Annotated in this window: 103 protein-coding genes and 1 tRNA gene; 87 read left to right on the forward strand and 17 right to left on the reverse strand. The window is 51.4% G+C overall.

Annotation, left to right across the window (positions count from 1 at the left end; translation table 11 throughout):
* Nucleotides 1–139 precede the first annotated feature (139 nt).
* From C7A19_RS00260 to tadA, 4 genes are all read left to right on the forward strand, one after another.
* On the forward strand, nucleotides 140–640 hold the full coding sequence (locus tag C7A19_RS00260) for an RES family NAD+ phosphorylase (RefSeq protein WP_235614233.1): 501 nt from the start codon (nucleotides 140–142) through the stop codon (nucleotides 638–640).
* Nucleotides 641–1,077: 437 nt separating this feature from the next.
* Nucleotides 1,078–2,145 carry a type IV toxin-antitoxin system AbiEi family antitoxin gene (locus C7A19_RS00265; protein WP_201264047.1) on the forward strand — a complete coding sequence of 356 codons (1,068 nt, stop codon included), beginning with the start codon at nucleotides 1,078–1,080 and terminating at the stop codon, nucleotides 2,143–2,145.
* 320 nt (nucleotides 2,146–2,465) lie between these two features.
* The gene (locus tag C7A19_RS00270; protein WP_116643882.1) at nucleotides 2,466–3,980 is read left to right on the forward strand and encodes an AbgT family transporter; all 1,515 of its coding nucleotides are present in this window, start codon (nucleotides 2,466–2,468) and stop codon (nucleotides 3,978–3,980) included.
* A gap of 98 nt (nucleotides 3,981–4,078) precedes the next feature.
* Entirely contained in the window at nucleotides 4,079–4,621 is a 543-nt protein-coding gene (gene tadA, locus C7A19_RS00275) for a tRNA adenosine(34) deaminase TadA (RefSeq protein WP_116643848.1), read from the forward strand.
* Here the strand turns inward: tadA and C7A19_RS15660 are convergent.
* Nucleotides 4,618–4,779, reverse strand: coding sequence for a hypothetical protein (locus C7A19_RS15660; RefSeq protein ID WP_167369481.1), 162 nt, complete (start codon nucleotides 4,777–4,779; stop codon nucleotides 4,618–4,620). The two genes, tadA and C7A19_RS15660, sit on opposite strands and share 4 nt — an antisense overlap.
* A gap of 7 nt (nucleotides 4,780–4,786) precedes the next feature.
* Nucleotides 4,787–6,307: a membrane-bound lytic murein transglycosylase MltF gene (mltF, locus tag C7A19_RS00280; RefSeq protein ID WP_116643883.1), complete on the reverse strand. Its 1,521-nt coding sequence runs from the start codon at nucleotides 6,305–6,307 to the stop codon at nucleotides 4,787–4,789.
* 425 nt (nucleotides 6,308–6,732) lie between these two features.
* Here mltF and purL point away from each other — a divergent pair, with 425 nt between their 5' ends.
* Together purL and glnB are read left to right on the forward strand one after the other, a co-directional pair.
* Complete coding sequence (purL, locus tag C7A19_RS00285; protein ID WP_116643849.1) at nucleotides 6,733–10,623, forward strand: phosphoribosylformylglycinamidine synthase; 3,891 nt, start codon at nucleotides 6,733–6,735, stop codon at nucleotides 10,621–10,623.
* Between the two features lie 149 nt (nucleotides 10,624–10,772).
* Nucleotides 10,773–11,111, forward strand: coding sequence for a nitrogen regulatory protein P-II (gene glnB, locus C7A19_RS00290; protein WP_046074987.1), 339 nt, complete (start codon nucleotides 10,773–10,775; stop codon nucleotides 11,109–11,111).
* A 104-nt stretch (nucleotides 11,112–11,215) separates the two neighbouring features.
* Here the strand turns inward: glnB and C7A19_RS00295 are convergent, their stop codons facing one another.
* Complete coding sequence (locus C7A19_RS00295) at nucleotides 11,216–11,833, reverse strand: YitT family protein (RefSeq protein ID WP_077484587.1); 618 nt, start codon at nucleotides 11,831–11,833, stop codon at nucleotides 11,216–11,218.
* A gap of 524 nt (nucleotides 11,834–12,357) precedes the next feature.
* Between C7A19_RS00295 and glyA the strand changes: the two genes are divergently transcribed.
* The 9 genes from glyA (at nucleotide 12,358) to pgpA (ending at nucleotide 19,752) form a co-directional block, all read left to right on the forward strand.
* Entirely contained in the window at nucleotides 12,358–13,608 is a 1,251-nt protein-coding gene (gene glyA / locus C7A19_RS00305; protein WP_116643851.1) for a serine hydroxymethyltransferase, read from the forward strand.
* Between the two features lie 182 nt (nucleotides 13,609–13,790).
* A complete protein-coding gene (gene nrdR, locus C7A19_RS00310; RefSeq protein ID WP_046074984.1) occupies nucleotides 13,791–14,240 on the forward strand; it encodes a transcriptional regulator NrdR in 450 nt (149 codons plus the stop codon).
* Nucleotides 14,237–15,367 (forward strand): bifunctional diaminohydroxyphosphoribosylaminopyrimidine deaminase/5-amino-6-(5-phosphoribosylamino)uracil reductase RibD, encoded by a 1,131-nt coding sequence (gene ribD, locus C7A19_RS00315; protein WP_116643852.1) that lies wholly within the window; start codon nucleotides 14,237–14,239, stop codon nucleotides 15,365–15,367. Before nrdR ends, ribD begins: the two co-directional genes overlap by 4 nt.
* Nucleotides 15,368–15,372: 5 nt before the next feature.
* Nucleotides 15,373–16,035, forward strand: a complete 663-nt coding sequence (locus C7A19_RS00320) for a riboflavin synthase (RefSeq protein WP_116643853.1) — start codon at nucleotides 15,373–15,375, stop codon at nucleotides 16,033–16,035.
* 10 nt (nucleotides 16,036–16,045) lie between these two features.
* Complete coding sequence (gene ribBA, locus C7A19_RS00325) at nucleotides 16,046–17,155, forward strand: bifunctional 3,4-dihydroxy-2-butanone-4-phosphate synthase/GTP cyclohydrolase II (RefSeq protein WP_069363227.1); 1,110 nt, start codon at nucleotides 16,046–16,048, stop codon at nucleotides 17,153–17,155.
* A 121-nt stretch (nucleotides 17,156–17,276) separates the two neighbouring features.
* Nucleotides 17,277–17,747 (forward strand): 6,7-dimethyl-8-ribityllumazine synthase, encoded by a 471-nt coding sequence (gene ribE, locus C7A19_RS00330; RefSeq protein ID WP_069363226.1) that lies wholly within the window; start codon nucleotides 17,277–17,279, stop codon nucleotides 17,745–17,747.
* Nucleotides 17,748–18,212 (forward strand): transcription antitermination factor NusB, encoded by a 465-nt coding sequence (gene nusB / locus C7A19_RS00335; RefSeq protein ID WP_069363225.1) that lies wholly within the window; start codon nucleotides 17,748–17,750, stop codon nucleotides 18,210–18,212.
* A gap of 63 nt (nucleotides 18,213–18,275) precedes the next feature.
* Nucleotides 18,276–19,265: a thiamine-phosphate kinase gene (gene thiL / locus C7A19_RS00340; RefSeq protein ID WP_116643854.1), complete on the forward strand. Its 990-nt coding sequence runs from the start codon at nucleotides 18,276–18,278 to the stop codon at nucleotides 19,263–19,265.
* A complete protein-coding gene (gene pgpA / locus C7A19_RS00345) occupies nucleotides 19,252–19,752 on the forward strand; it encodes a phosphatidylglycerophosphatase A (RefSeq protein WP_116643855.1) in 501 nt (166 codons plus the stop codon). Before thiL ends, pgpA begins: the two co-directional genes overlap by 14 nt.
* A 16-nt stretch (nucleotides 19,753–19,768) precedes the next feature.
* Here pgpA and C7A19_RS00350 read toward each other — a convergent pair.
* Nucleotides 19,769–19,844: transfer RNA gene (locus tag C7A19_RS00350), tRNA-Arg, on the reverse strand.
* A gap of 50 nt (nucleotides 19,845–19,894) precedes the next feature.
* The gene (locus C7A19_RS00355) at nucleotides 19,895–21,028 is read right to left on the reverse strand and encodes a flagella assembly protein FlgT (RefSeq protein ID WP_116643856.1); all 1,134 of its coding nucleotides are present in this window, start codon (nucleotides 21,026–21,028) and stop codon (nucleotides 19,895–19,897) included.
* Between the two features lie 210 nt (nucleotides 21,029–21,238).
* Between C7A19_RS00355 and C7A19_RS00360 the strand changes: the two genes are divergently transcribed.
* The gene (locus C7A19_RS00360) at nucleotides 21,239–21,874 is read left to right on the forward strand and encodes a FlgO family outer membrane protein (RefSeq protein ID WP_069363221.1); all 636 of its coding nucleotides are present in this window, start codon (nucleotides 21,239–21,241) and stop codon (nucleotides 21,872–21,874) included.
* A 24-nt stretch (nucleotides 21,875–21,898) separates the two neighbouring features.
* Nucleotides 21,899–22,333 carry an LPP20 family lipoprotein gene (locus tag C7A19_RS00365; protein ID WP_116643857.1) on the forward strand — a complete coding sequence of 145 codons (435 nt, stop codon included), beginning with the start codon at nucleotides 21,899–21,901 and terminating at the stop codon, nucleotides 22,331–22,333.
* A 315-nt stretch (nucleotides 22,334–22,648) separates the two neighbouring features.
* Here C7A19_RS00365 and flgN read toward each other — a convergent pair whose 3' ends face one another.
* From flgN to flgA, 3 genes are all read right to left on the reverse strand, one after another.
* Nucleotides 22,649–23,083 (reverse strand): flagellar export chaperone FlgN, encoded by a 435-nt coding sequence (flgN, locus tag C7A19_RS00370; RefSeq protein WP_069363219.1) that lies wholly within the window; start codon nucleotides 23,081–23,083, stop codon nucleotides 22,649–22,651.
* Between the two features lie 16 nt (nucleotides 23,084–23,099).
* Nucleotides 23,100–23,423 carry a flagellar biosynthesis anti-sigma factor FlgM gene (gene flgM / locus C7A19_RS00375; RefSeq protein WP_069363218.1) on the reverse strand — a complete coding sequence of 108 codons (324 nt, stop codon included), beginning with the start codon at nucleotides 23,421–23,423 and terminating at the stop codon, nucleotides 23,100–23,102.
* 89 nt (nucleotides 23,424–23,512) lie between these two features.
* A complete protein-coding gene (gene flgA, locus C7A19_RS00380; protein WP_116643858.1) occupies nucleotides 23,513–24,205 on the reverse strand; it encodes a flagellar basal body P-ring formation chaperone FlgA in 693 nt (230 codons plus the stop codon).
* A 124-nt stretch (nucleotides 24,206–24,329) separates the two neighbouring features.
* On the opposite strand from flgA, the gene C7A19_RS00385 reads away from it, so the two are divergent.
* The 13 genes from C7A19_RS00385 (at nucleotide 24,330) to flgL (ending at nucleotide 37,077) form a co-directional block, all read left to right on the forward strand.
* Complete coding sequence (locus tag C7A19_RS00385; protein ID WP_102504702.1) at nucleotides 24,330–25,253, forward strand: chemotaxis protein CheV; 924 nt, start codon at nucleotides 24,330–24,332, stop codon at nucleotides 25,251–25,253.
* A gap of 26 nt (nucleotides 25,254–25,279) precedes the next feature.
* Nucleotides 25,280–26,107: a protein-glutamate O-methyltransferase gene (locus C7A19_RS00390; RefSeq protein WP_069363215.1), complete on the forward strand. Its 828-nt coding sequence runs from the start codon at nucleotides 25,280–25,282 to the stop codon at nucleotides 26,105–26,107.
* A 188-nt stretch (nucleotides 26,108–26,295) separates the two neighbouring features.
* Nucleotides 26,296–26,691 (forward strand): flagellar basal body rod protein FlgB, encoded by a 396-nt coding sequence (gene flgB / locus C7A19_RS00395; RefSeq protein WP_046074968.1) that lies wholly within the window; start codon nucleotides 26,296–26,298, stop codon nucleotides 26,689–26,691.
* 3 nt (nucleotides 26,692–26,694) lie between these two features.
* Complete coding sequence (gene flgC / locus C7A19_RS00400) at nucleotides 26,695–27,108, forward strand: flagellar basal body rod protein FlgC (protein ID WP_077456397.1); 414 nt, start codon at nucleotides 26,695–26,697, stop codon at nucleotides 27,106–27,108.
* Between the two features lie 14 nt (nucleotides 27,109–27,122).
* The gene (gene flgD, locus C7A19_RS00405) at nucleotides 27,123–27,866 is read left to right on the forward strand and encodes a flagellar hook assembly protein FlgD (RefSeq protein ID WP_069363213.1); all 744 of its coding nucleotides are present in this window, start codon (nucleotides 27,123–27,125) and stop codon (nucleotides 27,864–27,866) included.
* A gap of 24 nt (nucleotides 27,867–27,890) precedes the next feature.
* The gene (gene flgE, locus C7A19_RS00410; RefSeq protein WP_077599130.1) at nucleotides 27,891–29,204 is read left to right on the forward strand and encodes a flagellar hook protein FlgE; all 1,314 of its coding nucleotides are present in this window, start codon (nucleotides 27,891–27,893) and stop codon (nucleotides 29,202–29,204) included.
* Nucleotides 29,205–29,376: 172 nt separating this feature from the next.
* Nucleotides 29,377–30,126 (forward strand): flagellar basal-body rod protein FlgF, encoded by a 750-nt coding sequence (gene flgF, locus C7A19_RS00415; RefSeq protein WP_069363211.1) that lies wholly within the window; start codon nucleotides 29,377–29,379, stop codon nucleotides 30,124–30,126.
* A gap of 22 nt (nucleotides 30,127–30,148) precedes the next feature.
* Complete coding sequence (gene flgG, locus C7A19_RS00420) at nucleotides 30,149–30,937, forward strand: flagellar basal-body rod protein FlgG (protein WP_069363210.1); 789 nt, start codon at nucleotides 30,149–30,151, stop codon at nucleotides 30,935–30,937.
* A gap of 20 nt (nucleotides 30,938–30,957) precedes the next feature.
* Nucleotides 30,958–31,752 carry a flagellar basal body L-ring protein FlgH gene (locus C7A19_RS00425; RefSeq protein ID WP_116643859.1) on the forward strand — a complete coding sequence of 265 codons (795 nt, stop codon included), beginning with the start codon at nucleotides 30,958–30,960 and terminating at the stop codon, nucleotides 31,750–31,752.
* Between the two features lie 25 nt (nucleotides 31,753–31,777).
* The gene (locus C7A19_RS00430) at nucleotides 31,778–32,866 is read left to right on the forward strand and encodes a flagellar basal body P-ring protein FlgI (RefSeq protein ID WP_069363209.1); all 1,089 of its coding nucleotides are present in this window, start codon (nucleotides 31,778–31,780) and stop codon (nucleotides 32,864–32,866) included.
* Nucleotides 32,867–32,874: 8 nt separating this feature from the next.
* On the forward strand, nucleotides 32,875–33,825 hold the full coding sequence (gene flgJ / locus C7A19_RS00435; RefSeq protein ID WP_069363208.1) for a flagellar assembly peptidoglycan hydrolase FlgJ: 951 nt from the start codon (nucleotides 32,875–32,877) through the stop codon (nucleotides 33,823–33,825).
* 169 nt (nucleotides 33,826–33,994) lie between these two features.
* On the forward strand, nucleotides 33,995–35,872 hold the full coding sequence (gene flgK / locus C7A19_RS00440; protein ID WP_077522315.1) for a flagellar hook-associated protein FlgK: 1,878 nt from the start codon (nucleotides 33,995–33,997) through the stop codon (nucleotides 35,870–35,872).
* Nucleotides 35,873–35,883: 11 nt separating this feature from the next.
* Nucleotides 35,884–37,077 carry a flagellar hook-associated protein FlgL gene (gene flgL / locus C7A19_RS00445; RefSeq protein ID WP_069363206.1) on the forward strand — a complete coding sequence of 398 codons (1,194 nt, stop codon included), beginning with the start codon at nucleotides 35,884–35,886 and terminating at the stop codon, nucleotides 37,075–37,077.
* Between the two features lie 104 nt (nucleotides 37,078–37,181).
* Here the strand turns inward: flgL and C7A19_RS00450 are convergent, their stop codons facing one another.
* Nucleotides 37,182–39,284: a tetratricopeptide repeat protein gene (locus C7A19_RS00450; RefSeq protein ID WP_116643860.1), complete on the reverse strand. Its 2,103-nt coding sequence runs from the start codon at nucleotides 39,282–39,284 to the stop codon at nucleotides 37,182–37,184.
* Between the two features lie 445 nt (nucleotides 39,285–39,729).
* Here C7A19_RS00450 and C7A19_RS00455 point away from each other — a divergent pair, with 445 nt between their 5' ends.
* The 36 genes from C7A19_RS00455 to C7A19_RS00630 all read left to right on the forward strand — a co-directional run bounded on the left by C7A19_RS00455 (nucleotide 39,730) and on the right by C7A19_RS00630 (nucleotide 75,238).
* On the forward strand, nucleotides 39,730–40,872 hold the full coding sequence (locus C7A19_RS00455) for a flagellin (protein ID WP_069363203.1): 1,143 nt from the start codon (nucleotides 39,730–39,732) through the stop codon (nucleotides 40,870–40,872).
* Nucleotides 40,873–41,138: 266 nt separating this feature from the next.
* Entirely contained in the window at nucleotides 41,139–42,263 is a 1,125-nt protein-coding gene (locus tag C7A19_RS00460) for a flagellin (RefSeq protein ID WP_116643861.1), read from the forward strand.
* Between the two features lie 56 nt (nucleotides 42,264–42,319).
* Nucleotides 42,320–42,748 carry a flagellar protein FlaG gene (locus C7A19_RS00465; RefSeq protein WP_077649422.1) on the forward strand — a complete coding sequence of 143 codons (429 nt, stop codon included), beginning with the start codon at nucleotides 42,320–42,322 and terminating at the stop codon, nucleotides 42,746–42,748.
* 18 nt (nucleotides 42,749–42,766) lie between these two features.
* The gene (fliD, locus tag C7A19_RS00470) at nucleotides 42,767–44,125 is read left to right on the forward strand and encodes a flagellar filament capping protein FliD (protein WP_077649421.1); all 1,359 of its coding nucleotides are present in this window, start codon (nucleotides 42,767–42,769) and stop codon (nucleotides 44,123–44,125) included.
* A gap of 2 nt (nucleotides 44,126–44,127) precedes the next feature.
* Nucleotides 44,128–44,430 carry a hypothetical protein gene (locus C7A19_RS00475; RefSeq protein ID WP_116643862.1) on the forward strand — a complete coding sequence of 101 codons (303 nt, stop codon included), beginning with the start codon at nucleotides 44,128–44,130 and terminating at the stop codon, nucleotides 44,428–44,430.
* A 12-nt stretch (nucleotides 44,431–44,442) separates the two neighbouring features.
* Nucleotides 44,443–44,847 carry a flagellar export chaperone FliS gene (gene fliS, locus C7A19_RS00480; RefSeq protein WP_046074953.1) on the forward strand — a complete coding sequence of 135 codons (405 nt, stop codon included), beginning with the start codon at nucleotides 44,443–44,445 and terminating at the stop codon, nucleotides 44,845–44,847.
* A 163-nt stretch (nucleotides 44,848–45,010) separates the two neighbouring features.
* The gene (locus C7A19_RS00485; RefSeq protein ID WP_069363198.1) at nucleotides 45,011–46,495 is read left to right on the forward strand and encodes a sigma-54 dependent transcriptional regulator; all 1,485 of its coding nucleotides are present in this window, start codon (nucleotides 45,011–45,013) and stop codon (nucleotides 46,493–46,495) included.
* Nucleotides 46,496–46,633: 138 nt separating this feature from the next.
* The gene (locus tag C7A19_RS00490; protein ID WP_069363197.1) at nucleotides 46,634–47,683 is read left to right on the forward strand and encodes an ATP-binding protein; all 1,050 of its coding nucleotides are present in this window, start codon (nucleotides 46,634–46,636) and stop codon (nucleotides 47,681–47,683) included.
* Nucleotides 47,680–49,089, forward strand: a complete 1,410-nt coding sequence (locus tag C7A19_RS00495) for a sigma-54 dependent transcriptional regulator (protein WP_116643863.1) — start codon at nucleotides 47,680–47,682, stop codon at nucleotides 49,087–49,089. Before C7A19_RS00490 ends, C7A19_RS00495 begins: the two co-directional genes overlap by 4 nt.
* A 137-nt stretch (nucleotides 49,090–49,226) precedes the next feature.
* Nucleotides 49,227–49,511 (forward strand): flagellar hook-basal body complex protein FliE, encoded by a 285-nt coding sequence (fliE, locus tag C7A19_RS00500; RefSeq protein WP_231637431.1) that lies wholly within the window; start codon nucleotides 49,227–49,229, stop codon nucleotides 49,509–49,511.
* A gap of 15 nt (nucleotides 49,512–49,526) precedes the next feature.
* Nucleotides 49,527–51,302, forward strand: coding sequence for a flagellar basal-body MS-ring/collar protein FliF (fliF, locus tag C7A19_RS00505; protein ID WP_077484634.1), 1,776 nt, complete (start codon nucleotides 49,527–49,529; stop codon nucleotides 51,300–51,302).
* Nucleotides 51,292–52,347: a flagellar motor switch protein FliG gene (gene fliG, locus C7A19_RS00510; protein WP_102504688.1), complete on the forward strand. Its 1,056-nt coding sequence runs from the start codon at nucleotides 51,292–51,294 to the stop codon at nucleotides 52,345–52,347. The genes fliF and fliG overlap by 11 nt, the downstream gene beginning before the upstream one ends.
* A 22-nt stretch (nucleotides 52,348–52,369) precedes the next feature.
* A complete protein-coding gene (locus tag C7A19_RS00515; RefSeq protein ID WP_077456375.1) occupies nucleotides 52,370–53,332 on the forward strand; it encodes a flagellar assembly protein FliH in 963 nt (320 codons plus the stop codon).
* Nucleotides 53,332–54,651, forward strand: coding sequence for a flagellar protein export ATPase FliI (fliI, locus tag C7A19_RS00520; protein WP_077456373.1), 1,320 nt, complete (start codon nucleotides 53,332–53,334; stop codon nucleotides 54,649–54,651). The genes C7A19_RS00515 and fliI overlap by 1 nt, the downstream gene beginning before the upstream one ends.
* Before the next feature lie 3 nt (nucleotides 54,652–54,654).
* Nucleotides 54,655–55,107 carry a flagellar export protein FliJ gene (gene fliJ, locus C7A19_RS00525; protein WP_069363192.1) on the forward strand — a complete coding sequence of 151 codons (453 nt, stop codon included), beginning with the start codon at nucleotides 54,655–54,657 and terminating at the stop codon, nucleotides 55,105–55,107.
* Between the two features lie 91 nt (nucleotides 55,108–55,198).
* Nucleotides 55,199–56,890, forward strand: coding sequence for a flagellar hook-length control protein FliK (locus tag C7A19_RS00530; protein ID WP_116643864.1), 1,692 nt, complete (start codon nucleotides 55,199–55,201; stop codon nucleotides 56,888–56,890).
* Between the two features lie 22 nt (nucleotides 56,891–56,912).
* The gene (gene fliL, locus C7A19_RS00535) at nucleotides 56,913–57,404 is read left to right on the forward strand and encodes a flagellar basal body-associated protein FliL (protein ID WP_077484643.1); all 492 of its coding nucleotides are present in this window, start codon (nucleotides 56,913–56,915) and stop codon (nucleotides 57,402–57,404) included.
* An 8-nt stretch (nucleotides 57,405–57,412) separates the two neighbouring features.
* Nucleotides 57,413–58,483, forward strand: a complete 1,071-nt coding sequence (gene fliM, locus C7A19_RS00540) for a flagellar motor switch protein FliM (protein ID WP_077578008.1) — start codon at nucleotides 57,413–57,415, stop codon at nucleotides 58,481–58,483.
* A gap of 29 nt (nucleotides 58,484–58,512) precedes the next feature.
* Nucleotides 58,513–58,911 (forward strand): flagellar motor switch protein FliN, encoded by a 399-nt coding sequence (gene fliN / locus C7A19_RS00545; RefSeq protein ID WP_046074940.1) that lies wholly within the window; start codon nucleotides 58,513–58,515, stop codon nucleotides 58,909–58,911.
* 8 nt (nucleotides 58,912–58,919) lie between these two features.
* On the forward strand, nucleotides 58,920–59,303 hold the full coding sequence (gene fliO, locus C7A19_RS00550; protein ID WP_116643865.1) for a flagellar biosynthetic protein FliO: 384 nt from the start codon (nucleotides 58,920–58,922) through the stop codon (nucleotides 59,301–59,303).
* Complete coding sequence (gene fliP / locus C7A19_RS00555) at nucleotides 59,300–60,139, forward strand: flagellar type III secretion system pore protein FliP (RefSeq protein ID WP_069363187.1); 840 nt, start codon at nucleotides 59,300–59,302, stop codon at nucleotides 60,137–60,139. Before fliO ends, fliP begins: the two co-directional genes overlap by 4 nt.
* Nucleotides 60,140–60,150: 11 nt before the next feature.
* Nucleotides 60,151–60,420, forward strand: a complete 270-nt coding sequence (gene fliQ, locus C7A19_RS00560; RefSeq protein WP_102504683.1) for a flagellar biosynthesis protein FliQ — start codon at nucleotides 60,151–60,153, stop codon at nucleotides 60,418–60,420.
* Between the two features lie 11 nt (nucleotides 60,421–60,431).
* The gene (gene fliR, locus C7A19_RS00565) at nucleotides 60,432–61,214 is read left to right on the forward strand and encodes a flagellar biosynthetic protein FliR (protein ID WP_116643866.1); all 783 of its coding nucleotides are present in this window, start codon (nucleotides 60,432–60,434) and stop codon (nucleotides 61,212–61,214) included.
* Between the two features lie 4 nt (nucleotides 61,215–61,218).
* Complete coding sequence (gene flhB, locus C7A19_RS00570) at nucleotides 61,219–62,355, forward strand: flagellar biosynthesis protein FlhB (RefSeq protein WP_116643867.1); 1,137 nt, start codon at nucleotides 61,219–61,221, stop codon at nucleotides 62,353–62,355.
* 151 nt (nucleotides 62,356–62,506) lie between these two features.
* Nucleotides 62,507–64,612 (forward strand): flagellar biosynthesis protein FlhA, encoded by a 2,106-nt coding sequence (gene flhA, locus C7A19_RS00575; RefSeq protein WP_116643868.1) that lies wholly within the window; start codon nucleotides 62,507–62,509, stop codon nucleotides 64,610–64,612.
* 25 nt (nucleotides 64,613–64,637) lie between these two features.
* Nucleotides 64,638–66,182, forward strand: a complete 1,545-nt coding sequence (flhF, locus tag C7A19_RS00580) for a flagellar biosynthesis protein FlhF (protein WP_077484655.1) — start codon at nucleotides 64,638–64,640, stop codon at nucleotides 66,180–66,182.
* Nucleotides 66,175–67,062, forward strand: a complete 888-nt coding sequence (locus C7A19_RS00585) for a MinD/ParA family protein (RefSeq protein WP_069363182.1) — start codon at nucleotides 66,175–66,177, stop codon at nucleotides 67,060–67,062. Before flhF ends, C7A19_RS00585 begins: the two co-directional genes overlap by 8 nt.
* Entirely contained in the window at nucleotides 67,055–67,780 is a 726-nt protein-coding gene (locus C7A19_RS00590; protein WP_069363181.1) for an RNA polymerase sigma factor FliA, read from the forward strand. The genes C7A19_RS00585 and C7A19_RS00590 overlap by 8 nt, the downstream gene beginning before the upstream one ends.
* 55 nt (nucleotides 67,781–67,835) lie before the next feature.
* Nucleotides 67,836–68,204, forward strand: coding sequence for a chemotaxis response regulator CheY (gene cheY / locus C7A19_RS00595; RefSeq protein WP_046074931.1), 369 nt, complete (start codon nucleotides 67,836–67,838; stop codon nucleotides 68,202–68,204).
* 30 nt (nucleotides 68,205–68,234) lie between these two features.
* Entirely contained in the window at nucleotides 68,235–68,969 is a 735-nt protein-coding gene (locus tag C7A19_RS00600) for a protein phosphatase CheZ (protein WP_116643869.1), read from the forward strand.
* A 9-nt stretch (nucleotides 68,970–68,978) separates the two neighbouring features.
* Nucleotides 68,979–71,231, forward strand: coding sequence for a chemotaxis protein CheA (locus C7A19_RS00605; RefSeq protein WP_077522295.1), 2,253 nt, complete (start codon nucleotides 68,979–68,981; stop codon nucleotides 71,229–71,231).
* 18 nt (nucleotides 71,232–71,249) lie between these two features.
* The gene (locus tag C7A19_RS00610) at nucleotides 71,250–72,386 is read left to right on the forward strand and encodes a chemotaxis response regulator protein-glutamate methylesterase (RefSeq protein ID WP_069363178.1); all 1,137 of its coding nucleotides are present in this window, start codon (nucleotides 71,250–71,252) and stop codon (nucleotides 72,384–72,386) included.
* A 10-nt stretch (nucleotides 72,387–72,396) separates the two neighbouring features.
* Nucleotides 72,397–73,179, forward strand: coding sequence for a ParA family protein (locus C7A19_RS00615; protein ID WP_069363177.1), 783 nt, complete (start codon nucleotides 72,397–72,399; stop codon nucleotides 73,177–73,179).
* Nucleotides 73,166–74,281 carry a chemotaxis protein CheW gene (locus tag C7A19_RS00620; protein WP_116643870.1) on the forward strand — a complete coding sequence of 372 codons (1,116 nt, stop codon included), beginning with the start codon at nucleotides 73,166–73,168 and terminating at the stop codon, nucleotides 74,279–74,281. The genes C7A19_RS00615 and C7A19_RS00620 overlap by 14 nt, the downstream gene beginning before the upstream one ends.
* A gap of 34 nt (nucleotides 74,282–74,315) precedes the next feature.
* A complete protein-coding gene (locus C7A19_RS00625; protein WP_077484663.1) occupies nucleotides 74,316–74,804 on the forward strand; it encodes a chemotaxis protein CheW in 489 nt (162 codons plus the stop codon).
* Nucleotides 74,804–75,238, forward strand: a complete 435-nt coding sequence (locus C7A19_RS00630; RefSeq protein WP_069360744.1) for a DUF2802 domain-containing protein — start codon at nucleotides 74,804–74,806, stop codon at nucleotides 75,236–75,238. Before C7A19_RS00625 ends, C7A19_RS00630 begins: the two co-directional genes overlap by 1 nt.
* A gap of 13 nt (nucleotides 75,239–75,251) precedes the next feature.
* On the opposite strand, the gene C7A19_RS00635 is transcribed toward C7A19_RS00630, so the two are convergent.
* Together C7A19_RS00635 and C7A19_RS00640 are read right to left on the reverse strand one after the other, a co-directional pair.
* Nucleotides 75,252–75,548: an EscU/YscU/HrcU family type III secretion system export apparatus switch protein gene (locus C7A19_RS00635; RefSeq protein WP_069360743.1), complete on the reverse strand. Its 297-nt coding sequence runs from the start codon at nucleotides 75,546–75,548 to the stop codon at nucleotides 75,252–75,254.
* A gap of 2 nt (nucleotides 75,549–75,550) precedes the next feature.
* A complete protein-coding gene (locus C7A19_RS00640; protein ID WP_116643871.1) occupies nucleotides 75,551–76,360 on the reverse strand; it encodes a hypothetical protein in 810 nt (269 codons plus the stop codon).
* Between the two features lie 120 nt (nucleotides 76,361–76,480).
* Between C7A19_RS00640 and ccmA the strand changes: the two genes are divergently transcribed.
* The 10 genes from ccmA (at nucleotide 76,481) to C7A19_RS00690 (ending at nucleotide 84,331) form a co-directional block, all read left to right on the forward strand.
* The gene (gene ccmA / locus C7A19_RS00645; protein WP_069360741.1) at nucleotides 76,481–77,098 is read left to right on the forward strand and encodes a cytochrome c biogenesis heme-transporting ATPase CcmA; all 618 of its coding nucleotides are present in this window, start codon (nucleotides 76,481–76,483) and stop codon (nucleotides 77,096–77,098) included.
* On the forward strand, nucleotides 77,095–77,763 hold the full coding sequence (gene ccmB, locus C7A19_RS00650; RefSeq protein WP_069360740.1) for a heme exporter protein CcmB: 669 nt from the start codon (nucleotides 77,095–77,097) through the stop codon (nucleotides 77,761–77,763). The genes ccmA and ccmB overlap by 4 nt, the downstream gene beginning before the upstream one ends.
* 28 nt (nucleotides 77,764–77,791) lie before the next feature.
* On the forward strand, nucleotides 77,792–78,529 hold the full coding sequence (locus C7A19_RS00655) for a heme ABC transporter permease (RefSeq protein WP_077673387.1): 738 nt from the start codon (nucleotides 77,792–77,794) through the stop codon (nucleotides 78,527–78,529).
* Nucleotides 78,529–78,735 carry a heme exporter protein CcmD gene (ccmD, locus tag C7A19_RS00660; RefSeq protein ID WP_069360738.1) on the forward strand — a complete coding sequence of 69 codons (207 nt, stop codon included), beginning with the start codon at nucleotides 78,529–78,531 and terminating at the stop codon, nucleotides 78,733–78,735. Before C7A19_RS00655 ends, ccmD begins: the two co-directional genes overlap by 1 nt.
* The gene (gene ccmE / locus C7A19_RS00665) at nucleotides 78,732–79,217 is read left to right on the forward strand and encodes a cytochrome c maturation protein CcmE (protein ID WP_069360737.1); all 486 of its coding nucleotides are present in this window, start codon (nucleotides 78,732–78,734) and stop codon (nucleotides 79,215–79,217) included. Before ccmD ends, ccmE begins: the two co-directional genes overlap by 4 nt.
* Complete coding sequence (locus C7A19_RS00670) at nucleotides 79,214–81,178, forward strand: heme lyase CcmF/NrfE family subunit (protein WP_116643872.1); 1,965 nt, start codon at nucleotides 79,214–79,216, stop codon at nucleotides 81,176–81,178. The genes ccmE and C7A19_RS00670 overlap by 4 nt, the downstream gene beginning before the upstream one ends.
* Nucleotides 81,175–81,726, forward strand: a complete 552-nt coding sequence (locus C7A19_RS00675) for a DsbE family thiol:disulfide interchange protein (RefSeq protein WP_069360735.1) — start codon at nucleotides 81,175–81,177, stop codon at nucleotides 81,724–81,726. The genes C7A19_RS00670 and C7A19_RS00675 overlap by 4 nt, the downstream gene beginning before the upstream one ends.
* Entirely contained in the window at nucleotides 81,723–82,289 is a 567-nt protein-coding gene (locus C7A19_RS00680) for a cytochrome c-type biogenesis protein (RefSeq protein WP_077484673.1), read from the forward strand. The genes C7A19_RS00675 and C7A19_RS00680 overlap by 4 nt, the downstream gene beginning before the upstream one ends.
* Nucleotides 82,286–83,497, forward strand: coding sequence for a c-type cytochrome biogenesis protein CcmI (gene ccmI / locus C7A19_RS00685; RefSeq protein ID WP_069360733.1), 1,212 nt, complete (start codon nucleotides 82,286–82,288; stop codon nucleotides 83,495–83,497). Before C7A19_RS00680 ends, ccmI begins: the two co-directional genes overlap by 4 nt.
* A gap of 75 nt (nucleotides 83,498–83,572) precedes the next feature.
* Nucleotides 83,573–84,331, forward strand: a complete 759-nt coding sequence (locus tag C7A19_RS00690) for an MlaA family lipoprotein (protein WP_116643873.1) — start codon at nucleotides 83,573–83,575, stop codon at nucleotides 84,329–84,331.
* 84 nt (nucleotides 84,332–84,415) lie between these two features.
* On the opposite strand, the gene C7A19_RS00695 is transcribed toward C7A19_RS00690, so the two are convergent.
* The 3 genes from C7A19_RS00695 to C7A19_RS00705 all read right to left on the reverse strand — a co-directional run bounded on the left by C7A19_RS00695 (nucleotide 84,416) and on the right by C7A19_RS00705 (nucleotide 87,201).
* Entirely contained in the window at nucleotides 84,416–85,717 is a 1,302-nt protein-coding gene (locus C7A19_RS00695) for an outer membrane protein transport protein (protein WP_116643874.1), read from the reverse strand.
* A gap of 274 nt (nucleotides 85,718–85,991) precedes the next feature.
* On the reverse strand, nucleotides 85,992–86,696 hold the full coding sequence (locus C7A19_RS00700; protein ID WP_116643875.1) for a DUF3379 family protein: 705 nt from the start codon (nucleotides 86,694–86,696) through the stop codon (nucleotides 85,992–85,994).
* The gene (locus tag C7A19_RS00705) at nucleotides 86,683–87,201 is read right to left on the reverse strand and encodes a sigma-70 family RNA polymerase sigma factor (RefSeq protein WP_235607575.1); all 519 of its coding nucleotides are present in this window, start codon (nucleotides 87,199–87,201) and stop codon (nucleotides 86,683–86,685) included. Before C7A19_RS00705 ends, C7A19_RS00700 begins: the two co-directional genes overlap by 14 nt.
* A gap of 484 nt (nucleotides 87,202–87,685) precedes the next feature.
* On the opposite strand from C7A19_RS00705, the gene fadI reads away from it, so the two are divergent.
* Nucleotides 87,686–88,996 (forward strand): acetyl-CoA C-acyltransferase FadI, encoded by a 1,311-nt coding sequence (fadI, locus tag C7A19_RS00710; protein ID WP_116643876.1) that lies wholly within the window; start codon nucleotides 87,686–87,688, stop codon nucleotides 88,994–88,996.
* Nucleotides 88,996–91,131: a fatty acid oxidation complex subunit alpha FadJ gene (fadJ, locus tag C7A19_RS00715; protein ID WP_116643877.1), complete on the forward strand. Its 2,136-nt coding sequence runs from the start codon at nucleotides 88,996–88,998 to the stop codon at nucleotides 91,129–91,131. The genes fadI and fadJ overlap by 1 nt, the downstream gene beginning before the upstream one ends.
* Nucleotides 91,132–91,191: 60 nt before the next feature.
* Here fadJ and C7A19_RS00720 read toward each other — a convergent pair whose 3' ends face one another.
* Nucleotides 91,192–93,969 carry an insulinase family protein gene (locus tag C7A19_RS00720; protein ID WP_201264048.1) on the reverse strand — a complete coding sequence of 926 codons (2,778 nt, stop codon included), beginning with the start codon at nucleotides 93,967–93,969 and terminating at the stop codon, nucleotides 91,192–91,194.
* Between the two features lie 142 nt (nucleotides 93,970–94,111).
* Here C7A19_RS00720 and sixA point away from each other — a divergent pair, with 142 nt between their 5' ends.
* A complete protein-coding gene (gene sixA / locus C7A19_RS00725; protein WP_077599144.1) occupies nucleotides 94,112–94,600 on the forward strand; it encodes a phosphohistidine phosphatase SixA in 489 nt (162 codons plus the stop codon).
* Nucleotides 94,601–94,649: 49 nt separating this feature from the next.
* Here sixA and smrB read toward each other — a convergent pair whose 3' ends face one another.
* Nucleotides 94,650–95,180: an endonuclease SmrB gene (gene smrB / locus C7A19_RS00730; RefSeq protein ID WP_069360725.1), complete on the reverse strand. Its 531-nt coding sequence runs from the start codon at nucleotides 95,178–95,180 to the stop codon at nucleotides 94,650–94,652.
* 121 nt (nucleotides 95,181–95,301) lie between these two features.
* On the opposite strand from smrB, the gene prmB reads away from it, so the two are divergent.
* The 4 genes from prmB (at nucleotide 95,302) to C7A19_RS00750 (ending at nucleotide 98,386) form a co-directional block, all read left to right on the forward strand.
* Entirely contained in the window at nucleotides 95,302–96,234 is a 933-nt protein-coding gene (prmB, locus tag C7A19_RS00735; protein ID WP_116643885.1) for a 50S ribosomal protein L3 N(5)-glutamine methyltransferase, read from the forward strand.
* Nucleotides 96,235–96,412: 178 nt separating this feature from the next.
* On the forward strand, nucleotides 96,413–97,474 hold the full coding sequence (gene aroC / locus C7A19_RS00740; RefSeq protein WP_077456341.1) for a chorismate synthase: 1,062 nt from the start codon (nucleotides 96,413–96,415) through the stop codon (nucleotides 97,472–97,474).
* Between the two features lie 77 nt (nucleotides 97,475–97,551).
* Nucleotides 97,552–98,103, forward strand: coding sequence for an elongation factor P hydroxylase (locus tag C7A19_RS00745; RefSeq protein WP_077607683.1), 552 nt, complete (start codon nucleotides 97,552–97,554; stop codon nucleotides 98,101–98,103).
* 4 nt (nucleotides 98,104–98,107) lie between these two features.
* Nucleotides 98,108–98,386 carry a YfcL family protein gene (locus C7A19_RS00750; protein WP_077484690.1) on the forward strand — a complete coding sequence of 93 codons (279 nt, stop codon included), beginning with the start codon at nucleotides 98,108–98,110 and terminating at the stop codon, nucleotides 98,384–98,386.
* Nucleotides 98,387–98,487: 101 nt separating this feature from the next.
* Here the strand turns inward: C7A19_RS00750 and mnmC are convergent, their stop codons facing one another.
* Nucleotides 98,488–100,488: a bifunctional tRNA (5-methylaminomethyl-2-thiouridine)(34)-methyltransferase MnmD/FAD-dependent 5-carboxymethylaminomethyl-2-thiouridine(34) oxidoreductase MnmC gene (gene mnmC, locus C7A19_RS00755; RefSeq protein ID WP_116643878.1), complete on the reverse strand. Its 2,001-nt coding sequence runs from the start codon at nucleotides 100,486–100,488 to the stop codon at nucleotides 98,488–98,490.
* A gap of 118 nt (nucleotides 100,489–100,606) precedes the next feature.
* Between mnmC and fabB the strand changes: the two genes are divergently transcribed.
* The 4 genes from fabB to C7A19_RS00775 form a co-directional block, all read left to right on the forward strand.
* Nucleotides 100,607–101,821, forward strand: a complete 1,215-nt coding sequence (gene fabB / locus C7A19_RS00760; RefSeq protein WP_116643879.1) for a beta-ketoacyl-ACP synthase I — start codon at nucleotides 100,607–100,609, stop codon at nucleotides 101,819–101,821.
* A gap of 255 nt (nucleotides 101,822–102,076) precedes the next feature.
* A complete protein-coding gene (locus C7A19_RS00765; RefSeq protein ID WP_116643880.1) occupies nucleotides 102,077–103,231 on the forward strand; it encodes a 4-phosphoerythronate dehydrogenase in 1,155 nt (384 codons plus the stop codon).
* Nucleotides 103,228–104,241, forward strand: a complete 1,014-nt coding sequence (locus tag C7A19_RS00770; RefSeq protein ID WP_069360719.1) for an aspartate-semialdehyde dehydrogenase — start codon at nucleotides 103,228–103,230, stop codon at nucleotides 104,239–104,241. The genes C7A19_RS00765 and C7A19_RS00770 overlap by 4 nt, the downstream gene beginning before the upstream one ends.
* A gap of 283 nt (nucleotides 104,242–104,524) precedes the next feature.
* On the forward strand, nucleotides 104,525–106,679 hold a 2,155-nt coding region (locus C7A19_RS00775; RefSeq protein WP_275937821.1), incomplete at its 3' end, for a FimV/HubP family polar landmark protein.

Raw genomic sequence — 106,679 nt, forward strand, 5'->3', positions numbered from 1 at the left:
CAGTGATGTCGAGTAGGCGTTCACCGGTTTATTAACCGCTTACGAAGAGCTGCTCGACATGCTTATAGCTCGGTCATTACCGAGGCAGTGGTATCGAGCACGAATTCGAACAGGTGGCGAGGGCTATTCGATCGAAAATATGGGCGCTCCACCGAGGCGGCGCTCATCTAATGGTAGGGCGAACCCTGCTGGAATCCCCTATCTTTATCTGGGTTCTCAGCCTGATACGGCTGTGGCTGAGATCAGGCCTCATACCGGCGAGGTTGCTTGTGTAGCTGGTTTTAGTGTACCTGAGATAAAGGCAGTAGACTTGCGCAACCCACGAAAGCTTGTATCTCCTTTTATCTTGCCTGACGCTAGCGATATCGGACAACTGCGTGCGGACTTGCCTTTCTTGGAACGTTTGGGAGAGGAGTTAACTAGGCCTGTTCAACCAGCGGGAGCGGCTATCGACTATATACCGAGTCAGTACCTATGTGAGTTCATTAAAAAGAAAGGCTTTGACGGCGTTGTTTATCGCAGCTCTGTTAGTGAAGGGATTAATCTTGCCTTGTTTAATCCCGAACAGGCTGTAGGTGGCCAAGTCTCCATGTATAACGTAGGCCGGGTTTCGGTTCAGGTTGCTGCCTTAGAAACTTAGACCGACCTTCTATGAACCTTGGAGCGATGATGAGAGGCAATGATTAGTTCTTTGAGAAAGATTTATAAATAAACCCCATATCCAATTGGTGTTTTGATTTGTAAAGAGAAACAAGAACTTCGTCGTGATATGCAAGAATCCTCAGCTTGGGCCAAGGCAGAACTCAAACGCCGACGAGACGCAAAAAATCAAAAAAATTCTGCGTATGGTATAGATGATGGTATCGGGAAAGGTGATATTTCTAAATGGCTGGTATTTCGATGGATTTTGTGCCCGTTGATATTCGAGTGGGAATAAGACTCGCTAGGTATAGGTAGCGAAGTAAGCTTTGCCAACTAACAACAATGCCAGTCAGTTTTCTGACTGGCATTTTTTATGGTTGCACTATCTATCAACGATTGACGTCATGGCTGCACAACAGTGGGCACGGCTCGAAGATGAAAGCTATTGCCGACAAAAGTAAAGCGGACTATTATCTGTTCATGATTCATGAACGTCATCTGGGTATGAACGAGAACTCGACACTACTAATGCTAGCTTTGGATAATCTGCCTTCGCATATTCAAGGGGAGTATACTTTCGCTCCTAAGCCGGATGGTGGGCCTTACACCGATGCCGAGGTCACCCTGACAGTGCACGGCCAATGCTACTCGTTTAGCGCTGAAATAAAGCGTATCCACCGTAAAGAAAGCCTATCCGCATTGCTAGGCGCTGCTCGCTCAGACAATCTGTTGGTGTGTAACAGACTGACGACTCATCTCGCCGATTTTTGCAACGAGAACGCGATCAATTTTATTGATGAGGCCGGTAATGCTCGCTTGAGCCATGACGGGCTAAATCTATGGATTGAGGGGAAAAACAGCACTGAAGACCACCTTGCAATTCCACAGCCGGCAAAGCCAGGGTTAGGTTTTATGAAGCTTCTGTTTGCTTTGTTGGCTCAAGAAGATGTGTTACATCTGCCGTTTCGAGCCATAGCCGAGATGGCAAATATCTCATTAGGTATGGTGAGTAAGGGATTTAAATACCTAGAGGCTGAAAAGCTTGTCAGTATGGGTAGTACCCGTCGCATTCTGGATAAAGAGGCCCTTTATCAGATTTGGATTGAACACTATCGTACCGTACTTAGGCCAAAGCTCGGAGGGCTAAAATTAGTTGCGCCGGATGATTGGCGAGACATTCCTTTAGCATCCAAGGATTGTTGGGGGGGAGAAGTCGCTGCCGATAAACTGACACGCTATTTACAGCCTTATGAGTTACAGCTCTTTACCTTTGAGCCATTGCAAAAAAAGCTTGCACTGCTCAAGGCAAAGCCAGACGCTTCCGGCAGACTTTGGGTGGTGCCTGCATTCTGGGGAAAGGCGCTGGATATCAATATCAATGCCAAGGCGTTGCTGGCTGTTGCTGAGCTGCTAGCAAGCCGAGATAGCCGAAACAAGGAGGTTGCCGAACGCATCAATGAGCAATATCTACAGCTTAAAACACTGCCTGAACCCCGGGTTTGAGTCTGTACTGACACTGATCACCCGCACAACTCAGCAAACCTAACTCCAAACCTAGCAGATTTTTTGTTTCTAAATGTTTCAGTGTGCTCTGTAAGCGTCCGTTTTTTGTGCTGCTTTTCTAATTACAAAACAATTTAACATTTGGTTAACTGGCTTTCTTATGGCTAACTATGCTGATTTTTGCTTTACTGGCGAAAGTTTGTCATTTTAATGTCACTAAAACCTGCTCCAGCAGGTAAGCAAAGACACAACATCGAAAAATGGAGTAAACAGTGAGCCAACACATAAGCGACTCAGCCGATGCTGGCCAGCCGCGCGGCATGGATCGGTTTTTGAACATGATAGAGCGGGCCGGGAACCGCATTCCGGATCCCGCGTTATTGTTTTTTTGGGGGCTGATCACAGTCTGGGTATTGTCAGCTATTCTCTCTCAGATCTCTTTTGATTCAGTCCACCCTTTGACCGGTGACGCTGTCCAAGTCAAAAACCTGCTCACCGGCGATGCGCTAGCCCACTTTTTAGCCAATATGGTTGACACCTTTACTGGATTTGCGCCGCTGGGGATTGTTTTGGTGGCGATGCTTGGTGTAGGTGTGGCTGATCAGTCAGGCTTTATTACCACCGGGCTCAAGAAAATGCTGAGTGTAACGCCGAAGCAAGCGCTTACACCCATGCTGATTTTGGTGGCGATTGTCTCCCACACCGCCGCAGATGCTGGCTACGTACTGGTGATCCCACTCGGCGGGATTATCTTCCACGCGGCGGGTCGTCATCCTCTGGCCGGTATCGCTGCCGCCTTTGCTGGGGTATCCGGCGGCTTCTCCGCGAACTTTATTCCGTCTGGCATTGATCCTTTGCTGGCAGGCTTTACCGAGTCGGCCGCACACGTGTTGGATGACAGCTACCAAGTTAATCCCCTCGCTAACATCTACTTTACGGGCTTGTCATCGATTTTGATTATGGCGCTGGGCTGGTTTGTGACTGAGAAAATTGTCGAGCCACGCTTAAATCGCACACCGATTGATGAGGATGCCGAAGAGGCACCGGATTTAGGCTCTTTTACGGAGATTGAAGGAAAAGCCTTTAACCGTGCTGGGCTGGCGATGCTACTAGGGATCGCTGCGCTGGTGGCGGCCTCGTGGCCGGAAACGTCCCCACTTCGCTCTCCGGCGGGTGAGCTGACTGCGTTTGATGCACCGATTATGCAATCAATCGTGCCGCTGATTTTTGTGCTGTTTATCATTCCAGGCATTGTTTATGGCAAAACCGCGGGCACCTTTAAAACCAGTCAAGATGTGATTAAATCCATGTCTGACACCATGGCGACCATGGGTGCGTATATGGTGATGGCGTTTTTCTGCGCGCAATTCTTAGCCGCATTTACGCAATCCAACATTGGTACTTTGTTGGCGCTCAACGGCGCGGAGCTGTTGCAGTCAATGAACCTGCCAGGTGAGATGACGATTGTGGGAATGATTTTGCTGACCGCAATGGTGAACTTATTGATTGGTTCCGCGTCGGCGAAATGGGGGCTGATTGGGCCGATTCTCGTGCCGATGTTAATGGTCGTTGGCATTTCCCCTGAATTGTCGCAAGCGGCTTATCGTGTGGGTGATTCCGTGTCGAACATTATTTCGCCATTAATGGTGTTCTTCCCACTGGTGGTGGTGTATTGCCAGCGCTACGTGAAAACCACGGGTATTGGTACCGTGGCGTCAATGATGATTCCGTACTCGCTTACCATGCTGGTAGGTTGGACTTTGTTCTTGTTGGCGTACTGGGCGTTCGGATTGCCTTTGGGCATTCAAGCCAGTTACCAGTACTTGGTGCAGTAACACGTGGCAATACGTTGAGCGAGATAAGCCGGCCTTCGAGCCGGCTTATTTGTATCGTATACTGAGGGCGTATTAGGTTGTGAGTCACAGAGGTTGGAATGAAAGATCCACATGCGTCGGATAGCGAGCACGACGTCTATATGCGCCAAGCGATCCAGTTAGCAGACAAGGCGGAACAAGAGGGTGAAGTACCTGTCGGCGCCGTGGTGGTGTATCAAGGTGAGGTGGTGGGCACGGGGTGGAACCGAACCATTACCCAGCATGATGCCACCGCCCATGCCGAAGTCATGGCCTTACGCCAAGCCGGCCAAGTGCTGGGGAATTATCGTTTATTAGACGCGGATCTTTATGTGACACTCGAACCGTGCCCGATGTGTGCGGCGGCGATCGTGCATGGCCGTGTCAGAAAAGTCTACTTTGGCGCGCCGGATCCCAAAACGGGGGCTGCCGGTTCGGTAATGAACTTGCTGAGCTATGAGGGTGTGAATCACCATGTGCACAGTGAGGGCGGGGTGTTAGAAACCGAATGCCGTGCGCAATTACAAGCCTTTTTCCGCCGTCGTCGCGCCGAAAAAAAGGCCGCTAAAAAAGCAGCCTGTCAATCTCAACCTTGCTTACCTGACTCAGGCAAGATGTCCTAGAACGCGTCATCAAAGGCGGCAAATTCACGAATCGCAAAGGCACGTTGTCGCCAAAGTACCTTTTTATGCATATTTTGGCGCATACGCTTACGCCGGTTAGCGGATGAAATATTGTTTTTGCGAAAGCTCTGTTTCACCAGCCGTTTTCTTGGAACCATGCTGCCCTCATTGTGGTTGCGTGTCTGATTGCGGTGTCGAGTTATCCTCTGACTGTGATGACGCCGAATCTGGCGCTTGCTCGGTTGCGTTCTCGGAGGCATTTTCCAATGGCTCGTCAGGGGCGACGATCGTTTGTAGGCCACCGAGATCTTCAACTTGTTGGCTATCGAGAGATTCTATATGCGCTTTCTCATAGCCTAGAATACTTTGGTAATAGCGGCGAATATTCTCGACGTAGCTAAGCGCCTCGTAGCCACGTGCGTAACCATAGCGTGTTTGGGTGTAATACTGACGCTTGGCCAATAGAGGCAGGCGCTGTTTTACATCGCTCCAAGAGTTAGGGTCGGCCCCTTGTGCGTCAGTGAGTCGGCGTGCGTCCATCATATGGCCAAACCCAATGTTATAAGAGGCGAGGGCAAACCAAATGCGCTCATGTGGATTGACACTGGCAGGCACACGGTCAAGTACGCGTTGCAAGTAAAGCGAGCCGCCCTTAATACTTTGTTCCGGATCAAGACGATTGCGCACACCTACGGATTTAGCGGTCGGCAGGGTGAGCATCATCATACCGCGCACCCCGGTGGGCGAGATCGCCCGTGGATTCCAATGAGACTCTTGATACGATAGGGCCGCCAGTAAGCGCCAATCAAAATCGTTCGCATGCTTTTTGAAAAGCGGCTCCCACTTAGGCAACTTGCTCTCTAATGCCCGCAAAAAGGCGCGGGTATCGACGTAATCAAATTGGTCGACGTGACCAAAATACTTCTCTTCTAAGATAGCCAGTTCGCCAGTTTGGTTGATCTCACCAAAAAAATTGACCATCAAGGCATAGGCGCTGCTGTCGCCTTGTTTTTTCATAAACCAGGCGACAGGCTCGTCTTCACTGAGGGCCATGGCGACGGCTATATCTGGGTGGGTGCGTTGCATCAAGGCAATATCGACGGAATCGGCAATGGTAAAGTCAATCTCACCGTCTGCGACTTGTTTAAGCAGCTCATCATCGTCGGCGTCTTGCACCACTTTCCAGCTGAGATCGGGGTGGTCTTGTTTTAGCGCTTGCAGGGTGAGGTCGTGGCTAGAATCTTCCACTACCGCCATGGTGGCATCGTCACGGTTAAAGTCATCGACATCGCGTGGGCGCCAATGTCCCTTTTTGTACACCACTTGTTGGCTGACAAAGTAATAGGCGGGGCCAGGGCGAAACTGGGCTAAACGTTGGTCGGTAATGGTAAGGCCAGCGGCAATCAGATCCACATCACCGCGCTTGAGAGCAGGGAAGAGCCCGGACAAGGTGTAGGTCGGCACCATTTCCAGTTTTACCCCGAGCTTATCAGCAAAACGTGATGCAAGCTCGTAATCCAGCCCGGTGGGGCCATCAGGACCAATATAGTATGAGAGTTCGTTATTGAGTGTCCCGACTCTTAAAACGCCGCGGTCACGGATTTTTTCTAGAACGGTACGATCGTCGAAGGTCCAATCACAGCCTGTGACGGCGAGGCTAAGCACAAGTACCGTTAGGCTAATCATCCATGATCGCAAAGAAAAGTCACGCTGTGTCAAAGGCTGTCGCTCACTGTTGCATGCCAGCATCAAACCGCTAGCGATGATCGATAGACGCGCCATTCTACGTGAATAGACGTCAGACCGATAGAGGGAAAATTTTTTGCGCAAACGGTTGCGTCAGGTGTGTTGTCGTTGACGGTTTTCCCCTATAATGGCGGTCGCTTGGGCAAAATGCCAGCATTAAAACGCGGGTTGAGCGGCGCATCACTCGGGGTTCTCAGTGAATTCGCTTTGTGCGTAATGCGTGAACGGTATCCGCGCTTGCCGTGAAATATAACCGTGACAACTGCCATTGCGGCAAGGTCAGTGGTGATACCCAAGTTATGGTGCCAGGGTGCGATAACTTGGGTATACCCCTTTCATTTACCGCTAACGAGAGACGTACGCACATGGATATTTTGCGTGGTTCCCCCGCACTGTCTGAGTTTCGTGTCAACAAATTACTGGCGAGCTGCCAAGCACACCAGTTACCTGTCACGGCACTGTATGCTGAGTTTATTCATTTTGCCGATTTGCATCAGCCTTTGGATAGCGCCAGTCGCGAGAAGCTCGAAAAGCTACTGACTTACGGACCAACCTTACCACCGGATGCCCCGGAAGGGACGCTGTTTCTTGTGACCCCACGTCCAGGCACCTTGTCGCCGTGGTCCTCCAAGGCAACTGATATTGCCCATAACTGCGGCTTGGATGCGGTCAAACGCTTGGAGCGCGGGACGGCGTACTATATTCAGTTATCCGCGCCTTTGACCAATGAGCAACACGCGACCTTAATCGGATTGTTGCACGATCGGATGATGGAAACGGTGTTCAGCGAGCTTGAGGCCGCCGCGGTGCTGTTCGAGCAAGCGGAACCTGCGCCGATGCATAGCGTAGACATTCTCTCGGGTGGCCGCGTCGCCTTAGTCGAGGCCAACCAAGCCTTAGGGTTGGCACTGGCAGAAGACGAAATTGACTATCTGGTCGAGAACTTCACCCTGCTGGGGCGTAATCCTAACGACATCGAACTGATGATGTTTGCGCAAGCCAACTCTGAGCATTGCCGACATAAAATCTTTAACGCCGACTGGACTATTGATGGTGAAAAGCAGCCCAAATCGCTGTTTAAGATGATCAAAAACACCTACGAGAAAACCCCAGATAACGTGCTGTCGGCGTATAAAGACAACGCGGCCGTGATGACGGGCTCAAACGTTGGGCGCTTTTTCCCTAGCCCAGAGAGCCACAGCTATCAGTATCATCATGAACTTGCCCATATTTTGATGAAGGTGGAAACCCACAACCACCCCACCGCGATTTCACCCTGGCCAGGCGCGGCGACCGGCTCTGGCGGTGAAATTCGTGACGAGGGGGCAACCGGTGTTGGGGGAAAACCCAAAGCAGGGTTGGTCGGTTTTTCCGTCTCTAACCTCAAAATTCCGGGCTTTATTCAGCCGTGGGAGCGAGACTATGGCAAGCCTGAGCGCATTGCCTCTGCGCTCGATATTATGCTGGAAGGCCCTTTGGGCGGCGCGGCGTTTAACAACGAATTTGGTCGCCCTAACTTGTTGGGCTACTTCCGTACCTATGAGCAATTGGTGACCTCACATGCCGGTGAGGAAGTACGTGGCTATCACAAACCCATCATGATCGCCGGTGGGATGGGTAACATCCGCGACGGCCATGTACAAAAGGACGAGATTGAGGTGGGTGCCAAGCTGATTGTGTTAGGTGGCCCAGCGATGAACATCGGCCTTGGCGGCGGAGCGGCATCGTCGATGGCATCCGGTCAGTCGGCGGAAGACTTAGACTTTGCCTCGGTACAGCGTGAGAATCCAGAAATGGAGCGTCGCTGCCAAGAAGTGATTGATCGTTGCTGGCAACTTGGCGACGACAATCCGATTGCCTTTATCCATGATGTGGGCGCGGGTGGCCTGTCCAATGCTATGCCAGAGCTGGTCGATGATGGCGGCCGTGGTGGACGCTTTAACTTGCGTGATATTCCTAATGATGAGCCGGGAATGAGCCCGCTCGCCATTTGGTGTAACGAGTCGCAAGAGCGTTATGTCTTGGCGGTTAAACCGGAAAATATGGCGCTTTTTGAAGCCTTGTGCGAGCGTGAACGGGCGCCGTACGCGGTGCTTGGTGAGGCCACCGATGCGCGTCATCTGTCGCTTGAAGACAGCCACTTCGACAATACCCCTATCGACATGCCGATGGATATTCTGCTGGGTAAAGCGCCCAAAATGCACCGGGATGTCACGCGTCAGCAAGTGACCAGTGCTGCGCTTAACACCCAAGGCATTGAGCTGGCACAAGCCTGTGAGCGTGTTTTACGCTTGCCGGCGGTGGCGGAGAAAACCTTCTTGATCACCATCGGCGACCGTTCGGTGACTGGACTGGTTGCCCGTGACCAAATGGTCGGCCCGTGGCAGGTACCGGTCGCTAACTGTGCGGTGACAGCGGCAAGCTATGACAGTTATCACGGCGAAGCGATGGCGATGGGTGAGCGAACGCCTGCAGCCTTGCTCGACTTTGCTGCCTCTGCCCGAATGGCGGTCGGGGAAGCACTCACCAATATCGCCTGTGCCGATATTGGTAGCCTGACCAACATTAAACTGTCTGCCAACTGGATGTCCGCGGCGGGTCATCCGGGCGAGGATGCTGGTTTGTACGAAGCGGTCAAAGCCGTGGGCGAGGAGCTATGTCCTGAGCTGTCACTGACCATTCCGGTGGGTAAAGACTCGATGTCGATGAAAACCCAGTGGCAGCAAGACGATGAAAATAAAACTGTCACCGCGCCGATGTCGCTGATCATCACCGCCTTTGGCCGCGTGGAAGATGTGCGTCGTACCGTGACCCCACAATTGCGTACCGATAAAGGTGACAGCCAGCTGATTGCGATTGATCTTGGTGAAGGCGCGCAGCGTCTGGGCGCAACCGCGTTGGCTCAGGTTTACCATCAATTGGGCGATAAGCCTGCCGATGTCACCAGCAGCGCCCGCCTAAAAGGCTTTTTCAATGCGATGCAAACCTTGGTGGCAGAGCAAAAGCTACTGGCATATCACGACCGAGCCGACGGCGGACTGTTCGTTACCTTGGCAGAAATGGCGTTTGCCGGCCACACCGGTATCGACGTCGACATCGCCCGTTTAGGCGACGATGCCTTGTCAGTGTTGTTTAACGAAGAGCTGGGTGCGGTGATCCAAGTGGCAGCGCCAGATCTGGAGCGCGTTAAGGCGGTGTTGGATGAACATCGATTAACCGCATGCAGTCACCTGATTGGCGGCCTAAGTGATAGTGATGAAATTATCTTGCGTCATGGTGAGGTACCTATTTATCAAGCCAGTCGCCAGCACCTACGTCAGATTTGGGCTGAAACCACCTATCAGATGCAAGCGCGTCGCGATAATCCAGATTGTGCACGCCAAGAGTTTGACGCCAAACAGGCGACCGATCCTGGGTTGCACGCCCGCCTGAGCTTTGATGTACACCAAGATATCGCTGCGCCATATATCGCTACTGGCCAACAACCGACCATGGCTGTTTTGCGTGAGCAAGGCGTGAACTCGCATGTGGAAATGGCAGCCGCCTTCGATCGCGCTGGCTTTAACGCTGTGGATGTTCATATGAGTGACATTCTCTCAGGACGCATTAGTTTGGACGGTTTCCAAGGGATGGTGGCCTGTGGCGGTTTCTCTTACGGTGACGTGTTGGGCGCCGGTGAAGGTTGGGCGAAATCCATTCTGTTTAACAGCCGCGCGCGCGACCAATTTAGTGCTTTCTTTAGTCGTGAAGACACCTTGGCACTTGGCGTGTGTAATGGCTGTCAGATGCTGTCGAACTTGCATGAACTGATCCCTGGCGCCGCACACTGGCCACGATTTGTTCGTAACGAGTCCGAGCGGTTTGAGGCCCGCTTTAGCATGGTGGAAGTGCAATCAAGCCCCTCCGCCTTCTTTGCTGGGATGGCGGGGTCACGGATGCCCATTGCGGTATCGCATGGTGAGGGACGCGTGGAGGTGCGCGATGCTGAGCATCTGGCGGCGATTGAGGCGTCAGGCACGGTAGCGCTGCGTTACACCGATAATCACGGCCAGCCAACACAAGCGTATCCGGCCAACCCGAATGGCTCACCCAATGGCATCACTGCGCTGACCACAGAGTCGGGCCGCGTCACCATTATGATGCCGCATCCTGAGCGGGTATTCCGTACCGTCGCCAACTCTTGCCACCCCGATGATTGGGGCGAAGACAGTGCTTGGATGCGTATGTTCCGCAACGCGCGCGTGACCCTAGGTTAACTGCGAAATAGGATATTAGCCGCCATCGATTGGCGGCTTTTTTGTATTATGCGTGAATCGATGGATGATTTTTTATCATGCTGCGATACAATTTCAGCTAAACACTTGATCCATCAGGACCGGCTGCGGCCAACGAGAGGGATAACACAATGAAAAAAATTGAAGCCATCATCAAGCCATTTAAACTCGATGACGTGCGTGAAGCGCTAGCTGATGTGGGCATCACGGGGATGACTGTCTCAGAAGTAAAGGGATTTGGTCGTCAAAAGGGCCACACTGAGCTGTATCGTGGCGCCGAATATATGGTCGACTTTTTGCCTAAGGTGAAGCTTGAAGTGATCGTCAGTAACGATGTAGCCGAGCAGTGTGTCGATACCATTATTGATACCGCACAAACCGGTAAAATCGGTGATGGCAAAATCTTTGTCTTTGATGTTGAGCGTGTGGTGCGCATCCGTACCGGTGAGGAAGACGAAGAAGCGATTTAATCACGCGTCTGAGTGCAGTTAAGTCACTACGAAAAAGCCAAGCATCATGCTTGGCTTTGTTGGTTTGCGCCGTCTTGTTGTATGGCTTGGCGTTGATAGGCCGCTCAAGCGCTGGGGTTAGCAGGATGCGCCTGATAGCGCCCAGGCTTGTGGTTCATCGCCAACACTAAGTTGAGTACGATCGCGCCAACCACTGACCACATCAGCAGGTTCAGATCGATAAGGAAGAAAGATAACGCGAGAATGGTGCAGTCGATGCCCATTTGTAGCTTTCCTGCCGAGATCCCAAACTTGTCCTGACAATAGAGCACCAGCACGTTAAAGCCGCCCAAGCTGGCATTGTGGCGGAAAATCATCAGCATGCCGACGCCCATTAGCAAACCACCAATGACGGCACAGTACGCAGGGGCCAGCCAGGTAATTTCAAAGAAGTAGGCAATATGGTCAGCCATCACCGATACCGCGCCCCCCGCGAGTAAGCTACGCACAGCAAAGCGTGGGCTCATACGAAACCACGCCATTAAATAAAACGGGCAATTACACAGAAAATACAAAGTACCGAACGATAGGTCGGTAAACTGGCTGACCAACAAGGCAAGACCTGTGGTGCCCCCGGTTAAGAGCCCGGCTTGTTGCAAAAAAAACACCCCTTGGGCGACGAGAAACGCGCCCGAGGCGATAGCAATAATGTCTTCTTTAAAGCTGTGTTGGTACTGACTCACACGGCTTCTCCCTACTTAATTAGCGTGATAAAAACAAAAACGTGATAACAACAAAAAGGCCGCCAAAACCCAGCGGGCCGGCGGTAAAAAAGGTTAATGGAATTTTCGGGCGCGGATCTTATCGCCAATTAGGTCTAAGAGAAAGCCGATGAGGTAAATCACTTGAATGTAGAATGTCAGCATTATGATACTCAGCTGTAAAATCTTTACACCGACCATGTGCGTTGACGCTCGACCATTATCATCGTCATGCGCAATAAAAAAGTGTGACACAGACTACCTGACAGGGTGGATTTTTTGTAGAATAGCAAACGCAGTCATGGCGGTAACGAAAACGTTTGCGTGGGCGGCTGGAATGAGCAATTTTCCTTGGCTTAATCGCTTTGATTTGTCATGTTAAGGCGACTAAGCCAAGGGGTGATCGAAGCCATCACACCAGCACACGTTTTTGCTAGGGGAGTTGAAAGCGCCCTAGCGTTCGCTTTTGGGGTTATTGCCCGCCAATGTTAAGTCAGGAGAGACAAATGCTAAAGCGTGACATGAATATCGCGGATTACGATCCCGCCCTGTTCGCCGCCATTGAAGAAGAAACGGCACGTCAGGAAGAACACATTGAGCTGATCGCATCAGAAAACTACACCAGCCCACGCGTGATGGAAGCGCAAGGCTCTCAACTGACCAACAAGTACGCAGAAGGCTACCCAGGTAAGCGTTATTACGGTGGCTGTGAGTACGTAGACAAAGCGGAAGCGCTCGCGATTGAGCGTGCGTGTGAGCTGTTTGGTTGTGAGTATGCCAACGTGCAGCCTCATTCAGGCTCACAAGCGAATAGCGCGGTTTATATGGCCCTGCTAAATCCAGGCGATACGGTTCTAGGTATGAGCTTGGCGCATGGTGGTCACTTAACCCATGGCTCGCCGGTCAACTTCTCTGGTAAGCATTACCATGTGATCCCTTATGGCATTGATGAAGCTGGCAAGATCGATTACGAGCAAATGGAACAGCTGGCGCTGGAGCACAAGCCGAAAATGCTGATCGGTGGCTTTTCTGCCTATTCACAAGTGGTGGATTGGAAGCGCATGCGTGAAATCGCTGATAAAGTCGGTGCATGGTTGTTGGTGGATATGGCGCACGTCGCAGGTCTGATTGCGGCAGGCGTATATCCAGATCCATTGCCACATGCACATGTAGTCACCACCACCACCCACAAAACCCTGGCGGGCCCTCGCGGCGGTTTGATCTTGTCGAATGCCGGTGAAGACCTCTATAAAAAGCTCAACTCTGCGGTATTCCCAGGCGGGCAGGGTGGCCCACTGATGCACGTGATTGCGGGTAAAGCCGTGGCGTTTAAAGAAGCGATGGAGCCTGAGTTTAAGGCCTACCAAGCGCGCGTGATTGATAATGCACGCGCGATGGTCAAAGGCTTCCAAGCTCGCGGTTACAAGATAGTATCAGGCTCAACCGATAATCACCTGTTGCTGGTTGACCTTATCGATAAAGACATTACCGGAAAAGAAGCAGACGCAGCACTGGGTTCGGCTAATATCACGGTCAACAAAAACAGTGTGCCGAATGACCCACGCAGTCCGTTTGTCACCTCTGGCATTCGTGTAGGCACGCCTGCGATTACACGTCGTGGCTTTACCGAGCAAGATGCCGAACAGCTTGCGCACTGGATGTGTGATGTCTTGGATAACATCGGTAATGAGCAAGTGATTGCCGAGACTAAAGAAAAAGTGCAAGCGATTTGCCGTCGCCTGCCTGTGTATGCCTAATTATTGGCACGAAAATGAATAGCTTATAAGGCGCCTTAGGGCGTCTTTTTTGTTTTTACAGGCATCACCGACCTTACAGGGTTTGTTTAGCACACAAAACCACCATAAAGTCCTCTTCAATAGGCTTTTTCATCGCTACAAATCGGTTACACTAGCAAGACGATATTGAGGAGGCGACACTCATGCACTGTCCATTTTGTGGTGCTACCGACACCAAAGTGATCGATTCTCGTCTTGTGGCTGATGGTCACCAAGTTCGCCGTCGCCGCCAATGTTTGGCGTGCGCAGAGCGTTATACCACGTTCGAAACGGCAGAGTTAGTGATGCCACGGGTGATTAAGACCAACGGCAACCGAGAACCGTTTGACGAAGAGAAACTGCGTGGCGGCATTCAACGCGCATTAGAAAAGCGCCCAGTGAGCGCCGATGACATTGAAAAAGCGATCAACAGTATAAAGTCACGTTTGCGCGCTACCGGAGAGCGCGAAATTGGCTCTGCCATGGTGGGGAACTTGGTGATGGAAGCGCTCAAGGAGCTAGATAAAGTGGCTTATATTCGCTTTGCCTCTGTGTACCATAGTTTTGAAGACATTCGTGAATTTGGCGAAGAAATCGCACGGTTGCAAAAATGAGTCAAAGCGAACGCGATAAAACCATGATGATGCGCGCGTTAGCGCTCGCGGCCCAAGGTCGCTATACCACCACGCCTAATCCCAATGTTGGTTGTGTGATTGCACAGGGCGACGAAGTGGTCGGTGAAGGGTTTCATATCGCCCCCGGCGGCCCGCACGCTGAAGTGCATGCATTAAAGGCTGCGGGAGCATGCGCACAAGGCGCGACAGCTTACGTCACCTTAGAGCCTTGTTCTCATTATGGTCGCACGCCGCCGTGTTGCGATGCGTTGATTGCTGCCAACGTCAGCCGCGTGGTGTGCGCGATGCAAGACCCAAACCCTAAAGTGGCCGGACGTGGTATCGCACGGTTACAAGAAGCAGGCATTGAGGTGGTTGTGGGCGTGATGCTTGAACAGGCAAAAGCGCTGAACCTTGGTTTTATCAAACGTATGCAAACTAAAATGCCGTATGTGCAGCTTAAACTGGCGGGAAGCCTTGATGGGCGCACGGCATTGGCGAATGGGCAAAGTAAATGGATTACCGGTGAGCCCGCGCGTGCCGATGTGCAAGCATTTCGCGCGCAAGCCAGCGCCATTTTATCAACCAGTGCCACGGTGCTTGCCGATGATCCTAGCTTGAATATTCGCAATGGTCAGCTTCCCGCTGACATCCTCGATACCTACCCGCAGTCATCCTTGCGTCAACCCACACGGGTAATTTTGGATAAAGACAATAAAACCTCTCCTGATGCGGCTGTTTATCAGCTAGAGGGCGATGTGATCCGTGTTGTTGATACGCCGAGTAACCAGGTGTGGCCGGATAACGTTCATGAGTGGGTGATGCCAGGTGCGTCATTGTCTGCCATTCTGCGCGCCCTGGCCGAACATGATATTGACAAAATATGGGTAGAAGCGGGCGCGAGGCTGGCGGCTCAGTTGCTCACTGAATCGTTAGTTGATGAGCTGATCGTTTACCAAGCGCCAATGTTGTTAGGGGGCGATAGTCGCCCCTTGGTTGCGTTAGACGGGATGCAACGGATGGACGATGCACCGCGTTTCCAGTTTAATCAGGTGAAGGTGATCGGTGACGATGTTCGCTTAACCGCCATGCTCTCTGAGCATGCTGTGACCACGCAAGAGTATTAAAGACGATGTTTACTGGCATTATTGAAGCGATGGGGCGCGTGCAAACCCTAAGCCGTCGAGGACAAGACGTTATCTTGACCATCGACAGCGGCGAGCTTGATCTCGCCGACGTTAAATTGGGTGACAGCATCGCCACCAACGGAGTATGTTTAACCGTGGTTGCATTGACCGCAACGGGCTATAGCGCCGATGTCTCCTCGGAAACCTTGGCGCGTTCGTCGCTGGGCGCTTTATCGGTAGGAGATAACGTCAACCTTGAAAAGGCCATGCTGCCGACCATCCGCTTTGGCGGCCATATGGTCTCCGGCCATGTTGATGGTCTGGGTGAAGTCACATCAGTCAGTCAAACGGGTCGTGCCTGGGAGTACTGGATTGCATTGCCGTCTGATCTCGCGAAGTATGTGGCATTGAAAGGCTCTATCACGGTGGACGGTATCAGTTTGACAGTGAACGAAGTGAATGGCAGCCATATCAAACTCACAATCGTGCCGCACACCGCCGAGCAAACCACCATTCAGCACTTTGCGCCCGGGCGCAAGGTAAACATCGAAGTCGATGTGATCGCCCGTTACCTCGAGCGATTGATGCTCGGTGATAAGGCGGCTGAGCCGACACAATCAACGGGTATCAGCCTGGAAACATTGGCCCGTTCCGGTTTTTTGAAATAAGGATCCCAAGATGGCAATTAGTAGCGCTCAAGAAATCATTGACGATATCCGCCAAGGTAAAATGGTGGTGTTGATGGATGACGAAGATCGCGAGAACGAAGGCGATTTGATCATCGCGGCAGAGGCAGTGACACCAGAAGCGATCAACTTTATGGCCACCCACGGTCGAGGATTGATTTGCTTGACGCTGACTCAGCAGCGCTGCCAGCAGCTTGGACTGCCCTTGATGGTGTCCGACAATAACGCGCAATTTTCTACCGCCTTTACCGTGTCGATTGAAGCGGCCGAAGGGGTGACCACAGGGATATCGGCGGCTGACCGCGCGCGCACCGTACAAGCCGCAGTTACCCCCGACGCTAAAGCGGCTGACTTGGTGCAGCCGGGCCATGTCTTCCCCTTGATGGCGCAAGAGGGAGGGGTACTCACCCGCGCTGGCCACACTGAAGCAGGGTGCGATTTGGCCCGTTTAGGTGGCTACAGCCCAGCTTCTGTGATTGTTGAGATCTTAAATGAAGACGGCACCATGGCACGTCGCCCTGACTTGGAGGTGTTCTGTGACAAGCACGGCATCAAGCTGGGCACCATTGCCGATTTGATTGAATACCGTAATCTCAACGAGACCACCATCGAGCGGGTGGCGTCTTGTAAACTGCCGACGGAGTTTGGCGAATTTGATTTGGTGACCTATCGTGACACCATCGATGATCAAATCCACTACGCGATGTGTAAAGGCGAAGTAACTGCCGATCCAACCCTGGTTCGTGTTCATCTGCAAGATACCTTTACCGATGTACTCCAGTCTGACCGCACCGCTGAGCGCAGTTGGAGTCTGAACCGTGCGATGCAGAGGATTAGCGATGAAGGCGGGGTGTTGGTGATTCTAGGTAAAGAAGAAACCAGCGAAGCTATTGTTAACAAGGTAAAAGCGTTTGAAGCGCAAGATAAAGGTGAGAAACCGGCCGGTGCCAAGTGGCAGGGGACCTCTCGCCGAGTGGGGATTGGATCGCAAATATTGGCGGATCTTGGTGTCAAGCAAATGCGCCTGCTGTCTTCATCAACCAAGCGTTATCATGCCTTGTCTGGCTTTGGCCTGAACGTGGTGGAATACGTCACCGAATAACGTATAACAACGACGCGCGATAGGCACCATTATCCACTGGTACGGAACATGGTGCCATTGGATAAAAATGTGGTAGAATCGCGCGGTTTCTCATTCCGGAAAGCAAGTCACAGGAAGGCTCATGAACGTAATCGAAGGGGCATTTGCCGCGCCCAACGCGCAGGTTGCTATTGTTATCTCTCGCTTTAATAGCTTTATCAACGAGAGTTTGCTAGATGGTGCGGTTGACGCACTGAAGCGCCAAGGCCAAGTCAACGACGATAATATCACCGTGGTGCGTTGCCCAGGTGCCTACGAGTTGCCTGTGGTGACCCAAAAGCTCGCCAAGAGCGGTCGCTATGACGCGATTGTGGCACTTGGATCAGTGATCCGTGGTGGCACACCGCATTTTGACTATGTCGCCGGAGAATGTAATAAAGGGTTGGCACAAGTTGCACTGGCGTTTGAAACCCCAGTCGCATTTGGTGTGCTAACGGTCGACACCATTGAGCAAGCGATCGAACGCGCAGGTACCAAGGCTGGTAACAAAGGGGCAGAGGCTGCACTGAGCGCGCTTGAAATGGTGAATGTTCTGTCCCAAATTGAATCCTAAATGGGGGTTAAAGTGAAACCAGCCGCACGACGTAATGCACGCCAATTTGCATTGCAAGCCATCTATTCATGGCAGCTAGCGCAAGGTAATGTTGCTGATATTGAAGCCGCGTTTCTTGCCGCAGATAAATACGAAGAAGAAGACGAGCATCAGAAAACCGAGCCGCTTCTACGTGAACCAGAAACAGACGTTGCTTACTTTCGTAATCTGTTTAGCGGTGTTGCGCTTAGCCATCAAGAACTTGATAGTAAGATGCGCCCATACTTGTCACGTCCTTTGCAGGATTTAGATGATATGGAGCATGCCTTACTGCGTCTTGCGATGTATGAGCTGATCAAGTGCGACGATGTCCCCTACAAAGTGGTTATCAATGAGGCCGTTGAACTGGCAAAACGTTTTGGCGCAGAAGACAGCCATAAGTTTGTCAACGGTGTCTTGGATAAAGCGTACCCTCGGTTACGTTAATCCCTTCCCGACTAGGCCAGCACTGCTGGCCTTTTTATTGTTCTATCCAACAAAATAGTGTTTATGACACGCAACGAATTTGATTTGATTCGCGACTACTTCGCTCGTCAGCCGGTCAAGCGTCGTGATGTCGCTTTAGGTATTGGTGATGACTGTGCGTTGGTCGAGGTCCCTGAAGGCTGCCAGTTAGTGGTGACCACAGATACGCTGGTGGAGGGGACGCATTTTCTTCCGACTGCGAGTGCCTCTGATGTGGCGCACAAGGCGTTGGCCTCGAACTTGAGTGATTTAGCTGCGATGGGGGCAATGCCAGCGTGGTGTTCTCTGGCACTTACCTTACCAGAGCCCGATGATGCCTGGGTGGCAGGTTTTTGCCAAGGCTTTGCTGCCCTTGCCGAGCATTTTCAGGTCCAGCTGATTGGCGGTGATACCACACGTGGGCCCAAAAGCATCACCATTACCTTACATGGCCATGTGCCTAAAGGGCAGGCCTTGACGCGCGCGGGGGCGAAACCGGGCGACTGGATTTTTGTGACCGGCATACTGGGTGAGAGCCAAGCCGGGCTTGATTATATTCTAGGTAAGACAGTGGTTGATAAGGCTCGCGCAACCACATTAATCAATCGTCATTATCGCGCTCAGCCTCGAGTAACCGCAGGACAGGCATTGCGGGGTATCGCGTCAGCGGCGATTGATATTTCTGATGGTCTACACGCAGACTTAACCCACATCCTCACCGCCAGCGGTGTTGGCGCAAAAGTCGATGTGGCGCAATTACCACTTTCTGAAGCCTTGTTGGCCGATCAAGCCAGTGTCGAGCAGGCACAAAAACTTGCCCTGACCAGTGGTGAGGAGTATGAACTGTGTTTTACTGTCCCTGAGCTACACCGTGGCACATTAGATACAGCACTCAAGCACAGTGGCGTGGGTGTGCAATGCATCGGGCAAATAACCGGCAACCATCGCCTTGAGCTTGTAGCAGACAATCAGCCTCTCGATTGGGTGCTGTCTGGATGGGATCATTTTAAGGAGCCACATCGTGACGGATCCTAAACATCGTTTATCTTTGACCAATCCATACCATCTGCTTGCGCTTGGCTTTGGTAGTGGTTTGTCACCGATTGTACCCGGGACGGTCGGTACCTTATTTGCGGTGCCGTTTTATCTTGCGTTTATCAATTACGGCGGCACCCTTGGACTGTGGGTGGCCATTATTGTCGGAGGCCTTGCCGGCATTGCTATTTGCGGGCGGGCGTCTAAAGATATGCAAGTGCATGATCATGGCGCGATCGTTTGGGACGAGTTCGTAGGATTCTGGCTAACCATGGCCTTGGTACCCAGCACCGATTGGCAAACCGTTTTAGCCGGTTTTGTGTTATTCCGCATCTTTGATATGGCGAAACCCTGGCCGATCAGCTGGTTGGATAAACATGTTCACGGTGGCTTGGGGATCATGTTGGATGATATTGTCGCTGGTGTGATGGCGATGGCCAGCCTCTGGCTGCTGGTAACCTATACACAGGCCTTAACCTGGTTATAGCCATATAGAACGATAATGGCGCTCCCACAGGGACTCGAACCCCGATCGATCGCTTAGGAGGCGACTGCTCTATCCTGTTGAGCTATGAGAGCGTGTCGATATTATACGTAAAAACAGGCGCGATTTAAGCGCCTGTTTTCATTTAATTAACCCCTTTGGTCACTATGTCGCCGATTTGTATGCTGCCGCTGAGGTTATTGGGCTGAACCACGGCTTCAGCGCTGCTTTCATAAACGCGTGCAACAGTCAGAGTGATCCCGCTTTTTCGACGTTGAGTACGGACGATACCTAAATCATCGGTGAACGAGGCAATGTGCCAAAGGTTTAATTGATCGCCTTGTTTCACCCCATTGATACGCCCGACATTGATTTGTGCAATATTGTCTTTGAGGGCGACGATTTCTGGCTTACTGGCGCGACAAGACAGTGACGACTCCAAATCTAACAATATATTTCGGCTCATTCGGCGCGCCATTTGCCCATAAGGAGATTGCCAAAAGCGCGCGGTCTGAGTATCGACTTGGCTATGGCGTTCAAACGGCCATTGGGCGACATCGCGATAGCGGCGTTGAAATATGACTTCACCACTCTCACTGTCCATTGCCTGAACATTGACGGCCAATTGGCGGTTATTTTGCGCTTCACCAAAGCCGCTGGCGTCGGTGGTGGCAGACAAATCAGTGATTGCGCCTGTGATCACAAACTGTGCGTCTTTGTCTTCCGCTAACATAGCCACCGTGCGGGGCGAATTGGGCGAGACATCGACATTGGCGATACCACGCCCGATAAAGCTTTGTGCGTGCTGTTTAATCTCACGGTTTAACAGCACTGAAAAGTCATCGCCAAATTGATAAATGCCCCCTAATGCGGCTTGTTGGGGGGCAACAATCGGAAAACGTGTTAATACCATGCCTTTTTTATACTGGGTTTTGTGGCAAGCGTTTGCCGATGGATAGATATCTAAGCGTAGGTTGACAACATAATTGCCGCCTTGCGTGCCTTCTTCTAACACTTGTACTTCGCGCACCGCATTGCCGCTAAACTGATAACCAGCTTTGACTTGCGAGTAAAATCGCTTGAGTTGCTGCAAGCTGCCTACATCGGCACCGGCGAAGCGCATGGCATCAAAGGTTGCGGCTTCAAGTGCCCGAACACGGGCGGCTTGCTGGCTTTCGAGTATCGGGGAGCTGGCTGATACTTCATACCACGCCGCGTGCGCCCAAGGAGCGACACTCAGGCTGACAATGAGCGTTAACCGCGCCAAAAGGGTTTTCATAGTCAAGATCTCACTTAGTGGGTATGGAAATTGCTTTCAATCTATTAGTGCGTAGGGTTAAGACCTACCAAAAAGATGACGCAAAGACGCTGATGCAAGTTGTGTACCCAAATAGAGCCAGCAATCAAAGGTAAAGGTTTAATGAAATCAACCGATACCCTTAATGACACACTTGTCTCACATCGATGACTGAGCGCGGAGCATGATACGATGAAAAAGTGGATAGTGGCGATAGTAGCGCTATGGGTAACAGGCTGTGCTTACACGCCAATTTATAACGGCAAAGAGCCGTATTCGGGCAGTGAGTTTTTCCTTAAGCAGCGGCCACGTCACACCCTTGATTACTTTCTAAATAGCATGGCCGATGAGCTGTTAGCCACCAATGCGTATTTGACAGCGCGAACGCCCTTGGCGGTTACCTCGTTTGTTGATTTGCAAAAAATGGATGAGACCAACTGGTTAGGTAACACCGTGACCGAGGGGCTGATTTACCAAATGCAGCGCCGCGGCTTTACGGTGATTGACTTTAAATCGACGGGCGCGATTCGGGTCACGGAAGACGGCGATTTTACCATTAGCCGAGACTGGAAAGAGCTGAACCCTGAACAACAAATCGATTATGTATTGACGGGAACTATGTTGCGTCAAGGCGGCGGGGTATTGGTCAATGCCCGAGTAATCGGTATGGAATCTCGCGTGGTGGTTGCCTCGGCGCAAGGCTTCTTGCCGGCCGATCGTATTGGGCGTGATATTGATAGTTTATACAAGGTTCGCAAACGCGATGGCGTGATTATTCGAGATGATCAAAACCGCGTGAAGCGTGAGACAGTGGTGCTAAAACCTTAGTATAGGAAAGAGTAAGGTAGATAAATGTTTACGAAACACGGATTTGTCATCGCAATCTTGCTGATGCTGTCAGCCTGTCAGCCATTAACCAAGATGAAAGAAGAAAATATCATTTCTGCGGTGGGAATGGCATCGATCAGTGCGCAACAAGGCGCAACCCAAGAAGAAAAAGAAACCCGTGCTATGCGTGCCTCTAAAGTGGACGCCTACAAAGAGTTGAGCGAGCAAGTTTATGGCTTGCGGGTCAGCAGCCGTTCGAGCGTCAACGATCAAAGTTTAGGTCGTGACAATACGCAAGGCGCCGTCGATGGCATTATTCGCGGCGCCGAAGTGGTGGCGAGTTACAAAGTTGGTGATAGTTACGTCACAGAACTCGAACTTGATCTTGATACCATGCAGAAAATGAAACGCTATGGCGAAGCGCAGCCTGTACCGAATAACAATAATATTATTTTCTAGCCACTATGGCGTCTTTCTTTGGTTAAATACGATGGATGACGCCAACATCTTGGCACTCAAGCGGGTGGGTGTAACAAGCGACCCTGCCTTTTAGACGGAGAGCGAGCACTATGCTCGCTTTTTTAGTGTTTGAATCAGACTCTATAGTATAGTGGCGCGATAGCGCATCACGCTGTCTTAGGGAACAAACTAGAGGCGGCAAAAGACAGGCAGATGGAAGCACGGCGATAAGGCAAGTAAGGAAAGTAAAGCTCACAGGTACCCGTTAGGTTCGGCGTGTCTGGCCGTTAGGCGTGGTGGTGCGTGGGGAGGACGTTACGCTTTGACGTTAGTGCCCAGGGTTTTTCTCCCCGATGCGTTACCGTCTTGGTTATAGGTCAGTTCTGACTTACCACCGCTTTCTTGGAACAGATTGCGCAGGCGATGAATGCTTAAACTGGCGCGCTGAAGTGCAACACCATTGGTTTCATTTTGTTGTTTACAGGCAGAGAGCGTGGATTGAATGGCACTCACGTGTTCAATTAACGCCTGATCATGGTTAAGCAAATCACGTTCAGGGTGACGACTGATTTGCGCGTCATTGCGTTGAATTTCGTTGATAAGTGATTGTTTTTGTTTGGCGATTGCTTCGATATCTTCGGAGGCGCGGCTGGCAATGACACCGGCTTCTTGCTCGAGCACACTTTGTAGCGCTTGGACTCGCTCGAGTTGCTGTTCAACCAAGGTTGTTAAAGGCGCAGTAGGGGTCATAACTACTCCAATCAGCTTAGCTGTCGTTGAGATCGTTCTCGAAACGCATCATGTTTGCGGCAAGCTTGTCAGGATCCACTTTATAAGAGCCGTTTGATATCGCTTGTTTGATTTGATCAACTTTAGCGCTATCAAAATAGGGCTCAGATGCCATTTTCTGATTCATTTTATCGATCACTTGGCTTTGCTGGCTGAGCGAAACAGCGTCGTCTTGGGCTTTCACCCCTTGCTGTTCACGAACTGAGCCGCCTTGCGTTTCTTGTGTTTGGGTCTGGTTACTCGTATTACGAGTTGTGGTCAGGGGTTGCTGATTACCACGTAGTTGGTCAATACTCGCCATAACATCGCCTTACTGTCAGTCGCTTTTTGAGTCCGTTGCTCAGCGTATCGGCACACCTTGCTGTTACTTTAGCAGTGTGACGTAAAAAGTTAGAAATTAACCGTTACTTCGCCGACCGCTGAGATTGTAGCATCGACAATCCGGTTAGATTTATTGTTCTTCACTTTTATTTGCTCACCTAGAGCGCCATCACTTAATGCCGTGCCTTTTGCAACAATGTTCAGTCCGTTTCCTTGCGCAGTGATCAAAACGTCATCATTTCGACACACGGCGCAGACATCGTTACTGCTGATCGGTTCACCTATCCCCACGGTTCGTTTGACTTTAGAGCCAATTAAACGTGCGGGTTGCGTATAGGTATGCCCGCGTTGAAACCGACTATTTACCATCTGAACGGCTACATCATTTGAAGCAATAATCATGCCACGATTGAGCGGTCGCTTTGCGACAACCGAGGGGGTCATCAGCTCGATTTTAACCGGAATATACACTTGCCAGTTGTCTCGATCACAAGACACCATCACGGTTACTGAGGTATTAATCTGTTGACGGCCTGGCACTTTGGTGTCGAGTGGCACGGGGCAATCGGTGAGACGCATACGCGAATCAAGGTTCCCCGCCGCGATGTTGAGTTCGCCATTTTTAGGCAGCGAAATAATATCGGCGACATGCGCCTCCGCGGCTTCTTGCACCGCTTCAATTTGACTTACTGTCGCAGCAGCTATACTTATGCTAAAGCTTGTAAGCCAAACGACGATAAATAAACGTGATATCTTGGGCATAGTTCAATCCAGCAGTAGCGGACGTTAAGAAAAAAATCCCTTCTTTTCTCGAGAGTCATGTGATTACCCACTATGATTACCATGCTACTCTACAAAAAAAACGGGGCAATATGGAGTTTATCTTATGACAGGTGGTGTTCTTGATTCGGTCAACCAGCGTACGCAGCTGGTAGGACAAAACCGGTTAGAGCTGTTGACTTTCCGCCTGATGAGAAAACAGCGCTTTGGCATTAATGTCTTTAAAGTCAAAGAGGTGCTGCAATGCCCACGACTTACCGCAATGGCAAATTTGCATCCTTTGGTGAAAGGCGTGGCTCACATCCGCGGTCAAACCGTTTCTGTCATCGACATGAGCCTTGCAACTGGCGGGCCAGCTATTCCTGACCCAGAGAATCGCTTTGTGATCATTGCAGAATTCAACCGTTCGATGCAGGGCTTCCTTGTCGGCTCGGTCGAGCGTATCGTTAATATGAACTGGGAAAAAATTCTCCCCCCTCCTCAAGGGACAGGGCGATCCCACTACCTCACGGCGGTTACCGAAATTGATAACGAGTTGGTGGAAGTGCTCGATGTTGAGAAAATTCTCAATGAAATCGCACCTGTGAATGAAGATGTGAGTGAGGAAGTACTCTCGAAACGTGAAGAGCGGGAAGAAAGTGCTCCGAGTCAAGTGCTAGTGGCCGATGATTCCAGCGTTGCACGCCGGCAGGTGAAGCGCGCGGTTGAAAGCGTCGGCTATGACGTTATCTTGGTACAAGATGGTAAAGAAGCTCTCGATAAACTGAAAGAAATGGCCGCCGAGGGAAGCATCTATAGTCAACTTGCCTTGGTGATCTCCGATATCGAAATGCCTGAAATGGATGGCTATACCCTCACAACTGAGATTAGAAAAGATTCGAGTCTTAAAGATCTTCATGTAGTATTGCACTCATCATTGAGTGGGGTATTTAATGAGGCCATGGTTGAGCGTGTCGGGGCTAACTCGTTTATCGCGAAGTTCGACCCAGATGAATTGGGCTCTGCCGTACTCGAGGCGGTTAAGTCGTAACCCAACCAAAGCGATTGAGTTAATTAATGACAAATGTAGCAATCAGTGACCAAGAATATCGAGACTTTTGCAAACATCTCGAAGCCAAGTGTGGGATCGTACTGGGAGACAGCAAGCAGTATCTGGTACGTAGCCGCTTGAGCCCGCTGGTGAATAAATTTGGCGTGGGGTCGCTGTCAGAATTGATAAAGTCGGTGATTACGGGGCGTAATCGTGAACTCGCGGTTGCGGCCATTGATGCGATGACCACCAACGAAACATTGTGGTTTCGTGATACCTATCCGTATGAGGTGCTGGCACATCGCTTGTTACCCGAGCTGGCTAAATCACGTAAGCCGATTAAAATCTGGTCCTCGGCGAGTTCGTCAGGACAAGAGCCGTATTCGATTGCCATGACAGTTGCGGAAACCCAGCAGCGTAAACCTGGCATGATGGGCAGCGTAAGCATCACCGCCACCGATATCTCTACGTCGATGTTAGAAGCCTGTCGTCAGGGGATTTATGACAACCTAGCACTAGGACGCGGGCTGTCGCCAGAGCGTCGTCGTACGTTTTTTGAAGATGTCGGTGACGGCAAAATGCGGATCAAAGATAATATAAAGCGCATGGTGACCTTCCGCCCACAAAACTTGATGGAAAGCTACAGCCTTTTAGGAAAGTTTGACATCATTTTCTGTCGTAATGTATTGATTTACTTTTCACCTGATATGAAAGCTAAAGTGTTGAATCAAATGGCGGGAGCACTGAATCCCGGCGGTTATTTGATATTGGGCGCGTCGGAGTCACTCACGGGGTTAACTGACAAGTTCGAGATGATTCGCTGTAACCCTGGCATTATTTATAAGCTTAAATAGAGGATGGCAAAAAGCGGCACATTGTTTGCCGCTTTTTTGCCTCCTAGTCCCGCGCTCTCGTTTTTCGTCCATCAGTGCCCCTGCTCTCAGTCCACGTCCCACCTGGGTTTAAGATAAAAAAGAAGCCTTGCTAGAAACTTGGCACCCTGTTTGCTTTATTCCATGCAGTAAGAACTCGGAGGTTGTCCATGGCGATCACATTTGACAATGCACTTGGTGTGCATCAGCACACGGTTGGCGTAAGAGGCAAGCGGGCAGAAACCCTGTCTAGCAACATTGCAAATGCCAACACGCCAGGTTACAAGGCGCAAGACATCGACTTTCAACGCGCCCTAAAAGCGGCAACATCCGAGGCAAGTATTGGCCTAAGCCGCACCAATGAGCGGCACATTGCTGCCTCTAGCCAAGTGATGGGGGAAAAGAAGTACCGTATCCCCACACAGCCAGATACCGGCGATGGCAACACGGTTGATGCGCAATTAGAAAAGAACTTGTTCATGCAGAACGCACTGGAATACCAAGCCTCACTGGATTTTCTTGGCTCTAAGTTCAAGAACATGAAAAAGGCATTGAATGGGAAATAATCGATGAGTTTGTTTAATATTTTTAACGTGTCGGGATCGGCTATGAGTGCCGAATCAGTACGATTGAACACCACATCAAGTAACCTGGCCAATGCCAATTCGGTGAGCAGCTCTGCTGAAGAGACGTATCGAGCCCGGCATCCGATTTTCTCTGCGGAGCTTAATCGCTTTAAGCAGCAGGGTGAAAGTGTGCCAGTCAACATTGATGGTATTGTCGAAAGCCAGAAACCATTACGCGCGGAATATAACCCCAACCATCCGATGTCGAATGATGAAGGGTATATCTTTAAGCCGAACGTCAATGTGATGGAAGAGATGGCGAACATGATTTCCGCATCGCGCGCCTATCAAACCAATGTGCAGGTGGCCGATGCGAGTAAACAAATGCTGATGCGTACGCTTCAGATGGGTCAGTAATGTAGGAGGCGAAGATGGCCGGAATTGACGGTACAGGTTCAACGAACGGACTGTCCTACATTGACCAGCTAAAGGCGCAGCAAGAGAAAAAACTGCAAGAGAAGCAAGACTCGACCACGGGTAAGCAAGCACTCGAGCAGGAAGACTTTCTCAAATTGCTCACCAAACAGCTGTCACAGCAGGATCCGTCTAAACCTGTCGATAATGACAAGATGATCTCACAGATGGCGTCGTTTGCCACGGTTGAGGGCATCGGCAAAATGAATAAGCAATTTGATACGTTCAATGAGTCGATTACGTCTAACCAGGCATTGCAAGCGTCATCTTTGGTTGGACGTGACGTCCTCGTCCCCGGCTCCACCGGGGTGAAGGGTGAAACGGGCGGTGTTGCAGGAATGGTGAAGCTGCCCCAAGCGCTGGATAATGTCAGTGTTCGAGTGGAAAACGAGCAAGGGCAACTATTGCGAACCTTCAGTATGGGCGCTAAACCGCCGGGTGATCACCGCGTTGAATGGGACGGGCTCGACGATAACGGCAATCCTATGCCGGAGGGCACGTACAAAATTAAAGTAAGTGGCATGGTTGATGGCCAAACCCAAGAGTTTGATGTGTCGACCTATGCCAATGTAAACAGTGTCTTGCTGGGGAATGGCGATGGCAATGTGATGTTGAATATTGCTGGCTTTTCCTCACCGATGAAACTGGCTGAAGTGCTAGAGGTCGGTAACGCCGACGTCGGAAATGTGACGAAAGGCTAACCGATTTATTAGGAGTGAAAAGCAATGGGTTTTAATATTGCGTTAAGTGGCCTTGGTGCGGCCCAGAAAGACATGAACACCACCAGTAACAACATCTCGAATGCCAATACGTATGGCTTTAAGGAATCGCGTGCTGAGTTTGGTGATGTCTACTCAACCTCCATCTTCTCAAACTCGAAGACCACTAACGGGACCGGTGTACAAACGTCGACCGTGGCACAGCAGTTCCACGAAGGCTCAAGTATCTACACCAACAACCCACTTGATTTGCGGATTAGCGGTAACGGCTTTTTCGGCGTGTCAAATGACAAGCTGCAAAATAACGATTACCACTTAACGCGCAACGGTGCCTTCCACCTTGATAAAAATAACGACATTATCAACTCTGAGGGTCAGTATTTGCTCGGTTATAATGTCGACCCTGACACCCAGCAGGTTTCGTCTTATGAGCCGCAGTCGCTCAATGTGCCCGATCAGTTTGGCCAGCCTCGTGCATCAGAAAATGTCGATATTGGCTTGAACTTACCGGCCGGCGGGGAAGAGAAAGATCCCGCACAGTTTAATTTTGAAGATCCAGAAACCTATAACAAGCAAACGTCGGCAACGGTCTATGACTCACTGGGTCAGCCGTACAAATTGTCGACGTATTATGTAAAAGGTAACGATCCGGCGAATCCGAACAGTTGGTCGGTGTACTACACCATGACAGATCCTGAAGGTGAGAAGCCGGTGAATATCCAAGGCGGTAATGCTACCAATGCCGCTGGACAGGTTGGCCACACCATCGACTTTAACTCCGATGGCTCGGTGAACAGCATCAATGGCGGTAACCCGATCGTGACCGATGCCTTGGGGCCAGCGGGTGCCGGGCTAGAAATGAACGGGGCTGACGGTGACCAGCAGCTCACGCTCAACTTCGATAATCCGACTCAATATGCCGCGCCGTTTGAGATGCGTAAATTTACTGACGACGGTGCAACCACGGGGTATCTCACCAAGGTCGATATTGATCCTAAAGGCACCATTATGGCGACCTACAGTAACGGTGAAAATGTCGCGTTGGGGCGGGTTGCGATGGTGCGCGTCGCCAACCAGCAAGGCTTAGCCCAAGTAGGCAATACCCAATGGGATGTGACTCAAGATTCGGGTGACCCCGTTTTTGGTGAAGCGATGCAAGGCGCCTTTGGTCAGGTAAAAAGCGGGACGATCGAGCAGTCCAATATCGATATGACCCAAGAGCTGGTTGACTTGATTACCGCGCAGCGAAACTTTCAGGCTAACTCACGCGCCCTGGAAGTGAGTAACCAGATGCAACAAAATATTCTACAAATTCGTTAGTGACATTAACCTTGCCGCCCACTGATAGGGCGGCAAGGCTTTTCCATTTCCCCTCTCCTCTTCCCTCTTTCTGGCGGCGAAAATACTAGTAATAGATTGATCTTAAAGGAATAAAATTGCTGGCACGCTCTTTGCTTTCTTCTGTGTAGAACGATTGTGGAGGCAACCAATTATGGATCGCTCGTTATACCTTGCCATGAGTGGCGCAAAGCAAGATATGCAGGCTATGCAATTGCGCGCTAATAACTTGGCCAATGTCAGCACCACCGGTTTCCGGGCTGACCTTGAACAGTCTCGATCAATGCAAGCTTATGGCGAGGGGTTACCCAGTCGAGTATTCAACATGACTGAGCGACCTGGATACAGCTTCGAGCAAGGCTCAACCATTACCACAGGTCGTAATCTGGATGTGGCGGTGCAAGGTGAAGGCTGGATGTCAGTGCTAGACAGCCAAGGGCAAGAAGGCTACACCCGTGCCGGCCATCTCAAAGTGGATCAAACCGGCCTACTCCAAAACAGCAATGGTAACCTCATCCTCGGAGAGAGTGGGGGCCCGATATTTATTCCCCTCCCTGCAGCAAAAATTGAAGTGGGCAAAGACGGCGGTGTTTCTGTACTCCCCCAAGGTGCGCCACCTGATGCGATGGAAGTGGTGGATAGAATCAAACTGGTTCGCCCAGATAATCAAGATCTCTTTAAAGACAAAGACGGTGTGTTTAAACCCAAAGAGGCCGGCACCGTGTTTCCAGCCGATGCTGGTGTCACGCTGCAAACAGGGGCGTTAGAAGGCAGTAACGTCAACGCTGTGGGTGAGATGACTGGGTTAATCGACTTGCAACGTCATTTTGAAATGCAAGTGAAGTTAATGAAAACCGCAGAAAAAATGGACGAGTCGTCAGCATCACTATTGCGGCTTGGCTAAGGTTTATTAAGAGGAAGTAATTATGCATCCAGCATTATGGGTCAGTAAAACCGGACTTGATGCGCAGCAGACCAATATCTCGACGATTTCGAATAACCTAGCCAACGCATCCACGGTCGGGTTTAAAAAATCACGCGCGGTGTTTGAAGATCTCTTCTACCAGAACATTAACCAACCAGGTGGGCAATCCTCACAGAACACTGAGTTGCCAAGTGGATTGATGCTCGGTGCCGGTTCAAAGGTGGTGGCCACCCAGCGTGTCCACACCAATGGTAATGTGCAAACCACAGACAATGCCCTCGACATGATGATTGAGGGAGACGGCTTTTTCCAAGTGCTGCTCCCTGATGGCAACATCGGCTATCAGCGTAACGGTCAATTTACCTTGAATGATGAAGGCACGATAGTGACGTCAGGTTCAGGCTATACGCTAGAGCCTGAAATCACCGTTCCCGACGATGCGGTGCAAGTGACGGTCGGAACCGATGGTGAAGTGTCTGTGCGATTACGAGGTCAGCAAGAGAACCAGGTACTGGGTCAAATTACTACGGTGGATTTCATTAACCCAGGTGGGTTGGAGCCAATAGGCCAAAATATTTACCTACCCACCGGCGCGAGTGGTGATCCACAAGAAGGCGTTCCCGGGCTTGATGGCTTTGGTGAAGTCAAGCAATCGATGCTGGAAACCTCTAACGTCAATGTGACTGAAGAGCTGGTGAACATGATTGAGGCTCAGCGTGTCTACGAAATGAACTCCAAAGTGATCTCGTCGGTTGACCAGATGCTCAGCTACGTCAATCAGCAGCTTTAAGTAAGGTTTAGGAGGCAATGATGTCGGTGCAACGTGTATTAATCCCAGGCCTTTTCTTTGCCACCTTGTTGGGGCTGGTTGGCTGTTCATTGCCGGGGCAACAAGATACAGGCAGTGATCTTGACCAAGCGACCTCGACCACCGACGCGGTAGAAGGGGACACCACACCAGAGAGCGAAGGCTTGATTGGCTTGTTGCGCCAACGTGACGATCCCAAAGCGGACGATCCAGCATGGTCGCCGATTCGCCCACAACAACCTCCTGAGCACTATGCTACGGCAACGGGCTCTTTGTTTAATGCCAGTGAACAGCGTGATCTCTATGATGGCTCCAAGCCTCGCGGGCTAGGCGACATTGTGACCGTGATGCTGGAAGAAAATACCCAAGCACAAAAAAGCGCCAGTTCTGACTTAGCCAAATCCAATGATCTGACCATGGATCCCCTCTCGCTTGGTGGTGAAGAGATCACCATTGGCGAGCGAACCTTGTCTTACGAAGTCAGTAATGACAATTCGGTAACTGGCTCTACCTCAGCGGATCAAAGTAACAGTCTTCAAGGCTCTATCTCTGTGCAGGTGGTGGATGTGCTGGCGAACGGTAACCTGATGGTGCGTGGTGAAAAGTGGCTTACTTTGAACTCCGGGGATGAGTACATTCGTCTCAGCGGCACCATTCGTCCGGCCGATATCGGCCCTGACAACACCATTGCATCGACCCGAATTTCCAACGCCAGAATTCAGTATTCAGGCACCGGTGAGCGACAAGATACCCAAGAGCAAGGCTGGTTGGCACGATTCTTTAATGTCACCTTGTAGCCCTACAATGTGCCGGAGAGTTGACGTGAAAAAGTGGTTGTTATCGATAGTCCTGCTGACGGTGGCGATGCCAAGCCTGGCCGCGCGCATCAAAGATGTGGCGGAGGTGGCTGGGGTACGCAGTAACACCCTAACGGGTTATGGCTTGGTAGTGGGGTTACCGGGTACCGGCGAGAGCACGCCCTTTACCGATCAAAGTTTTAAGTCGATGCTAGAAAACTTTGGCATCCAATTGCCGCCAGATATCAATCCTCAATCAGCCAACATTGCCGCCGTCGCCGTCACCGCTGATCTGCCCGCGTTTGCCAAACAAGGTCAAAAACTTGACGTTACTGTGTCGTCGATTGGGTCGGCAGAGAGCTTACGTGGCGGCACCTTGCTACAAACTTTTCTCAAAGGTTTGGATGGTAAGGTCTATGCAACCGCACAAGGAAACTTGATTGTCGGTGGCTTTAGCGCTACCGGTGCCGATGGCTCTCAGCTGGTGGGCAACACCCCAACCGTTGGCCGTATTACCAATGGCGCGTCCGTTGAGCGGGAAGTCCCTAATCCCTTTGGTCGTGGTGATTACCTGACCTTTAACCTGTTCCAATCCGACTTTACCACCGCACAGCGTATGGCGGATGCGGTCAATCGCTTTCTTGGTCCGTCGACCGCATCGGCCATGGATGCGACCTCAGTGAGAGTCCGAGCGCCACGCGATGTGAGCCAGCGCGTGGCTTTCTTATCCACCGTGGAAAATATTGAGTTTCAGCCGGGTGATGCGGCAGCGAAAATAATCGTTAATTCTCGCACTGGCACGATTGTGGTCGGGCAAAATGTGCGCCTTCGCCCAGCGGCGATCACCCATGGTGGTATGACGGTCTCGATCCAAGAAGACTTCAATGTTGATCAGCCTAATCCATTAGGTGGCGGTGAAGCTGTGGTCACGCCTGATACCGAGATCAATGTTGAGGAAGAAGAAGGGCGAATGTTCCACTTTAAACCTGGTGTGACATTAGACGACTTAGTCCGCGCCGTGAATGGCGTTGGTGCTGCCCCCTCCGATCTCATGGCGATTCTGCAAGCGCTGAAACAAGCTGGGGCCATTGATGGCCAATTGATAGTGATATAGGGCAACGCATGAAATCTCCTGTTGATAGTCAATTTGTACACGATATAAGCCAGCTCGACTCACTACGTCGCCAAGCCGTGAAAGGAGAAGAAGGGGATGAAAAAGCGGCGTTGCGTTCAGCCGCCGAGCAGTTCGAGTCCTTATTTACCCAGATGCTGTTCAAGTCAATGCGTGATGCCAATGAGGCGTTTGAGTCTGACTTGATTGATGATCGTACTTCGAAGTTTTATGAGCAGATGGCTGATGAGCAGATGGCCAGTGAACTCAGCCGAGAAGGCTCACTGGGGCTCGCGGATATGATTGTTGAACAATTAGGCAAAGCGCAGGGCGACAGCCAGCCAGATATGAATGAAGCGGCTCGCGCGTCGGCGCAATCTTTGCCGTTGGATCAAAATCGCAGTCGAGAGGCAGCAGAACAGGCGATAGCGGCGCTCGATAGCCAGTCTATTGCGCCGCCAGCCACCAGTCTCCCCGCGTCCCAACGGTCGCAAGGCTTTGATTCGCCAGACTCCTTTGTAAACACGCTGGCGCCGCATGCACGTCGCGCGGCGCGTGCGTTGGGTACTGATCCAGCGATTATTCTTGCTCAAGCGGCACTAGAAACCGGTTGGGGAAAGAAGGTGATTGCCAATGCCCGCGATAACAGTCATAACTTGTTTAATATAAAGGCGGATCAACGTTGGGGGGGCGATAAAGTCGCGACACAAACCCTGGAAGTGTATGACGGGATCCCGGTTAAAGAAACGGCAAGCTTTCGTTCGTATCCCTCTTATCAAGAGAGTTTTGACGATTTCGTCTCATTTTTACGTGATAATCCACGCTATGAGCAAGCTTTATCACAATCTGCGCAACCTGAACGGTTTATTCGCGAGCTTCATCAAGCCGGGTATGCGACCGATCCGGAATACGCGGATAAGGTCATTCGTGTACTCGACCAAGTCCGCGACATGATGGACTAGAAAAGCGGCAGGCAAGGGCTTGCCGTTCTGTTTTTTGCTCTCTTTGATGCGGTTTACTATTCTCTCAACGTCATGTTTATCAATGACTTTTCTTTTTGATCTCTCCTTGGCTCAATTTTTGCTTGTTTCCTAGTATCTCGTTTTAATTGCCGGGTTATTTGGAGGCACAATGGGCTTGGACCTGCTTTCCCTTGGGTCGCAAGGCGTACTGACTGCGCAGCGACAGCTGAATACAACAGGTCACAATATCTCTAACGTGAATACGGAGGGGTATAGTCGTCAGTCGGTTGAGCAAAAAACCAATGATGTCCACTTTTGGGGCGGCAATAATTACGGCACCGGTGTCCATGCCGCGGCAATCCGTCGCAACTATGACAAGTTTGCGGTTAACGAATTAAATGTCTCAACATCAAACCTTTCTCATGCAGCTGCCCGCAATGAACAGCTTGGTCGGCTTGACGATATGATGGCGCACTCGGCCAAAAAAATCCCCGAGAACATGAACGAATTCTATGGCGCGGTTAAAGGGCTGGCCGATAGCCCCAGTGACATGGGCGCTCGTAAAGTCGTGCTCGAAAAAGCGCGTATGGTCGCCGCTGGCATGAACGATGTTTATGGTGTGTTGCAGCAGCAGTCAATTGATACCTCTTCTCAAATTGACGCGACCGTTAAGCGGATGAATGACATTGGCCAAGAACTGGTGGACGTGCATAAGGCAATGCTCAAAACCCCCGCTGAAGCCAATGACTTGTTAGACCGCCATGATAAGTTGATCCGAGAGCTCTCTGAATATACACAGGTGAGTGTGAACACGCGCGAAGATGGGTTGTTCAATGTGATTATCGGCAGTGGCCATATGTTGGTATCTGGCATGAATAGCAGTGAGTTGACCACCTTGCCGGGTAAGCCTGATCATCAAGAGCGTCGTTTGGCATTGGTGGAAGGTAAGACAGTCAAAGCCATTTCTAATCAAGACATCCGCGGCAAACTAGGGGCATTGTTTGAATATCGGGATGATACCTTGGGACAAGCGCGAGACGAATTAGGTCGGATGGCCATTGGCTTTTCCCAATCGCTCAATGACTTACAGGGGCAAGGGTTCGATCTTAATGGTGAGGTTGGCAAGAACATTTTCACTGACTATAACAGTGACCGTATTGCGAGTGCGCGCGCGATAAAAAGCGGCGATTCCACGGCAGACTTGAAAGTTTATATCGATGATCTTCAGCAGCTCAAACGGGGTGATTATCAACTCAAGTTTGATGGCACCCAATATACCCTCACCTCACCAGATGGAAAGCAATCGACGGTGACCCCCAGTGGCACGCCGCCAAGTTTTAATGTCGACGGGATGCGCGTGCAAGTGGATGCCGGGTTGGCGGCTAACGAGCGCGTTTTAATTCGGCCCGCCCGCTCAGCGGCAGGGCAAATGCGTGTGACTATGGACGATCCGGCGGATATCGCGGCACAAAGCTATGTCAGTGCAAGCTCGGTGAGTAACGGCGACGGTGATGTACGAATTTTACAAGCCGGTGGACAAAAAGAGTTTCAAGTTCGGCTCTCCCCCGATGGGAGTCAATTTGCGGTGACCGATCCTAAGGGGCAAGTCTTGGTCGCGCCACAGGCCTATCCGCCAGGTGGACCCATTGATGTCAACGGCACCATTATTGAGGTCAACGATAAAGCGGCCCCCGATGATGTCTTGGCGGTCAGCTTGATCCCGGCGGATGGTGACAACAGTAACCTGATCCGCATGCAAGAGCTGCAAACGGAAAAACTAATGGATAACGGTCGCTCGACAGTGCTCGATGTTTATGAGGGGCTAAGTACCGATCTTGGGGTACAAAAAGCCTCCTATAAGCGTCTACAAGATGTGAGTATGGTTGAACACGATGCCGCAGAAAGTCGCGTGGCGGAAGTGTCTGGGGTGAACCTAGATGAAGAAGCGGCCAACATGATGAAGTTTCAGCGCGCGTATATGGCCGCGTCACGGATCATGACCGCCGCCAATGAAACCTTTGATTCTCTGCTCAATGCAACGCGATAAGGTAGGACAGTATGATTAGTCGTATTGCCAGCTTTCACAATTACCAGTCTGTCTCTAACGACATTATGCGCCAGAATGTGAAGGTACAGGATAACCAAGAGCAGATGGCGACGGGGAAACGTGTTATTACATCCGGTGATGATCCGGTGTCGTCGATCTACATTCAAAACTTTCGCCAACAAGATGAGCAAATTGACCAATTTATTGACTCGATTACGTTAGCGCGAAACCGGCAAACCCGCGAAGAAATCGCGATTGATGAGTCCGAGCAAATCATGGACGGCGCCAAACGCAAAGTGATGGCGATGATCAACGGCTCATTATCGGTGGAAGATCGCACCGCGCACCGGCAAGACTTGCAAGGGATGTTTGATAATTTTATGGACTTGGTAAACACCAAGGATGAGTCAGGTAACTTTCTGTTTTCCGGTACCCAGACCAGTACACAGCCGTTTTATCGTGATAGTCAAGGCAATGTGCGTTATGCGGGAGATAGTTACTTTCGTACCGCCCAAGTGGCCCCTGCGGTGGAAGTGCCGACGTCTGATCCAGGCGATAAACTGTTTATGGAAATTGATAATCCCTTTGGCGACTATCAGCCCGAATATGATCTCGAAGATGGCTCTTTATTGCTGATGGCGAAAGCGGAAAATACCAATGATGCGGATACCTCTAACTATTCGGTTTCCTTTGATGTTAATGCCAATGGCGATACCACCTACTCGTTGATGCAAGATGGCACTGAAGTCAGTGCTGGGCTGTATGACCCGCAAAATGGCGTTGAGTGGAACACGTTGAAAATGACCTTCGAAGGTGAGATGAAGCCAGGCGATACCATCAATTTAGAAAGACAAGACAGCTTCAATATTTTCGATTCGTTTAAAAATGGTGCCGCGCTATCATATGCCGATATTGATGATGCGTCTGCTACGGCAGAACTCCACCAAGTGACTGAACAGTTTGCGGCGGCCTTCAAGCACTTGAACAAGGCACGCTCAGAGGTCGGCACACGGTTGACCACACTCGATCGACAAGAAAGTATGCACAAAGACTTCAAGTTGGTCCTCAATCGTTCACTGGGCACCATGGAAGACTTGGACTATACCCAAGCGGCCATCGATATGAACGAGGACATGCTCGCGCTGCAAGCCTCTCAGCAGGCCTTTGCCAAAACCAAAGATCTCTCGCTGTTTAATTATATCTAATCCAAAGTGTCAGCGTTTGATTGTCACAAGGTGCCGAGGATAAGAAAAAACGGGGTCGCATCAGCGGCCCCGTTTGTATCCGGTTAGGCTTGCGGGCTCACTCTTTAGGGGCAGAGATCACTCACTATACGGCGTGCCATGGCATCAAGCAGAGGTTGCTTGTCTTTGAGCATAGGCGGGTAACTGAACGCGTACTCAGCATAGCCTGGCATGGCATCAGGGGTTTGCATATCATTGTTCTGATGGCCGGCAAAAAACACATAACACGGTGTGCCAACGGCAACCGTCAGCCTGTGTACCGCTGTCCCGGCGGTAAACACCCCAGACAGCTGTTTGATCGCGTGAGCCGTTCCCATAAAATCATTTTTAAGATCCAGTCCAGGCAAGGTGACGATTTCAACCCCTGTTTTTTTCTTGATTTTACTAAGCTCTTTATCACACTCGCCATATTGTAAATTAACAAACTGGGCGTCAGGGCAAAGCTGGCGCATGGTTTTGATCCAGCCCGCTAATTCATCTGCCACCAAATAGTGAATGTTACGCGTGGCGGCGGCGAGGCCACTTCGCCAACACACACCAAACACAGGCCCGTGTTGATGTAACTCGGCTAACGGGGCGATCCAAGGCGCATCGGCGGCGACATCCGGGACAATATAGGTTTGTTGATAGAGGTGACGCTCAAAGTGGTGGTAGCACAGGCCCGCTAACGACCCTCCGGCAATCCAACTATCAATATCGGCCAGGACATGTTCTGGCACAAAAATATCTTTTCCGTCAGTGCGAGAAATGGGCACAATCTCCGTGCTGGGAAAAGCCTGACGCAACACCGGCTCCAAGCGAGGATCACAGCCGACATAGACTTGACGGGCGCGCTCAACCACCATGGCGACGTTGTGTAAATAAGCCAGTTCATCGCCGACCCCCTGCTCGGGCATGATAAGCACGGCATCCGTCTCAGGCCGAGACAAGTCCCAACGGGGTAAGTTACCGTGATATTTGAGGCGGCGACCGCACTCAATCCCCGCCTCATTGGCTTGATAGAATTTCTCCCATGCCATTTGCGTGCGATAGACAAACGCCAGGTTGAATCGCAGTGCGTGATCGTCAGGCTGAGAAGCTAGCAGGGTCTCGAGGCGCTGCTGAGCTTGGTCAATATCGCCCATATACCAGTCAAGCTCGCCCAATTGTGCTTGTAGTGTATTGGCTTGTTTATCTTTGACATGATTGAGCGCCTTCTCGTGGATCTGGTAGCAATCGGTTAATTTATCTTGGGTAAATTGATGGTGCTGCTTGAGCAGTTCGAAGGTCGCACGGGCATAAGCATAATGTAACTCACCGCGCTCAGGCTCATCACGCAAACATTGTTTGGCCAGTTTGCTTGCTTCTAACCAGTTTGCTTCATTGAGATAAACCACCAGGAGTTGACGCATAAATGCCGTGTCTTGTGTTTGCTTATAGGTCGTTAAGCAGCGCTGGCGCGCGCTAGCATACTCACCCAGCCCGGCTTCTGCACGGATGAGTAACAGTTGCCAAATTGGATGAGCCTGTGCTTTGTCACTGCCACGTAGTAGCAATTGTTGTGCTTTACCGAACGCTTTCTGATCCAATGCTTGCTGTGCCAATGCCATTAGCGCAGGTGGATAATCAGGCTCCAGGGTGAGTATGGTTTGATAAAGCTGTTCGGCTTGGTCACTGTGTCCATCAGCGACCAAATCAGCTGCCACTGACAAGGTTTTGTTAATTTCATCCGCTAGCCCTTGGTTCTTCAGCTGGTGGAGCTCGTCACGCAAAGCGTGCGTTCGACGACTTTCTCCTTGTAAGCCGAGTTTGGCCGTCAACTGCTCACGCAAATTAAGGATGTCTTGGTTGGTGGGGGCGGCGGCAAACAGTGCTTCAACGATTTCCATGGCCGCGTGGTTATGCCCTTGTTGCGTCAATAACTGTGCCTTATCGAACAGCAAAGACAGATCGTCAGGGGCATGCTCAAGCGCGTGGTCAAGGTGAGCCATTGCTTGCATGTATTGTCCCGCTTCCGCATCCAGTACGGCCAGCACTTGCCGCACTTGAACCGTATCGGGGGCATGGCTCAGTATTTGCTCGAATACTTGCCGCGCATCGGGTTTCTTCCCTTCTTGGTAAAGACGAATCCCGAGCTGAAAGGCGTCATCCAGCGTCATATTGGTGTGGCCGTCATTGTCTTGCGTCATCGGTTACATCGTCCTGTTATCCGTGAAAGCCTCGTGCATCACAGCATGAGGCTGGCGAGCATCGATAAACCAATAATTTAGCAAAAAATATGCCTTGCGTCCGACTGTTGAAAGAAGTTGGCCGCTAACTTGCAGGCTAACTTTCATATAGACGGCAAAAAGCTAGGCGAGGCATTGCCGTACCTTGCCGCTAAGCACAGAAAAACGGCAGAATTTTTCGAGTTGGCCTTGGCTGTGAGGATGAAAAAAACCATTTAAGTCTTTGATTTTAAATGATTGATAAAAGTTGGCACACATATTGTATTTGTTTGTTCAAGCGGCCAGTTTTTGAACGGGCTGATTTTGAAACTGATTAACAAGCTGTTCCCGCAGCACCGCCAAACACAGTGCAACACGTCGCGGGTAGGCTGTTTCGCAAAGCAAGCGAAAGTCAAAGGAGAGCAAAATGGGTGTAACAGTTAACACCAACGTGTCTGCGATGACTGCGCAGCGTTACCTGAATAAAGCGACCGATGAGTTGAATAATTCAATGGAACGTCTGTCGTCAGGTAGCCGAATTAACAGTGCTAAAGACGACGCGGCGGGTTTGCAGATTTCTAACCGTTTGGTTGCCCAAACACGTGGCCTTGATGTGGCAATGCGAAACGCCAATGATGGTATTTCTATTGCGCAGACCGCCGAAGGGGCAATGCAGGAATCGACCAATATTTTGCAGCGCATGCGGGATCTTTCCCTCCAGTCTGCAAACGGTGCCAACGGTAAAGCCGAGCGCGTGGCTATTCAAGAAGAGGTGGAAGCACTGAAAGATGAGCTTAACCGGATTGCTGAAACCACGGCGTTTGGTGGCCGTCGATTGCTTAATGGCTCGTTTGGTGAAGCCTCGTTCCAAATTGGTGCGGATGCCGGTGAGGCGATCATCATGGGACTATCGAGTATTCGCGCTGATGATTTTCGCATGGGTGGCGTAGAATTTGTTGGCGGTCAACCCAAATCAGCTGGATGGGAAGTGGATGGCGCAGCCTCGACATTACAGCTGCAGTTCACCACCAAAGATGGTGAAAACATTAGCTTGAGTATTAATGCAAAAGCGGGCGATGATGTTGAAGAGCTGGCCAGTTACATCAATGGTCAGTCTGATGAAATGCTCACAGCATCGGTCGATGAGCAAGGACAGTTACAAGTATTTATGCAAGAGCCAGATGTGCAGGGGGCGGTCACATTTAGCGGCGGTTTAGCGGCATCGCTTGGTTTAGCTAGCGGTAATGGTGACCTGGTCTCCACTGCTGATGTCGATGTATCAGATGTGGGTGGCGCGCAAATGGCCGTTGGGGTCATTGACTCTGCAATGCGCTATATCGATAGCCAACGGGCGGACTTGGGTGCTAAGCAAAACCGACTCAGTCACACCATCAGTAACTTGTCCAATATCCAGGAGAACGTGTCTGCGTCTAACAGCCGGATCCGTGATACCGACTTTGCCCGAGAAACCACGGCAATGACCAAGGGGCAAATCCTGCAACAGGCGGGCACCTCGATGTTGGCACAAGCGAAACAGATGCCGCAAGCGGCACTAAACCTCCTGCAATAATGCTTGCATATCAGCACACTAAAAGCGGCAATCAGTTGCCGCTTTTTTTTGTGCTATTTTTCTAAAAATCTTCCTAAAGATATTTCTCCTTTGGGCGTTAACCTTCATAGCGCCTTACGGCAGTGGTGTAAGTGCACCGCCAAGCACCGATAAAAAAAGCTAAAGCTTTCTCAACGTGCGCCGCTAAATGGGTTGTGAACAATTTTGATACTGGTTTTCCCTGGTCAGCTGGGCGAAGCCGGACCTAGAACCAAAGGAGAATAGTTATGGCTATTACTGTTAACACTAACGTCCCTGCGATGACGGCTCAGCGTTTTTTGAATAACTCAACCGATGCGCTGAACAACTCGATGGAGCGTTTGTCATCCGGTTCTCGCATTAACAGTGCTAAAGACGACGCGGCAGGCCTTCAGATTTCTAACCGTTTGATGGCACAAAGCAACGGGCTGGGCGTGGCTGTTCGAAATGCGAACGACGGTATTTCAATGGCGCAAACCGCTGAAGGTGCGATGGAAGAGTCAAGTAACATCTTGCAACGTATGCGTGACTTGTCACTGCAATCAGCTAACGGCTCTAATGGAGATGCTGAGCGAAGCGCAATCCAAGAAGAGGTTGTCGCGCTGAAAGACGAACTGAACCGTATTGCAGAAACAACCTCGTTCGGTGGGGCGAAACTACTTAACGGTACCTTCGGTACCCGCTCTTTCCAAGTGGGGGCAGACGCCGGTGAAGCGGTGATGATGGAGTTTAAAAACATCCGTGCAGACCACAGCGAAATGGGCGGGGCAAGCTTTACAGCGACTAACGCAAAATCAGCAGGCTGGACGGCGACTGCCGGTGCCACCATGGCCATCAATATCACTAACGCTGACGGCACGTCTACGTCTATCAACGTAACAGCTAAAGGTGGCGACGATATTGAAGAGATCGCGACTTATATCAATGGTCAAGCGGATGACAAATTGAGCGCGTCTGTGACTGAAGATGGCGAGCTGCAAATCGTCACCGGTGCTGGATCTGATGCCACCTTCACGGGCGCGTTGGCAACATCGCTAGCGATGGGTACCAAAGTGGATGAAACCATTAAAGATGTGGATGTTTCGTCTATGGGTGGTGCGCAAAAAGCTGTGGGTATGATTGATAACGCGATGCAGTTCATCGACTCTCACCGTGCGGAATTGGGTGCGAAGCAAAACCGCTTGAGTCACACCATTGCCAACTTGGATAACGTTAATGAAAACGTCTCGGCCTCTAACAGCCGGATCCGTGATGTTGACTTTGCCAAAGAAACAACCAACTTGACCAAGTCACAAATCTTGCAGCAATCTGGTACCTCTATTTTGGCGCAAGCCAAGCAGGCACCACAAGCCGCACTGAGCTTGCTCGGTTAAACCATTCACGAGTGGCGGCTTAATCGCCGCCGCTACGTTTTGGGAGGTGAATAGCGATGGACATTTCATCCGTTACAAATTCATCCCTGCCGCACTCAGTACACTCTGATGGCACAAAGGTTGCTAGAGATGTAAGAGTTGGAAAAGTACGCCCAGATCCGGTCAGCCAGCACCAGCAGGCAGAACGTCGTGAGGCGAAAGAATCAATGCAACAACGCCGTGTAGAGCAGTCACAGCGCATTGAGGAAAATCGCCAACTACAACGACAACAACTGGAGAAGTTGGTAGAGCGGCTCGATGAGTTTATGTCCGACTTTAACAAAGGGCTCGCATTTCGTTTGGATGAAGACACAGGGCGCAGTGTGATCACCGTTTATGAAATGAACAGTGGTGACATCATCCGTCAGATCCCAGAGCAGGAAATGTTAGAGCTTGCTAAGCAATTGTCGCAACACGCGCGAGGGCTGGTCACAGAAAAGGTATAACGAGGTGAGAGAGTCGTTATGAGTGTTAAGGCAGCAGGCATGGGCGGTGGCATGGATATTAATGCCATGGTCACTAAAATCGTGGATGCTGAACGTGCACCCAAGCAAGAGCGAATTGTCAAACGCACTAATGAGGTTGAAACCGACATCAGTGCGTTTGGCCGCTTAAAAGAATCTCTCGATAAACTCAAAACCCAAATGTACGATTTTCGCCGCAATGAAGGTTTTGCGGCGAGAACCACATCCGTTAGCAATCCAGACGCACTTGGCGCCAGCGCGACGCCAGATGCCATTCCCGGTCGTTATCAAATCGATGTTCAGCAACTTGCGGGTGCACACAAGCTTGTTTCACCGGGCGTTGATGCTGAGGCGTCTTTAGGTAGTGGCAAGCTCACTATCACCATGGGTAACCGCACCAGTGTGATTGATGTTCCCCAAGGTAAAGACAGCTTGGCAGACATCGTGCGGGCGATTAATAGCGATCCGAAAAACCCCGGTGTGCAAGCGTCGCTTATCCAAGATGATAGCGGTGCACGCATGGTGTTGAACGGCAACAAAACGGGGGCGGACAATCAGGTGGAAGTCAGTGTTGATGCGCAAGTGGGCAGTGCGCTTCACCAGTTAGGCTTCAAAGCCGGACAAGCCAATAATGGCATGGCACAAATGCAAGCCGCACAAGATGCCAAGATACTGATTGATGGTATCGCGTCAGTCTCCAGTGCGACCAACACCTTTGATAATGCTATCGAAGGCGTATCACTGGAAGTGGCGCAAACCAGTGATAAGCCGCTGTCACTTGCCGTTGAGCATGACCGAGAGTCAGTACGTTCGACCATTACGTCGTTCGTGGATAATTACAATGCGTTTTTCCGTGTCTCGCAAGCGGTGAGTCAGTATGACCCCGAGACCCAGCAAGGCGGGCCTTTGGTGGGGGAAAGTGTCATTCGAACGGCAACCAGTCGATTGCGTAACCTTTTCTCGTCACCGATTGAGCAAGCGCCTGAGGGAATGAAAACCCTGAGTGAGCTTGGCGTCACTACCACCATGGACGGTCGTCTAGAAGTCGACAACAAGGTACTTGACCGACAACTGCGTCAAAACTTTAACGCACTGGAAGGCTTTTTTGGTGGCAATGATGGTTTTGCGCGTCAGCTTGAACAAGTGGTTGGCGGCTTTACCGGCGCGGGGGGCGCGATCAGTAATCGTGAAAGCACATTGTCAGAGCAAAAACTTCGCCTTCGTGATGACCAGCGAGAACTAGATCGCCGCATGGAAAACCTAGAGTCGCGCACCATGCAGCGCTTTTCTGCGATGGAAGAAGCCACCTCGCAAATGCGTTCACAGTTACAAGCTATGCAAAACATTATGCCGGGTTAATAATGACCCAGGTATCCGAATGGCTCGACGCACTCGAACAGATTGATGAGGCTATTGCGCAGCAATTGAACATGAGTGACATTGATTCAGAAAAGCTGGCTCAGCAATTGCATGACAGACAGGCGTTACTTGACCAGATTGCAGCGTCGCCACAAGCGCCGAATCAACAGCAATGGTCTCAGGCGTTAACAAGAACACAAACGCTCATTGATGCACTCGAGGGGCAGAAAGCCGATGCTGCCAAGCGCTTGTTACAGCAGCGCAAGGGGAAGCAGTCTGTGCAGCTGTATAAGAAATTTCAATAAGTGAGGAAGACTATGAGAGGCTCACTACAGGCCTACAAGAAGGTCTCGGTTGACAGTCAATTAAGCGCTGCGTCGCCTCATAAGGTTATCCAAATGCTGATGGCCGGCGCGATTGAGCGCTTAATTCAAGGCAAAGCTGCCATGGCACAAGGCGACTTATCCGTCAAAGGTGAGCGGTTAGGTAAAGCGTTAGATATCATTATTAACCTACGTGCATGTCTATCAATGGATGATGGCGGCGATATCGCTGATAACTTAGACGCTATCTATGACTTTATGATTCGTCAGGTGAGTACCGCGAATTTGGAAAATAAACCGGAACCCATCGACGATGTGATTGAACTATTAAGAGAGATAAAATCCGCTTGGGACCAGATTCCTTCCGAATACCATAATATGACTCAAGCGACCAGTTAAACTGCCTATCAAACTGCTGACATGGCACTGGAGTCACAGGTTTACTGTGTCTCCGGTTGCCTTATGCGCGTTCTCTATTACAATGTCTTGATTAAAATTGAGATTGTTGTTGCTGAAAAGCAACACGATTATAAAAAGTTATCAGGGCAGACGTATCTCACACATGCAAGATTTAGCAAAGATCCTCGTTATCGATGACGATGACCAGTTTCGTCACGATCTCGGCGTGATACTCGACTTTATCGGCGAGCGTTACGCGCTTCACTCGACCGCGGATGTCAGTGATGCACTTTGGGAGCAAAACTGGGGCGCATGTTTTCTTGGCCACGTCCGCTCGACACCGTTACTTGAAAAAGTACTTGAGCAGCTTGCGACCTATCATCACGTGCCTGTGATTGCGATTCGACGCCACGATCGTGAGCTTTCAGGGTTACCCAACTATGTGGGTGAACTTGGGTTACCTTTGAACTATCCGCAATTATTCGATGCACTCCATCACTGTCGCGAGTTTGCCGGTAAACAGGCTTTCAGTATTCCACAGTTGTCTGGTGATAATACTGCCTTTCATAACATGGTGGGCAAAAGCGACGCCATCGAACAGGTCCGTCATCTCATTGAGCAGGTCGCGTCTACCGAAGCCAGTGTTTTGATCCTCGGTGAATCTGGTACCGGAAAAGAAGTGGTGGCGCGTCATATCCACCATGCCTCATCACGCGCGTCTGGCCCCTTTGTCCCCGTCAATTGCGGAGCAATTCCAGGCGAGTTGCTAGAAAGCGAACTCTTCGGTCACGAGAAAGGTGCCTTCACGGGGGCGATTTCAGCGCGTAAAGGGCGCTTCGAGCTGGCTGAAGGCGGAACATTGTTTTTGGATGAGATCGGCGACATGCCGATGCCGATGCAAGTTAAATTGTTACGTGTGTTGCAAGAACGTACGTTTGAGCGCGTAGGAGGCAACAAAAGCATTCGCGCCAATGTTCGCGTCGTTGCCGCGACCCACCGTACGCTAGAAACCATGATCAAAGACGGTGAGTTTCGAGAAGATTTGTATTATCGGCTCAATGTTTTTCCGATCGAAATGCCAGCGCTGCGCGAGCGAATTGATGATATCCCGCTATTGATTCATGAGCTAATGTCTCGCCTTGATGTGGAAGGTAATGGTCGGATCCATATTTCCCCTCGAGCGATTAATTCGCTGATGGAGCATGAGTGGCCAGGCAATGTTCGCGAGCTGGCGAATCTGATTGAGCGTTTGGTTATCTTGTACCCAGGGCAAATGGTCGATGTGAATCATTTGCCTGCCAAATATCGCTACAGTGATATTCCTGAATTTCAGCCTGAGGCCTATTCGGTTGAAGATACCGAGATGGCTGAACGCGATGCGCTTACCGCGATGTTTCATGAGCCGGATGAGCCCGCTTTCGAGGAGGATATGCCTGGCTTTGCCGATAGTCCCGGCTTCACAAGCTTGCCGCCTGAGGGTGTGAATTTGAAAGAAACCCTCGCCGAGGTTGAGATTGATTTGATAAAGCAAGCGCTAGAGGCGCAGTCTGGTGTGGTTGCTCGGGCGGCTGACATGCTGAGTATGCGGCGAACGACACTGGTAGAAAAGATGCGAAAGTACGGATTGAACAAGGAAGAATTAATCTAGAACGACGAGGCGTCAAAAAGCGGAGTCAAAAAAATGACTTCGCTTTTTTGTCTTCAACTATCTGATAAAATTAGTGATTTTTGTGGCATAATCTCTGCTTAAGTGAGTAAAACCTTGATCGAAATGTGTGTTGCCTAAATGGAAACCCAATCTTCGCCACTGGGATCAGTGGATCAACAAGTCACTCGGTATAAGCAAGTTCTCGATGTGATGCCAGCAGGTGTTATCTTGCTTGATGCTAATGGCCGTGTCGCTGAAGCCAATCCAGAGGCGCATCGCCTCCTTGGGGAACCGCTCACTCAGCAGCGTTGGTTTGATGTGATTCAACGCGCTTTCTCGCCGCGAGACGATGATGGACACGAGGTCTCTCTCAAAGATGGTCGTCGGGTGAAGCTGGCCATTTCAGCGTCCGACTCAGGGCAACTTATCTTGATCACCGACATGACAGAAACCCGCTTATTGCAGTCGCGCGTGAGTGATCTGCAACGTTTGTCGTCGTTGGGGAAAATGGTGGCGTCGCTGGCTCACCAAGTGCGCACGCCGCTATCTAGCGCGATTTTATATGCGTCGAACCTTGGCGCGCCCAACCTCAATGATGCGACACGGCAGCGGTTTCAATTCAAACTGTTAGACCGGCTACATGACTTAGAAAAGCAAGTGAACGATATGTTGTTGTTTGCTAAAGGTGGCGACAACAAGGTGGTGAAAGTGTTTACCGTTGAGCAGTTGTTTAATGAATTTGAGCCCATGGTGGATGCGGTGATTCAAGGCCACGATGTTGATTTTGCCATCAACAGCGATGACGAAAGCCTCCCCTTGCTCGGTAATCCCAATGCATTGGCCAGCGCGCTGAGTAACTTGGTTGTCAATGCTGTTCAAGTCGCGGGCAAGGGCTGCCAAGTGGTGGTTGATTCGCGCCAACAAGGCGATAGTTTATTACTGTCTGTTGCCGATAGTGGTCCAGGTATTGCGCCTGAGCTGCAAGCGAAAGTTTTAGAGCCTTTTTTTACCACACGACAGCAAGGTACAGGTCTTGGCCTCGCCGTTGTGCAAATGGTGTGTCATGCCCATGAGGGTAAACTCACCTTACAATCGGAACCTGAAAAAGGGGCCTGTTTTACATTGTGTTTGCCGCTTGCCAAGGGGGGAGCGGCAGAGCAGGGTAAGAGCGTAGGAGAAACACAATGAGCCAAACCACAGTGCTAATCGTTGAAGATGATGAAGGTTTGCGCGAGGCGCTGGTCGATACCTTAGCCTTAGCGGGATACCATTGGCGCGAAGCGGACAGTGCAGAGCAAGCGCTCGTGACATTAAAAGCCGAGCCAATTGATATTGTTGTTTCAGATGTACAGATGGCGGGGATGGATGGCTTGGCGCTTTTGCGATCAATCAAAACGCATACGCCAAATTTACCTGTGTTGCTCATGACCGCTTATGCCAACATCGAGGATGCGGTGGCCGCCATGAAAGAGGGGGCCATTGATTACATGGCCAAACCTTTTGCGCCAGAAGTGCTCCTCAATATGGTCAGTCGCTATGCACCGGTTAAAAACGATGACTCGGATGCGATTGCAGAAGATCCGAAAAGTGTCGCCTTGTTAGCCTTGGCCGATAAAGTCGCCAATACTGACGCCAATGTGATGATCCTTGGGCCGTCAGGGTCGGGTAAAGAAGTGATGGCGCGCTATATTCATGACCACTCTGCGCGCGCGAGTGCCCCCTTTGTCGCGATTAACTGTGCCGCGATTCCCGAAAACATGCTGGAAGCCACCCTTTTCGGCTATGAGAAAGGGGCGTTTACCGGTGCGGTGCAAGCGTGTCCGGGAAAATTTGAGCAAGCCCAAGGTGGCACTATCTTATTGGATGAAATCAGTGAGATGGATTTGGGGCTGCAAGCCAAGCTGCTCCGCGTATTACAAGAGCGAGAGGTGGAACGCCTTGGGGGGCGCAAAAGTATTCAGCTTGACTTGCGGGTGCTTGCCACCAGTAACCGCGATCTAAAAGACTATGTGGCGCAAGGACACTTTCGTGAAGACTTATATTACCGTCTGAATGTGTTTCCCATCACTTGGCCCGCGTTATATGAACGCCCTGGTGACATTATCCCGCTGGCAAATTATTTATTATCACGGCATTGTCAAAAACAAGGTTTGCCTTGTCCCAGCATACAGCCTAACGCTGAGCAAAAGTTGTTGAATTACACTTGGCCTGGCAATGTGCGGGAGCTTGATAACGTGATGCAGCGTGCCTTGATACTGGCCACCCAATCTCATATTCAAGCAACAGATATTTTACTCGAGGGGCAAGACTGGCAAGATGCGTCTGGCTTACAAAGCAAGGTGATGGATAGTCAATCGCACGCTGCCGCTGCGACGCTACCGACCGAGCCTGTGCAAGAAACGATGGAGCCTTCACCAAACGGGGCAGGCTTGGGCAACGAATTACGCGACCAAGAGTTTTCTATCATACTCGATACTATCCGTGCGTGTGAGGGGCGGCGCAAAGATGTCGCCGAGCGCTTAGGGATCAGCCCCAGGACACTGCGCTATAAGCTGGCCAAAATGCGTGATGCCGGGATTGATATTCCTCAGTAATGATCCAGCGTCGTCAGCTTTTGCGAAAGTGGTCTCAAAGTTGCACATAGTAAGATGACTGATAGTAATCTGACTGAATTGACAAAATATTGACACAGGAAGGATCGACGATGAAAGCGAATGCCTTGACGCAAGAGATGCAAGCCATGGCGGCAGCGGCGAAGAATGTCTCTCAGCCTGCAACCGGTCAACAAGTCAGCCAAGAATTTGGCGATATGCTTGCCAGTGCGATTAATCATGTAAATGGATTGCAAAAGACTTCGGGCGAGCTTGCCACGCGGTTCGATGAAGGCGATCGCAACGTAAGCTTATCGGATGTGATGATTGCTCGAAACAAGTCGAGTGTGGCGTTTGATGCCACCGTGCAAACGCGCAACAAGTTAGTTGAGGCGTATAAAGAACTCATGAATATGCCTGTTTAATGTAGGAATTAATCAGTGGCTGAAGAGAACCAAAACACCGATCTGGCGGTTTCAGATGGCGCAGCAGCACTGCCATCAACCGATGCGGCATTAGACGCAGAGCAAAGCACGCAAGATCCGGACGCATCAGAACAGTCAGCATCGTCAAACTCGATGTTTGGCGATCTCGACATGGTGCGCCAGTTGATCTTGGTGTTAGCGGTTGCGATTTGTGTCGCGCTGATCATGATGCTGTTTTTTTGGGTGCAGGAACCCGAAATGCGGCCACTGGGTACGTACGAAACAGAAGAACTTATCCCTGTTTTGGATCACCTTGACCAGAACAAAGTTGAATACCAATTAGATGGGAATACCATCCGCGTCCCTTCAAGCGATTACTCCTCCATTCGCCTCGGTTTAACGCGGGTAGGGCTGAATACCAGCACGGCCGAGGGGGATGAGATCTTACTTAATGACATGGGCTTTGGCGTCTCACAAAAACTCGAGCAAGAGCGATTAAAACTCAGTCGTGAGCGACAGCTAGCCGCCGCGATTGAAGAAGTGCGGCAAGTGCGAAACGCCCGTGTCTTGTTAGCGATGCCCAAACAGAGCGTCTTTGTACGCCACAACCAAGAGGCATCAGCCACGGTATTCTTAACCTTGGGAGGCACAAATACCCTAGGTCAAGAGGAAGTGGACTCGATTGTTGATATGGTCGCCTCTGCCGTCCCGTCGCTAAAACCCACGCGCGTCACCGTCACCGATCAGCATGGCCGCTTGCTAAACTCAGGCAGTGAAGATCCAGCCTCAGCGGCGCGGCGCAAAGAGTACGAATTGGAGCGTAAACAAGAGCGCCAATTGCGCGAAAAAATCGACTCCATACTGATCCCCGTACTAGGGCTGGGCAACTATACTTCACAAGTCGACGTGGCATTAGATTTTAGTTCACTGGAAGAAACGCAGCGTCAGTATAACCCCAACACACCGGCAACACGCAGCGAATACACGCGCGAAGACTATAATGGCTCGGATCGTGTCGCAGGTATTCCAGGGGCCTTAAGCAACCAACCGCCGGCCGATGCCTCCATTCCGGAAGACGTCAGGGATCTTAAAAATGGTGCAGGCGGTACCGGGTCGGTGAGCCGTGAATCGACACGTAACTTTGAACTCGATACCACCATTCGTCACCGACGCGCGCAGTCAGGCGTCATCGATAGACAAACCGTCTCTGTGGCGGTGAATTTTAAACAAAGTGTCGATCCTGAAACCGGGGATACGGTTAAGCAGCCTTTGTCAGATGATGAACTGGCCAAAATCCGCCGTCTTTTAATGGGCGGGGTGGGCTTTAGTGAGCAGCGTGGTGATGTGCTCGAAGTGATCGCCGTTCCCTTTGTTGAGCCAGAGCAAGCGGCAGAGCAAGATGTGCCGATTTGGGATCATCCCAACTTTAATGACTGGGTTCGTTGGTTAGCGGCGGCCTTGGTGATCATTGTTATTATCGTGGTCTTGGTGCGTCCAGCGATGAAAAAGCTGCTTTATCCAAATACCGACGAAGATGGCAATACCGTGGGCCCCAATGGCGAAATCCTTGGCCCAGATGGCTTGCCAGTTACCCCTGATGGGGATGATGTCGGCTTGATAGGCTCTGAGCTTGACGGTTCTAGCAACTTTGCGATGTCAGCGTCGGATGTTGAGCTGCCAAACTTACATAAAGATGAAGACTTGTTAAAAGCGGTGCGGGCGCTGGTTGCCAATGAGCCAGACTTGGCCGCACAAGCGGTGAAAAATTGGGTAACCGAAGATGGCAAATGAAGTCGCAACCACAGGCGGTGATGAGCAAGCTGGCTCAAACTTCGATATCAGCTCGTTGAGTGGGATCGAAAAAGCCGCCATTTTGCTACTCAGTTTAAGTGAACAAGATGCCGCGAGTATCATTCGCCACCTTGAGCCGAAACAGGTTCAACGGGTGGGCGCGGCCATGACCTCGATGACCGATCTTAATTCGGACAAAGTGGCGGCCGTCCACCGTGCCTTTTTAGAGGAGATCCAAAAATACACCTCTATCGGGATGGGGAGTGAAGACTTTGTACGCAACGCCCTGGTGGCTGCCTTGGGTGAAGACAAAGCGAATAACTTGGTGGACCAAATATTGCTTGGCAGCGGCTCCAAAGGCTTGGATTCACTGAAATGGATGGATCCGCGCCAAGTCGCCAGCATCATTATCAACGAGCACCCGCAAATCCAAACCATCGTCTTATCTTATCTGGATCCCGAGCACTCGGCCGAGATTTTGTCACAGTTTGTTGAGCGAGATCGCCTGGACTTGATGATGCGGATTGCCAACTTAGAAGAGGTGCAACCGGCAGCACTGCACGAGTTAAACGAGATCATGGAAAAGCAATTTGCTGGCCAAGCGGGGGCACAAGCGGCCAAAATTGGTGGCTTAAAAGCGGCAGCGGAAATCATGAACTACATGGACAACAGTGTCGAAGGGGTACTGATGGACTCGATTCGCGATCAAGACGAAGAGATGGCCTCACAAATCCAAGACTTGATGTTCGTGTTTGATAACTTGATTGATGTGGATGACCGCGGGGTGCAGACCTTACTCCGTGATGTGCCACAAGAAGTGTTGCAAAAAGCGCTTAAAGGCGCGGAAGATAACTTGCGCGAGAAAATCTATCGCAATATGTCCAAACGAGCGGCCGAGATGTTGCAAGACGATATCGAGGCCATGGGGCCTATCCGGGTCTCAGATGTGGAAGGGGCGCAAAAAGAAATCTTATCGGTTGCGCGTCGTCTTGCCGATGCCGGTGAAATTATGCTTGCCGCAGGCGGCGGCGATGACTTCGTCTAAGCCGTATTTGTAAGGGGCACTGATGAGTTTAGAAAAACGCCGTGGCTATATTCGCGCCGATGAGGCCGATGCGGAAACCATTGATAGGTGGGCATTGCCCCCTTACAACGAAGGCGAAAACCTGCCTAAAGACACGGCACTTAATTACGATCCCAGTTGGGAGCCAGACGTTGAGGTGGAGCCGGAGGAAAACGAGCCTGCCCCCGAACCTTTAACCGCTGACGCCCTCGACGCTATTCGCCAGCAGGGCTATGACGAAGGGTATGAAGAAGGCAAGCAGCTGGGGCATGCCGAGGGACTTGAGGCCGGTTTAGAGCAAGGGCATGAGAAGGGCCATGAAGAAGGAAAAAAGGCCGGATTTGAGCAAGGCGTCGCTGACGGGCAAGCGCTGATTGAAGCACGTTGTCAGCAGCTCGATAGTATACTCAATCAGTTAAGTCATCCGTTAGAAAAGTTGGAGATGGATGTTGAGCAACAACTGTTAGTGATGGTCCAGACCTTGACCAAGTCATTGACAGGTGTGGAGCTAGACACGAATCCTCAGGTGATTCTGCACACCTTACGAGCCGCCATTGCCGCTTTGCCAGTGGCCGATCACCCGGTTACTGCGGCGTTGCATCCAGATGACTATGCCATTGTCACCGACGCGTATGATGACGATATGCTCGCGGCTCGCGACTGGACCTTGCAATCCGAGCCGGCCCTCTCGCGTGGAGACGTCCATGTAAAAGCCAAAGATTCAGTGGTCGACTATCGCTATGCTGAGCGCGTGGACGCGTTATTAAGAGAGTTTCAAGGGCAGAATCAACCCCGGCAATCCGCGCCATCAGACGGCGCAACGGTAGAGCCCGTTGATACCGGTGCCTATGCCAACGAACCGGCGACCACCGAGGGCGCGGCGGCGAGTGACGACCCCGTTGAGCAAGACACCGCGGCAACGTCTGAAGATGAAGCCACATCGACTGAGGATCCAGGGCAATCATAATGAGCCAACTCGCTGAGCGGTTAAAACAATGTCAGCTTGATAATTTAGCTCCCAAGCCAGTGGCGTCGGGAAAATTGGTGCGTATGGTTGGGCTGACACTTGAAGCGATAGGCTGTCGCGCGCCCATTGGGTCTGTGTGCTCGGTTGAAACCCTTAATGGCACCATTGAAGCTGAAGTAGTGGGCTTTGCCGATGAGCTTTTGTACTTGATGCCCAACGAGCAAGTTTCAGGTGTGTTGCCAGGGGCAAGAGTCACGCCCTTGTCTGAACGCAGTCAACTCTCGGTGGGGATGGAGCTGTTGGGGCGCGTTATCGATGGTATGGGCAATCCACTGGATGGTAAGGGCGATATCTATACGGATAAGCAAGCAAGCCTAGAGGGTATACCGATCAATCCCTTATCACGGCAACCGATCCGTGAACCGCTCGATGTTGGCATCAAGTCGATCAATGGTCTATTGACGGTGGGGAAAGGCCAGCGCATCGGCTTGTTTGCTGGCTCTGGGGTGGGTAAATCTGTCACCTTGGGGATGATGACACGCGGTACCACTGCGCAAGTGGTGGTCGTCGGATTGATTGGTGAGCGTGGCCGAGAAGTGAAAGAGTTTATCGATGATATCCTCGGAGAAGAAGGCCGTGCACGGGCGGTGGTTGTCGCTGCGCCAGCTGACTCATCACCCTTGGTGAGGCTTAAAGGCTGTCAAACGGCGTTAACCATTGCCGAATATTTCCGCGACCTCGGTCTTGATGTTCTCTTATTGATGGACTCGTTAACGCGGTTTGCGCAGGCTCAGCGCGAAATTGCGTTGTCGGTGGGCGAGCCACCGGCGACCAAAGGGTATCCGCCCTCGGTGTTTGCGCGCTTACCCTCACTGGTTGAGCGCGCGGGGAACGGTGCCGTTGGGCAGGGGTCGATCACTGCCTTTTTTACCGTGCTGACCGAAGGGGATGATTTACAAGACCCTATTGCCGATGCAGCACGAGCGATACTCGATGGTCATATTGTGCTATCGCGCGAGTTAGCGGATAGCGGTCATTACCCGGCGATTGATGTTGAGCGTTCGGTCAGTCGAGTGATGCCCAATATTACTAGCGATGAGCAAATTCTGATGTCGAAAGCAGTGCGGCAAGTGTTGTCCGTGTGCCGAAAAAACCAAGATCTGGTCTCGATAGGCGCTTATAAACCGGGCAGTGATGCGGCGGTTGATCAGGCGTTTAGCTTGAAGCCCAAACTCGACGATTATTTGCAGCAAGGGATCAAAGAAGTGGTTCCTTTTGATATGTGTGTCAATATGTTGCGCTCAACCTTGCAGGGGTAACCGATGGCCGATCACGCGCTTCAGTTGCTGTTAGAAAAAGCTCAAGAGGATGAAAAGCAGGCCCAGCTTAGTGTGAGCGCGGCTCAGCAATCACTTGATGATTACTATCGCCAGTTGGAGCAAATCGAACAGTACCGGCTCGAGTATTGCCGTCAGATGTCTGATCGTGGTCAGTCAGGGCTATCGGCCAGTGCTTTTGGTCATTTGAATAAATTCATTGTTCAGCTTGATGAAACATTGGCAAAACAAAGAGATGCAGAGCATCAATTTAAAGATCATTTAGCGCAATGCCGTCAGACATGGCAACAAACTCGCCAGCACCGGCAATCATTAGAATGGCTGATAGAAAAACGAGAACGAGAGGAAGCAGAGCGTGCTCGCTATCAAGAACAACGGCAAATGGATGAAATGGCAGCAATTATCGCACGTCGACGCCCCTCACCCTTCTCTTCATAGTAAAATGGCGCGATAATTGCTTTCTCATTACCGACGCGCCAGTTGATGCCAAGTTGGCGCATAGGTAACCATAGGTAATGATGAGACACTTATGACGCAGTCAATGCTGACACTTTCCAATGTTTCGAGTAAGACCCTGTCTGCGCCGAGTGAAGGCGCGTCCAGCGAGGTGAAAGGAGAGAAAAGTGCCGGCTTTTTGTCCGCCTTGCATCAATCCCTCGATGGAAGTGAAGGACAAGCGGGGGCGATCAAGCTGACTCGTGATGGAAAAACCTTACTCGTTGATGGTCAAGCCATTGATGCGGAGGCCATGTTGGCTGACGGTATTTTCAGCGAGGCTGAGATGGAAAAAATTGCCGATATGACGGCAATGGAAGAAAGCCAATCCTTATTAATGCGGTTGAACCAAGCCGCTGAAATGTTAACTGGCAAAACCTTGCCTGCCGATGACGACGCCCTGGCATTATCTGCCGATAGCGACGCCTTGGCATTATCTGCCGATGACGAGACTATGGCATCGTCTGCCGATGTATTACCGATAAGCGACACTGACAGTAACGCGCGAGTAGACCGCCAGATTCAAGAGGGTGAAGTAGACAAACAAGCACTGCTTGCGGAGCTTTCTAAAGCGTTGCCGGATGAGGTGTCTGCGGAGGAGGTATTGGCACAGTTATCGCCCGAACAACTCGCCGTATTAGTCGCTCAGGTTAAAGCCACGCAAGATCGTGGCACAGGTGCCTTGGAACAAGGTGCTGGACGCCAAATTGCGCTTGATAGCAATGGTGAGGCGGCTAAAGGGGGGCAATCTCTCCCAGCGGATGGGCCGGTGATAAAGTGGGCGGCGATGAAGGCGCAGCAGGAGAGTCAACATGGGGCTGCCGCCGCTAAGGTGGCGCCCGGTGAGCCTGCCTTAGGCGATGCTGCGTCAGCCAATAAAGAGTCTGCGCTTAAAGATTGGTTAGCCAAAGAAGGGGCGACGACGAAAACGAATGAATTGGCTGATAAGCTGCGACAGGCGTCGGGCCAACAACAGAATATGGCAAACCCTGACGTAAAAGCTGGCGCAGCAGGTAACCCGAATGCCGCTTCGCTGCTGGCAGGGCAACACAGTCAGTCAGATGGTCTGAGTAAAGCGGCGTTAAAAGCGATGGCAGAGCAGGCGGTTCAAACTGACGCAGCCTTGGCGGCAGGCAACGCAGCAAGCGCAGCGGAAGGTGCCTCACGAGGCGAAAACTTGGCCCAGCAGCTGGCAAGCAGTCTAGGCACACCGACCGCGAACGCGGCGACAGCACGACAAGATATCCAGGTCGCTCAAAGTGCGCAGGCCCCGTTACCTTTAGGGCAAACGCCTAGCGAAGCGGGTGTGGCATTGACCGAGCGAATCAATGTCATGTTGTCTAAAAACCTGAAGCAAGTGGATATTCGTCTCGATCCACCCGAGCTTGGGCGCATGCAAATTAAGCTGGGGATCAACAACGACCAAGCTTCCGTGCATATAACGGTTGCCAACCAGCAAGCGCGTGATGCGGTCGAGCAAGCGATGCCAAGACTGCGTGATATGTTGCAGCAACAAGGGCTACAGTTAGCCCAAGGATCGGTTCAACAACAAGAGAGTGGTGCACAACAGATGGCCTCAGGCCAGCATGGTGCCGGTACCGGCGACGGTCATGCCGGTGGCGCATCACTCGGTACCTCAGGGCCGGATGATAGTGATGATACCATGCTAACCGGGCAGACGCTGAACGTCTCACACAGTGATCGGGCCGTCGATTACTACGCTTAGATAACAAGGAGCAAGCACAGCCATGGCAGATGATAACGCAACCCCAGAACAAGGCGGGAGCAAAAAAAAGCTGATTATTATCATTGTCGCCGCCGTTGTATTGCTCGCGGCGGCCGGTGGTGCGGCGTTCTTTTTCCTGTCCGGTGATGACGGCAGCCAAGAAGACATTGTCCTCGAGGAACAAAACAATGCCCTGCCCGCGATTTATGTCACCTTGCCTAAACCGTTTGTCTTTAATGTCACTGGGGATGAGCAGCAGCGATTGGTGCAAGTCAATACCCAGTTGTTAGTGCGTGGCAGTGAAATGGAAGCCTTGGCCAAAGAAAACTTGCCGCTGATTGAGCACGCGCTTCTTAATACGTTTGGTGCGGCAACGGTCGAGCAACTGCGTACACCGCAGGGGCAGCTCGAAATTCGCCGCCAATCGGCAGAGAATGTGCGCGCGGCCTTAATCAAAGTAACGGGCGAGCCGGTGGTGGAGCGTGTGCTCTTCACTGGATTTGTGATGCAATAGGTGATGACGTGACTGACTTACTCAGCCAAGACGAAATTGATGCGCTGCTTCACGGTGTTGATGACGTTGAAGAGGAAGACAACGAGCCCGAAGCCGATCAAGAGGGGGCCGTTTCCTTTGACTTCTCGTCACAAGACAGAATTGTACGTGGGCGGATGCCGACGCTCGAGCTTATTAATGAGCGTTTTGCCCGCCATATGCGCATTAGCTTGTTTAACATGCTGCGTAAAACTGCCGAAGTGTCAATTAACGGCGTGCAGATGATGAAGTTTGGCGAGTATCAAAATACCTTGTACGTGCCGACCAGTTTGAATATGGTGCGTTTTCGCCCGTTAAAAGGCACCAGCTTGATCACCATGGAAGCCCGTCTGGTGTTCATTTTGGTAGAAAACTTTTTTGGTGGTGATGGGCGCTTTCATGCGCGTATTGAAGGGCGAGAGTTTACGCCAACCGAGCGACGTGTGATCCAGATGCTGCTTAAGTTGATGTTTGAGGATTACAAAGACGCCTGGGCGCCCGTGATGGAAGTCGCTTTTGAGTATTTAGACTCAGAAGTAAACCCGGCGATGGCCAACATTGTCAGCCCCTCAGAAGTGATTGTGGTGAGTTCATTCCACATTGAGCTTGATGGTGGTGGCGGCGATATTCACATGGTCATGCCTTATTCGATGCTAGAGCCGATTCGCGAGCTGCTCGATGCCGGGGTACAAAGTGACAAGATGGATACCGATGTGCGCTGGAGTAAAGCGCTACGGGATGAGATCTTGGATGTCAATGTTGAATTGAGTGCCAAGCTATTGGATGTCACCTTATCGTTGCGCGACTTAATGGAGCTGCAAAAAGGGGATGTGATTCCGGTGGATATGCCGGATGCGTGCACCGTGTTCGTCGAAGACTTGCCCACCTATCGCGCGAAGATGGGGCAATCTAACGATAAGTTGGCACTTAAAATTGTAGAAAAACTTAAGCGTCCTGAAATGGCGAAATCGGATATTTCGTTGTTACAGGATAAACCTGAGCTACTCGATGATCTCGAGGAAGATCTACCCATCGATGATAAACAAGGTAATGCTCAGTGATCAGAACCAGTAAACAAGGGTGAGACGTCATGGATCAAAATGATGTAGACGATGATTGGGCTGCAGCCCTGGCTGAGCAATCTGACGCCGAGGGCTCAGATGATGTGCAAGCGGCCCCACTTGAAGAGCTCACTGATGACAGCGAGCAAAAAATGGGGGCGGATGAACAGCGGAAACTGGACGCGATCCTCGATATTCCAGTGACCATTTCCATGGAAGTGGGGCATACGCAAATTAACATCCGTAACTTGCTTCAGCTCAACCAAGGCTCGGTGGTGGAGTTAGATAGGTTAGCTGGGGAGTCGCTCGATGTGCTGGTGAACGGCACCTTGATTGCTCATGGCGAAGTGGTGGTCGTAAACGACAAGTTTGGTATCCGCCTCACAGATGTGATTAGCCAAACTGAGCGGATTAAGAAACTACGATAGGGATAACGGTGAACCGACGCATTTGGGGTCTACTCCTGGCGCCCATGCCTGTTTGGGCGGCGGCGCCCGAGGTCAGTATAGTGACAATGCTGTTGTCGCTAGGATTAGTGCTAGGGCTTATCTTTGCTCTGGCCTGGTTGCTGCGACGGTTAAAAGTGCCAGGGCTGGCACAGCAAAGTGATGGCATCACGATCGTTAGCCAATTGGCTGTGGGTCAAAAGGAGCGCATTTTGGTGGTTGATATCCACGGTGAACAGTTGGTTGTCGGCGTGACAGCAAACAGCGTGAACGTGTTAAAAACACTGGATAACCCCATTCCAACTGCGACGTCAGGGTCAGATAAGTCTTCTCGCTTTGCCAATCAGCTAAGCCAACTGTTGAATCGAAAATGACGATACGAATGTTATTGGCCGCTTGGGTGTGGGTGGCAGCCACCTTATTTACGCCGTTTGCTGTTGCCGAACAAGAAGCGACGCCAGCACAAGAAAGCATCACCACCGAATCGATTAGCGAAAGCGGTGAAGCGGCACGTTTAGAAGTGGGCCGTAATACGGGCGGTGGGATCCCGGCGGTGACCATGCGTGTCAACCCGGATGGCAGTGAAGACTACTCGGTCACGTTACAAATTCTGGCAATCATGACCGCGTTGGGCTTTTTGCCAGCGGTTGTCATTTTAATGACGTCGTTTACCCGGATTGTGGTGGTGATGGCGATTTTGCGTCAAGCCATGGGGTTACAGCAAACGCCATCTAACCAAGTGATTATTGGCATCGCGATGTTTTTGACCTTGTTTATCATGTCACCGGTGATTGACCGAATGAATACAGAAGCGATTCAGCCCTATATCAATGAACAAGTCACTGCGCGAGAAGCGTTTGATCGGGTACAAGTGCCGCTGCGTGAGTTTATGCTTCGGCAAACGCGAGTGAAAGATTTGGAAACCTTCGTCAATATGTCGGGGGCGCAAGTGGATGAGCCTGAGCAAGTGCCGATGACGGTGCTGATCCCTGCGTTTGTAACGTCAGAGCTGAAAACCGCGTTCCAAATTGGCTTTATGTTGTTCTTGCCATTTTTGGTGATTGACTTGGTGGTGGCATCAGTCTTGATGGCGATGGGTATGATGATGCTATCGCCCATGATAGTGTCGTTACCCTTCAAGTTAATGCTTTTTGTCTTGGTTGATGGGTGGAATCTTATCCTCTCCACCTTGGCAGCCAGTTTCGGCTAAAGGAGGCAGCGATGGCCCCAGAAGCGTTTGTCGAGCTTTTCCAAGATGCGCTCTATCTGGTGTTGCTACTGGTTTCAGCCATTGTAATACCCGGCTTGTTGGTGGGTCTTATCGTGGCCATCTTTCAAGCCGCGACCTCAATTAACGAGCAAACATTGAGCTTTTTGCCACGTTTGATCGCCACCTTTATTGCCTTAATGTTCTTTGGCCACTGGATGACGCGGATGTTGATGGAGTATTTCTATCGCTTGATTGATCACATCCCCAACATCCTTTACTGACGAGGCAAGCCATGGAATATCCAGCCTCAGTGATCCTGTCTTGGATGGCTAACTACTTTTGGCCCTTTACCCGTATCTCTTCGATGATGATGGCGATGACTTTCTTTGGCGCGCGATTTGTGCCAGTGAGGATCCGTCTCTACCTGTCACTGGCGATTACCTTCGCGGTGATGCCCGCGTTACCGGCCGTCCCCGAGAATATCGAGCTGGTCTCCTTCGCCGGTTTTACCGTGCTTGCGCAGCAAGTGGTCATTGGTGTGGCGATGGGGATGGTCACCCAATTTATTACGCAAACCTTTGTGGTGTTGGGACAAATTTTGGGGATGCAATCGAGCTTGGGTTTTGCGTCCATGGTCGATCCGGCCAATGGCCAGAATACCCCCTTGCTGGGGCAGTTTTACTTATTTTTGGCGGTGATGTTGTTTCTCGCCACGGATGGGCATTTAAAAATGCTTAACCTAGTGGTGATGAGCTTTGATACCTTACCGATTGGCGAGATGATTGGTGCTGCCGACTACCGCAGTTTGGCGCAGTGGTTCGGGATCATGTTTAAAGTTGCCCTCAGTATTTCCCTAGCAGGCGTTATCGCCTTGCTGGTGGTCAACTTGTCATTTGGTGTGATGACGCGCGCCGCGCCGCAGTTGAATATTTTCTCTCTTGGCTTCGCTTTTGCATTGTTGATGGGGCTGCTGATCAGCTGGTATCTGCTGTTCGGTATGTTGACGCACTACAACAATCATTGGGAAACAGGGTTAAACCAAGTTTGTTCGCTAATTCGAATTAATTGCGAGTAGAGGCATGGCAGAGAGCGAAGGTCAGGAAAGAACAGAAGACGCCACACCCCGAAGGCAGGAGCAGGCGCGGGAAAAGGGCCAAGTACCGCGCTCAAGAGAACTGGCTTCGGTTTCCGTATTGGTCGTTGGTGCCATCAGTTTGATGTGGTTCGGACAAGCGCTGGGCGAAGCCTTGATGGCATTAATGACGCGCCTATTCTCTTTGTCACGCGCCGAGATCTTTGACAGCTCAGAGCTGATGCTGGTGGTAGTCGGTGAGCTACAGCATTTGATTCTGCCACTTGGGCTGATCTTGATTGTGCTCTTTATCTCCGGCCTCGTAGGGGCGGCCGGGCTCGGTGGGGTGAGTTTCTCGTGGGAGGCTGCACGGCCTAAACTGTCGAAAATGAGTCCGCTGTCTGGCTTTAAACGCATGTTTGGTACCCAGGGATTAGTCGAATTATTAAAGTCGATTCTCAAAGTGTTGTTGGTGGCGGGTGTGGCCGCATACTTGGTTTATATCAACCTAGAGGACTTCTTCGAGCTGACCATTGATACCTTCCCCAGCAACCTCTATCACGCGCTCGATATATTACTTAACTTCGTTCTGTTGGTGTGCTGCTCCCTGTTGGTTGTGGTAGTCATTGATGTGCCATTTCAAATTTGGCAACACAATGAGCAGCTCAAAATGACCAAACAGGAGGTCAAAGACGAGCATAAAGAAACCGAGGGTAGCCCAGAAGTGAAAGGGCGAATTCGCATGTTGCAGCGGGAAATGGCCCAGCGCCGAATGATGGCTGACGTGCCCCAAGCGGATGTGGTGGTCACTAACCCTGAACATTATTCCGTGGCGTTGCGCTACAACAGTGATATGGATAGCGCGCCCGTGGTGATCGCCAAAGGATCGGACTTTACCGCATTGAAAATACGAGAAATTGCCGCTGAATATGATATTGTCATCGTTCCTGCTCCCCCGCTGGCGCGGGCATTGTATTTTAGCACGGAGCTTGAGCAACAGATCCCTGACGGCTTGTTTACCGCCGTCGCTCAGGTTCTTGCGTATGTCTTCCAGTTAAAGCAATACAAAAAAGGACGAGGTCGACGGCCCACACGTCCTGATGACGCTTATTTACCTATCCCTACCGATTTACAGCATGACTAAGCGTCGCCGAGCACGACAATGTCAGCGCAGTGCCAAAATGCTGACACTTTACGGGCTTTTTTTGGCGTAAAACTTGCTTTCTCTGCATTCCCGTTTTGAGTATACGCGGCACCAGGCCCGCGTTCACCAATCATGGATTTGAACGCTTAACATGTTAAAAGCCAACTGGCGATTGCCATTTTCTGACAAAGTGCCTTACCACAGGTTAGGAGCGATGCCGGCTATCGGTGCGCCAGCACTGGTATTAGCGACCTTAGCGATGGTGGTGCTTCCTGTCCCGCCCATGCTGCTCGATTTAATGTTCTCGTTTAACATTGCATTATCGCTGGTGGTACTACTGGTTACCATTTATACACGGCGTCCACTTGAATTTGCGGCTTTCCCGGCGGTGCTGCTGATCGCAACGTTAATGCGGCTGGCTCTTAACGTTGCTTCCACGCGTGTGGTTTTGCTTTATGGGCACGAGGGCTCGGATGCAGCAGGCCAAGTGATTGGTGCTTTTGGCTCGGTGGTCATTGGCGGTAACTATGCCGTGGGTTTGGTGGTCTTTCTTATCTTGATGATCATTAACTTCATGGTTGTCACTAAAGGTGCGGGCCGGATTTCAGAGGTGACCGCGCGTTTTACCTTGGATGCATTGCCAGGTAAACAAATGGCGATTGATGCCGACTTAAACGCGGGGCTCATCGACCAAGAGCAAGCCCGGTCACGACGCCAAGAAGTCACGCAAGAAGCGGATTTCTACGGCTCGATGGATGGTGCGTCTAAATTCGTCAAAGGCGATGCCATCGCCGGTATTTTGATCCTTTTCATCAACATTGTGGGTGGTTTGTCGATCGGGATGGGGCAGCATGACTTAGGGTTTTCCGAAGCACTAGAAGTCTATACCTTATTGACCATTGGTGATGGTCTGGTTGCACAAATACCGTCGTTGCTGCTGTCGATAGGCGCCGCCATTATGGTGACGCGACAAAACACCGAAGAAGACATGGGACAGCAGGTGGTGTTCCAGCTGTTTGATAATCCGCGTGCGTTGATGATTGCCACCGGTATTTTGACGGTGATGGGGTTGGTGCCGGGCATGCCGCACTTGCCTTTCTTACTGCTGGCAGTGATTTGTGGTGGCCTAGCGTACTGGAAATACAAACAATATCAAAAAGCGCAGCAAGCACCGGAGCAAACCGATCTTCCTGAGGCCGCCCCCGCCACGCCGAAAGAGCTATCGTGGGACGATGTGCAGCCGGTGGATGTTATCGGGCTAGAGGTAGGATATCGTCTGATTGCCATGGTCGATCGTGATCAGGGCGGCGAGCTGCTCGACCGAGTCAAAGGTGTACGCAAAAAACTGTCGCAAGATTTTGGTTTTTTGATCCCACCCGTACACATTCGCGACAACCTTGAGCTGCCACCCCATAACTATCGTATCACCTTAATGGGGGTCGCGGTTGGAGAAGCCGACGTCCATCCTCAACATGAACTTGCCATTAACCCTGGGCAAGTGTTCGGTCCTATTGACGGTGAGCCCACCCAAGATCCGGCTTTCGGCCTTGAGGCGGTTTGGATTGAGCCTAGCCAACGGGAGCATGCGCAAGCACTCGGTTATACCGTGGTCGACGCTGCCACTGTGTTGGCCACTCACCTTAGCCAGATGCTGACTAACAACGCCGAGCGTTTATTGGGTCACGAGGAAGCGCAAAACTTGGTGGATATGTTAGGTAAGCAGGTACCGCGCTTGGTTGAAGGACTGATCCCGGATCAAATCCCGCTCAGTGTGTTAGTCAAAGTGCTGCAGAACCTGCTCAGTGAAGCGATCCCTATCCGTGATATTCGCACCATCGTGCAAACCATGGCCGAGTACACCGGCAAGAGTCAAGATCCTGACATTTTAACCGCTGCGGTCAGGATTGCACTGCGTCGTCTGATCGTTCAAGAAATCAATGGCAGCGCCCCTGAACTGCCAGTGATCACCCTTGTTCCTGAACTGGAACAGATGTTGCATAAAACCATGCAGGCATCGGGTGGCGAGTCGACCGGGATTGAGCCGGGTTTGGCTGAGCGATTGCAATCCTCATTGGCTGACGCGACACAGCAGCAAGAGTTGCAAGGCGAGCCGGCGGTATTGCTAACGTCTGGCGTGCTAAGAGCGACATTGGCGAAATTTGTCAAAAACACAATACCGACGCTACGCGTCTTGTCTTATCAAGAAGTGCCTGATGAAAAACAAATTCGTATCGTCAATGCGGTTGGCAACAATTAACATCGTTTATGAGTAGGGCAGTGCTTTGAAAATAAAACGTTTTTTTGCAAAGGATATGAGAGCAGCATTAAGCCAAGTGAAAGAAGAACTTGGCGCTGATGCGGTGATCATGTCTAACAAAAAAGTGACTGGCGGCGTAGAAATTGTCGCGGCGGTTGATGCGGATACAGAGCCAATGCCTGATAAGCCCGCCCCAAACGCGCAGCAACAATCTGCTCAGGCTTATTCTCAGGCGCACCGCCAACTGGCGGATGATCAAGTGCAACTGCGTCAACGGCAACAGGCAGGTAGTCGTCAAAACAGTCATACTAAGCGCCCACCTCGCTTTTCCGCGATGCTGGACGAGTACCGTGAACAATCTCAGCCAGCCGAACTAGAAACAGAAGCTGACTCGCTGAGCGCCTTGCTACAACGTCAACAAAAGCAGCCAGCACGGCGCTCATCGCCATCAGGGGCTGACGATCGGCCAGCCGCGCTAGGGCGCGGTTATGAGCCGCGTCGCCAGCTAAAAAGCAACAACCGCTCGGACTGGCAAAATACCACCACCAAACCCAATGGCGGGGCCGCTTCTCCACCAAAACCGAAGCTTGATCCCTCTCGGTTTGAGGGGCGTCAATCTCAGGCTTCGCATCAAGAAATTGATGCAATGCGTCAAGAAATGGCCTCCATTAGAAGCCTGTTAGAGCATCAATTGTCGGGGCTGATGTGGCAAGAGGTAGAGCGGCGAGAGCCGCTGCGCGCCATGCTCATCAAACGCCTAGAGCGCATGGGACTCTCGTCCGAGCTAGCGGATCAATTGGCCTGTTATATTCCAGAAGAGACACCACCGAATGAGGCGTGGCAAGCGCTCCTTGACCTAGTGGCGGATCAGGTGATCACGGTTGATGAGAATATGCTAGAAACTGGCGGGGTGATTGCACTGCTGGGTCCGACTGGGGTAGGAAAAACCACCACGATTGCCAAGCTGGCGGCGCGAGCCGCGATGGAGTTTGGCCCTGAAGATATTGCCTTGGTGACCACAGACACATTCCGTATCGGTGCCCATGAGCAGTTAGCCACATACGGCCGTATCCTTGGCTGTCCTGTTAAAGTGGCTAAAGATGCTGATGAACTTGCCGACATCCTTTATCAGCTGCGTCATAGACGCTTGATATTGCTAGATACCGCTGGAATGGGGCAGCGTGATCTTCGCTTGTCGGAACAGCTCGATACCCTGATGCAAAACAGTGGCTCCCATATCCGTAGCCTGCTGGTGTTACCGGCGACGTCACAACGCCGCGTTTTACAAGAAACCATTGAACATTTTCGCCGTATCCCGTTATCGGGATGTGTTCTGACCAAACTCGATGAATCGCTCAGCCTCGGTGAACTGTTGTGTGTCACCATCGAAAATGCCCTGCCTGTGGCCTATTTAGCCGACGGGCAACGTGTGCCAGAAGATATCCGCCAAGCCACGGGACAGTTCCTGGTTGCAAAAGCCAGCGACATGTTGGAATCAGGTGCGGATCAGCACAGTCACTTCTGGAACAGTGATGTCCCAGAGTCGAATGGGGCGGACTTTTATGATTGAGACAAGCATGCAAGATCAAGCAAGCGGCCTGCGCCGTTTAACCAATCCGTCACGCACCAAGGTTATTACCGTAACCGGGGGAAAAGGTGGCGTAGGGAAAACCAATGTCACACTGGGAATGGCCGCGTCTATGGCCCGCCAAGGTAAAAAGGTCATGGTGCTAGATGCCGACCTTGGTCTCGCCAATGTGGATGTGTTACTTGGCCTAAGAGCGGGTAAGAATCTGTCTCATGTGCTTCAAGGCGTCTGTGATCTGAAAGATATCATTCTCGAAGGTCCGCACGGTATGAAAATCGTGCCTGCATCGTCTGGTCTTCAAGGTATGACAGAGCTAACACCGGCACAACATGCTGGTTTAATTCGCGCTTTTGGTACACTCGAAGAAGAGGTTGATGTACTCTTAGTGGATACTGCCGCGGGGATTTCAGACATGGTACTGAGCTTTTCGCGCGCCGCACAAGATGTCGTCATTGTGGTCTGTGATGAACCTACATCAATTACTGATGCGTATGCATTGATTAAAGTACTCAGCCGTGAACATGGTGTGACACGCTTTAAAGTTGTTGCAAATATGGTCAGAAGCTACCGTGAAGGACGAGACTTGTTCACAAAATTAACGCGAGTCACTGAAAGATTTCTCAATGCTAATCTAGAATTAGTAGCATGTGTTCCCGTTGACGAAAGGGTGAGGCAAGCAGTGAGAAAACAAAAAGTTGTCATTGACGCATTTCCTCGCTCGCCCGCATCATTGGCGATGAGTGCGTTGGCGAACAAAGCGCTGACTTGGCCGGTGCCGCGAAATCCGGGAGGCCATCTGGAGTTTTTTGTTGAGCGGTTGCTGATCAAAAATGATGACGCAGGAGAGTTAATTCGTGAATAGAGCGCTCACGTATAGCCGCACAGGGGCAGATCGCCAAGCGGTACTTGAGCGTTATTCGAGTTTGGTCAAGCGCATCGCGCATCACTTGATGGGGCGCTTGCCACCGAGTGTTCAAGTAGAAGATTTGATCCAAGCTGGTATGGTCGGCCTCCTTGAGGCACAGCAAAATTATGACCCTTCTAAAGGGGCGAGTTTTGAAACTTATGCCGGTATTCGAATTCGCGGTGCTATGCTGGATGATATGCGCCGCGGTGACTGGGTGCCACGGTCTGTCCACAAGGCGAGTCGTTCAATCAGTGATGCCATCGCATCACTAGAAAAAGCGTTAGGTCGGGATCCAACCGACGTGGAGGTGGCTGAAAAGCTTGATATGAGCTTAGAGCAGTATCATCAGGCGCTTAACGATGTAAACTGTGGGCGTTTGATCGGGATGGATGATCTGGGCGTCTCTGAAGATGCATTCACAACAGAGAGCCATCGTAACGACAACACTCCCTTTCAGGGTGTTGCGGAAGACAGTTTCAAAGCTGCATTAGCGGCGGCGATCAAAAGTCTTCCTGAAAGAGAGGCACTAGTGCTATCTCTTTATTATGATGAGGAATTAAACCTCAAAGAGATAGGCGCAGTGATAGGGGTCAGCGAATCCCGGGTCTGTCAGATTCAAAGTCAGGCTACGCAACGTTTGAGAGCTAAGCTATCCGCTTGGCATAGTGAGTAAGTAACTGTTTCGACAATAAAACGAGACCTCACCGGAGGCAACCTTGGATAAAAACATGAAAATTCTCGTTGTTGATGATTTTTCAACAATGCGCCGTATCGTAAAGAATCTTCTTCGTGACTTAGGTTTCAACAATACCGTTGAAGCGGATGACGGCTTAACCGCGCTGCCAATCCTCAAAAAAGGCGGTATTGATTTTGTCGTGACCGATTGGAATATGCCTGGTATGCAGGGGATCGATTTGCTTAAAGAAATCCGTAAAGACGGCGATCTTAAGCACCTGCCTGTATTGATGATCACCGCTGAGGCGAAGCGCGAGCAGATTGTAGAAGCCGCGCAAGCAGGGGTGAATGGTTACATTGTTAAACCTTTTACTGCCGCTACGTTGAAAGAGAAGCTCGACAAAATTTTCGAGCGTATGTAAACAGTAAGCGCACAGTAAGAAGGAACCGCCATGATCAATCTGGACCAAGCGAAACAATTGGTCGCGTATCTTGAAAACGGAGAGCAAGATAACGCTAATACGCTTCTTACCGAGATAGCGAAAGAAGCGCGTGACCCACTGTTTAATGAAGTGGGAAAGCTCACCCGCCAATTACATGACTCGATTACTGACTTTCGTTTGGATCCAAGAGTGAGTGATTTGGCCAACGTGGATATCCCTGACGCTCGCGACAGGCTCACGTATGTCATGCAGAAAACCGAATTGGCCGCCAACAAAACCATGGATTCGGTTGAACGAACCATGCCAATCGCGAGCGAGCTACAAGACAACTTGCAAGCCGTTCGCCCCAACTGGAACAGCCTGATGTGCGGTGAGATTGCCTTGGATGAGTTCAAGTCATTGTGCCACAACATTGACGAACTATTGACCCAAGTAGAAGGGGGCGCGACGGAATTGCACGCGCACCTGACTGAAATCCTCATGGCACAAGATTTTCAAGACTTAACCGGCCAAGTGATTCGGCGCGTGATTGAATTGGTGCAAGAAGTTGAGCAACAGCTGGTTGAAATACTGACGGCCTTTGGCATGGAGAGCGCTGCGATTGACGCAGCATCGGCGAAAAAAGTAGATGATACCACCGATAAGTCAGCCCCTGAGGGTCCTGTGATTCACCCTGAAGAGCGCGATGACGTGGTTCACAGCCAAGATGATGTTGACGATTTATTATCGAGTTTGGGTTTTTAGAGGTGCGCTATGAGCTTTGAGATGGATGAAGAAATCCTTCAGGACTTTTTGATTGAAGCGGGAGAGATCCTCGAGCAGATGTCTGAGCAGCTGGTCGATTTGGAGCGTGCCCCTGATGACGCAGACTTACTAAATAGTATTTTTCGCGGCTTCCACACCGTAAAAGGTGGCGCGGGCTTTCTTGGCTTAAATGCGTTGGTCGATACGTGCCACGGTGCTGAAAACGTCTTTGATAACTTGCGTAATCACGGACGTGAGTTGACATCGGATGTGATGGATACCATTTTGCAGGCACTGGATACCGTGAATGATCAATTCGCTGCGGTACAAAACCGCGAAGAGCCTGTGCCAGCCGATGGCGCCTTGCTCGAAGCTCTTCACCGCTATGCCAAGCCTGCCAGTGAAGATGAAGCGGCGGCAGAAGCGTCAGCCCCTGAACCCGATCCTGAGCCAGAACCGGCCCCTGAACCCGATCCCGAGCCAGAACCTGAGACGCCCGCCAGTGACGCAGCGAGTCAGGATGACGGTGCGATCAGTGGCGACTCCGTGGATGAGATCACCCAAGATGAATTCGACAAACTGCTCGATCAGCTCCATGGTGAGGGAAAAGCCCCCACAGCGTCTGACACCCAATCATCAGAAAAGCCTGAAGTGGTAGAAAGTACCGAGGCTGACAGCGGCGATATTACCGACGATGAGTTCGAAAAGCTGCTAGATGACTTGCACGGTGCAGGTAAAGGGCCTGCTGCCTCGCCAAGTGAGGGAGAGGAATCGGCCCCCGCGGCGTCTGATGCGTCAACGTCGGCCTCACAGTCAGGTAGTGATGAGCTGATTGATGATGACGAGTTCGAAAAGCTCTTGGATGATTTGCATGGTAAAGGCAAAGGGCCCGCCGCTGAAGCGGATAAAGCGAAAGCGGATGCCGACAAGGTAGATGCGCAAGCTAAGCCTGAGCCTAAACCTGAACCTGCCGCCCCAGCTAAAAAAGCGAGCAAGCCAGAACCAGCCAAAGAAAGCACACCGAAAAGTGCAGGCGCGGGCGGCAAAGCCCCTGCGGCGGCAGAAAAAGCGCCAGAGAAAAAGCCACCAGCCGCGCCTCAGCAAGAGCAAACCGTGCGAGTCAATACCTCCACGCTTGACGGCATTATGAATATGGTCGGTGAATTGGTGTTGGTGCGTAACCGCTTAGTGAGTCTGGGCCAAAGCAGTAACGATGAAAGTATGGCCAAAGCGGTCACCAACTTAGACGTGGTCACCGCCGACTTGCAAGGCGCGGTGATGAAAACGCGTATGCAGCCAATCAAAAAAGTATTTGGCCGCTTTCCCCGAGTGGTGCGTGATTTATCGCGTAGCTTGAAAAAAGAAATTGTCTTGGAAATGCAGGGCGAAGAAACCGATCTAGATAAAAACCTGGTCGAGGCCCTAGCGGATCCTATGGTCCACTTAGTACGTAACTCGGTGGATCACGGTATTGAAATGCCTGATGAACGCGAGAAAGCGGGCAAACCTCGAGTCGGTACTATCACCCTAAAAGCGTCGCAGGAAGGGGACCATATTCTCCTCACCATCGCTGATGATGGGGGAGGCATGGATGCTGAGAAGTTAAAGAGCATCGCGGTTGAGCGCGGTGTACTTGATGCAGAAGCGGCGGCACGCCTCACGAATAATGAAGCCTACAACCTGATTTTTGCGCCCGGGTTCTCGACCAAGACAGAAGTCTCTGATATCTCTGGCCGGGGTGTGGGGATGGATGTGGTTAAAACTGGCATCACCAAGCTCAACGGTTCCATTAATATCGACTCTGAGTTAGGTCGAGGGACAGTCCTGGAAATCAAGGTGCCATTGACGCTGGCGATATTGCCAACCTTGATGGTAGGCGTTGGTGAAAATCCGTTTGCCTTCCCGCTGTCGAATGTCAGTGAAATTATCAGCTTGGACATGTCCAAAACCAACACGGTGGATGGGCAGCTTACCTTGATTGTTCGAGACAAAGCCATCCCGATTTTCTTCTTGCAAGATTGGCTGTGCAGAAGCGCAACCGATATCGATAAAACCAAAGGCCACGTGGTGATCGTGCAAATCGCGCATCAACGCATTGCGTTTGTAGTAGACACCTTGTTTGGTCAAGAGGAAGTGGTCATCAAGCCGCTTGACGAACTACTTCAAGGAACACCCGGAATGGCAGGGGCCACCATCACCAGTGATGGCCATATTGCATTAATTCTGGATGTGCCCAACCTGTTGAAACACTACGCAGGTTAATTTGAGAAAAGGACGCCCATGGCAGTAAAAGTATTGGTGGTAGATGACTCCAGCTTCTTCCGTCGCCGCGTGAGTGAAATCATCAATGCCGATCCGAGAATGGAGGTCATTGATAGCGCGGTAAATGGTAAAGAGGCTGTAGAAAAAACCGCGCAACTGAAGCCAGATGTAGTCACTATGGATGTGGAGATGCCAGTACTCGATGGTATCTCGGCGGTGCGTCAAATCATGGCGCAAACGCCAACACCGATTCTAATGTTTTCATCGCTGACGCATGACGGGGCGAAAGCCACGTTGGATGCGCTTGAGGCCGGCGCGCTCGATTTTCTTCCTAAAAAGTTCGAGGATATTGCTCGTAACCGCGAAGAAGCGACCAGTTTACTGCAACAGCGTGTACTCGAAATTGCGCGTAAACGGCCGGTACTTCGACGCGCCACACGTCCAGCGTCCACTAGCGGTACTGGGCAAACAGCGTCGCCAGCGGGCGGTGTACGTACGCCCGCGCGCCCAGCGTCACGCCCCGCGGTGGGGACGAGTTCGTCGTCCAAGGCGCCAGCGCGATTTACCGCGACAGGGAAACGTTACCAAGTGATGGCAATTGGCACGTCGACTGGGGGGCCTGTTGCGCTGCAAAAAGTACTCACCAAATTGCCCGCTAACTTTCCGCTGCCGATTATTTTGATTCAACACATGCCGGCGACATTTACATCGGCATTTGCACAGCGCCTCAATGGGCTGAGCAAAATTACGGTCGTTGAAGCGAAAGATGGTGACACCCTCAAACCCGGGCACGCGTACTTGGCGCCAGGTGGGATGCAGATGATGATTGATGGCAGGCCGGGGGCCGCACGCCTAAAAATTTTAGATGGCGGCGAGCGAATGAATTACAAACCCTGTGTTGATGTGACCTTTGGCTCTGCCGCCAAAATATATGGCGATAAAGTCTTGTCCATGGTGTTAACGGGGATGGGAGCGGATGGCCGAGAAGGGGCGCGGATGCTAAAAAGCGCCGGTGCCACTATCTGGGCGCAAGATGAGGAAAGCTGCGTGGTTTATGGCATGCCGCAAGCCGTGGCGAAAGCGGGGATATCGTCGGAAGACTTACCGCTGGAGAGGATCGCTGAACGCATATTGGTTGAGCTAAATTTAAAATAAGGAGTGGGGCTTGATAGTCTGGAGTATCGCCAACCAAAAGGGCGGTGTTGGTAAGACAACCACCACGGTGACATTGGCAGGATTGATCAGTGAGCGTAAGAAACGTGTCCTGCTGGTGGATACGGATCCACACGCCTCGCTCTCGACCTATTTGAACTTTGATTCAGAGCAGTTACCCGCTAGCTTATTTGATTTGTTTCAATTACAGACCGTCAATAAAGAGACGGTGCAGCCACTTATCGTCAAAACGCAGTTTGAAAACATGGACTTAATTCCAGCGCATATGTCGCTGGCAACCCTGGACCGTGTAATGGGCAACCGGGGTGGCATGGGGCTGGTATTGAAAAAAGCGCTGGATGCGTTGGCCGATGATTATGACTATGTGTTGATCGACTGCCCACCGATTTTAGGCGTGATGATGGTCAATGCCCTAGCGGCCAGCCACCGTGTGCTGATCCCGGTTCAGACTGAGTTTTTGGCGATGAAAGGGTTAGAGCGTATGATGCGCACGTTACAGATCATGCAAAAGTCTCGTAGCGCTGACTTTAATCTTACTATCATTCCAACCATGTATGACAAGCGTACGCGGGCATCGTTGGAAACGCTGCAGGAGCTTAAAATTCGCTATAGCGACCAGGTCTGGGCATCAGCCGTGCCCATCGATACCAAGTTTCGGGATGCGAGCTTAAAGCATATGCCCGCGTCATTCTACGCGAAAAATTGCCGCGGTGTGTTTGCCTACAAAACTCTATTAACCTATTTGGAGCGACTGGAGCAGGATGAACAAGCATAACGCCCTATCCAGTGGTCAAGCGCTCGACGATTACTTTGAGGCTCTGCTGGATGATTTAGGCGAAGTGGCACAACCAAGCGAGCAGCTTGGCGAGCCTGAGCGCGATAAACCGCAGGTGTCGTCCGCATCGTATCTTGATGAGCAGGCGCCGCAGCTGCAGCCACAGCCTGTTATGGACGCGGAAACACCTGAGCCGGTCGCGTATGCTGAGCCGGAACGTGACTTGGCGGAAGTCGAGCGGTTGCTTGCGCAACTGAAAGTGGATGAAGAGGCGGAGCTGGAAGCGAAAACAGCCACTCAGACCCAAGAAGACGTAGGCCAAGAGACGGTCGAGCAGGTTGTTGATCCTGTTGTGGATCAAGCACAGGAGCCAACCACTGAAACCTATACCCTGGCAGATTGGGGCCTGGATGTTGAGGAGCAGGTTGAGGTAGACGAGGCGGTCCCAGAGGTAGAAACTCTTACCGAGACCGAGACCGAGACCGAGACCGAAGCGTACGTCGATGTCGCGGTAGAAGCAGAACAAGCTGTCCCCGAACTTGATACTGAGGCCTTTGAGGAGACGGTACAAGCAGAGCAGATTCACGACGAGGCTGAAGCCGACACGCAAGCCGGTGACGATTTGCCCCCCACTCAATGGGAAAATGCTGAAACCGAGGCTGAGTTTCAGGTATTATTCTTCGAGAGTATGGGGGTAACCTATGCGGTGCCTTTGGCCGAATTGGGCGGTATCCATCAGCTTGGCGAATGCAACCGTCTTATCGGTCGACCAGATTGGTATCTAGGATTACAGACAGAAAAGCAACAACAGCTTGATGTCGTCGATACAGCACGCTGGGTGATGCCAGAAAAACTGGCAGATAATCAGCACAGGGACGACTATAATTATATTGTGATTCTGGGCGATAGTAAGTGGGGACTGGCATGTGATCAATTGCTCGGTACCCAAGCGCTCAGTGGTAAAGCGATTCGCTGGCGAAAACAAGCGGGAAAGCGGCCTTGGCTCGCAGGCATGGTCAAAGAAAAAATGTGTGCTCTGATCCATGTTCAAGCATTTATTGCTATGTTAAATCAGGGGATTGACGCCAAGGCGATGGCGTAATAACTAGTTACACAGCGCGTAAAGAGGAAAATCAATGTCTCAGGTAGCTGAAATTCAAAAAGAAGGCGTCAATGACGAGGTGTTGCAGTGGGTTACTTTTCAGCTTGAAGAAGAGACCTACGGCATTAATGTGATGCAGGTGCGTGAAGTGCTGCGTTACACCGAAATTGCACCCGTTCCGGGCGCCCCTGACTATGTATTGGGTATCATTAACTTGCGTGGCAATGTCGTCACTGTGATTGATACGCGCTCGCGTTTTGGTTTGGCGTCAGCCGACGTCACTGACAACACGCGCGTGATAGTGATCGAAGCTGAGACGCAGGTGATCGGTATTATGGTCGATAGCGTCGCGGAAGTGGTGTATCTAAAAACATCGGAAATTGATACCACGCCAAGTGTGGGAACAGAAGAAAGCGCTAAGTTTATTCAAGGCGTCAGTAACCGCAATGGCGAACTGCTAATCTTGGTTGATCTCAACAAGCTGTTGACCGACGAAGAGTGGAATGAGATGGCCATGCTGTAATGATGGAGCTTGTGCTGACGTGGTCGCCCGTTGCTGTGACGGTGGTGTTTGCCATCGTTGCTTTATGGTGCCTTCGCGCAGAAAAGCGTGCCAGACAGCGGCTAGAGAATAAACTGCAAGCAATGGAAACCGTGCTCAAAAGTGCGCGCCAACGCCATGATAGCCTGGCGAAGCAATTCAATGAATTGCGGGCGGGTAGCATGGGGATGGGGCAGAAGCTCGCCGATTTATCTGCCAGTGTGGATGAGTTGTTAGAAAAGCATGTTGAGCTGGAAATGCAAGATTCGGAAAGCCGCCTCTATAGTCGAGCCAGTAAAATGGTTGATTTGGGTGCGGATGTCGACGAGTTAATGCAAGAGTGTGATCTTCCCAAAGCAGAGGCTGAATTGCTGCTTAATCTGCGTAAGCGACAAGCTGCCAACCAGCAGCGCTAACCGCTAAGCTATCCTACACCAACGTATCTATCGGTGTGTGTCCCTGCCAACCTGGTGGGGTCTTTCCCTCCAATACCCAAGCGTAAGCAATTAACTCGGCAATCACTCGATAGAGTTCAGGTGGGATCTCATCATCTTTATCCAGTCGCTCTAGCCAGGCGAGCAAATGGGCATCTTGATGAATCAGTGCACCTTGCTCACTCAAGGCCTCAATCAGCTCCAGCGCCAGTTGATCAGTGGCTTTCGCTTTGACTTTGGGGGCATGGTAGCCGTCATACCCAAGCGCGACCGCGCGTTTTTTATCTTTCATCGTTAAACCCTCATGGAAATGCCAGCGGCTGGCACGTCACCCTCAGACACGGGCCCGGTTTCGTCGATGTCTTCATTGATGTCGATATCCAAGGCAATCGCTTGATGGGTAAGCCGTTCATTGAGCCAATCAAGTGTTTGATGAATCCGTTGTTTAAGCCTAGCGGTCGGTGCGGTCAGTGTCAGTGACCTCTCTTCCTTTGATAGCGATAAATCTGCGCGGACAAACTGATGGCCGACAGGAAGGTAAAATCGAACTTGCCACTGCACCCTATCCGCCGAGGGAGACGCCGATTGTCCGGTTTGTTTGCGTGCTGTGACGCGAACGGGCGGATGCTGTGGATCAGAAAAGGGTAAAACCCATTGCCACTCGCCGGGGCGTGATGACTCAGCGACTCTTTGCTCGGCCATCAGTCTTAAGGCACCTGTCATATTATCCCCCTCTGACTGAGACGAAAGCCATTGCTTGAGCAATGTGGTAAGCAACTTATCGGCGGGGCGCTGCGCGAGCCATTGGGCAATGGTGTCTGAACGGGGTGCCTGTTGCTGACCGGAAGTGGGGAGCGTCCAAGCACTAAGCAGTGATTGCATCAACGTTTGCGTCGACGCGGGTTGTTGTCTCATGGTGGCAGTCAATGCAGGTAACAAATGTAACTGGGCTAACACATCGGTCAACCCCATGCTGGCCTTGGTATGTATCAGGGTAAATTGTGCCTGCAACAGCGCACGTCCATCGATTGGTGACGAGGACTGTGAGGCTAAGCCAGTCGGTTTTATCACCAGTTGTTGTGGATTCGTTGGGGCAATCTTCATGGTTTCTCACAATTATTTACGCGAGTCACACTTTGCAACCCTGTGGTAACTAACAGTCATTTTGACCATTGTGGTACTATGCGTCCACTTTTGTAACACAAGCAGGATGCAACATTTGTCATGTTGGAAGTGAAACAGCTTTGCTGTGTTCGTGATGACCGAGTGTTGTTTGATGCGCTGACATTCTCTCTGTCTCCCGGTGATCTTGTTCAGGTAGAAGGCCCAAACGGAGCAGGCAAAACCACGTTATTGCGAATTATCGCGGGTCTAGGGCTCGCGGACAGTGGCGAGGTCTGTTGGCAGCAGCAGGCGATCACCCAACAACGCGACGCCTTTTATCGCGATCTCCTATTTTTAGGCCACACCACAGGGGTTAAGCGCGAGCTTACTGCCTTCGAAAACCTGGCTTACTATCTGCAAATGCATGGGCGGTGTGATCATGATGCCATTTGGCAAGCGCTTGCCAAGGTCGGTTTGGCGGGGCGAGAGGATATTCCTGCGGGGCAGCTATCTGCGGGACAAAATCGGCGCGTTGCCCTTGCGCGACTTTGGTTAAGTGATCGGCGATTGTGGATTCTCGATGAGCCGCTGACGGCGATTGATAAACAAGGGGTAAAGGTGCTTGAAGCTGTGTTTGAGCGGCATGTGCAACAAGGCGGGATGGTGCTATTTACCACTCACCAAGATATGTTTGTGGATCACCCGCTATTACGTCGTATTCAGTTGGGGGCGCAATGATCAAAGCAATGTGGTTGATTGTTCGCCGAGAGCTAAAAGTCGCTTTTCGCCAGCCGGCTGATAGCCTGAATCCTTTGTGGTTTTTTATTATTGTGATCACCTTGTTTCCGCTCGGTGTCGGGCCAGGTCCCCAGTTATTGCAGACCATCGCCCCCGGCATTATTTGGGTCGCGGCGTTACTCTCTGCGCTGCTGTCATTGGAGCGTTTGTTCCGGGACGATTACCTGGATGGGTCACTTGAGCAAATGATGCTGATGCCCGTCCCCTTACCACTGTTAGTGATCGCGAAAGTCATCGCACACTGGTTACTGACCGGTTTGCCTTTATTGTTAGTCAGCCCGGTGTTGGCGTTATTACTGTCACTCGATGCCACCCAGTATCAAGCGGTGGTCATGACTTTATTGTTGGGTACCCCAACATTAAGTTTTGTCGGTGCGATTGGGGTTGCTCTGACAGTAGGGCTGCGGAAGGGAGGCGTTCTTCTGAGCTTGCTGATCCTCCCGCTTTATATTCCTGTACTGATTTTTGCCACCTCAGCGATTGATATGGCGGGATTCGGTGCAGACATCAATGGACAGCTGGCGATCCTTGGTGCCATGTTGGCTGGGTCCGTCACCTTGGCCCCCTTTGCTATCGCCGCCGCGTTGCGTGTGAGCGTGAACTAATAATTAATCAGGAAGTAGAGCAATTGTCATGTGGAAGTGGCTTCACCCTTACGCAAAGCCGGAAGTGAGCTACCGGCTGTGTGGAAAACTCCTCCCTTGGTTTGCTGTGTTAGCAGGCCTGAGCTTGGTGGTGGGCATGGTTTGGGGCTTAGCCTTCGCGCCAGCAGACTACCAACAAGGCGATAGTTTTCGCATTATCTATATTCATGTCCCCGCCGCCATTTGGTCGATGGGCGCCTATATGTCGATGGCGATCGCGGCATTTATTGGCCGTGTTTGGCAGTTAAAGATGGCCGATTGGGCGGTGGGAGCGATCGCGCCGGTCGGTGCGGTGTTTACCTTTATTGCCCTAGTGACAGGCGCGATTTGGGGTAAGCCGATGTGGGGCGCTTGGTGGGTGTGGGATGCACGCCTCACCTCTGAGTTAATTCTATTGTTCCTCTATATTGGCGTCATGGCTTTGTATAACGCGTTTGACGATGCGCGCACGGCCTCACAAGCCGCGGGGATCTTAGCGATGGTGGGCGTGATTAACCTGCCTATCATCCATTTCTCTGTTGAGTGGTGGAACACCTTGCATCAAGGCGCCACTATCACCAAATTCGCTCGCCCTTCAATCGATCCTGGCATGCTTTGGCCCCTACTGGCGTGCTTACTCGGCTTTGCCTGCTTTTTTGTCGCCTTGACCTTGATGGGACTGCGAAATCAAATTCTCTTAAGAGAGTCTCATCGGCCTTGGGTGCGCGCTTTGGTGGAGGGTAACTAATGCATTTTGAGAGTTTTAGTGCGTTTTTAGCGATGGGAGGCTATGCCGCCTATGTATGGAGCGCATTCGGTATCACCGCGGCGGCCATGTTGGCCCTCATTATGGGTTACCGGCGTACACATAAAAAACGCCTGCAAGCGGTCAAACAACAAATCGCCCGTGAGCAGCGAATAAAAGATGCACAAGCACTGGAGAACACATTATGACGCCTCGACGCAAAAAACGGTTGTGGATCACTTTAGCGTTGCTAATTGGTGTCTCGACCACTATCGGCCTGGTCTTGTATGCCTTAAACCAAAATATGGATTTGTTCTACACACCGACTGAAATCGTGCAAGGTAAGCCGGATGGCAGCAAGCCGGAAGTCGGTCAGCGCCTGCGCATTGGCGGCATGGTGGTGGAAGGCTCGGTGAAACGCGACCAAGAGTCGTTGCTTATTCAGTTTGACGTCGCTGATGTGGGCCCAGCGGTCACCGTGACCTACGAGGGCATCTTACCGGACCTTTTTCGCGAGGGGCAAGGTATTGTGGCTCAGGGGGTATTGGTTGACTCACGCACGGTAAAAGCCAGTGAGGTACTGGCTAAGCATGATGAAGAGTATATGCCGCCCGAAATTGCCGAGGCGATGGAAAAGAATCATCAGCCGCTTGAATACACAGAGGAGCAAAAACAAGGTAGTCAGTTATGATTGTTGAGCTCGGGCATTATGCGTTAATCCTGGCGTTGGGATTAGCGCTGTTATTGAGTTTTTATCCGCTTTATGGTGCCAATCAGGGCCATGAAGGAATGATGAAAATGGCGCGTCCTCTTTCTTTAGGGATGTTTGCCATGCTGCTGTTTTCTTTTATTGCGTTAAGTTGGGCGTTTTATACCAATGACTTTACGGTGGCCTATGTCGCCAGTAATTCTAACAGTGCCTTGCCTTGGTACTATCGCTTAACCGCAGTTTGGGGGGCACACGAGGGCTCACTGTTACTGTGGGTACTGATTCAGGCGCTTTGGACCGTGGCGGTGGCGGTATTTAGCCGTGGTATGCCGTTATCGTCAGTCGCGCGTGTGCTCGCCGTGATGGGCATGATATCGGTCGGCTTCTTGTTGTTTATTATCCTGACTTCGAACCCGTTTGACCGCACTCTGCCATACTTCCCTGTTGATGGCCGTGACTTGAACCCATTGTTGCAAGATCCTGGGCTCATTGTGCATCCACCTATTTTGTACATGGGGTATGTAGGTTTTTCGGTCGCCTTTGCTTTCGCCATTGGCTCATTGCTCGCGGGACGTTTAGATACCGCGTGGGCGCGTTGGTCGCGTCCTTGGACCACGGCTGCATGGCTTTTCTTAACCTTAGGCATTGCGCTCGGCTCTTGGTGGGCCTATTACGAGCTTGGCTGGGGCGGCTGGTGGTTCTGGGATCCGGTCGAAAACGCCTCATTTATGCCTTGGCTGGCGGGAACCGCTTTGATGCACTCTTTAGCGGTGACAGAAAAGCGTGGCACCTTTAAAGCGTGGACGGTACTACTCGCCATTTCTGCGTTCTCTCTTAGCTTATTAGGGACATTCTTGGTGCGCTCCGGGGTGCTGGTATCGGTGCATTCGTTCGCCTCCGATCCGGCGCGTGGCCTGTTCATTCTTGGCTTTCTTGTGGTGGTGATTGGTGGCTCACTATTGCTCTACGCACTGCGTGCCTCCGAGATCAAAGGGCGAACCAAAGTGTCGTTCATTTCTCGTGAGAACGCCTTGTTGGTCAACAATACCTTGTTGATGACCGCGCTTGTGATTGTCTTGATTGGTACCTTATTGCCGCTTGTGCACAAGCAGTTGGGCCTTGGCTCAGTGTCGATTGGCGAGCCCTTCTTTAACTTCCTATTTGCGTGGCTGATGCTACCGTTTGCCTTTTTCCTCGGCATTGGACCTTTGATTCGCTGGAAGCGCGACAAGCTGTCAACCTTAGCCAAACCGATGCTGGTGAGTGGGATTGCGGCTGTTACTCTAGGCGTCGGTGCCATCGCAATCTTAGCGGACAGTTTCAAAGCGATGGCGGCAATGGGCGTAACCATGGCGCTGTGGATCACCTTCCTGCATGGCTATGAGCTTCATTTGCGTGCCACCCACCGTCATCCATTCCGCGTGGGAATAAAGAAGCTGGGACGCAGCCATTGGGCCATGGTGCTGGGTCATATCGGCCTTGCGATCACCATTATCGGGGTGGCAATGGTTGAGAATTATGACATTGAGCGTGATGTCAAAATGGCGCCGGGCAGCAGTGTGACTTTGCAAGGGTATACCTTTGAGTTTACCGACTTATCAGACAAGCAAGGGCCCAACTACCAAGGTTACGTGGCCTCGTTTGATGTATACCGTGGTGATACCTTTATCAACCATTTGGATGCCGAAAAGCGGTTCTATTCCGTGCAGCGCTCGATGATGACAGAAGCCACGATTGATCGCGGCTTTACCCGTGATCTCTATATTGCCATGGGTGAAGAGCTGCCTGATGGCTCATGGGCAATGCGACTTTACTACAAACCTTTTGTGCGCTGGATTTGGTTCGGTGCCATTGTCATGGCATTGGGTGGTGCGTTAGCGATCAGCGATAAGCGCTACCGGTTTCGTCGCAAGCAGGCACCCAAGCAGGAGGCCAGCGTATGAAGAAGTTACTTTGGTTTCTGCCACTATTGGCGTTTGCGGCACTGGCGGGCTTTTTTGTCGCTCAACTCGACAACAACGCCAAAGGGGATGATCCGACCAAGTTAGAGTCAGTATTAGTGGGCAAGCCTGTGCCCGCTTTTCACCTTGAGGATCTACAAACCCCGAGCAAGGAGTATGACCAAGCCATTTTCACCGGCGAGCCACTGCTGCTGAACGTATGGGCCACCTGGTGTCCGACCTGCTATGCAGAGCACCAGTTTTTGAACAAACTGGCGGCACAAGGGGTGAAAATCATCGGACTCAATTACAAAGATGATCGGCAAAAAGCAATCAAATGGTTAAACAACCTGGGTAACCCTTATCAGATTAGTTTGTATGATGGCGATGGGATGTTAGGGCTGGATCTCGGTGTCTATGGCGCACCGGAAACCTTTTTGATTGATGCCAACGGCGTGATTCAGTACCGACACGTGGGTGATGTGAATGCACGTAATTGGCAAGAGACCCTCAAGCCAAAATTTGATGCATTAAAGGGGGCTGACAAATGAAGCGACTGATCCTGCTTGGCGCGTTGTGGCTAACCGCAAGCTTGGCATTTGCCAACGCGATTGACGTGTATAAGTTCGACTCTGCCGAGCAAGAAGCCCGTTTTCGCGCCCTGACCAGTGAGTTGCGTTGCCCCAAGTGTCAAAATAACAGCATTGCCGACTCCAACGCGGAGCTTGCGCAGGATTTACGCCAAAAAGTGCACCAAATGCTGCAGCAAGGGCGGACGGATGAGGAAATTCGCAGCTTTATGGTCGCGCGTTACGGTAACTTTGTAACGTACAACCCGCCTGTCACCGCATCAACTCTCATTTTGTGGCTTGCGCCGGCGTTGGTGCTGATTTCTGGCGTGGGGGTGGTGATAGTGCGCAGCCGACGCGCTAAGCAGACCGTTAATCACGCCCTGAGCGATGAAGAACAGCAACGACTCGATGCGCTGTTGTCATCGCCAGAACAAACCGATGCGTCGTCAAACGGCTCGTCAGCGACGAGCATCGATGAACAAGCGGAACAACCGGCGTCATCTGAGCATGCGTCAACCCAGCAAGATAAGGAGCCAAAATGATTGAGTTTTGGGGCGCGACCTTGGTGTTTTTTGTCCTTGGCGCAGTGATGTTTTTGTGGCCCCTTTGGCAAAAAAGTGAGCACGATCATCAAGGTAGCCGTGATGCACTCAACAAAGCCTTTTACTTTGATCGTGTAGAAGAAATTGAAGCGGAAAGTGCCGAAGGCTTAATCGATAATACGCGTGATTTGAGGCAGGATCTGCAGCAATCATTGCTGGATGATATCCCGGAAAAAGAGAAAGCCAAGCAAGCGCGTCATTTGCGTCTGACCCCGATGCAGTGGGTGCCAGGTTTGGTTGTGTTAGCCGTGGTCAGCTTTGGCTTGTATGGCATTGAGGGCAGTGCCAATCAAGTGGCGCAATGGCAGCAAACCGCCAAACAGTTGCCTGAGCTATCAAAGCGGCTACTCGAGGGTGAGAAGCCATTAACCAAACAAGAGATGCAAGATCTTACCTTGGCGTTGCGGACCCGGTTGCAGCATGAGCCGCAAGACAGCACCGGTTGGTTGTTGCTGGGACGAATTGGGCTAGCAAACCGAGACGGAGAGACCGCAAAAGGGGCGATGGAGAAAGCCTATGCCTTGGCACCTTCACAGCCTGATATTCAAGTTGGGCTGGCGCAAGCCTTGTTGTTTGCCGGTGATGAAGCAGACAGTGCCCGGGCGCAGAATTTATTAAAATCTGTGGTGAAAGCGGATCCCTTTAATCTACAGGCGATGTCTTTGCTCGCTTATCAAGCGTTCGAGCAAGGGCGATATCAAGACGCTATTGCCACGTGGAAGGCGATGAAAACCTTGATAGGCAGTGACGATCCGCGTAATCAAACGTTAGATCAGTCGATTGCGCGCGCAAACCTAGCCCTTAACAGCGCCGATGGCGCGAAAGTCGCGGTAACAGTGGTATTGGATCAGCAAGTGCAGTTACCCGAGGATGGTGTGGTGATTATTTCCGCGCATGCCTCGGCCGACTCACCGATGCCAATCGCGGCTAAGCGCCTACCGTTATCTAAGTTTCCCTTATCTGTGGACTTGGCAGACACTGACAGCTTGAATCCTAACCAGGCGTTATCCTCGCACGATAAGGTAGTGATTCGGGCGCGGATTGACCAAGATGGCGACGTGGGCACCAAAGAAGGTGACTGGGTCGGGCAAAGTGATGCGGTGCGTCTAGGCAGCCACGCAGAACTGGTTATCGACAAACAGCAATAACCAAGACAAAATAGTTATCATTGTTAACAAGGCTGGGCATTCCCAGCCTTTCATTGTATAGAGGAATCCCATTTGATGTGGAAACGTCTGTGTTTGATGGTGGCGGTACTCGGCCTGCTAACCGGTTGTGTATCACGTCCGCCAGGTGCCGAGCCGCACCCAGAAGACCCGTTAGAAGGCTTTAACCGTGCGATGTGGACGGTCAACTACGACTATCTGGATCCCTATGTGGCGCGTCCTGTTTCAATCGCTTATGTTGATTACGTGCCAAGCCCCGTGCGCACTGGGATTTCTAATTTTTTGGGCAACCTCGAAGAGCCCGCCAGCATGTTGAATAGTTTGATCATGTTGGAAGGCGAGAAAGCCGCGACCCATTTTAACCGCTTTTGGATCAACACCTTGTTTGGGTTAGGGGGCTTGATTGACATCGCGTCAGCGGCTGATATTCAAAAATATGATCAGCGCGAATTTGGTGATGCCATCGGTCACTATGATGTGGGCACGGGCGCGTATATTATGCTGCCTGGTTATGGGCCTACCTCAGTGCGAGAAGGCGCGGGCGAAGTCGTTGATGGCCTGTACCCGCCGCTGGCGTTACTTACCCTGCCGCAGTCGGTTTTAAAATGGATGTTTGATGGGATGGAGTCGCGCGCCGCGTTAGTGTCTCAGGAGTCGCAACTGGACAACTCGCCAGACCCTTATGCGTTTGCCCGCGACGCTTACCTGCAAAATCGCCGTTATCGAGCCAAAGGGGACGAGGCATTGGAGCAACAACCCGCTTTGGATGATGAGTTTCTCGATGACTTTATCGATGATATCGATGCCGTCCCGTAAATCAGCGTAAGCGGGTCGGGTAAAACGCGATAAAAAAACACCACGGCCAAAGTCGTGGTGTGTTTGTTAGACAAGGCGTGATGCTTAGAAACGATAGCTGGCTTGTACGCCGACTAACCACACATTACCTGTGGTTTCACCTTCAAAACTTCCAAAAGCCTTAGCAGCTGCATCTTCAGACGGCGAGTCAATTCCGTCACGCGGCTCTTTCACCTGAGCATCTTTGGCAAACACATAGGTAAAAGCCGCATCTAGGGTGAGTTTGGGGGTTACCTCATAGCCGGCACCCACGCTTAACCAGGTACGGTCAGTTTCTGGAATGGTTAGGGTACGGTTTTTATCGCTCACTGCCGACGTATCGTAGGCAACGCCTGAGCGCAACGTCAGTTTTTGATCCCACTGATACGTGGTGCCGATGGCAAAGCGATAGTTATCTTCCCAGTTTTCCACTTTCACTTCTTGAGCGCCATTGAGGTATGGGATATCGGCTTCTAACTTGTCAAAGCTGCTCCATTCGGTCCAGTTGATGCTGGTGTGTACCGCCCACTGCTCAGTGAGTTGATGCAGGGATGATAGCTCAGCCGTCGCGGGTAGAGTGAGATCCATGCTTCCGCCATAGGTCGACTTTGTTGGTTGCTTCAGTATCTTTCCTGCAACTTGATCAAAGCTTTTTCCTTCCGCGTGACCGTCAAGTGTTAGGTCAACTTCGGAGCGATAGCTAATGCCGATACGGTGCTTGTCATTGATGTCGTACACGGCCCCCAATTGCCAACCCCAAGCACGGTCGTCGCCTTCCATATATTTTAACGTAGAGTTATCTGCATTAGGTGCGGAAGCACCAATGCTTCCTTCTCCCAGCACATAACGGATACCGGCGCCAATACGCAACTGGTCGGTGGCTTTCCAGGCAAGGTTTGGGTTGATTTCAAAAGTAGTGACTGCCGCTTCGTTACCAAACTGGGTGCCGGTAAAGTCGTTGCCTAAATCGGTTTCCATGCCAAAGTTGGTGGCCAGCGCGATGCCCGCGGTCAAGCGGTCGTCGAGTTGATGCGAAAAGTAAAAGTTAGGGATCACGGCATCATGGGCAACATCATCGGTTGACGTTGCAGTCTTTTTACCATTCGAGGTGTTTGTCCCATCAATATCAACGTTAGGGTTCACGTAGATGCCACCGGCTGATACTTGCGTATCGGCAAGGTAGCTTAATAGCGCAGGGTTGCGAAATTGCGCACTGGCGTTATCCGCCATGGCCGCTTCCCCTGCGAAAGCGCGGCCAAGGCCGGTCGCTGAGGTTTCTGCGAGCTGAAAACCGGCACTGTGTGCGGTGGTGGAAAGAGAGCCGAGCGCGGTGGCGACGGCAAGATAAACGATCTTATTATTTTTCATCTGCTTACTTGTTCGCTGTATAAAGGGAGGCCTAGAGTAAAAGCTCGCGTGCGTAAATCAATTTATCGCTACGATAAAGGGTAAAAACAAAATAATGAAACAATAAAAATAGCATTATTAGTATTTTTATCTATAGGATTGGCGAGCATTTAAGCGACGAAGGATGAATTCAGCGAACACCTGTTACACATTACCAGGCGAAAAGTCATTGGTACGGAAGGAAAAATCGCAGCGCGCGCCCTCTCTGTCTACCGAGAGGGCGCACAATGAGTGGCTAGATCGCTTGGGGCGTGAGTTGCTGTTGCAGTTGCTCGGCAATGGGGGCGGCGGGGCTTTTCGCCTCACCGACCACAATCACGCTCGCCGATTGCACGGGGCGGCTGACGGCTTGCATTTTTCCGTCACTTTTCTGCGCGGGCGCCTGACTGGCTGACGGGACCACAAACACTGTATATGCTTGACCATCACTCTCCATGACCATGTGCAACGCATGTTGACCCCCAAAACTACAATGGTTGATGTAAGTGACCTCGCCCGGGAGCGCATTAAAAGCTTTGCCAAACGGCTGTAGTTTGGCATTGACTTGCTCAATGGTTGCCCCTTCGTTAATGCCTTCTATAAAGGCATGTTCGTGATAATAGTGCGCTAATGCCGTTTGATTAAGGTCGAGCGTGGCACTGCCCCAGTTAAACTGACCAAGTGCAATACCAAACACAAAGGCAATCGAGGCGGCAATGGCGAGATGCCAGCGTGGGCGTTTGACTCCTTGTTCCACATCGGTGGTTTGCGAAAACAAAATTTTATCGGGCAAATCCTCCGGTACCTCCACGCGAAGCGCCTGGTCGATTTTGCTGTCCAACTCGGCGATATCGTCCGCATAGCCTTGGTGACGTTCAGACTCGGCCTTGGCGGCTTGCAACTCAGGATCGGTATCATAAGGGTCTGCAAGTAGGCGGCGGCGAAATTCAAGATCGTCCATACTGTTGGCCTCCTGAAGTTGCGGTGGTGTCCAGTGCTTCTTTAAGTTGAGCGCGAGCGCGAAAGAGGCGAGTCATCACCGTGTTTTTGTTTAAGTCCAAGATTTGGGCGATTTCGTCGCCACTAAAGCCGGCAATCACCTGTAAGACCAAGGGCTCACGATATTCCGGTGATAACGCGGCAATTTGTCGGTGTAGCCAGCGCTGCTCCATGGACGCTTCTTCGCTGGGGCGGGTTTTGTCTTCTAGTTCGCCATCGTCAACGTCCACATGGTCAAACTGCTTCCGTTCGAAGCGTCTTGCATTCTCTCTGCGCAAAATGGTGATGAGCCAGGCTTTGGCTGCCTTGTCATCTTGCAAGCTGTCTAACGAGCGCCAAGCGCGTAAGCAGGTTTCTTGCACCAAATCTTCCGCGATATGCGGATCTTTTGCTAACCAGTAGGCATAGCGGTAGAGGTCACGGTGCCATGCGCGCACCAATGCCTCGTATCGTGCTTGTCGGGTCATACCGGATGAGCCTTTGTCCATGGGTTGCATCAGTCTATAGAGACCGAGTGATTTGTTATTTTATTTCATCTTAGGTGAAAAATCGGCACAAGTTTGATCTGTTTCAATATTAAAACACCGCAAGTCGGTAAAGTGACTCCTGTCGTTATCGGCCATGTGTCGACACTCGTGAGGTTGAGTGAACGGCGTTTCCTTTTTGAATGATATGACTTTCTGTTCGGATCTGGGTGCGGGAAAAGCACTGCACACTTCCCAGATTATCGTTTTGCTTTCCAATATTTTGGGGCCTGCGTTCGCGCAAGGCCCCTTTTTTTATTTTTCTTTTTGCTTCTTCGTTTGTTTACCATGAACCATTGTGGTGACGCGGGGAGCGGATCTGTGCGCCTGTTGGCAATCTTACCAATCAATTAAAACGGATGTTTTAAGCTGGTAACAATTTGGTTACACTCGTGGTCAGACCTGTAGAACATCCTAAGGAGCAGTGATGACGTCTCAGCAACACCTCAAAACCAGCAATGGTGATCGCATTGCTATTGTGTCTGGGCTACGAACACCCTTTGCCCGCCAATCAACCGCTTATACTGATGTGCCGGCGGTCGATCTCGGCAAAATGGTGGTACAAGAGATGCTCAACCGAAGCAGTATTTCCCCGAAAGAGATTGATCAAGTGGTGTTTGGACAGGTAGTGCAAATGCCTGAAGCGCCAAACATCGCTCGCGAAATCGTGCTGGGTACCGGCATGGATATCCACACCGATGCCTACAGTGTCACACGTGCCTGTGCGACCAGCTTTCAAGCGGTCGCCAATGTGGCAGAGAGCATGGTCGCAGGCAATATCCAGGTGGGGATTGCTGGTGGCGCGGATTCATCATCTGTATTACCCATCGGCGTTAGCAAAAAACTGGCGCGGACATTATTGGATTTAAGCAAAGCGAAAACCATGAGCAAGCGATTAAAGCTGCTCAGTAAGCTTTCAGTGAAAGATCTGGCACCGGTTCCGCCTGCGGTGGCTGAATATTCGACGGGGCTGAGCATGGGGCAAACGGCCGAGCAAATGGCAAAGTCGCATCAGATCCCACGGGAAGAGCAAGATGCGCTGGCGCTGCGCTCGCACCAACTGGCGAGCAAAGCCTGGGATGAAGGCCTGCTCAGTGATGAAGTGATCACTGCCTATCCCGAGCCCTACAAAGCCTGGATTGCACAAGATAATAACCTGCGTCCTGACTCCACGCTAGAAGACTACGCCAAGCTGCGGCCTGCGTTCGACCGCAAGCATGGCTCGGTCACGGCAGCGAATAGTACGCCGCTTACCGACGGTGCAGCTGCGGTATTGATGATGCCAGAAAGTCGTGCGAAAGCATTAGGGCTTGAGGTGCTCGGTTACATTCGCTCGTATGCGTTCTCCGCCATCGGGGTGGAAAAAGACATGCTGATGGGCCCTTCTTATGCCACACCACTTGCGCTTGATCGCGCGGGTATTTCTCTCGCGGATTTAACCTTGATTGATATGCACGAGGCGTTCGCCGCGCAAACCTTGTCTAATGTGAAAATGTTCGCCTCTGATACGTTTGCCCGTGAGCATTTAAACCGTGACCGTGCGATTGGTGACATCGATATGGATAAATTCAACGTGTTAGGGGGGTCAATCGCCTATGGTCACCCCTTTGCCGCGACAGGTGCACGGATGATCACCCAAACCTTACGTGAATTAAAACGTCGTGGCGGCGGTTTAGCATTGAACACAGCCTGTGCAGCAGGTGGCCTAGGCGCAGCAATGATCTTGGAGGCAGAGTAATGACCACAGAAACCCAACAAGCCTTTCATTTAACGGTTGCTGATAACCAAATCGCCTGGCTGACCATAGATGTGCCGGGTGAGAGCATGAATACACTGCAGGCAAGCTTTGTCGAGGGCGTTTCCGCGGTATTAGACCAACTCGAAAATGATAAAAACGTCAAAGGGCTAGTGATTCACTCGGGTAAACCCGATAACTTTGTGGCTGGTGCGGATGTGCGCATGCTCGAAGCCTGTGACAGCGCCGAGCAAGCCCGCGATATTGCCGCGCAAGGTCAGGCTTTATTTTCACGCATTGAGACGCTGCCATTTCACGTGGTGGCAGCGATTCATGGTCCTTGCTTAGGTGGTGGGCTTGAACTCGCGCTGGCCTGTCATAGCCGTGTGGCCACCGACTGGGATAAAACTCGCCTTGGTCTGCCAGAAGTACAATTAGGCTTATTGCCAGGGTCGGGCGGTACACAGCGACTGCCACGTCTTATCGGCGTGCCAGACGCACTGGATATGATGCTAACCGGCAAACAGTTACGCGCCAAAAAAGCGAAAAAGCTGGGTGTGGTGGATGATTGTGTGCCGGATACCGTTTTGCTCGACGTGGCCGAGCAGCTGGCGCAGAAATCGAAACCAAAACGCCACCGTAGCTGGCAAAGTTGGATGCTGAATGGCAATGCGGTCGGGCGTAATATCGTCTTTGATCAAGCGGGCAAAAAAGCGCGAGCGAAAACCCGTGGTAATTATCCCGCCGCTGATGCCATTTTATCTGTGGTGAAAAAGGGGCTCGATAAAGGCTTGAAAGCCGGATTTGAGGAAGAAGCACGCCAGTTTGGTGAGCTGGTGATGACGCCGGAGTCTAAAGCGCTACGTAGCATCTTCTTCGCCACCACCGCGATGAAAAAAGAAAACGGGGCTGATGCTGAGCCGGGTGAGATCAGTCGTATTGGTGTACTGGGCGGTGGCTTGATGGGCGCCGGGATCGCGCATGTTTCGGTCGCTAAGGCCGGTTACCCGGTACGCGTGAAAGATGTGAGCGAAGATGGCATATTGAATGCGCTACGCTACAGCTACAAATTGCTGGACAAAAAGCGCAAGCGCAAACAGCTTAGCAAAGCCGAGTTGCAAGCCACCATGATGCAGCTATCGGGTGATACACAGGCGACAACCCTCTCTAACTCGGATGTGGTGATCGAAGCGGTATTTGAAGATTTGTCGCTCAAACACCGCATGGTCGAGGAGATGGAATCAATCACAGGTAACGACGCTATTTTTGCTACCAATACCTCGTCATTACCGATTCATCAAATCGCTGAGGGTAGCCAGCGCCCAGAAAACATTGTGGGCTTGCACTATTTTAGCCCGGTAGAAAAAATGCCGCTGGTGGAGGTGATCCCCCATAAAAACACCAGTGATCAGACGATTTCGACTGTGGTTAAGCTGGCGCGTCAGCAAGGTAAAACGCCGATTGTGGTCGGTGATAGCGCAGGCTTTTACGTTAACCGGATCCTTGCCCCTTATATGAATGAGGCCGCGCGTGTGTTGTTGGCAGGCGAAACGATTGAACATATCGATACCGCGCTATTGGACTTTGGTTTCCCTGTTGGGCCAATCACTTTGCTTGATGAGGTGGGCATTGATATTGGCGCTAAGATAGCGCCTATCCTGACGCAAGAGCTGGGTGAGCGTTTTGAAGCGCCGGATGTCTTCGATGTGCTGCTGAATGATGACCGCAAAGGACGTAAAACAGGTAAGGGCTTCTATCGCTACGATGCCAGCAAGAAAGGCAGCAAGGCCAAGCAGGTGGATAAGAAAGTTTATAGCTTGCTGAATATCACCCTAAACGCCCAGTTGTCCGGTCATGAGGTGGCGCAACGTTGTGCGTTAATGATGCTCAATGAAGCGGCTCGTTGCCTCGATGAGGGCGTGATTCGCTCTGCGCGTGACGGTGATATCGGTGCGATTTTTGGTATCGGCTTCCCGCCGTTCTTGGGTGGACCTTTCCGCTATATGGACCATATCGGCATCGATCGTGTGGTCAACTTGCTCAACGAGCATCAAAATCGTTATGGTGAGCGCTTTGCACCCTGTGAGCGTTTAACCGTGATGGCCAAAGAGGGACAGGTGTTTTATCCCGAGGGGTAAGGCAACGCAAGTGGAAGATACGAGGGCAGCCAGTGGCTGCCCTTTCTGTTTGCTGGGCGATCAGTCTTCACTACGCTGACATAACGCGCGGAAGGCTGCGATGTCCGCAATCGGATAGGTCCCATCTAGGTGCGCGTCTTGTTGATGGTCGGTCCCGCAACTGTGCATCACTAACCTATCTGCGGTTCTCGGTTTGAGTGTGTTGACCACAAACCGCACCATATCCGCGCGGCTGAGTGTCGCCATCGCCTCTGCAACCTGCTCGCGACGTTGGTATTGATAGTCTTTGTTGCCAATACTGATCCAGTAACGTTGAGCGCGGGCGCGCAGGTTATTATCCGGCTCTCTCACTTGCGCCAATAAGCTTTGTTTACTGCTTTGCCAGCGCGCTTCTGTCATTTCCAACAGCACCATGAAAAAGGCATTCAGAAAATCATCAATCGCTGCCATTAACTGGTTAGGACCTGCCATAGGGGACTGGACATAAAAAATCAGTCCAGGGTGGCGGTTTAGCGGTAAGTTATTCGCCCCAACCATATAGCCTAATTGCTGTTTGGTGCGCAATTCGTTGAAAAAGGTCGCCGACATCAGGTGGTTAGCCAAGGTATAGGTTGCCACCGCTTGCGGATCGGTCGATGGACTTTGGTAATACACTAAAAGCGCTGATTCAGCATGCGCAAGAGGGCGCTCAAAACTGACGGTGCCGACGCCCTCAAGTAAGGTCAACGGACGCACAGACTCCTGATACGCTTGCCCTTGCACGCGCAAACTGTCTTTGACGGTTTCTGCCAAGGCCTTGGCATGATGGCGGTGCCAATTACCATACACAAACATATCGACATGCAAGGTGGCGAGCATGGCATCGACAAAGTCAGGTAATTCACTCAGAGTCACCGTTTCCAATGCCGCTAAAAGAGCGTGGTACGGTGGGTTATTAGGCTGAAGTAGCCCGGTCATGCTGTTATATAATTGGCTCAGCGGCTTATTCTTTTCTGCGTTTTCCCAGCTGCGTTGCAGCTGCGCTTTTATGGTCTCGAAGCGCTCAGGGTTGAAACTGCGCTGAGAGAAGGTTTTCAAGATAAGTTCGAGCAGTAGCGGCTGTTTGTCATTGAAGCCACTGAGTGTCAGCGTCACCCCACCTTGGTGCGCGTATAAATTGTAATTTATTCCCGCAATTTCAGCCTGATAGGCTTGCTCATTCAGGGCTTCGAGTAACATTTCGACACTTAAGCGGGTCATGACAATGTTTTTCACCGTCGCCACGGCATGTGGGCTATCGATGGCGATATAGATATGGCCTTTGGGCACGCGAAAGTGTGACTCTTGGCCATGCCAGAGGCGAAAGCCAGGCAGCTCTTCAATTAAGCTTGGTTCCTCACTGGCGTCTTGCTCGATAGCTATTGGGTGCAGGGCATCAGCAATATATGGGTTGGGGTCAGGCAGTGTCAGTGCCGGTGAAATGTAATCCGTTTTCCATTTGGCAATTTGTTGCGCAGAAAAGCGTTTCACCGCGTAAGGCGTGTGATACCAATCGGCGCGCTGATCGTAATGTTGCCCTTTGGCAACCAGCATCACGCGAAGGTTATCGACGCTCATATGTTGCAGCATGGCTTGAATCTGGTGGCGATCGAACCCTGTCATCATGTAGTCGCCGTACAGAAGATCGGTTGGCGCATAATGCTGCATGTTCATTACCAAATGACTGACGGTATCAATAGGGCGCTGTGGGTCTTGGTAATGAAATGCCAGCTCTTGGACTTGCCGTTTTTCTTGATAGCGCCAAGGTTGTAATCCATCGCGCCGAATGAGGGCAATGGTTTGAAAAACATAGGTAATAATATCGTCGAGATGGCTCAGCCCTAATGGCGTCAACGAAAAGCCGAGGGTAAATTCACGAAAATCTCGCCCGCTGATCCCACCACCTGCAGACAAGGTGTTGATATAGCCTTTGTTTTTTAATAATGACATCAAACTCCCAGGCCCCTCATAACCCAGTAAGTGGGCAATGTAAGACAAAGGCTTAGTGCGGTATTGCTCGGGGCTTTCAGGGACAGAAAACGCCAAGGTGAGCTTACGAACCTCTTTTAAAGGTTCAATCGTCACCCATTGATGCTGCTCATTCTTGGTGGTCAGGGGCGCATTGATGGCAAGTTCAGGGTAGTGATGGTTGGCAATGGTGGAAAAATACTGTTTCGCGAAGCGCTCAAGCTCATCCAATGACTGTGGCCCGGTCAATGCCAGTGTCATGAGATTGGCGCTATAGTTAGCTCGGTAAAAGGCGATGAGATCATCACGTACATTGGAATCATCACGATCCGCGAGCGTCTCGACACTGCCAACGGAGAACTTGGCAAACGGATGGTTAGGATTGATGGTTTCTTTATGAACTTGATAGATACGTCGCACGTCGTCATTGAGCTTCATGCGATACTCGGCGTCGACCGATTGGCGTTCTTTATCTACGGCATCGGCATCAAAACGGGGTGAAATGAAAAAGGCGCTGAAGCGATCTAAGCTTGCCGCGAACTGGCTGGGGCGAATATCGAAAAAGAAGGTGGTGTGCTCGGTGCCTGTCCACGCATTATTGTGGCCACCATGCTGGCTAATAAAGCGCTGAAAGTCACCGATGACGGGGTACTGATCCGTCCCCAAAAAAAGCATATGCTCGAGAAAATGCGCCAGCCCTTGTCGCTCGACTGGGTCGTGAAAGTGACCGACATTCACCGACAATGCCGCGGCACTGCGATGCGCATGTGGGTCATTCACCAATAAGACACGTAATGCGTTAGGAAGCGTGATATAACGGTAGTGTTTATGGTCGTTAGGGCTGACGTGCACAAGCATCTCACTATCAGAGTAAATAAGTTAGTAGTAAGTATGACTACCAGTGACCAGAGTCGCAAACCACTTATTTGGTCTTTTGCGGATCATCTTGATAGCATGCAGCTAATCTTGGCATATGAATGTGGGTATTAAGGCGATGAAATTAATCATAATGCGTCATGGCGAAGCGCAAGCATTTGCAGCCAGTGATAGCGACCGCGCGCTCACGGCCAATGGTGAGCAACAGAGCAAACAGATGGCGACGTGGCTGAACCAGCAATTGGATGGGCAAGGGATTGATAAAGTGCTGGTGAGCCCTTACTTACGTGCGCAGCAAACCTGGCAGGTGTGTGCGCCTTTGTTACCCGATGCAAAAGAGGTGATCACAGAAGAAGAAATCACCCCTTTTGGGCAAAGTGATCGTGTCTATGATTACCTGAATGCAATGATAGAGGTTGAGAAACTTGACGTGGTCTTGGTCGTCTCTCATCTGCCTTTAGTCGGATACCTTACCAACGAGTGGGTGCAAGAAGGGCAACCGCCGATGTTTGCCACGTCAGCCATGGCGTTGATTGAGGTAGATGTCACCAACCAACAGGCGTCGCTGAGTGCGCATATGTCGCCACGACAGCTTCTAAAATCGTAATCGGTAAAAAGTGCTTGACGCGCTTCTGTCTCTTTAGCGACAGGTTGCTTTAGCGCTCGGGCACTTCTATCAGCACCAACAAGGCGCCATCCCCCCCAAACTCCCTTGGCGCTTGGTGAAACGCCATCACATTGGGGTGCTGTGCCAGCCACAGTGGAATTTTGTCTTTGAGTACCCGTTTACCAATCCCGTGCATCACACTGGCGCAACGAGTGCCGTCTTTCACACAGGCCGCGAGCATCGCCCCCAGCTCACGCTTGGCTTCTGTTTGGGTCATTCCGTGTAAATCGAGATAGATATCGGGCACATACACACCACGACGAAGCCGCTTGACCTCGTATTTAGAGACATCCTGACGGGCGTACTGCATTGGACCCGATTCATTGAGCAGCGGCTCGAACTCATCGGAAAAGTAAAATGCATGATCGCTACTTTGCCGTTCAAACTGACGTTGTTTGCGCGTCTTGGTCGTCTGGCGTTGTGGTGGGTTTATGGTATCCTGCTTCAACTTTTTTGCGCCTTTGACGGCATCACGGAATAGCGCCAAGTCCTCTTCCGTCATCGATGGTTTTTTGCTCATAAAAAACTGTCCCCGAGGTGATGACCTGAATTGTACATTCAACTAGCTCAAAATGCTGCTTATTGTACTGACCTCGCGTCAAAGGGCGACCCCCAATTGCATGAAGCCGATGGAGGCCAATGTGGATACGATTTTTACTGAAGAGGTGGTCAGCGAGTTACATACGCTGCAAGATATGCTGCGCTGGACCGTCAGTCGTTTCAATGCGGCAGGCTTGTTTTATGGCCACGGCACCGACAACGCGTGGGATGAGGCGGTACAGCTGGTGTTACCGACACTCTACTTGCCGATTGATATGCCCTCAGAGACGCGCTTTTCGCGTCTGACCACCAGTGAAAAGCATCGTATTGTTGAGCGTGTCATTGCACGTATCAATGATAAAACACCGGTTGCCTATCTGACCAACAAAGCGTATTTCTGTGGCTTAGAGTTTTTTGTCGACGAGCGCGTGCTCGTTCCACGTTCACCGATAGGTGAGCTTATCCAGCAAGAATTCGCTGGCATCTTGCCTCACCCTCCTCGCCGGATTATGGATTTGTGTACGGGCAGTGGCTGTATCGCTATTGCCTGTGCCTATGCGTTCCCAGAGGCAGAGATCGATGCGGTGGATATTTCCACCGATGCGCTGGATGTCGCTGAAATCAATATTCAGGATCATGGCTTGGAAGAGCAAGTGATCCCGATGCGGTCGGATTTGCTTAAAGATGTCCCGCAAGATAAATACGATTTAATCGTAAGCAACCCTCCCTACGTCGATGCGGAAGATATGGACGACTTACCGGACGAGTTTCGCCATGAACCTGAGCTGGGGCTTGCCGCCGGCACGGATGGGTTGAAACTGGTGCGTCGGATGCTTGCCAATGCCCCCGATTATCTGACAGACGATGGCGTGTTGGTGTGTGAGGTTGGTAATTCGATTGTGCACATGCAAGAGCAATACGGTCATTTGCCTTTGCAGTGGATTGAGTTCGAAAACGGCGGTCATGGTGTGTTTATGATCAGTCGCCAAGATCTCGTTGCGTGTGCGGATGAATTTGCCCTTTATCGCGACTAGAGGCAGTACCCACCGATCATGATATAAAGCCAGCCTCGTGCTGGCTTTTTAGTCTCTAACACTTGCAGTCGCTCCGTTGCTCACCTGGATTTTCTTTGCGTATTTGATTGCTTTATGGTTAATTGCTAACAAAGTACGCAAAAATACAACAATGCCCATCAGGCAAGTAGAGGAAGGCATGGCAGGCAACACGATAGGACAGATATTTCGCGTCACGACCTTTGGAGAAAGCCACGGCGTTGCATTGGGGGCGATTATTGACGGCTGCCCACCGGGGTTAGCATTGACTGAAGCGGACATGCAGCATGATCTCGATCGCCGTCGTCCTGGGACGTCGAAATACACCACTCAGCGCCGTGAACCGGATGCGGTGAAAATCCTTTCTGGGGTCTTTGAGGGCCAAACCACGGGGACATCGATTGGCTTGATGATCGAAAACACCGATCAGCGCTCCAAAGATTATTCCAAAATCAAAGATGTGTTTCGCCCTGGGCATGCAGACTATACCTATCACCATAAATATGGCATCCGCGATTACCGCGGGGGCGGCCGTTCATCGGCACGAGAGACGGCGATGCGTGTCGCCGCAGGCGCGGTGGCTAAAAAATACCTCGCGCAAGTGCATGGTATTCAAGTGCGTGCTTACTTGGCGCAAATGGGCGAGGTGACCATCGATACGGTGGATTGGGCGCAAGTTGAGCAAAACCCTTTCTTTTGCCCGGATGTGAACAAACTAGAGGAATTGGATGCGCTGATCCGTCAACTGAAAAAAGACGGAGATTCAATCGGTGCCAAGCTCACCGTGGTGGCAGAAAACCTTCCTGTCGGCCTTGGCGAGCCAGTGTTTGATCGCTTAGATGCGGACATTGCCCATGCGTTGATGGGAATTAACGCGGTGAAAGGGGTCGAAATCGGAGATGGGTTTGATGTGGTGAATCAGCGTGGCAGTGAGCATCGTGATGAAATTCACCCTGACGGCTTTGCCTCAAACCATGCGGGAGGCATTCTTGGTGGGATCTCGTCAGGCCAGCCACTAGTGGCACATTTAGCGCTCAAACCCACCTCCAGCATTACCGTGCCGGGCAAGAGTATTGATGTTCACGGTGAATCTGCGGATGTGGTGACACGTGGTCGTCATGACCCGTGTGTAGGGATCCGCGCCGTGCCGATTGCCGAAGCCATGGTGGCGATTGTGCTGATGGACCATTTGCTTCGTCACCGCGGCCAAATGGGCGCATAGCGATATCCCAAACGTTTCATCTTCTTTAACCCCATCTGTCGTTTTGGATAGGTGGGGTGTCGTTATTGTTTAAGATTATGACCCACAATTATCACGACTTGATCCAACTTTTTAACCAATCCTTTCTTGCTTCTTTCAATACTGAGCTGGTGCGTGGCGGGGATGAGCCTATTTACTTACCTGCTGATGCCGATCATCCTCATCATCGTGTGATTTTTGCGCGCGGCTTTTTTGCCTCGGCATTGCACGAAATTGCACACTGGACCATTGCCGGTGAGCAGCGTCGTCAATGGGAAGATTATGGCTATTGGTATCATCCGGATGGCCGTGATGCTGACACGCAAGCCGCCTTTGAGGCCGTCGAAGTGAAGCCACAGGCGATTGAATGGATCCTCTCGGCAAGCTGTGGGTTTCGCTTTCAAGTGAGCTGTGACAATTTAAGTGGTGTTGAGCCCGATCGCCACGCGTTTACTGAGAAAGTTCGGCAACAAGTCGTACAGTATGTCTCGGATGCATCGACAAGCACCGCTTTGCCCGTGCGCGCCAAGCAGTTTTCTGATACCTTGCGAGACTTTTATGGTGTTGCGCCGTTGACGCCAGATACCTTTACGTTGCCAAGCCAAGGTTAAAAAGATGAAAGTTCAAGACTATGAAGCACGCATTTTAGCGTTAATCGATGAGATGGTGGAAACCGCCTCAGACGATGAATTGTTTGCCAGTGGCTATTTACGTGGCCACGTTTCTTTAGCGGCAGCGGACTGTGAGTTGGAGGGGGTTGATGAGGTGTCAGCATTGAAAGCGCGCGTCGATGCTAGTCTCAATGACAATGCCAGTGAGCTGTCACCCGGCGACCAACGTCTCGTCGGGGCGCTGTGGGATTTATTGCAACAGCAAGTGGAAAAAGACGCGTAACACACTGTTTTAAATGAGACACTAAGCGGTATCGAAAACGGTACCGCGTAGCAAAAGAAAGCCATCGCCTCGGTGATGGCTTCTTTGTTGGCCGTGACGCGCTATAGTGTTTTACCTTTTAGCAGCTTACGAACCCACATCCGCCCTGGGTGCAGCGTGTCTAGGACCGACTGAGGTAAAGGTAAAGGCTCGTCACAAAGCTGAGCTGCTAGCACTTCTGCCGCCAATGGGGCTGAGGTGAGGCCGCGAGAGCCGAGCCCCAGCAAGCAAAATAACCCGGGATAAACGGGAACGGCGTCCGCTTTTTCTTTGTCTTTTTGCAAGGTTTGGTAGGCAGACACCAAGGCGCCATAATCACAGACGTTGCCCACGAAAGGTAAATGGTCGCGACTGGCACAGCGCACGCCAACGCGTCCGTCTTCCGCCAGAGGCACCGCGTGTGCCCAGTCTGTATCGACACAATCGGTTAAGCGCTGTTGATTTTCAAGCTGATCGGCGGCTTGGAACGCTACGTCCGCATTATTGCGACGATAGCTGGCCCCTAGACAATGCTCGCCCGCCTGATTAGCCGGGGTTAAATAGCCCTCGAAACACAATACAGTGTTGAGCTTACTGAGTTCGGTATTGGTGGGCACATGGCTGACTTGGCCGCGCACCGGATAAACGGGAATAGGCTGTATTTGGCTGAAGCTATCTGCTTGGTGGCCGTTGGCGATCACCACATTTGGGTGGTGAACCTCACCCATGCTGGTCTCGAGTGTCCAACCATTGTTCGATTGTGTTAGCGCTCTCACGGGACAATCAAAATGGGCACGTAGCTGTCCGCTGGCAATGGCTTTATCTATTACACCCGCAGTAAACTGTTGCGGGCTTATCCAACCGCCAAGCGGATAAAACACGCCGGCATGCCCGGTTTCTAAGCCGACCTTATCGCTCACGCCATCGACGTCTAACGGCGTGACCAATGCCTCAGGAAAGGCGCCATCGGCCATCTTAGCAAGTTTAGCGGCACTCTTGTCGTTGTAACCCAGCTGTGTCACCCCACACCAGTCGTGCTCAAAGGCGATGCCTTGGACGTTTTGTTGTTGAACAAACTGTCGTGAAAACAAAAAGGCGGGGGCAAAAAACTGACTTAAATTATCGTTATTGCCATTTAAAAGCGGATAAATGGCGCCTTGATGGTTCCCTGATGCGCCAGCAGCCGGGCGCGGGTCTTGGCAATACAGCGTGACTTGCTTGCCCCGTTGCAGCAATGCGGTGATCAAGGCGGCACTGGCAATACCGCCGCCAATAATGGCGATGTCGTCCGCTGTTGAAGCGGGTGTGCGGGCATACCATGGTGAGTAGCTGGCATGGGCTTGGCGAGCAGGCAGTGCGCCTGCCAACATGTCTCGCTTGTGGCCAAAACCTTTCACCTTTTTCATTTCAAAACCGGCCTCGATAAGGCCACGACGCACAAAGCCAGCGGCGGTAAAGGTGGCGCAGGTGCATTGCTCGCGTGCAAGTCGTGCCATGCCATTAAACAAATCTTGGTTCCACATCTCTGGGTTTTTGCTTGGGGCAAAGCCGTCTAAATACCAAGCATCCACCACCCCTTCAGGGCCTGTTGGCACTTGTGGTAACCAATCTTTAATATCACCAAACCACAAATCGAGTGTAATCTGACCTTGAGCCAACACGATCCGTTGACAACCGGCTAACGGCACAGGGTAGTCGGCGCGTAGCCGTTCAGCATAGTGTGCCAGCTCTGGCCAAGCTTGATGTGCACGGGCGAGATCCTCTACTGTCAGGGGGTACTTCTCAAAACTGATAAAGTGAAGCTGGGTCACGGGCGCGTTTGGATGGGTTTGACGGAACTGCTCGAAAGCCGCCCAAGTGGCCAGGAAGTTGAGCCCAGTGCCAAAGCCGGTTTCCGCAATCACAAACCGGGATGATGTGGCGGTTTGCCAACGTGCGGGAAGTTGGTTTTGTTCGATGAACACGTAGCGGGTCTCGGCCAAACCGTCGTGATTGGAAAAGTAGACGTCATCAAACTGTTCCGCGACGGGGGTGCCCGTGTCATTCCAGCTGATTTTTGCGTGGTCGATCGAGGGAGTGCTCACAAATGCCTCTTACACAGGAAAGGAAAAAGCAAATTGTACTGGCTCAAAGGAAAGCTGACCACTTATCAGCTTCAAAAACGCTATCATCCACTGCGAAATTAACGTCTAGGAAAGAATCATGAAACGAGCTGTCATTACAGGCATGGGGATTGTTTCCAGTATTGGTAACAACGTCAAAGAAGTGCTGGAGTCGCTCAAAGCGGGGAAATCTGGCATTAACTTTTCTCAGCAGTTTGCAGATATGAAGCTGCGTAGCAATGTTTGGGGGGATCTCAAACTCAACCCAGCCGACCATATTGATCGCAAAAGAATGCGCTTTATGGGTGACGCGGCGGGCTTTGCCTACTTGGCAATGGAGCAAGCCATTGAAGACTCGGGCCTGGCCCCTGAGCAAGTTTCTAACCCACGAACTGGCTTAGTGGCCGGTTCAGGTGGTGCGTCATCGGTGAACCAAGTTATCGCGGTTGATACATTGCGCGAAAAAGGCGTGAAGCGTGTTGGCCCTTACATGGTGCCACGGACCATGTCATCGACTGTTTCAGCCTGTTTGGCTACCCCGTTCCAAATTAAAGGGGTGAACTACACCATGAGCTCTGCGTGCGCGACCTCGGCGCATTGTATTGGTCACGCCCTTGAGCTGATTCAGCTAGGCAAACAGGATGTGGTGTTTGCCGGTGGCGGTGAAGAGCTGGATTGGTCACTGACCATGATGTTTGACGCCATGGGGGCCCTTTCAACCAAATACAACGACGACCCGCAGAAGGCCTCTCGTACCTATGACGCGGAACGAGACGGTTTTGTGATCTCTGGTGGTGGCGGCATGCTAGTCGTGGAAGAGCTGGAGCATGCGCTGGCGCGTGGTGCGACCATCTACGGTGAAATTGTCGGTTACGGTGCAACGTCTGACGGCTATGACATGGTGGCGCCGTCGGGTGAAGGCGCGGTGCGCTGTATGAATATGGCGATGCAAGATGTAGAGGGTGAGGTTGATTACATCAACACTCACGGCACCTCAACCCCAGTAGGAGATGTAAAAGAGCTTGGCGCGATTCAGGAAGTGTTTGGCGGCAAGAGCCCAGCGATTTCTGCGACTAAGTCAATGACAGGTCACGCGCTCGGCGCGGCGGGGGTGCACGAAGCCATCTATTCAACCCTGATGCTTGAGCAAGGTTTTGTCGCGCCAAGTATCAACGTGGAGAACTTGGATCCCGCGGCTGAAGGGTTAGATATTGTGACGCAACCGCGAGAGCAAGCACTGACGCGCGTGATGTCCAACAGCTTTGGCTTTGGCGGTACCAACGCCACCTTGGTAATTGAAAAATATCGCGGTTAATACAATCGCCCCTTTTTCCAGGTATGCAGAGAGGCTCTGCCATCAGACACGGACCATTATCGTTGAGAGCCGTTAATGGTCTTTTCAGGTCCTGGATTTACCCGGCTTCGGCCGGGTTTTTTTCTGCCTGAGGCCACCCGGTGAGCGGGTTATCCACTCAGTTCAAGGGTGTTTTCTTACCGTGAGATAGATACAATGATTTTCTTGCATTGAGCATCCGATAAGCGATGCACCGACTCACACAGGACGTTGAACGTGAAAATTGTTGTAGACGAAAACATGCCTTATGCCCAAACCTTGTTTAGTCAATTGGGTGAGGTGGTTGCATTACCCGGGCGCGCAATCCGTGCGACGGATTTGATTGATGCTGACGCATTAATGGTGAGAAGCGTCACGCAAGTGAGCCATGCTCTGATTGACGGTGCAACTCGTTTGCGTTTTGTCGGTTCAGCCACCGCGGGTGAAGATCATCTTGATTTTAACGCCTTGCACGCACAAGGCATCCACGGTACGGCGGCGCCTGGCTGTAACAAGGTTGGGGTGGCGGAATACGTGATTAGCGCCTTGCTGGTGTTAGCGCAACAGCAAGGCTTTAAGTTGACCGACCGAACGGTCGGTATCGTGGGCGTGGGTCATGTGGGGCACTACTTGGCCGAGCGGCTTGCGGCACTTGGGATTAAAACCTTACTTTGCGATCCCCCTCGTCAGGAGCAAGAAAACCTGGCTGACATGGTGGACATTGACACCCTGATCGCACAATCGGATGTGGTCACTTTCCATACCCCTTTGACCACGACCGGAGCGCACCCCACTTATCACCTCATGAATCAAGCTCGGTTAGATGCGCTTGCGTCAGGAAGCATTTTGATAAACGCCGCTCGGGGGCCGATTGTTGATAATCAGGCACTTAAAGCGCGGTTAGCGCGAGGCGATATTGATGCGGTGTTGGATGTTTATGAACATGAGCCCGAGGTTGACCTTGCCCTGATGGACCAGCTTACGTTTGCTACGCCTCATATTGCAGGTTATGGTCTGGAAGGCAAAGCCCGTGGTACTACCATGGTCTTTAACGCACTGTGTGAACACCTGGGCCTGCCTCATCATGCCCATGCCAGTGAGCTGCTGCCCACCGCGCCGATTCCACAGGTTGCCTTGGCACAGCCGTGGCAACAAAGTGATCTGATGGCACTGACGCAATTGGTCTACGATATTCGCCGAGATGACAGTGATTTTCGTCGGGCCATGCATGCGGCCGGTGATGACAAACTCGCTCAGCGTACAGCCTTTGACCAATTACGGAAAAATTACTGGGATCGACGCGAGTACAGTGCGATCACGGTAGCCGGACAGGCTGATTTCGGGTTACAGTCGCTGGCTAAGCTGGGCTTTAGTATTGAGGAGCATGCATGACACAAGCATTTGACGTTGCCATTTTGGGCGCAACCGGTGCGGTAGGACGCACCATGATCGAGATTTTAGAAGAGCGCGATTTCCCCATTGGCACGCTACACCTCCTCGCCAGTGAGCGGAGTGCAGGTGAAACCATCACCTTTAAAGGTGAGAGCCTGCGTGTGCAAAATGTCGACAAATTTGATTGGACACAGGTTCAGCTTGGCTTGTTCTCGGCGGGCGCACAGGCTTCTGCGCATTGGGCGCCGATTGCAGCGGAAGCGGGCGTCGTCGTTATCGATAACACGTCGCAATTCCGCTATGACTTCGACGTGCCCTTGGTGGTCCCTGAAGTGAACGCAGCCGCGATTGGTGACTTCCGTAATCGTAATATTATTGCTAACCCAAATTGCTCGACGATCCAAATGCTGGTGGCATTAAAACCCATTTACGATGCCGTCGGTATCGAACGTTTAAATGTGTCTACCTACCAATCGGTCTCAGGGTCAGGGAAAGAAGGCGTTGATGAGCTTGCCGGGCAGACGGTTAAATTGCTTAACAGCCAAGATGCGGAGCCTGCGTTATACAGCAAGCAAATTGCCTTTAATTGCCTACCACACATTGACCAGTTTATGGAAAATGGCTACACCAAAGAAGAAATGAAAATGGTGTGGGAAACCCAGAAAATTCTTGCCGATGAGATGATAGGGGTTAACCCTACCTGTGTGCGCGTGCCCGTGTTTTACGGTCATGCTGAAGCCGTGCACCTTGAGTGCCGTCAACCGATTGACGCAACGGAAGCGGTAGCGATCTTGAGTCAGCATGAACACATTGAGGTCTTTGAAGGGGAAGATTACCCCACTCAGGTGAAAGAAGGCACTGGCTCAGATAAGGTGTTGGTGGGGCGTATTCGCAACGATATTAGCCACCCTAATGGGCTCAACCTCTGGGTGGTAGCAGACAATGTGCGTAAAGGGGCCGCAACTAACTCGGTACAAATTGCGGAAGTATTGGTTCGCGATTACCTTTAAGCAACAAGCGTCGCACCCATAAAAGAGCGTGATAGCCCGCCCATCACCACACTAGGTTGATTGATACCCCATCCGTTGATGGGGTATTTTTTTAGGCATTAATTTTGCAAAGGTGGGCGATACGCGACGTGTGACGATGCTATCATCGAGTCAAAACTGAGGCAGAGCGCCCACAGTTTGATCGCGCAACACACTTTTATATCACCAAACTACAGTTTTTAGCATGGCTTCCGATATAGTTAGATATTTAGTGAGGCCATTTTTGCCATAAGGGAGTGCGGGTGTGTCCAACGCACAGCAAAGTGAACAGTCTTCTTCTCAAACTCGATTGACCATAACCTCGCATCGCGTTAAGCGGCATCTTATTGCCGTCGCAGGGGTATTGGCGGTTGCGCTTGTCAGTGTTTCAACGGTGCCGGTCGAAGCGGCAATACGCATTCTTGGTCCGCAAGATGAAATGGCGGCTGAAACCGCTTCGCCCCAACCAACGCCAGCGGTTGCATCGGCACAACAATATGGTCCAACCGGGGCCAATGAAACCTTGTGGTCGATTGCGACTCAAATGCGCCCTAATACGCAAGTGAGTGTGTATCAGACGCTCGGCGCGATTTTTCGTCTGAATACCGACGCATTCACCAACAACAATATTCATAGTTTGCAGCCGGGTAGCACTTTAGTGATGCCGACGCTGGCGCAAATTGAGCGAGAAAGCACCCAAGATGTGGTCAATCGGCTTGAAATTGATGAAGCGCGTAAGCAAGCCCAAAATACCACGCCACTCAGCGAACAGGTTGAGCAACCGAGTCCGCAACCGTCGCCAGCGCCTTCAACGAACACCCAGCCGGAACAATCGCAACCTGAGCAAACAAGCCAAGACACTTCCCAATCCAGTGAAGAGACTCAGCAAGCCAGTGCGCCTGAACCTCAAGTGGTACAAAACTTACAGTCTCAGCTGCAAGCGTCAGACCAAGAAATGACGCGTTTGGTTGAGAGCAATCATGTGCTCAAGGTTCGTTTGTCTGAGGTTCAGCACGAGCTGAGCGCCCTAAAAGAGCAGATGAGCGGTGATGCTGAAATCAATAAAGAGATCCGGGCATTTTTAGAAAAGCAGCGTCAGCAACAGGTGGCTGAGGACACTCAACCTCCCTCAGTGGTTGAATCTTTACTTGATAGCCCATTATTGCTTGCCATGTTGGCCATCATCCCGGGGGCCTTGATTACAGGGGCCATTTTCTTCTTCCTCGCGCGTCGCAGAAAGCAAGAGGAAGACGCGGAAGAGCCTGCGGCACTGGATCATGATGATATAGACGATATGCCCGTGGTCATGGTGCCCGATCCGGATGAAGACGATGTTGACGATCCGCAAGATGACGATGAGTTAGAGATCACCGATGATGAGACGGCGAGTGAGGATATCGCGTTTGGCGATGATACCGACCTGGACGATCTCGATCTGGATGACGAACTCGATGATATGGCAGGCAATGAATCGAGTGTCGCGCCTACCAGCGATGATGCTATCGGTCTTGAAGACATGGAGCGCGCGCTGGATGAGCTGGCCGATACGCCGCCGGCTGATAAGGATAGCGCTGCCGATGACACATCATCCGACGAGGGGGACGAATCGGAAACGGGCGACACAGACCAACCTGAAGAGGAAATGAGTGCTGATGAAGCGCTTGCCGCCGAGTGGGCTAAAGCGCTCGAGGAAGGCAATGACAGTGATGTCGACGATATCGATGCCTTGTTAGCAGGTGAAGCTGATGGAAACGCCGCTGAAGCCCCAGCGGAAGAGCCTGAGAGCGAAAGCGCCGAGACGAAAGCGCAAACGTCAGAAGAGCGCGAAGACAATGACGAGCAAGCGCCAAATGACGCGCTATTTGACTCGGTGCTCGACGATGAACCTGAGCTGGATTTAAGCCAAGACATTGATTTATCTGATGATGATAACGATGACAACGTTTCTCTTGATAACACAACCGAGTTGCTTGATGAACTTGTCGGTGATGAAGAGGACGAAGATAGCTGGCTCAATGAAGGGGATGATACCGAGGGCGAATTCGATGAAAGTAGTGACGCCTTACTGGATGAAGTCTTAGACAAAGATGATGACCCTCATTTAGAAGATTCTGACGCTTTACTCGAAGAAGTGTTGGGGGATGACGATGAACCCGACCCACTCGCTGATGATGATGATCCAGCATTGTGGGGAGAAGAAGACGACAGTGATCCGAACGAAGCGGAGTTAGAGCAACTTCTTTACGCGTCGGATACGCAAACAGAAGAAACACCTGACACTGATCCAGGATCAGAGACAGGTGCTGAGCAAGACAGCGACGCTGACGCACCAGCGGACACTCCCGCCGCGGCAGAGTCTAGCGAGGCCGATGAAGAACCCGCAGCTGACGATGACGCGGAAGACGAGCCGCAAGCAGCGT

Origin of the sequence: Salinivibrio sp. HTSP, assembly GCF_003390965.1 — a bacterium.
Lineage (GTDB): Bacteria > Pseudomonadota > Gammaproteobacteria > Enterobacterales > Vibrionaceae > Salinivibrio > Salinivibrio kushneri.

What these genes read in the sequence shown, in the direction of transcription:
- flgF (WP_069363211.1), top strand. Translation starts at nt 29,377, where the DNA reads ATGGATCGCTCGTTATACCTTGCCATGAGTGGCGCAAAGCAAGATATG.
- C7A19_RS00320 (WP_116643853.1), top strand. Translation starts at nt 15,373, where the DNA reads ATGTTTACTGGCATTATTGAAGCGATGGGGCGCGTGCAAACCCTAAGC.
- thiL (WP_116643854.1), top strand. Translation starts at nt 18,276, where the DNA reads ATGACACGCAACGAATTTGATTTGATTCGCGACTACTTCGCTCGTCAG.
- C7A19_RS00625 (WP_077484663.1), top strand. Translation starts at nt 74,316, where the DNA reads ATGTCTCAGGTAGCTGAAATTCAAAAAGAAGGCGTCAATGACGAGGTG.
- C7A19_RS00700 (WP_116643875.1), bottom strand. Translation starts at nt 86,696, where the DNA reads ATGGACGATCTTGAATTTCGCCGCCGCCTACTTGCAGACCCTTATGAT.
- C7A19_RS00530 (WP_116643864.1), top strand. Translation starts at nt 55,199, where the DNA reads ATGACGCAGTCAATGCTGACACTTTCCAATGTTTCGAGTAAGACCCTG.
- fliG (WP_102504688.1), top strand. Translation starts at nt 51,292, where the DNA reads ATGGCAAATGAAGTCGCAACCACAGGCGGTGATGAGCAAGCTGGCTCA.
- flgD (WP_069363213.1), top strand. Translation starts at nt 27,123, where the DNA reads ATGGCCGGAATTGACGGTACAGGTTCAACGAACGGACTGTCCTACATT.
- C7A19_RS00600 (WP_116643869.1), top strand. Translation starts at nt 68,235, where the DNA reads ATGATCAATCTGGACCAAGCGAAACAATTGGTCGCGTATCTTGAAAAC.
- ccmE (WP_069360737.1), top strand. Translation starts at nt 78,732, where the DNA reads ATGACGCCTCGACGCAAAAAACGGTTGTGGATCACTTTAGCGTTGCTA.
- C7A19_RS00475 (WP_116643862.1), top strand. Translation starts at nt 44,128, where the DNA reads ATGACCCAGGTATCCGAATGGCTCGACGCACTCGAACAGATTGATGAG.
- C7A19_RS00425 (WP_116643859.1), top strand. Translation starts at nt 30,958, where the DNA reads ATGTCGGTGCAACGTGTATTAATCCCAGGCCTTTTCTTTGCCACCTTG.
- fliS (WP_046074953.1), top strand. Translation starts at nt 44,443, where the DNA reads ATGAGAGGCTCACTACAGGCCTACAAGAAGGTCTCGGTTGACAGTCAA.
- fliQ (WP_102504683.1), top strand. Translation starts at nt 60,151, where the DNA reads ATGGCCCCAGAAGCGTTTGTCGAGCTTTTCCAAGATGCGCTCTATCTG.
- C7A19_RS00745 (WP_077607683.1), top strand. Translation starts at nt 97,552, where the DNA reads ATGACCCACAATTATCACGACTTGATCCAACTTTTTAACCAATCCTTT.
- flgA (WP_116643858.1), bottom strand. Translation starts at nt 24,205, where the DNA reads ATGCCCAAGATATCACGTTTATTTATCGTCGTTTGGCTTACAAGCTTT.
- C7A19_RS00260 (WP_235614233.1), top strand. Translation starts at nt 140, where the DNA reads ATGGGCGCTCCACCGAGGCGGCGCTCATCTAATGGTAGGGCGAACCCT.
- C7A19_RS00620 (WP_116643870.1), top strand. Translation starts at nt 73,166, where the DNA reads ATGAACAAGCATAACGCCCTATCCAGTGGTCAAGCGCTCGACGATTAC.
- C7A19_RS00355 (WP_116643856.1), bottom strand. Translation starts at nt 21,028, where the DNA reads ATGAAAACCCTTTTGGCGCGGTTAACGCTCATTGTCAGCCTGAGTGTC.
- purL (WP_116643849.1), top strand. Translation starts at nt 6,733, where the DNA reads ATGGATATTTTGCGTGGTTCCCCCGCACTGTCTGAGTTTCGTGTCAAC.
- aroC (WP_077456341.1), top strand. Translation starts at nt 96,413, where the DNA reads ATGGCAGGCAACACGATAGGACAGATATTTCGCGTCACGACCTTTGGA.
- fliI (WP_077456373.1), top strand. Translation starts at nt 53,332, where the DNA reads ATGAGCCAACTCGCTGAGCGGTTAAAACAATGTCAGCTTGATAATTTA.
- flgK (WP_077522315.1), top strand. Translation starts at nt 33,995, where the DNA reads ATGGGCTTGGACCTGCTTTCCCTTGGGTCGCAAGGCGTACTGACTGCG.
- glnB (WP_046074987.1), top strand. Translation starts at nt 10,773, where the DNA reads ATGAAAAAAATTGAAGCCATCATCAAGCCATTTAAACTCGATGACGTG.
- ccmD (WP_069360738.1), top strand. Translation starts at nt 78,529, where the DNA reads ATGCATTTTGAGAGTTTTAGTGCGTTTTTAGCGATGGGAGGCTATGCC.
- flgL (WP_069363206.1), top strand. Translation starts at nt 35,884, where the DNA reads ATGATTAGTCGTATTGCCAGCTTTCACAATTACCAGTCTGTCTCTAAC.
- mltF (WP_116643883.1), bottom strand. Translation starts at nt 6,307, where the DNA reads ATGATTAGCCTAACGGTACTTGTGCTTAGCCTCGCCGTCACAGGCTGT.
- C7A19_RS00270 (WP_116643882.1), top strand. Translation starts at nt 2,466, where the DNA reads ATGGATCGGTTTTTGAACATGATAGAGCGGGCCGGGAACCGCATTCCG.
- C7A19_RS00460 (WP_116643861.1), top strand. Translation starts at nt 41,139, where the DNA reads ATGGCTATTACTGTTAACACTAACGTCCCTGCGATGACGGCTCAGCGT.
- ccmB (WP_069360740.1), top strand. Translation starts at nt 77,095, where the DNA reads ATGATCAAAGCAATGTGGTTGATTGTTCGCCGAGAGCTAAAAGTCGCT.
- nrdR (WP_046074984.1), top strand. Translation starts at nt 13,791, where the DNA reads ATGCACTGTCCATTTTGTGGTGCTACCGACACCAAAGTGATCGATTCT.
- ribBA (WP_069363227.1), top strand. Translation starts at nt 16,046, where the DNA reads ATGGCAATTAGTAGCGCTCAAGAAATCATTGACGATATCCGCCAAGGT.
- C7A19_RS00385 (WP_102504702.1), top strand. Translation starts at nt 24,330, where the DNA reads ATGACAGGTGGTGTTCTTGATTCGGTCAACCAGCGTACGCAGCTGGTA.
- C7A19_RS00690 (WP_116643873.1), top strand. Translation starts at nt 83,573, where the DNA reads ATGTGGAAACGTCTGTGTTTGATGGTGGCGGTACTCGGCCTGCTAACC.
- flgJ (WP_069363208.1), top strand. Translation starts at nt 32,875, where the DNA reads ATGAAATCTCCTGTTGATAGTCAATTTGTACACGATATAAGCCAGCTC.
- fliL (WP_077484643.1), top strand. Translation starts at nt 56,913, where the DNA reads ATGGCAGATGATAACGCAACCCCAGAACAAGGCGGGAGCAAAAAAAAG.
- C7A19_RS00485 (WP_069363198.1), top strand. Translation starts at nt 45,011, where the DNA reads ATGCAAGATTTAGCAAAGATCCTCGTTATCGATGACGATGACCAGTTT.
- fadJ (WP_116643877.1), top strand. Translation starts at nt 88,996, where the DNA reads ATGACCACAGAAACCCAACAAGCCTTTCATTTAACGGTTGCTGATAAC.
- C7A19_RS00495 (WP_116643863.1), top strand. Translation starts at nt 47,680, where the DNA reads ATGAGCCAAACCACAGTGCTAATCGTTGAAGATGATGAAGGTTTGCGC.
- smrB (WP_069360725.1), bottom strand. Translation starts at nt 95,180, where the DNA reads ATGAGCAAAAAACCATCGATGACGGAAGAGGACTTGGCGCTATTCCGT.
- flgC (WP_077456397.1), top strand. Translation starts at nt 26,695, where the DNA reads ATGAGTTTGTTTAATATTTTTAACGTGTCGGGATCGGCTATGAGTGCC.
- C7A19_RS00515 (WP_077456375.1), top strand. Translation starts at nt 52,370, where the DNA reads ATGAGTTTAGAAAAACGCCGTGGCTATATTCGCGCCGATGAGGCCGAT.
- C7A19_RS00670 (WP_116643872.1), top strand. Translation starts at nt 79,214, where the DNA reads ATGATTGTTGAGCTCGGGCATTATGCGTTAATCCTGGCGTTGGGATTA.
- ribE (WP_069363226.1), top strand. Translation starts at nt 17,277, where the DNA reads ATGAACGTAATCGAAGGGGCATTTGCCGCGCCCAACGCGCAGGTTGCT.
- ccmA (WP_069360741.1), top strand. Translation starts at nt 76,481, where the DNA reads ATGTTGGAAGTGAAACAGCTTTGCTGTGTTCGTGATGACCGAGTGTTG.
- C7A19_RS00360 (WP_069363221.1), top strand. Translation starts at nt 21,239, where the DNA reads ATGAAAAAGTGGATAGTGGCGATAGTAGCGCTATGGGTAACAGGCTGT.
- fabB (WP_116643879.1), top strand. Translation starts at nt 100,607, where the DNA reads ATGAAACGAGCTGTCATTACAGGCATGGGGATTGTTTCCAGTATTGGT.
- fliR (WP_116643866.1), top strand. Translation starts at nt 60,432, where the DNA reads ATGGAATATCCAGCCTCAGTGATCCTGTCTTGGATGGCTAACTACTTT.
- fliN (WP_046074940.1), top strand. Translation starts at nt 58,513, where the DNA reads ATGGATCAAAATGATGTAGACGATGATTGGGCTGCAGCCCTGGCTGAG.
- C7A19_RS00605 (WP_077522295.1), top strand. Translation starts at nt 68,979, where the DNA reads ATGAGCTTTGAGATGGATGAAGAAATCCTTCAGGACTTTTTGATTGAA.
- C7A19_RS00630 (WP_069360744.1), top strand. Translation starts at nt 74,804, where the DNA reads ATGATGGAGCTTGTGCTGACGTGGTCGCCCGTTGCTGTGACGGTGGTG.
- C7A19_RS00635 (WP_069360743.1), bottom strand. Translation starts at nt 75,548, where the DNA reads ATGAAAGATAAAAAACGCGCGGTCGCGCTTGGGTATGACGGCTACCAT.
- C7A19_RS00585 (WP_069363182.1), top strand. Translation starts at nt 66,175, where the DNA reads ATGATTGAGACAAGCATGCAAGATCAAGCAAGCGGCCTGCGCCGTTTA.
- C7A19_RS00455 (WP_069363203.1), top strand. Translation starts at nt 39,730, where the DNA reads ATGGGTGTAACAGTTAACACCAACGTGTCTGCGATGACTGCGCAGCGT.
- fliP (WP_069363187.1), top strand. Translation starts at nt 59,300, where the DNA reads ATGACGATACGAATGTTATTGGCCGCTTGGGTGTGGGTGGCAGCCACC.
- fliJ (WP_069363192.1), top strand. Translation starts at nt 54,655, where the DNA reads ATGGCCGATCACGCGCTTCAGTTGCTGTTAGAAAAAGCTCAAGAGGAT.
- C7A19_RS00770 (WP_069360719.1), top strand. Translation starts at nt 103,228, where the DNA reads ATGACACAAGCATTTGACGTTGCCATTTTGGGCGCAACCGGTGCGGTA.
- C7A19_RS15660 (WP_167369481.1), bottom strand. Translation starts at nt 4,779, where the DNA reads ATGGTTCCAAGAAAACGGCTGGTGAAACAGAGCTTTCGCAAAAACAAT.
- C7A19_RS00490 (WP_069363197.1), top strand. Translation starts at nt 46,634, where the DNA reads ATGGAAACCCAATCTTCGCCACTGGGATCAGTGGATCAACAAGTCACT.
- fliE (WP_231637431.1), top strand. Translation starts at nt 49,227, where the DNA reads ATGCAAGCCATGGCGGCAGCGGCGAAGAATGTCTCTCAGCCTGCAACC.
- C7A19_RS00365 (WP_116643857.1), top strand. Translation starts at nt 21,899, where the DNA reads ATGTTTACGAAACACGGATTTGTCATCGCAATCTTGCTGATGCTGTCA.
- C7A19_RS00705 (WP_235607575.1), bottom strand. Translation starts at nt 87,201, where the DNA reads ATGACCCGACAAGCACGATACGAGGCATTGGTGCGCGCATGGCACCGT.
- flgN (WP_069363219.1), bottom strand. Translation starts at nt 23,083, where the DNA reads ATGACCCCTACTGCGCCTTTAACAACCTTGGTTGAACAGCAACTCGAG.
- flgM (WP_069363218.1), bottom strand. Translation starts at nt 23,423, where the DNA reads ATGGCGAGTATTGACCAACTACGTGGTAATCAGCAACCCCTGACCACA.
- flgB (WP_046074968.1), top strand. Translation starts at nt 26,296, where the DNA reads ATGGCGATCACATTTGACAATGCACTTGGTGTGCATCAGCACACGGTT.
- C7A19_RS00680 (WP_077484673.1), top strand. Translation starts at nt 81,723, where the DNA reads ATGAAGCGACTGATCCTGCTTGGCGCGTTGTGGCTAACCGCAAGCTTG.
- C7A19_RS00465 (WP_077649422.1), top strand. Translation starts at nt 42,320, where the DNA reads ATGGACATTTCATCCGTTACAAATTCATCCCTGCCGCACTCAGTACAC.
- C7A19_RS00610 (WP_069363178.1), top strand. Translation starts at nt 71,250, where the DNA reads ATGGCAGTAAAAGTATTGGTGGTAGATGACTCCAGCTTCTTCCGTCGC.
- C7A19_RS00265 (WP_201264047.1), top strand. Translation starts at nt 1,078, where the DNA reads ATGAAAGCTATTGCCGACAAAAGTAAAGCGGACTATTATCTGTTCATG.
- nusB (WP_069363225.1), top strand. Translation starts at nt 17,748, where the DNA reads ATGGGGGTTAAAGTGAAACCAGCCGCACGACGTAATGCACGCCAATTT.
- ccmI (WP_069360733.1), top strand. Translation starts at nt 82,286, where the DNA reads ATGATTGAGTTTTGGGGCGCGACCTTGGTGTTTTTTGTCCTTGGCGCA.
- C7A19_RS00750 (WP_077484690.1), top strand. Translation starts at nt 98,108, where the DNA reads ATGAAAGTTCAAGACTATGAAGCACGCATTTTAGCGTTAATCGATGAG.
- glyA (WP_116643851.1), top strand. Translation starts at nt 12,358, where the DNA reads ATGCTAAAGCGTGACATGAATATCGCGGATTACGATCCCGCCCTGTTC.
- C7A19_RS00390 (WP_069363215.1), top strand. Translation starts at nt 25,280, where the DNA reads ATGACAAATGTAGCAATCAGTGACCAAGAATATCGAGACTTTTGCAAA.
- C7A19_RS00695 (WP_116643874.1), bottom strand. Translation starts at nt 85,717, where the DNA reads ATGAAAAATAATAAGATCGTTTATCTTGCCGTCGCCACCGCGCTCGGC.
- C7A19_RS00450 (WP_116643860.1), bottom strand. Translation starts at nt 39,284, where the DNA reads ATGACGCAAGACAATGACGGCCACACCAATATGACGCTGGATGACGCC.
- flhB (WP_116643867.1), top strand. Translation starts at nt 61,219, where the DNA reads ATGGCAGAGAGCGAAGGTCAGGAAAGAACAGAAGACGCCACACCCCGA.
- sixA (WP_077599144.1), top strand. Translation starts at nt 94,112, where the DNA reads ATGAAATTAATCATAATGCGTCATGGCGAAGCGCAAGCATTTGCAGCC.
- flgG (WP_069363210.1), top strand. Translation starts at nt 30,149, where the DNA reads ATGCATCCAGCATTATGGGTCAGTAAAACCGGACTTGATGCGCAGCAG.
- C7A19_RS00655 (WP_077673387.1), top strand. Translation starts at nt 77,792, where the DNA reads ATGTGGAAGTGGCTTCACCCTTACGCAAAGCCGGAAGTGAGCTACCGG.
- ribD (WP_116643852.1), top strand. Translation starts at nt 14,237, where the DNA reads ATGAGTCAAAGCGAACGCGATAAAACCATGATGATGCGCGCGTTAGCG.
- C7A19_RS00675 (WP_069360735.1), top strand. Translation starts at nt 81,175, where the DNA reads ATGAAGAAGTTACTTTGGTTTCTGCCACTATTGGCGTTTGCGGCACTG.
- flhA (WP_116643868.1), top strand. Translation starts at nt 62,507, where the DNA reads ATGTTAAAAGCCAACTGGCGATTGCCATTTTCTGACAAAGTGCCTTAC.
- cheY (WP_046074931.1), top strand. Translation starts at nt 67,836, where the DNA reads ATGAAAATTCTCGTTGTTGATGATTTTTCAACAATGCGCCGTATCGTA.
- fadI (WP_116643876.1), top strand. Translation starts at nt 87,686, where the DNA reads ATGACGTCTCAGCAACACCTCAAAACCAGCAATGGTGATCGCATTGCT.
- flgE (WP_077599130.1), top strand. Translation starts at nt 27,891, where the DNA reads ATGGGTTTTAATATTGCGTTAAGTGGCCTTGGTGCGGCCCAGAAAGAC.
- fliD (WP_077649421.1), top strand. Translation starts at nt 42,767, where the DNA reads ATGAGTGTTAAGGCAGCAGGCATGGGCGGTGGCATGGATATTAATGCC.
- C7A19_RS00640 (WP_116643871.1), bottom strand. Translation starts at nt 76,360, where the DNA reads ATGAAGATTGCCCCAACGAATCCACAACAACTGGTGATAAAACCGACT.
- tadA (WP_116643848.1), top strand. Translation starts at nt 4,079, where the DNA reads ATGAAAGATCCACATGCGTCGGATAGCGAGCACGACGTCTATATGCGC.